The sequence below is a fragment of the Clostridium sp. DFI.5.61 genome, assembly GCF_024462915.1.
GTDB lineage: Bacteria > Bacillota > Clostridia > Oscillospirales > Oscillospiraceae > Lawsonibacter > Lawsonibacter asaccharolyticus.
Genome location: NZ_JANGBZ010000002.1, coordinates 1 through 111,032, shown reverse-complemented (window position 1 = coordinate 111,032; position 111,032 = coordinate 1). Strand labels below are relative to the sequence as shown.

Genomic DNA, 111,032 nt, shown 5'->3' with positions numbered 1-111,032 from the left:
GCACCGCAAAATAAATTCCGGGTCGTGCGTCACCACAACTACTGTTCTCCCATGCTCCGCAACTCTGTTCACCACCTCCGCCACCTGCCTCATATGAAACAGGTCCAGCCCGCTGGTTGGCTCATCAAATACGATCAGCGGCCGTTCCGATGCAATCGCGGAGGCGACGGCCACCCGCTGCTTTTGTCCCCCGGACAGCCCCATGGGATGGCGCTCCCGATATGGGAGCAGGTCCATCTCAGCCAGTACGGCCTCCGCCTTTGCCTGATCTTCTGTACTCATACTCAGGAATAGTTCATCCAGCACGCTTTCTGTGAAAAGCTGGTGGTTTACATCCTGCATCACCATATAACAGAGCTTCAGCCGTTCTCTTCTGGAATAGATCTTATCCTGATTCCGCACAATGCCGCCACACCGCTTTTCCAGCCCGCACAGGCAGCGGGACAGGGTGGATTTTCCCGCTCCGTTATGCCCAATGATTGCGGTTGCACCGCCAAAGGGGAATACAGCCTCGTCAATGTGCAGGGTTTCCGGCTGATGCTTGTATGCAAAGAAAAACTGACGGATGTTCCATTCGGAGTCCCCGCCCCTGTCACAAGGCGCCGCTATGTTCCTTAAAGAGTTTAACTCCAGCGGCCGCAGCCCCATCTGATCCCGCTGCTCTGCGGGCAGGCTTTGGAATTCCTCGGCGGTGTAGTCGCCCCGGATCTCTCCATTTTTCATATAGAGGACACGGTCGGCCAGGTCGCGTAAATAATAGAGCCGGTGTTCTGATATGACAATGGTTTTCCCCTGGGCCTTTAAGAGCATGAGCAGTTTTCGGAAATCCGCAATCGCGTAAGTGTCCAGATTGGAGGACGGTTCATCCAGGACATAAATATCCGGCTCGATTGCTGCCGCTGACCCGCAGGCGATTTTCTGCTTCTCCCCGCCGGAGAGGGAGAAGATGCTTCGCTCAAGCAGAGATTCCAACTTCAGCTGCTCCGCCACCCGGCGGACCCGCTCGCGGACGGCCTTCTCGGGCAATCCGTGATTTTCCGGGCCAAAGGCCAGTTCGCTGGTCGTGTCCACATTGAAAAACTGGGAGCGTGGATTTTGGAATACAGAGCCTACTTTTTGAGAAATCTCAAAGAGCGACAGTTCGCGGGTATCTTTCCCATCCAGATAGACCGAGCCTGTAAAAGTCCCCTCGTGGTAATGGGGGATCAGGCCGTTCAGCAGACGGGTCAAGGTTGTCTTGCCGCAGCCGGAGGCCCCGCAGAGAAGAACAAAGGAGCCGTCCTCAATCGTACAGGTGATATGCTTCAGTGCCCCTTCCGTCAGGCATTTCCCATCCACAGGGCCGCTTGCCGGATAGGAAAACGACACATCTCTGCACTCAATCATGGCATTCACCCCCTTGCAGCCCACACATAGACTTGCGCGGCAAATGCCCCAAGGCAGATCAGGAGCAACACAATATCCTGTGCGCGAAACCCGATTTTACAGATGTTGGTCCGCTTGACCGGTCCGCCCAGGCCGCGGGTCAGTGCCGCCGCACTCAACTCTTCTCCAATCTTGACGGAGCAGATCATCATGGGAACCATGCGGTATTCCAGAATAGAGCCGGCCTTTCCACCGCCAAAGCGGACGCCGCGCATCCGCATGGCGTCCCCAATGGCGCTCCATTCTTCCGCCACCGTCGGGAAAAAGCGGAAGATGACCGACATGGGGATCGTGATCTGCTGCGGCAGGTGAAGCCGCTCCATGGCGGCCACGAATTCGCTGACGGTTGTGGTCGTGACTACGAAGTACCCCATGACAATTCCCGGCGTAAACCGGAGGAACAGCCCCACAATGGCAACCGCGATAAAATTTGCAACCCCGGTCAGATAGGATAGTCCAAACAGTTCCAAGCAGAGGCTTCCCCCAAAAATCAGGAGATAGAGAACAGCGCCTTTCCATTTTCCTGCCAAGAGCAGAAGCAGCAGGGGGATCGCCGCCAGCACAATGATGTAATACTGCATGACGCCTTCATACGAGCCGCCCAAAATGAAAACGGCTATGGTGGTCAGCACCGCCAATTTTGTGCGGGGATCTAAAACAATCCCACTGTGGTTTTTCTGACTGGCAAGAAGCTCGCGGCTCATTATACAATTCCCGCCCGTTCAAAGTGCTTTTTGAAAATTTTGCGTCCAATCAGGCCGCCCACCAGCCCGCTGACAAAGGCCGCCACCAGAAGCATCGGCAAAATCCAGTCCGGCATATAGGCCATGAGCGTGTCTGCATATTCCTGTCCATAGCCGGGAAGGAGATTTTGATAGTAAGCGTCCCGTGTCACAACAATAGGGATGAACGCGCCGATCACCCACATGGAGAAAACGCCGTGGATCAAGACTTCGCGCTTGGCGTTTTTGTAGCCGCAGCCCTTCATCATGAAATCAGAGATCAATCCAAAAATCAGGCCGGTTGGGATGCACCAGTAGCCCATTCCGGTAAGCAGCATAATAATACCGAGCAGCAGGCCGCAGATAGTCAGCATGCCAAACTTTTTAATTTTGGAGAAAAACAGCATCATGGGGATGCCGCCGACCAGCGGAACGATCACACTGATGAGCGGGATGAAAATAGGGATAAAGCCAATAGATGCCGCGGCAAAGATCACGATAAAGTAGATCGCCGTAAAAATACCGATGTTGATTAAGTCTTTCCCTTGAAGCCTGTTCATTGAGAATCCTCCTACACATGATTGATTTTCGGATTAGACAACGCTAACCGTCGTAATAGTAGCACAGATCAAATCACGCTTCTATGCACATACCGACAGTTTAGGCCCGAATAGCAAGGAGTTTTCTCTTTCCCGTTGTTTGATGATTGACCCCTAAAAGGGGACGGCCTATAATAAACTCAATCATTTTGCCGCGAAAGGGGGAAAATTTGTTGCGCGACATGATGGAAAGCATCCTGAAAAACAGTGATACCGTTTTGGGCGTAGAGTGGAAAAGCGGCCCAAATAGCAGCGAACTTCTTTTGGAGCAGGAGGACGGCCGCGGGAGGATGGTCTTCCACCCGCTCTTTCCGGGGGTAACCCTGGCGTTTATTCAGGTAAGCGCCTCAAATTGGCCGGAGTCCGAGGCAAATGCCGAGCTGCGGCCCCTGCTGATCAATTACTGCGTTGCAGGAAGAAGTGAGCTTCTTCTGGATGACGGAGCCTACATATACCTGAAGGAAAATGATTTTGCCGTCAGTGAGCAGACTGCCCAGGACGGCTATATTTTCCCAACCAGGCTCTATCAGGGCATTAAAATCTATTTTGATATAGAGCAGCTCTCTCAGAACGCCCAGGAACTGATGTCCGCCTTTGAGCTGGATTTTACTCTGCTGCGTGAGAACTATTGCCGCAGGCAAAAGACCTATATCAACGAGGCGGACAGCACACTTACCGCTATTTTCCGCAAACTCTGGGCACTGTCGGAGCAGCCGTCTCTCTTTTATCTGCGCATCTATACGCTGGAACTGATTTACGAACTACTCCATACAGAGCCGCGCCCTTCAAAAACCTGCGGCTTTTATACGGAACTTCAGGTGGGGATCGCCAAAAAAGCAGAACAAATCCTCACCGCAGATCTCCGGAAACATATCCCCGTGCGTCTGCTGGCGGAAAAATTCTCCGTTGGGGAAACCAGTTTGAAAAACTACTTCCGTGGGGTGTACGGCCAGAACATCTCCACCTATCTGCGGGAGGTCCGTATGAAAGCCGCCGCTGAATTTTTAGCGAACACCAGCCGCCCCATTGCAGAAATCGCGGAGCAGGTTGGCTATTCCAATCAGGGAAAGTTTGCAGCGGTATTCAAGAAGCAATTCGGCATGTCCCCGTTGGAGTACCGGCGCGCACAGAAGCTGGCCACACTTTAGGCGCCGCTTCCCATAAAATAAGCACAGACCCTTGAAAGGCCGCCCGCATCCATAGGGTATTGGCCAGCAATGTTTCCCTGGGCGAAATGGATGATGTCCGTGCAGCAGTCCAGCAGCAGTTCCAGATCGTGTGTGATCACATAAACAGTGACACCTTCCGTGCTGAGCTGCCGCAAAACAGCGGCGACCTCTTTCATGTGCCGGTAATCAAGGCCGCTGGTGGGTTCGTCAAAGAAGAGAATAGACCGCTTTGATGCAATGGCAGATGCGATGGCCACCCTCTGTTTCTGCCCGCCGGAAAGCGACATAGGGTGCCTGTCTCTGAACAGGAGGAGATCCAGCCGGGTCAGGATTTCCTCTGCCTGTTTTGTATCCGGCTCCTCCATGCTGATCAACACTTCGTCCAGGACTGTTTCTGTAAAGAGCTGATGGTTTACCTCCTGCATGACCATATAGCAGGTGTTCAGCCGATCTTTCGAACGGTATCGCCTGCCGTTCCAGATTACCTCGCCGCATCGCTTCTCCAGCCCACAGAAGCACCGTGAAAAGGTGGACTTGCCAGCCCCGTTATTGCCAATGATGCCTACAATGCGGCCGGCCGGAATAGTACAATCCTGTATGTGCAGGATTGACGATCCGTGGGGATACGCAAAGCGGAACTGCTTCAGCTCCAGTTCCGTCCCTGTGCATTGCGGTGTTTGCGGCGGTTGTAATTGTTCCAGGGCGAAAGTGCGCAGCCCAATTTCCGTCCGGGCTTGCTCCGACAGGCCATTAAATTCCTCCGCAGTATATTCCCGTGTGATTTTGCCGCCCTTCATATAAATAAAACGATCCGCCAGACCACGGAGATAATAGAGCCTGTGTTCCGATACGATGATGGTTTTCCCTTGGCTTTTCCAGAAAGCCAGGGTTTTCCGCAGGTCGGAAATGGATGCCGCATCCAGATTGGAGGATGGCTCATCCAGTACCAGTACCTCCGGCTCCATGATCGACACGCCGGCGCAGGCAACTTTTTGTTTCTCTCCTCCGGAGAGGTGGAAGATATTCCGGTCCATCAGCTTTTCCAATCGGAAATCACAGACCGTCCTCTCCAGCCGCGCCCGGATTGTTTCTGCAGGCTGGCCCAGATTTTCACAGCCAAAGGTGATCTCGCTGGTTGTATCTACATTAAAAAACTGGGAACGCGGGTTTTGGAACACGCTGCCCACGATTTTCGCCGTATCATAGAGCGGTTGTTTTGACACTTCAGCCCCGTTGACCCACACGCCGCCGCTCATCTTCCCTTCGTAATAATGGGGGATCAGGCCGTTGATCAGGCGTGTGATCGTGGTTTTTCCGCAGCCGCTCTCGCCGCAGAGCACAGCAAACTCACCGCGCTTGATCTGAAGCTCAATGTCCCGAACACCACCGGTATGCTCCGTTTCTTCTCCATAAGAGAAGGTCACATGGTCAATCTGAATCATCCTCTGACACCTCCCCAAAAAGCGATCTGCGGCTGGAGCAGAAACAGAGCGAAGCAGGCGACGCAGAACAGCGCTGCCATAAGATCCTGTGCATGAAACCCAATCCGGCACAAATTGGTACGCCTTCCCGGAGCTCCAAGGCCCCGCGTTAAGGCGGCAGCGGAAAGTTCATCCCCGATTTTGACCACGGATACAATAAGCGGTACCAGCCGGTACTCGACCATCAGGAACGGGTTCTTTCCTCCGAAGCGTATCCCGCGCATCTTCATAGCGTCCCGGATGGCCTGATACTCCTCGCTGACGGTAGGAAAGAAGCGGAAAATCACCGACAGCGGGATCACGATCTTCTCCGTCAGGTGCATCCGCTCCATGGCGCCAATGAATTCGCTCACCGATGTGGACGCAATCAGATAGGCACCCATCATGATACCGGGTGCAAAGCGGGTCATGATGGATGTGACCGCCAGCAGGACAAAGGAGAAAAGCCCGCTCGCCCAGATCAGGGCCACACGCTCCAGCGCAAAACAGGCCGCATACAAAATCAGGTACTTTGCCGCCGTCTGAAAGCGTCGCTCGGAGAGGATCAGGATAAATGGGACGAGGCTCAAAAGTGGCTTTATCAAATTCATGATCCCCTCGTTGCTGGTACTGAACATCAGGGTGGTGATGGTCAGCAGAAGAAGCAGCTTGGTGCGCGGGTCCAGTTGGATGCTTTTCTTGCTTGCTGTTACTGTGGGGTATGATGCGCTGCTCATTACGCAATGCCCGCCTTGGCAAAGTGCTTTTTCAAGAGAGCCTTGCCCAGCAGTCCACCGAAAATGGCGAACACAAAGATTCCTGCAATTACCAGGATTATACTCCACATCGGCATGACAGCCATTACCTGATCCGCATATTCCGCTCCGAAGCTGGCCGCAAAACTCGCCCAGGAGTCTTCCACCATAAAATACATGGGGATATAGGTACCCACCATCCAGAGGCTGAACACCGCATACCCCAGCAGGCTCTTCTTGGCGCTCTTATAGCCGCCGGATTTCAAAATCAAATCACCCAGCAGTCCAAAAACAGCCCCCAGGGGGACGCCCCAGAAGCCCATGCCGGTCAACCCCATCAGCAGGCCGCTCAAAATGCCCATAATGGTGACCATCCCGAACTTTTTCACCCTTGTCAGGAACAGCATGAATGGGATGCCGGTGATCAGCGCCCATAGCGCCCCCAGGACGGGAAGGAAAATTGGCACAAACCCGATGGGGATTGCGACACAGCAGCCGATGACAAAATACAGGACCGTAAACAGTCCAAGGCTGATCAAGTCTTTTGCCTGAAGTTTGTTACTCATAAGTACACCTCCGCACTTTTTGGTTAGCGTATTCTAACCTCGTTATAGAATACCACACCCAGATTGGTGTTTCTACAACCGAACAACTTTTTAGCTCCAATCAACATCGAGTTTTTAGGTTGACGAATGAGAAATTTCAAGCCTATAATGGATAAAAAGCATTCCGTTTCTTGAGTATCCAAGAGGAAAGTGTGTACCTATGAACATTGATGAAATCATCCGAAAATGCGTTGAAGTTCCCGGAATATCTATCGAACGGGGAGAATACAGCGCGGGACTTTTTCTAAATGGGAAGGATGGAAAAGGCTCTGTGACATTTTTCCCGCTTTTCTCGGGATTGACGCTGGCCTATATCTCAGTAAACGCTCCGCTCTGGACAGCACCGGATCTGTGCGGAGAGGGCTCCGAGGAAAAAGGGCCGCTGCTTCTGAACTACTGCGTTACTGGGCGCTGTGAGATCATTCTGAACAACGGAAATTTTGTGTATGTGACGGATGGGGATCTATCCCTGACAGAGCATTTTGCTCAAAGGCAGTATGTCTATCCACGCCGCATCTACGAGGGGCTGGAGTTCTTTATAGAGCTTGATACGCTTGCAGCGCAGAGCGCATGGCTTCTGGAGGAATTCGGACTTGACTTTCACTGCGTTGTGGAGCGGTACTGCCGGAATGGAAGCACCTACATCTCCAAGGCTGTCCCCGACGCGGAAGAATTGTTGAAAAAACTATGGTCACTGTATCATGAGCCTATGCCCTTTGCTGTAATGCAGATGAAGATCTATTCCCTGGCGCTGTTTTCGCTGTTGATGGCGCAGAAGGAAATCCCTCCGTCCCAAGTCTGCGCCTATTTTACAGAAACGCAGGTGAGCATTGCAAAACAGGTGGAACAGATCATCACAGCCGACCTGCGGCAGTATCATCCGGCATGGGAACTGGCCGCGAGGTTTTCTATCAGCGAAACCAGTATGAAGAATTATTTTCGCGGCGTCTTCGGGCAAAACATATCGGCGTATCTCCGGGAGGTCAGAATGAGAAAATCCGCGGAATTGTTGACGGGCAGCCGACTTTCGGTATCTGAGGTGGCGGAACGGGTCGGATACATCAACCAGAGCAAATTTGCATCCGTTTTCAAAAAGCAATTCGGCATGTCCCCGCTGGAGTACCGGCGCATGAAACATTTAGAGCGTCTCCGCCTTGATACGCCTTAGCCGCTGTTCAGAGTAACGGCATCTTGTGAATTTTGCGGTTACTGTGTATAATATTTTCAAAGCAGTAAACGGAGGTGTATGTCCGGGTGGCAGTTGACACAAAGGAACTGATTGCAGAGGCCGTGAAGCGGCTTCTGATGCAAAAGAAGGTCAAAAAACTGACGGTGAAAGACATCGTGGATGAATGCAGCATCACCCGGCAGACCTTTTACTATCATTTTGAAGATATTCCAGACCTGTTGAAATGGGTCCTGGAGCGCGGCACGGATAAGATGGTCGAGGAAACGCTTACCCAAGGGAACGCAGAAAAGGGGCTGCGCTGCCTGTTCCTGCTGGCACTGAACGCCCGCCCCTATGTGGAGCACGGCCTTCAAACCAACTACCGGGATGAGATTGAGCGGATGGTGGAGGAACAACTTTTCACATTTTTCCTGCGGGTGGTGGAAAAACGCGGCCTGTACGCTCAATGCAGCCATGCGGACTTGAAACTTGTGATGCGCTACCACAGTCAGGCGGTCCTCGGCCTCCTCAAAAACTGGACCGAGGCTGACAGCGGCGATTTAGACCACATCGTTCATATTGTCCATCAGCTTGTTGCGGGGGAGATCTCCCCCAGACAATAACCCTCTCTTTTTATAGAAATGCCGGAGTGTAAAAAAGTTTTACACTCCGGCATTTCTGTCAATACACACTTCATTTTCTGGCTATTGTTCCAGCCCCCCGCCCTGATTAAAATAAAAGCATGAAAAGGGAAAAGAGGTGCGGATCATGTCACATGAAATTCTGTCCGCGAAACTGTATGAACTGGACCGGGAGTTCGGGCTGCTCCACGGGAGCATCCAGCTCAGCGAAACGGCAAGCCGCGAACAACTCGGCCAGGAGTTGGCCCGCCTGCGGCAGAAAAATGAAGCGGACCGTCTGGCGTTCCAGACAAAGTTGAAGTTCAGCCGCTCTCCCATGGTCGGGAAACTGGCGTCCTCCTATGAGACGATAGAGGCGTTCATCGACCGGGAGCGTGCGGAGCAGGACGGCCCGTTCTCCGAAGTCTGGCGCCGGGGGCTGTCCGCAGAGGAGGCCCTACTGCTGGCGGAATACTCACTGGATTTCGCGGCGCAGGCCGCCAATCACGCCCTGCTTCTCTCCCTGGAAGCAGTCAGCGCGCAGGATATACCGCGGGGAAAGGAAACGGAGGTTGAGCAAAATGAGGTGTCGCTCTAAATTTGGATGGATGGAACTGATGATCGGCATTCTGCTGATCGTGCTGGGCATCTTCACTTTTCTGAGGCCGGGCAGCGTGCTGACCGGCGCCGTGCTGGTCTACGGCGTGTTCGCCCTTATCACAGGGATTGCGGATATTGTGTTCTATGTGAAGATGGAGCGTCATACCGGCTTCGGGCCGGTAGTAGCTCTGGTCAGCGGCATTTTGAGCGTGATCGCGGGTTTGCTGGTGATGGTCTATCCCGGCGCCGCGGCCTGGGCGCTGACGATCTTCTTCCCCCTATGGTTCATCATGCACTGCATCTCCCGCCTGACCCACTTGGGGATCATCCGGTATGTGGCCGGCAGCGGGTACTACTATTTCAGCCTGATCCTGAACATCATCGGGCTGGTGCTCGGCTTCCTCATGCTGCTCCAGCCGGCCCTCGCGTTCCTGTCCATGGGCTTTGTCATCGGGGCCTATCTGATCCTGCTGGGGATCGACAGCCTTGTGCTGGCGTTCAGCGATGTGGGCTATAAATGGTAAAACGCCCTGACGGTAAAACAGGGCGGTCCATCAAGACTCAAAAATTGGAAGGTTTCTTTTATGTGTACTGCAATCAATTTCTTAAATCAGCAGCATGAAAATGTGTTTGGCCGGACAATGGATTTCCACTACATTCTGGACCCGCGCCTTGCGGTCTTTCCCGCCGGCTCCACCTGGGAAAACACGCTGGGCAGGCAGCTCACTGACCGGTACGCGGTCGCGGGGATCAGCCGCCACTTCAAAAATCTCTATGTCCTGTTTGATGGCGTCAATGAAAAGGGGCTTGCGGGCGGCGCGCTGTACTTTAAGGGATATGCCGACTTCCCGCCGTTCTCCCAACAGAGCGGCAAGGCGCAGGTCCCAGCCCTGGACTTTTTGCACTATGTCCTCGGCCTCTGCGCCTCTCTGGACGACCTCCGGGAGCTTCTGGCCGACATCACCCTGGTGGGGCTTCAGGACAAACTGACCGGGACCGTCGCGCCGCTGCACTGGATCTTCACCGACCTGTCCGGCAAAAGCCTCGTGGTGGAGCAGATCAAACAGGGGCTGAACGCCTATGAAAACCCGGTGGGCGTTCTGACCAACAGCCCGGATTTCCCCTGGCAGATGACGAATTTACGCAGCTACATTGGAGCCGCGCCGGAGCAGACGGAGCAGGCGGATTGGGGTGGTTTCCGGATGGAGCCTTTTGGGCAGGCCGCCGGAACGAGCGTCCTGCCCGGGGGCTACACACCACCCGCCCGTTTCGTCAGGACCGCGTTCCAGAAGCTCCATATGGTGCAGCCGGAGACCATGCAGGAAGCCGTTATTGCAGGCTTTCACATCCTGGAGGGCGTCACCCTGCCCAACGGCGTGGTAAAGACGGCCAACGGGACCTTTGACTACACCCAGTACACTTCCATGATCGACCTTCCGAACAAGGTCTACTATTTCAAGACCTATGAAAATCCCCAAATCATCCGGGTGGACCTGAAGCCGGTCTGGGCGTCCGGGGAACAGACGGTGCGGGATCTGGGCAGCATCCATGTGCCGATCCGCTACGGAACGATGGAGTGAATAAAAGCCCTCCGCTCTGTTAAAGCTGATTTCTCCACACACTTTATTTATGATAGCAAGGGAATGGCGATGGAATTACGGATACCTACATCGGAACAACTCAAGTCTGTTTATGAGGGGCAGCTGAAACAGGCGTTTCCCGCCTCAGAGCTGAAGCCCCTGCAATCCATAGAGGAACTGTGGCGGGATGGGCTCTACCGCCCCTGGTGCCTGTTTGACGGCGATGAGATTGTTGGTGCCTGTTTTCTGTGGCTGGGGCGGCCGGGCTGGGCCCTGCTGGATTACCTGTGCGTCTCCGCGGATCATCGAAACAGGGGGATCGGGGCGCTGCTCCTGTCCATGCTGCTGGAACAGGAGCCGGATCTGACTATTTTCGGGGAAAGCGAGCTTCCCTCCCACGCTCCCGATCCCGTAATGGCGGAGCATCGCCTGGGCTTCTATGCCCGTAATGGCGCAAAAACCGCCGGGTATGAGACCGCTTTATTCGGGGTGCCCTACAAGACGCTCTACTGGTCCAAAAAGCCGGTGGACGACAGCGTGCTGATGGAACAGCACCGGCACATTTATGAAAGCCGCTTCTCTCCGGAAAAGCTCGACCGCTTTATCCGAATTCCCTATGACCCAGCGGAGCCGTTAGTGGCAACACCCTGGGAGGAGTAAGGAACAGCCGTACTTTGTAGTGAATGCAGAGAAGGCTGGATTTATCTGGTGACTGCTATCACAAACTGATTTTCATCCGCTATGTGAGCAACAGAGTTTAACAACAAGAAGGGACTGCCACACAGATCATTTAGTGCGGCAGTCCCTTTCAAATTTTATAACTCCTCAAATTTTGATTTGCCATTCTGTACTTATCATTCTACCACAATTCCGAAAGTGTAGAAACAGGGAGTTTTCCAGGAGGATTTCCTGCCTTCCGGATATACCATAGAGAAACAGCAAGGGGAAATTGGTGATTTTCCCTTGCTGTTTCTTTACTCTTTTTCACTATCAAATCGGTACCCGATTCCGCGAACGGTCTGAATATAACTGCCTCTTGTTCTGGTCAGTTTCTTTCGCAGACTCTTGATTTGAAACCGTACTGCTTCATCTACGCCGAACTCTGTGTCAGCATTCCAGATATGGCTGTAGAGCTGCTCTCGTGAAAATACTTGTCCAGGACGGCTGGCCAGCAGGTACAGCAGATCAAACTCTCTCCGAGTAAGCTGTATCGCCCTTTCTTTCAAATGTACCTGACGATGCAAAGGGTTAATAACCAATTCTGTCCCAAAGGTCAAGGTATAATATTGCTTCTCTGTATGTTCCGACTCCATATAGAGGCGGATGAGTGCATGAGCCTGAGCAGTGCAGCGGCGCAGGTCAATCGGCTTTGAGTTACAGACTGTTGCTCCTAATGAAAGAAGTTCAATTTCATCTTCCAATGATAGTATACCGGTGAGCACCAGAATCGGGACCACCTTGGCCTGACGCATGGTCCGAAGCAGTTCCCGGCCATCCATATCTTCCAGCGCCGGGTCTATGATAACCAGACAATACCGGTGCCGCATAAAACTGTCCAGGGCCTCCGCTGTGTCAATGAAATACCGGACCTCTGTGGTATCGTCCTGCAGAGCCTCCCGGAGTTTCCGGCAAAGGGGCAGGTCATCATCAATCAGCAGGATCTGTTTTCGCATCAAACCGCCTCCCATTCTCGGTCGGCTCTGTACTTGGATGGCTTTTCTGGTACAACTCCGTCAGTTTCTGAAAACTGGCTGGGCTGATCACATGCTCCATGCGGCAGGCGTCTCGTTCAGCAGCCTTGGGCTCGACACCAGCCTCCACTAACAGGCGTGTGAAAAAGCAATGTTTTTCATAGGTCTGCTCGGCTACCTCCCTGCCCACATCGGTCAGGCGGAGGAAGAAGTCCCCGTCCATGGTGAGGAAGCCTCCTTCTTTTAGGGTAGCTACCGCGTGGCACACGCTGGGCTTGGAGACTCCCATGTGCCGGGCAACATCCACAGAGCGTACCATGCCCTTTTCCTTTTGGAGCACCAGCACGGCCTCCAGATAGTCTTCGCCGGAGGCATGAAGTGATGTGCCGTGTTGTCGTTTCACTCTTTTCTTCACGCCAATCTCCAGCCCTCGGCCTGTTCCCGAATCTCAATAAACCGCCGGTACAAGCCGCCCTGGGCCATCAGTTCCGCATGAGTACCCCGCTGGGCGATACGGCCATCCTCCACCACCAGGATCTGATCCGCGTGCTGGATGGTAGCCAGCCGGTGGGCGATGGTGAGGATGGTTTTCCCCTTTGTCAAAGCGGACAGAGCCTGTTGGATCAGGTGTTCATTCTCCGGGTCTACGCTGGCAGTTGCTTCATCAAGGATGACGATAGGAGCGTCCTTCAAAATGGCCCGGGCGATGGAGATGCGCTGCTTCTCTCCTCCAGAGAGGGTGGAGCCGCCCTCTCCAATCACGGTGTCATAGCCGTTCGGCAGGGCCGAGATGAAGTCATGGCAGCACGCAGCTTTGGCGGCAGCCACCACCTGCTCATGGGTGGCATCCGGGCAACCGAATTTGATATTGTTCTCCACACTGTCCTGGAAGAGATACACATTCTGAAAGACCATGGAGATATTTCGCAGCAGGCTTTCACAGGTGAATTCTTTCACATCGTGGCCGCCCACCGACACGGAGCCGCGGTCCGCGTCATAGAAGCGGGCCACCAGATTGCATATCGTGCTCTTGCCGGAGCCGGACGGCCCCACAATGGCGGTAGTGGTCCCCTGGGGCGCGGTAAAAGTCACATCGTGGAGCACCTCGCGGCTCCCATACCCGAAGGATACATGGGAGAGGGACACATCGAACTGCTCTGGGGTTATCTCCCTGCCGTCCTTGTCGATGAAGTCGGTGCGCTCCAGTTCCTCCAGCCGGTCCAGCACCGAATCTGTCACCGACAGGATGTGGGCCGCGTCATTGATGGCCTCCACACTGCCGAAAATGGTGAAGGAAAACAGGGCAATCATCAGGAAATACGGGAGCGGTAAAGTTCCCACCAAAGCCTGCTGGCCCGCGGTGAGCACCAGCCCCACGGATGCCGCCCGCAGAGCGAACAGATGCAGGCAGTTCCAGGGGACGAACCCAAACTCGTTTTTAATGCGGATGGCCTTATTATCCCGGCAGGCATCCCGGAATCGCTGAACAGAAACCCCGTCCTGCCCAAAGGACTTCACTACCGGCAGGCCGTGGATGTATTCGACGGCCGCGCCGGACAATGCCTCCTGAGCCCGGTGGCCCACAGGAGCGGTGCGGGCGCTCTGACGGCCAATGCCCCGCAGGGCAAAGGCGGACACCAGCACACCGATCAGCGCCACCAGCGCGGCAGGCGGGCAGAAAATCGCCACGCACAGCAGGATCACGGCTACCTGAATATAACCGTTTACCACCGCGTCCACCATCTTCATGCTCTGGAGTTCCAGCGTGCTCAGTTCCGTGGTGAGCGCCGCCAAAATGTCCCCCAGATTGTTTTTGGCAAAGTACCCAAGGGACACCCGTTTCAGCACATCTCCCAGTTCCATCCGCTGCTCTGCCGCCCGTTCCGTTCCGATGCTCTCCTGAAGCCGGTTTTTCCAATAGGTGAAGAAAAACCGCAGCAGGATGAGAACGACGATGCCAGATAAGCACAGCCATGGGAGAGAGCCGGAAAGCTCATTCTCCCCCCAGGCGTTCCCGATCATCCGCCCCAGGGCCCAGGCCGCCAGCATCACCGGCCCTGCGGTACACCATGTTGCGAAAAACGAGCACACAAAACCCAGAATCATTCGCTTTCGATAGTTCTTTGCCCATCCCATAATGCGTCCTACGCTGTGAAACATCTCAATTCCCCTCCTTTTTGCCGGATGTGACCGCCCAGTTTCGTGCCCCCACATGGGCCGCCCAAAGGGTCTGATACAGCGGGCAGCGGCCCAACAGTTCTTCCTGTGTGCCACAGTCTGCAACGCTCCCTTTCTCCAGCACCACGATCTGATCCGCGTTCTGGATGGTGGAGAGCCGGTGGGCGATAACCAGCAGCGTTTTCCCCCTGGAAAGCGCCATAATGGAGCGTTGGATCTTGTCCTCATTCTCGGGATCAGTGAAGGCGGTCGCCTCGTCCAAAATCACAATGGGGGCGTCCTTCAAAATGGCGCGGGCGATGGCGATGCGCTGACGCTCCCCGCCGGAGAGCTGCTTGCCCGCGTCTCCGGCCGTCGTATCCCAGCCATGCTCCAGCCGGCCGATGAATTCTTCGCACTGGGCCGCCTGAGCAGCCGCCAGCACTTCCTCGTCCGAGGCCCCCGGACGCCCCAGCCGGATGTTCTCTTTCAGGGGACAGTCAAAGAGGAAGTTGTCCTGCGTGACGAAACTGATGGACTGGGAGAGCTGCTTCAGCGGGAGCTTGCGGATGTCCTGTCCGCCCAGGGTGATGGAGCCTCCCGTCACATCCCAAAACCGGGCGGTCAGCCGGGCGATGGTAGACTTGCCGCCGCCTGATGGTCCCACCAGGGCGGTGAATTTTCCCTGTGGGATGGTCAAGTTCAGATGGCGAAGCACCTCCTTGCCCTCCGTCCCGCCATAGGAAAAAGATACATCCCGCATCTGGATGCTGCTGCCTTCCAGATGGACATTCTGCTCCGCTTGCGTGAGCTGGGGCAAATTCAGCAGTTCACGGGTGTCCTTCACTGCAAACTGCATACTTTTCATGGAGTTGATGAAGGCGGTGGCGCTCATCAGGGGGGACACAATTCCCAGGGCCAGCATCAGGCAGAGCGTCACCTGGGCCGGGTCCAGTATCCCCGCCTGATAGAGCGCGACGCCCGCCGGCAGGGTCCCCAGCAGGGTGGTCGGCAGAATGGACAGGCACAGATTCATGGAAGCCCAGGTGCAGCGGAACCATCCCATGGTGAAGTCCCGGAAGGAGGCCACCGCTTGGGCGAATTTCTGATAGGACCGCTCCCCCTGGCTGAACGCCTTCACCACCTGAATGCCCTCTACATATTCCACGATCACGCTGTTCACATGGGCGTTGGCCTCCATGTAGGCGGCGTAATTCTTGTTATAGGTCCGCATCCCGAAGGTCATGGGGATGAGCGCCACTGGGATGGTCACCAGCAGGGCAAGGCCCATCCGCCAGTCGATGGCGAACATGGCGATGACCACGACCAAAGGCAGCAGAAGATTGGAACTGAGTTCCGGGATCATGTGAGCCAGAGGCGGCTCCACATCTTCAATACGGTCCACGATGGTGCTTTTCATGGAGCCAATGGGCCGGCTTTCCACCTCGCCCAGCGGCGCCCCCATCAGCCGGTCCGCCACCTGAAGGCGCAGGCCCTCCAAAATTGTGTAGGCGGATACATGGGCCAGCATGGTGGACAGGGCATATCCCGCCACCTTGACGGCATAGCCGGCCAGACACACGCCGCACCAAAATACAATGCCCTCCCAGTCCGCCTGACGCTCCAGAAAGAGCCGGATGATCTGATAAACGCCGAGATACGGTACGAAGCCCCCGGCCACACTGAGAATAGCCAGTACCACAGACCCGGCCATCTTCCCCCGGCAGGGTGCGGCGAAGGAGAGCAGGATACCGAGCCAAGTTCGTTCCTTCATGTGCAATACTCCTCTCAAAGAAAAATCGTTGTAGTTTGCTTGCGCTAACTACAACGATTATAAGAAATTCTTCTTCCTCTGTCCGCTCCGTCCTGCCGGTCTGGTCCCGTTTGGACGGAAAAATTTATTGGCTTTCCCGCCGGTACTCCAGAGGCGTCTTGCCCTTGACTTCCTTGAATGCGGCGGCAAATTTGCTGGAGCTGTCATAACCTACCCGGCCGGCGATCTCTGCCACTCCCATTTGAGGCTCCTGCTGGAGCAGAAGCGCGGCCTGGTCCAGGCGGAAATTACGCATATAGGTGTTGATGGGCTGCCCATAAATCGACTTGAAGCACTCCTTCAGCGCCGTAGCCGGGACAGAAAACCGTTCGGACAATTCCGCAATCGTATAGTGGCGTTCCAGCTCCCCCGTCAATAACCGATGGATAGCCTTCACTTTTTCCACCTGGGATTTATAGAAGTAAGGCTTTTCCGCATCCTTTGGCAGCTCCAGCGCGTCCAGATACAGGAGCAATTCCAGCACCTTGATGCGGAAATAAGGGAGCTTGATCTGCTCTGGCACCGCGTAGAGCTCCTGAAAAATGTGATCAATAGAGGGCGCCCCATGGAGCACCTTGGGATGGCGGCTGGAGCAGAATTTATTCTGGAGCCGGGCCAGATCCACCGGAAATTCCCGTATCCACTCCTTCAGCGATTGGGCGGCCTGGGGGAGCGCAAAGCCAACGGTGATCCCGTGATAGTGGGCAAGAGGGAAGGTAAAATGGCCCTGGTGCTCCAGCCGCCGGTCCAGCTTCAGGTCGCCCGCCTCCACATAGGAGTACGCATCCGGGCCGGCAGGGTACTCCATGCGCCCCTGGCGGCAGTAATCAATGCACAGCAGATCCTCCGTTGTACGGAACGCGGAATCATAGCTCTCCATATGGAAATCGTTGTACATCAGGGATACGCCGGGGAACAGGTCGCATTGTGTCATGATCCCCTCTCCGGTACCACTGTGAAACTGAAAGACCCGGCAGTCTCCGCCCTCCACCAGTGGGACAGGGAATCCGTTGTCTGCCATTACTTGCTCCAGCATGAAATTTCTCCTTTTACAATCGCAGCACCCGGTCACAGGCTCTCTGCATGAATTCCTGGTCATGGGTGACCACCAGAACGATCCGCTCATGCCTTGCCAGACTGCGGATCACCCCGGACACCTCCACCATGCGGGCATAGTCCAAACCGCTGGTGGGCTCGTCAAAAATCAGCACCGGTTTCTCCGACAGCAGCGCCGTGGCCACTGCCAGCCTCTGCTTCTGCCCCCCGGAGAGAGACATCGGATGCCGCTCCCGAAAGGACAGCAGGTGGAGGCTGTCCAGCACCTCCGAAATCTGATCGTCAGATGCCTCCGGCGCGGACATCTGGCACTCTCCCCACACGCTGTCGGAGAACAGTTGATGGTTTACATCCTGCATGACACAGAAAGCCGACCGCTGGCGGCCTTTTCGATCCAGAGGCTTTCCATTCAGCAGAATTTGTCCCGCTTGTTCTTTCAACAGCCCGCAAAGGCAGCGGGAAAGGGTGGTCTTGCCCACGCCGTTGGGTCCGGTGATCGCCACCACCTCGCCGGGGCGGGCGGAAAAGGACAGGTCTCGGAATACAGGTGCTTCCTTGCGGAAAGCACAGGCCAGCCCCTCAATAGATAAACCTTCTTTGGTGCCAGCCGGTTCCACAGAGGGGAGCGTGCATACCGCCGGGGTCAGAGTACGCAGCCCCAGGGCCTCCCGCTCCGGGTCTGGCAGGCTGCGAAACTGCTCCCCGGTGAAGGTGCGCTCCAGCACCCCGCTCCGAAGATAAAACGCCCGGTCGATGAGATCGGTGAGAAAGTACAGGCGATGCTCCGCCACCACGATTGTGCAGCCCTGCCGCTTCAAAGCGGAGATCTGGTCGTGAAGGCGGGCAATGGCCTCCTGATCCAGATTGGCCGTCGGCTCGTCCAGCACATAGAGTTCGGGGCCCATGGCATAGACGGAGCCAAAGGCAAGAAGCTGCTTTTGCCCACCGGACAGAGAAAAGATGTTTTTTCCCCGCAGGTCCTGGAGATGCAGCGTTTCCGCGACCTGCTCCACACGGCGGCGGATCTCTTCCGGCGGACGGCCCTCATTTTCCAACCCAAAGGCCAGTTCGCTGTCGGTGTCCAGATTAAAAAACTGGGACTTTGGATTTTGAAACACAGAGCCTACCCGCCGGGCCAGTTCATGCATGGGTGTTTCCCGCGGCGCAAGCCCGTTTACCATCACCCGTCCCTCCAGACGGCATCCGGGAGTAAAAGCCGGGATCAGGCCGTTGATCAGCTTCGTCACTGTGGTCTTTCCGCAGCCGGAGGCCCCGCACAGCAGGACGCACTCTCCGCGGGCAACAGTGGCGCTGACCTGGGAAAGCGTTTCCTGTTTTTCTCCATAGCCAAAGGAAACCTGTTCCAAACCTATCATCGTCACTCCCCCTTATTGTACCACAAATGAGCCTATCAGCAAGGCCAGGACCAACAGCATCCCCGTCAGGTCTGCTGGCATTAGACGCAGGGACACGGCGCTGGTCTTCCGGGCTGGATTTTCGATTCCTCGGGTCACGGCCGCCGCGGAGAGCTCCTCTGCCGTCTCCGTAGCGGACACCATGAGGGGCATCACCGTACACTCCAAGCGGCTGAGCCCCCGGATATTCCGCAGCTTCATCGCGTCCCGGATGTGGCCGATCTCCTCCCGGATAGCGGGGAAGTACCGCAGTGTCACGGAAATAGCCACGATCAGCTTCTGGGGAATATGTAACTGCCGCAGCCCTACGATCAGGTAGCGCAGAGGGGTGCATTTCAACATCAGCGATCCGGTCATCAGGCAGGGGAACATCCGGCGGGTATAGGTGGCAAAGATAGTGAAGCTGGTGGCGATGATCATAGGCGACGCCGGCAGGATCACCTGTTGAAAGACCAGCAGGGCACAATACCCAACAGCCCATTTGACTGCCATTGTAAATCTTCTGTGGACGATCATCAACGCCAGCAGCAGAGCGATCAGTGCCAGTTCCACCCACAGAGTATGGTCGCTGAACGCGATGATATTGGCGGCGATCAGTATCCACAGTCCGGCTCTCGGGTCAAAGATCGATTTCTTTCCGTTCCCCATCTTACACCAGGCCAGCCTTTTCAAAGTGCTTGCGGAACATGGCGCGGGCAAGGATGCCGCCAATGATTGCGCCCACAACAGGGGCCAGGAACAGAACAATCAGCATCCCATTGGAGGAAAGGGCCGCCAGAGTATTCACATAGTCCGCCGGCATCCCCTGTTCTGTGATCTGCCGCAGGAAGTCTTCCCGCATCAGCCAGATCGGGAGCGGAGAGCCCACCATGCCCACAGAGAACAGCACAAAGGATACCAGGTTGCCGGCCATGCTCCGGTAGTGGGTGATGACACGGGTAATTTCAGCCAAGCCGCAGGCCAGAACGAAGGATACCAGGATCACGACGGTGAATTGCCCGGTGACATAGTAAATGAGGCCCGTGATGAGCCCCATCAACAGGACGGAGCCCACCTTCTGCACCTTGGCGCACATCATGAGATATGGAATGCCGGTAAACAGAGCGATAAAGCCCGGCATCAAGATCCAAAGCAGCGGGTGCAGCCCGCCCAGAAGCATAAAGGCAAAGTTGATGACAAAGTAAATGGCGGAGAAAATCCCCACGGTAATGACATCTTTGCCGCTCATCCCGCGGCTCTTGACTGGTTCAGACATAATGTTCTCTCCTTTTTGGTTAGATTATGCTAACTTCGTTCGTGAAAAATAGGACGCCGGGCGTCCATCTCACATGATGTATTTTACCGAGGACTTCCCTGCCTGTCTATTCCGTTTAGACGACTTTATTCCGTTTGGTTGGAGTTATTGATGTTTTCCTATCCGCACAAATCGAAAACGGCCCTTGCTATAAACAAAGGCCGTTTTCTTGTTCCCTTACTTTTCAAAGCGATAACCATATCCGTGTACAGTTTGAATCACATTGATATTTAGTTTTTCCGTATCTTGTAGATCCTGTTGGTAACACTTTCAAGGCCGGAAGCAAAATCATCGGACATTGCATACTGGTAAAGCTGCTCCCGGGTAAAAGTCCAGCCGGGGGTGCAAAGCCAGATAATATAGAATATTGAACTCCATCGTGGTCAACTTCACAGCTCGCCCGCTCACAAAGACCCTACGCTGGTTTGGGTCAATACACAGATTATCATATTGTAGAACAGCCTGCCCAGTCAATGCTTCTCCCCCAAAGTTATACTGTCCAGCCAAGGCTTTCCTGCTGAATATGGAACAGCTTGTGGTACAATCCGTTCTTTTTCATCAGCGCATCGTGTGTCCCATGTTCTACCAGTCGGCCATTGTCAAGAACGAGGATCTGATCCGAGTCTACAACTGTACGGAGGCGGTGGGCGATCATAATAACCGTCTTGCCTTCCACCAGTTTGGCAATCGCCTTTTGAACCAGAATTTCATTCTCCGGGTCAAGGGATGCTGTTGCTTCGTCAAGCAGAATAATGGGCGCATTTTTCAGCAAGGCGCGGGCGATGGAAATACGCTGGCGCTCACCACCGGAAAGCGTACTGCCATTTTCACCGAGGACCGTCTGATACCCGTCCGGCATCTCCCGGACAAATTCATCACAATAGGCGGCTTTGGCAGCAGCAATTACCTGATCGTCTGTTGCGTTTGGATTGCCAAGACGGATATTATTCATAACCGTATCATTGAACAGGGTCACATCCTGGAACACGAATGACATATAAGACATGAGGCTTTCCGGCTCCATACTCTTGATGTCTTTTCCTCCCACGGTGATCTTGCCCTGCTGGACATCCCAAAACCGGGCAATCAGTTTGGAAATCGTGCTTTTACCGGAACCGGACGGGCCAACGAGGGCAGTCACGCTCCCCTGGGGGATTTTGCAGGAAACATCTTTAATGACATCTTCCCGATTGTAGGCAAAGGTCACATGGGATAGCTCAATGTCGCAGTTCGGGACCGTTTTCTCGTTGCCGTTCATTGCGGGAGTAGTGAACAGGGTACGCATACGGCTTGTGACCACATTCAAATTCAGTAATGAGGAAAGATTTGCCAAGATTGACAAGATTGGGCCGTAAATCCGTGTTACCATCAGAAGGAACATAAGCAGCGGAAGAAGCTCAATCTGCCCATTCGTCAAAAGGATAGCGCCGACAAAGATTGTGATACCAATGCCTGCCTGCAAAATCATACTGGCACTGGACATGAACACGCCGACAGCCATTTCTACCTTGATGGCGATTTTTTTCATCGCCACTAGAGCTTTATCCAACGCGCTGAAATGAGAGCCGGACAGCCCGCAGGACTTGATGATCTTCATGCCTTCCAGGTATTCCTGTACCTGGTCAGAAGCAGCCAGCTTTGCGTCAACCTGCTTTTCAAACAGTTTCTTTTGCTGGTTCCGGCTGAGCCAGATAATGAGGAAGGCAATCGGAACCGTGATGAATACGCACAGAGCAAGCCGCCAATCAAAGAAGGCCAGCAGGATGCAGGTTAGGGTCACCGTAATACCGTTTGCAATCAGCGGAGGAATCGTGCTACTGAGCAGGGACTCCATGCTGCTGCAATCTGCCATCATATTCGTGGTCAGTTCGGAAAGGTCCTTGGTGTTAAAGAAATTCATAGGGAGTTTCCGAAGATGCTCCGCAATCCGCAGCCGTGTCGTGTTTGACTCCTTATACGAGGCAATATAGGTTTTGCGGTAATCGTTTTTGGCGGCCAGAAATACCAGGATGGCCGAAATAATACCCGCGCCCCACAGCATCCAGATATGGTTCCACTGGATGGAGCCACCACTGACAAAGGGCGTCAGGATTTCACTGAAGATCATAACAGTTACACAGAACGGCAGAAGCATAGCGAGGTTCGTCAATGTGCAGGCGAAGATTGCTTTTTTCAGATCTGTGTAACCCTTGTCTGACAAAAAGAGAGCTTTTTGTAATCTGCTCATAGTTACACCACCTTTCCGCTGATTTTCCAGCCAATCGCTTCTGTATAGTGGTTCCACATCTGTGCATAGCGCCCGCCTGTAGCCACCAGCTCGTCATGATTTCCTTCTTCAATGAGATGGCCTTTTTCCACGACGATAATCTTATCCGCATTGCGGATCGTGGAGAGGCGGTGTGCGATGATAATAACTGTCTTATCCTGCATCAGCTTTTCAAATGCTTTCTGGATTAGGTATTCATTCTCCGGGTCGCTGAAGGCCGTTGCCTCATCCAACACGATAATGGGAGCATCTTTGATGATAGCCCGCGCAATCGCAATCCGCTGACGCTCACCGCCAGAGAGATGGATACCTTTGGAGCCAACCACTGTATGATACCCATCCGGCAGTTTGGAGATAAACTCGTGGCATTGCGCCGCTTTCGCCGCTGCGATTACTTGTTCCTCACTGGCCGAAGGGTTGCCCATACGGATATTATCCAAGACGCTCTGCTTGAACAGGAAAATATCCTGAAACACAAAGCTGACTTGGCGCATCAGATCGTCTTCTGCCACATCACGCACATCTACACCGCCAATGGTAATGCTGCCAGAGGACACATCCCAAAAGCGGGAAATCAGATTGGCAATCGTACTCTTGCCGCCGCCGGACGGGCCGACAATGGCTGTGATCTGTCCCTGCTTTGCTGAAAAAGATACATTTTCCAGTGCTTTCTCGGAATTATCCCCAGTGTAGGAAAAGCTGACATCATGGAAAACAACATCGTCTCCGACAGGTTTCTTAGGATGAGCCGTTTCCGGCATTTCTGGAATGTTCAATATCTCGTCCATCCTGGCCACATTCCCGTTGATCTGCATGAACGACTCTGAAATATACATGATTTTGTTCAGCACACCGGAAATTGCTGGTATAAAAAGCAGATAAAAGATAAAGGTCATCGCAAATCCGGCAAAATCATCTGTTCTGGTGCCAATCAGGATGCCCACAGGGACAAGGATCAGGTAAACATTATTGATGATTGTGGTAAAGGCAGGCATACAATTCTGCCAGCCCAGGGAAAACTTGAGAACCCATTCCGTATAGCCGGTGATTGCCTCTTTGAGTTTTTTGAACGAAGATGCCGTCTGGTTGAACGCCTTTACAACCGACATTCCCCGGACATACTCCACAGAAGCGTTGTTCATTTCCTCCAGGGCTTTTTGATACTTGCCCATGTTCTCTTTCATCTCGCGGCTACCAAAGCCAATGAACTCCGCAATAAACGCCAGAATGATACCGACCAGAGATGCAAGACCGAACCGCCAGTCAACAGCCAGCAGGATGATAACCATGACAATAGGGGCGGTAATAGAAGCAACAAAGTCAGGAAACTGGTGAGCAATAAAACCCTCCACGCTTTCAATATTTTCATCCATGATCTTGCGTAGGCGGCCGCTACCAATTGTCAAGTGATACCCAAGTGGGATTTTGGTAATATGGTCTGCAAAGAGAACTTTCAGCTCGTACAGTGTTCCAAATGCCGCCATGTGAGAGCTGAAAATAGCCAGAAAATACAACAGGATATTCGCCACGATTCCGGTAAGCGCCAACCAGCCATAATTCATGACCATTCCCATATCCAACTGGTCAAGATTCGGGAAAACACCGATAATTGAGCGGATCATGAAATAAATCGCTATGTACGGGATGAACGAAGCAATGGCCGCCAGTGACGAAAGAACCGCAGCTAAAAATACAAGGCTCTTTCTGTCAGAAGCCAATTCCATACATCGTGCCAAACCCGTCTTTGGCTTTGCCTGTTTCGACTTTGCATTTGACATAGCATGAACCCTCCTTAAATTGAAAAACGGCGAGGTTAGTAAATGCTAACCTCGCCGTTCATTCTACCAATCCTTGAAAGTATCTGCTACTCCATATCTCCGCGTTTAGACTTAAAATAGCCCAAAGATACCTACAAGTTCATGGATGCTACTTTGTCTTAAACAATGTCTGCCTTTGACTAGCTGTTTTTTCGATAGTCCTTTGGCAATATTCCATATACTGATTGGAACGCTTTCGCAAATTTACTTGCATTGCTATATCCCAGTTCCAAAGCAATATCACCGATTTTCATCTTATTTTCCGAAAGCCACTGGGCCGCTAAATTCATTTTATATTTTTTGAGGTATGCGTATGGAGTGTCCCCATATATATGGGAAAATATCAAGTGGAAAACCGATAGGTTCAAGTGTACCTCTTTCGCCAACTGCTCCAGAGAAACTTTTTCATCCAGATGGGAAATGAGATATTCCCGGATCACTTTTGTCGCTTGTATCTGCTTCTTATCAAAATACTTTGAGTCGCACCCGTTAACCCGGGTAAGCTGTTCCATGTGGTACAGCAGTTCCAGGGCCTTAATTTTAAAATAGCCGGTTGTCTCCGCTTCGACGGCTGTATATAATTCTAAAAACAAGTGTTGCAATTGTGGTGGAGTATCGCTGACATACCATCGTGTTTCAAGTCCAAGTGTTGCGCCTATTTTATCAAGGTTGATGGGAATTGTCTGCATGATCCGGCGTGTTTCCTCCGAAAGCGCCTGACGGTCTATGACAAGACTGACGCCATAATACTTCCCCAAGGGAAAAGAAAATGAAGCCGGTAAATACGCTGTTGCTGCAATGCTAAAATAGCCCTTCGGTAAATATGCCACAGTATGATTGGTAAATTCACATTCGTACCGTCCGGTCTGGCAGTGAGTAACCTGGATAATATCTGGGTTGAACTTCTGGGCTTTCATAGATTCATCTGTTTCAAAATCGAGAAAGCAAAGTTGTATGCCATCAAACAATTTATAACTTTTAACGATACCACGACCATTACAGCCATAATCTACAACCATCTGATCTTCATTGCTCGTCAGCACTTTCGCCTGTGCGCCGTACCATTCTGGATTAAAATCGGTCCTCCCCATTATCATCACTCCGCAAAGTTAGTTTTGTCTTGCCCCGTATTATGGTAACATAAACTACCATATTCTTCAATAAAACCATCTCTTTTCTATTTATGATACAGCAAAATCTGCGGTATGTCCCCTTATTAGGAATATACCACAGATTTCTATTAGCGACAATTTCTTCGACCGATAATATGAACAATTTCCCTATTATATCACCCTCAATGGTCTCGAAGGATAGGCCGCCTTTTACTTGTTCTGTAACCCCGCCTTCATTTTCTGAAAACTGTTGTCGCTGATAGCGTGCTCCATGCGGCAAGCGTCCTGCTCGGCGGTCTTGGGCTCTACGCCTGCGTCTATCAGCAGGTGGGTGAAAAAGCAGTGCTTCTCATAGGTCTTTTCAGCAACATCTCGCCCCACATCTGTCAAGTGGAGAAAGCGATCCTCGTCCATCACGAGGAAGCCTCCATCTTTCAGGCTATTGACTGCATGGCACACGCTTGGTTTAGATACCCCCATGTGCCGGGCCACATCCACGGAGCGCACCATTTCTTTTTCCTTTTGAAGCAGTAATATGGCCTCCAGGTAGTCCTCGCCGGACTGGTGCAACGCCAAACAAATCCGCCCCTTTCCTTTGGAAACATTTCCTTTGACAAGGAGCCGGTCTTAGCAGGCCGGCTCCTTGTTGTATATTCTGTTGCCTTATAATAGATGCTGTGATTCGTTACTCCGCAGGTTGAATCAGCCGCACATCAAAGAACATGGGCGTGCTGGAAAAATCATAGCCTGCGATTTTGTCCGTATTGTAAACAATCATATCCTTGACGAACAGCAGGGGCAGATCCAGCACATTGTCGTTGTCGAAGTTTAGCAGTTCATCGAAAATCTCCTGGACCCTGGCGCTGTCATCCGTAGTCTGGAACTCCTCAATCAGAGCCAGGAACTCGTCGCTGCCTTCCACAGCGGGGAGGCTGGGCACATGGGGAGAACGGGACAGCATGGGAATGAAGTAGTTGTGGGGGCTGGTATAGGGCTGCTCGGTGTTCCACATGATGAGGTCGTAGTTGCCGGCAACACCCTCCTGCCACCAAGTCATCATCTCCTGGCCTTCCGTCTCCACATTGATACCTACCGCCGCCAGTTGGCTCTTGACTGCTGTGGCCAGAGACTTGTTCAGAGCGTCCCCGGAGTCATAGGTGTATTTCAGGGACAGCGCCTGCCCATCCTTTTCCCGGATGCCGGTGGACTCATTCAGTACCCACCCGGCTTCATCCAGAAGCGCGTTGGCTTTTTCAGGGTCATAGGTACGGACCACATTCAGCTCCACATCCGTATAGGGGATGCCGTCGGGGAACAAGTGGTCGGCGGGAGTTTCCTCGCCGTAGGTCAGCCCTTCGGAGAGGGTCTCCTTGTCGATGGCGTAGGCCACGGCCTCGCGCACCTTCAAGTCGGACAGAACACCAGAGGCATTGAGTACCAGATTGCGGGTCTTTGAGTCGCTCTCCGCCACCGCGCCAGCGATATTGGGGAGGGAGGTAGCCTGCTGGTAGTCGTCCCAGGTCAGAAGCGCGCTGCCGTAGATCAGGTCGATCTCACCGCTCTGGAGCGCCTGAAGCCGTGCGGAGGCGTCGGGAATGTACTTGACAATGACCTCATCATAGTAGGGCTGTTCTCCCCAGTAGTTCTCGTTGCGGACAAAGCGGACATAGTCGCCGTCCACGATTTCTTCATACACATAGGGGCCGGTGCCTACCACGCCATTCATGGACTGGTAGTTCCCCTCCTCCAGCACGGCGGGAGATACCAGAACCATGGTTTCCGGATAGCAGAAGTCCATCAGGTAGGCGAAGTAGGCATTGGGATAACGGAATGTCACCGTGTACTCGTCCACGACCTCAATGCTCTCCAACTTGGCCGCGGCGGAGATATTGCTGAAATTGGGATTGGGATGTGCAAACTCAAAGTCTGTCTTGACCGCCTCCGCATTGAACGGCGTTCCATCGTGGAAGGTGACCCCTTCCTTCAGATGAAAAGTCAAAGCCTTTCCGTCATCGGAAAACTCCCAGCTTTCCGCCAGGCAGGGGACGATCTCCCCATTCTCATAGTTAACAAGGCCTTCATAGCAGAGTTTTGTGCCGATGTTGTTCTGCACATCCATGTTGAGGGGGTAGAGGGTGTTCAGCTCCGCGCTGACCGCAGTGGTCAGGATCTTGGGCTCCTCCGCCGTCTGGCTGGGGGATGATTCCTGCGAGGTGGAGGGCGTCTCATTTCCACCGCAGCCTGCCAGTGCGCCGCAGAGCAGTGCGCCACAAAGGGCAAGAGATAGAAGTCTCTTTTTCATGGGTTTCTTCCTTTCGTTACTGTTTTATGCCAACACGGACAATCTGCCCGGCTTGCATCGTGAGAATGGTGTCGGACAGGCGGTAGGCGCTGTCCATATCGTGAGTGATAAGCAGAAAAGCACAGTCAAACTCCCGGTGATATTGTTCCAGAACACGCATGACGGCATCGGCGGAAATCAGATCCAAGCCACTGAGCACTTCATCCAGAACGAGGTACTTGGGGCGGATGGACATGGCCCGCACCAGGGAGAGCCGCCGCTGTTCCCCTCCGGATAGCTGCCGGGCGGGAACTTCCAAAAGCCGTTCCTCCATGTGGGTCAGCTCCATGAGCTTACCAATGCGCTCCCGGCGCTGCCGCTTTGAGAGGGAGGTAAGGTTGACCATCGCCTCCTCCACATTGCTGCGGACGGAACGCATGGGATTCAGCGTCCCACTGGCATCCTGAAAGACCGCCTGGAGTTTTGTACGCCGTTTTCGCCAGTCCTCAGTGCTCCAGCCGGAGGTATCCTCTCCATCCAGAGAGATCGTCCCCTGATCTGGGGGCTCCAGGCCGACCAACAGGCGGGCCAGGGTGCTTTTCCCGGAGCCGGACTCCCCCACCAGGGAGGTAAAGGAGCCGGGCTCCAGATGAATGGACACATCCCGGAGCGCGGCAAAAGAGAGCCCATGTGCGCCAGCGTAAGTTTTGCTAATATGTTCGGCAATCAGTCCGTCCATGTCCATCCCTCCCTGCTCGCCGGGCGGTTTGCTTCGGCATATTCCTTGGTCCACGCCTGTTTTGGGTGTTCCAGAAGCTCCTGCATTGTTCCCTGTTCGGTCAGCATTCCATGCTCCATCACATAGACCGTCCCGCAGAGGGCGCGGAGTGCGGCAACATCGTGGGAGATAAACAGGATGCCGGCGGTTTCCCGCTGCTTCTCCAGAAGCTCCAGCAAAAGCGTTCGATTTTCCGCGTCCAGCGCAGAGGTGGGCTCATCGGCTAAAATGTACTTGGGATGCAGGGCCATCAGCAAAGCGGCCGCAGCCCGCTGGAGCATCCCGCCGGAGAGCTGGGCGGGATAACTGTCCAGCACCCGCCGGGGCTGGGACAGGCCCAGTTCCGCCAGAAGCGCCTCCGCCTGCTCCACCGCCTCTTTTCCGGAAACGCCTGTTCTCAGCCGCAGGGTTTCCTCCATTTGCCGCCCCAGTTTGAGTCTGGGGTCAAAGGCAGTCATTGGATTTTGCGGGATAAAGCCCAGGGTCGTTCCGCACAGTTCCCGGCGCTTCCGAGGGGACAAGGCCCACAGAGATTGTCCATCCACCTGGATCGTGCCGCCGCTGACCTGACAGCCGCCGCTTAAAATGCCGAGCAGGGCCTTGAGCAGCGTGGTCTTGCCCGCTCCGCTCTGCCCGGTCAGGCCCACAGCCTCTCCGGTCTCGAGTTGAAAAGAGATCTGCTTCAAAAGCTGGGCGCCGTTCCGGGCCGTTACAGATAAGTTTTGTACCTCAAGCACGAGCGGACACCCTCCTTTCGATCCAGCGCCCCAGCGTATGGAATGCCATGGTACACACCACGATCATCAAAACCGGGTACAGCGTGAGGCCGGGATAAGAGAGCAGATAGTGGTGCGTCTCCGACACCATGCTGCCCCAGTCCACTACATTGTCGCCCATGCCCAAGCCAATGAATGAAAAGCTGACGATGGACAGCGTCATATCCGCGCAGGAGAGGCAGATAAAGTGAAGGACATCCCAGACCAGATTGGGGAGGATATGGACAAACAGGATGCGGCGCGGCCTTGCACCGGAGGCCACCGCGCACATCACATAGGCTTTCCCCTGCTCAATCCCGGTCCGTGTCTGGACCAGCTTGATGACCCGCAGCATCAGGGAGGCCGACACCGCCACTACCATAGTGAACACGCTGTTGCCCCAGGCGGCAATAAAAATGATCAGGTAAGCGATGGGCGGGATTGCGGTGACCGCATTCAGTACCCCCTCCAAAATCAGGTTTTTGCCGTTCTTTCCGCCGCCCATGAGCAGGCCGGCCAGCGTTCCCAACACGGAAACCGTGACGGAGCCCACCAGGACGATCCCCAGTGTGGTCCGTCCGCCATAGAGCAGGCGGGACAGCACACATCGCCCCAGATTGTCCGTGCCGAGAGGGAACTCCGAACAGGGGGATAGAAATTTCTTGGTCAGATCCACCAGATCGGGATCATTGGGGGCGAGCAGGAATCCAAAAGCACAGACGCAGAGTACCAGAAGCGGCAGAATCAGCCCAGCCTTTGCCACAAAAGAATGTTTTCTCATGCCCGGCCTCCCACGGCCCGCATATCGCTTCTCAGGCCATATTGTAAAAGCTCCGCCGCTGTGTCCAAAAGCACCAGTGTCAGCGCCAACACCAGAACTGCGGCGTGGATCACCGGCGAGTCCCGCTTTACCACCGCGTCAATGATCAGGTAGCCCAGCCCGGACAGGGAGAACACCCGCTCTACAATGGCTGCATTGGCAAGGCACAGCCCCAGCATCTGGGCGAAGCTGGGTAAGAGGTCCACCACGGCGTGGGGGAATGCGTGAAACAGAAGGATGCGCCCTTCCCTCAGTCCGCGGCACCGTAAGTACATGGCATAGTCCTGCTCCATTTCTCGTTCCAAAGAGGCCGCCAGCATCTGCCCATAGAAGCAGATCCCCAGGACCGACAGGCAGAGCGCCACCGGAAAGTAGCGAGCAAAACCGCTGTTCCCCGAGACGCTGATCCAGCCCAGCCGCACCGCAAACAGGTCGATGAAAGCAGTCCCCAGATAGAAGCCGGGCACGGAAATGCCGATCATGGTCAGGAATGAGAGAATCATGCCTCCGGCTTTCTGCCGCCAGAGATACCCCAGCATCCCCACCCCCAGGACCCCAAGGGACATGATTACAGCGGAATAGGCCACCACCGTCAGTGTAACGGGTACTGTTTTCGCCAATTCCTCCGTCACCGGGTTTCCTGTCCCCAGGGAAATACCGAAGTCCATGTGGAGCGCGTCCACCACCCAATCGAAATACTGCACCGGCAGCGGCTTGTCCAGGCCCAGCATGACGCGTGCTTCGTCGATCTGCTCCTGGGTGACGACGGCGGAATTGCGCTTCACATACGCTGTGGCCGGATCAATGGGAGAGAGGCGCATCAGCAGAAAAGAAAGAAGCGTGACCGCAAACAAGGTCAGCAGGACGACAACAGCCCGCCGAATGAGATAGCGTCTGGTCCGCTGTGCCATAAGATCACCTCCAAAAGTTAGTTACTGCTAATCATCTGCCAAGGAAAAAGCGCACCGAACTCGATGCGCTTTCTGGCAGATACCCCCGCGTACAAGGGCATTATAGACGATTTTCTGTTGTTTCACCACTCCCGCAGGACGCTGTCTGCTCCTATCAGACAAAAAGTTTTTCGGTACTCCGTTGGGGTGTGCCCTGTGTACTGCCGGAACACCTCGGAAAACTTACTGGCGTTCTGGTACCCCACCTTGCCGGCGATTTCCGTCACATCCAGCTTCGTTTCCCGCAGAAGCCCTGCCGCTGTGTGCATACGGTAGGCTTGCAGATAAGCATTGATGGTGGTTCCGTACACCTCCTTGAAGCACTTTTTCATGGAGGTCAGCGGAAAGGAAAAGGTCTGGGAGAGTTCTTGCAGGGTAATGCGGCGATCCAGGTGCTCTACCAGATACTGCCGGACTGATTTAATCTGTTCCACCTGGGTCCGGTCTACATACGGCCGTTCTTCTCCGCGTGCCGTGATCTCCGGGGAGCCGAGGAAGAGGAACAGCTCCATCACCTTGAGCTTGAAATAGCCTGCCCGCAGATTTTCCGGCGCATGGTAAAGTTCAGAGAAAATGTGCTGAATGGACTCAGTGGCCCGCATGATGAAGCAGGAGTTGCGGGCGCACAGACGGTCCCGCATGGCGAAGAGGTCGCAGTACAGCCCTTCACCCAACGCCTCCGATACCTGACGCAGCACTCTGTCCGCCACCGGAATATCCACCGCGATGGTGATGCCGTGGTAGTGGGACAGGGGGAACCAGGTCTCGCGGGTCCGGTTGGTCATGACATTGACGGCCAGATCACCCTCTCCCAGATAGACTGCGCTCCCATCTGAAAATTCACACTCAAACCGGCCAAGCCGGCAGTGATTGATCTCCAGCAGGTCGGCCCGGGGGTCCTCCCGGTGCGCCACTCCGCAGGACATATGAATATCATCATAGAGCAATTCGATTCCGGGGAACACTGGGTAGCGGGTAATGACGCCCTCTCCGGTTTCGTTTTCCATCTTGTAGACAGAACAATTCTCTCCCTGAATGATAGTTTGAGCCGCCTCCCCCTGCAGAACCTGGGTTTTAATCAGCTCCTCGTCCGCAAAGCGGACATGATTCAAGCCGGCTCGTTTCTCTTGGCTGTACTCCATCAACCACATCACCTCCTCTGACGCGCTACAAAAAATATACCCCGGCGCTCCTGTGTTAAGTTCGCTTGGGATTTTGGGGAAACCATCCCCGCTCTACCCGCCGTGCCTGTTCTTTCAGTTCCCGGATGCTCCAAAGAAAAGCCACGCCCACAAGTCCCAAAAGAATAGAGAGCAGCCCATGTGCAAACAGCGCCAAACCCAGGCAGATCAGCCCGCACAGGAGAAACAGCGGCCAAATCTTTTGAGAAAAGTGGTATTCACACCAGATTACCAGCGGATGAAAGGCTCCAATCACCAGCAGAGAGGCCGCTCCGACTGCGATCCCCTCAAAATTCAATTCCATAGAAGTCCCTCCCCAGCCCATGATACAACGGAGTCCGGCAGGCAGATAAGCCGCCGCATCAAGCCTCCAGCTTCCAACTGTTGGCCTTGGCCCGGACATGAACAAAGTCGGCATACAGGCCAGGTTGGGCGATCAGTTCCTCATGAGTACCCCGCTGGACAATGTGCCCGCCATTGAGGACCAGGATCTGGTCGGCATTGCGCACCGTTTTCAGCCGGTGAGCGATTAGAATCAGGGTTTTTCCCTTTGTCAGAGAGGAGATCGCGGCCTGGAGTTCCGCTTCATTCTCGGGGTCTACGCTGGCCGTGGCCTCGTCCAGAATTACGATGGGCGCATCCTTGAGCATGGCCCGGGCGATGGAGATACGCTGTTTCTCGCCCCCGGAGAGGGAGCCGCCGCCCTCTCCCAATACCGTGTCGTAGCCATCCGGCAGGGCCATGATAAAATCGTGGCAGCAGGCGGCCTTGGCAGCGGCCACCACCTGCTCATGGGCGGCGTCCGGGCGGCCGAACTTGATGTTGTTCTCCACCGTGTCGTTGAAGAGATATACCGACTGAAACACCATAGAGATGTTTTTCATCAGGCTGTCCAGCTTGTACTCCCGCACATCATGGCCGCCCACGATGATCCTGCCGCCCTGAACATCCCAGAAGCGGGCGATGAGATTGCACAGAGTGGTCTTTCCGCCGCCGGAGGGCCCCACCACGGCGGTGGTGCTGCCGGCGGGGACGGTAAGGCTCACATGCTCCAGAATGGTCCGCTCCCCATAGGCGAAAGAGACATCCTCAAACCGGACAGAGGCATCCTCCGGTTGAAGTTCCGCTCCGTCAATATCCATCACCGGCGTATCGTCGATGGAGTTGGCCTTATCCATGGAGGCGCCCAACATCTGGAGATTGTCCGCCATATTGCCGGCGCTCTCCAGTTCCGCATAGAGCATAAAAGAGGCAACGAGCATCAGCAGGCACCGGGTCAGGGGCAGGCTCCCACCGGAATAGAGCGCCAGAGCGCACACGGCCAGCGCCACGGCGAACAGCCGCACCGTAATCTGCCGCAGACCCATCCAGGGGGCTACGGAGTGCTCCAGCCCCAGGGCCTTTTCACAGCTTTCATCCACAGTTTTCTGCACGGCCTGGCCGCTGTCCTTGTCCAGTCCATAGGCCTTGACCACGCTCATACCCTGGATGTACTCCAGCACTGCCTCCACCAGCTTCATCTGGGCGTGCTGGCGGGCAGGGCCGGTCTTGAGCAGGGACCGCTGGCTCAACTCCGTAACCAGCAGATAGGCCAGGATGCCCGCGATAGCCAGCAGACCGAGCCTCCAGTCCACAAGCAGGATCGCCAGACACATAGCCAGGGTGTTGAGGAAACCGCCGATGACGCTGACCAGGCAGCGGGCGGCGTTGTTCTCCACATCCCCCAGTGTGGTGGTAACTACGGCGGTAATGTTGCCCAAGGAGTTGTCGTTGAAGTAGCCCATGGGGATGTAGCGCAGCCGGTCCCCGATATGGACCCGCTTTTCCGCCACCATGAAATAGCCCGTCTCCGTCTCCGCGTTGGTGGACCAGTACGAGCAGGCGGTCCGCCCCGCCACGGAAACCAGCATGATGCCGATCACGGGCCATATGCTCAAGTTCGCGCCGCCCACCAGAATCTCCAGGGTCAGCATCAGGGCCCAAAACTGGAATGCGGTGAACACAGCCCCCAGGAACGCCACGAGCATGGATTTTTTCAAAAGGCCCCTGCGGCTGCCTGCAAAGGCAGAAATTTTCCGAAGCACACTGAACATCTCTTATTCCTCCTCTCCGTCCCGAACGCCCAGATAGGACTGCCACATCTGCCGGTACAGCGGGCAGGAGGCCAGAAGCTCCTCCTGCTTCCCCTGGGCGGCGATCCGGCCGCCTTCCACTACAGCGATGTTGTCCGCGCCGGCTACCGTGCCCAGCCGGTGGGCAATGACGATCAGGGTCTTGCCCTTCGTCAGACGGGAGATGGCCTGCTGGATGACCGCTTCATTCTCCGGGTCGATGCTTGCGGTAGCCTCGTCGAGAATGACGATGGGCGCATCCTTCAGCATGGCGCGGGCGATGGAGATACGCTGCTTTTCACCTCCGGACAGGTGGCCGCCGCCCCCGCCGCAGATGGTGTCGTAGCCCTGATCCAGCTGACGGATGAAATCATCGCACCCGGCAGCCCTGGCTACCGCCTCGACTTCCGCATCGGTGGCGTTCAGACGGCCCATGCGGATGTTGTCCCGCACCGTGCGGTCAAAGAGGTAGTTGTCCTGAGATACATAGGCGATCTGGCGGTTGAGCTGTTCCAGCGGGATTTTCCGCAGGTCCACACCGCCCAAGGCGACAGAGCCGCCCGTCACATCCCAGAAGCCGGCGATGAGCTTGGCAATGGTACTCTTACCGGAGCCGGAGGGACCTACAAGAGCGGTCACTGTCCCCGGCCGGATGTCCAGGTTTACATCGTGGAGCACTTCACCGTCCTCCTGCTTGTAGGCAAAGGACACATGATCCAGCCGGATACCCAGCCCATTCAGCTTCGTCTCTGCCGTGGGACGCTTCAACTCTGGGGCGTCCAGAATGGCAGAAATCTCGCCCACATTGGTGCCCACCACCGCCAGTTCATCCACAAAGGTCATAGCCGATACCAGCGGTCCGGTAAGCCCCAGGGACAGCACGACGATGGTGAGGAATACAGCTGTGCTCAGGCTTCCGCCGCCCCACAGCAGCAGACCCACCGGCAGGACGGGCAGCAGCACCGAGGGGATGACCGCCTGCATGACCGCCATATACTTCTGGTTATCCGCCATCCAGTCCACATAGTATTGGGCGTTTTCCGTCACGGCATCGGAGTACCGCTTGTAGGACCCGGCGGACTGGCTGAACGCCTTGACCACCTGGATGCCTCCCACATACTCCACGATGGCATTTGCCATGCGGCGGCCCACCTCCACGGCGCCCTGCCAGCGGACGGCGTAAGTCTTGCTGCTCTGGGAAGCCACCACGATCCCAATCACCGTGGTCACCAGGGAGGCGAGCCCCATTCGCCAATCCAGGACGAAGATATAGACCGCGATGCTCACCGGCACCAGCAGATTGGAGGTCATCTCCGGCAGCAGATGAGCCAGGGTGGGCTCCATCCCTTCCACCCGGTCCACAATGGTGGTTTTGTACTGGCCGGAGGGCGTGTCCAGGATCGTCCCCATGGGCACCCGGCTCAGTTTGGAGAGCAGATTTTGCCGCACCCGGCGCAGCGTGTGATAGGTGGCCGTGTGGGACAGGCTGGTAGACCATGTGGAAAACAGCGCCTTTCCCCCATAGCCCGCCAGAGCAAGGCCGCACCAGGGCAGACAATCCGCAAGGCCACCCCCTTCCAGCAGCAGCCCAATCATAGCGGCTACGCAGAAGTAGGGCACCATACCGCAGGCCACCCCCAGCACCGCCAGGGCTACCGAAGCATAAAATCCACCGTGCTCACCACTTGCCCAGCCCCACAGCACAGCAAAGGGTGAGGGCGCTTTCTTGTGATCCATAACCTAAAACCCCTTTCTTTTGGTTAGTAAATGCTAACTTAGAATCAAAAGGAAAACCCTTTATTCAAAGGGAATTCCAAGGAGACGGAACCAGCCCGCGGAGTAAAAATTCCGCAGATCATCCATATAAACCATCGCTTTTTCCCGCGGCATATCATGGCGGATCGTCTCAAACATCCCATTGAAAAGCGCGGTGGACATGATGTGGATCAGCTCATCATCCAGACGCCGGATGGGATAGCCGGCGTCCACCATTCGATCCACCAACAGCCGTCCGGAGTGGTCCTCGATTTCCGCCAGGGTATCCAGATAATGCTCGTATTTTGTCCCGGAGGAACAGCAGGCGATGAGCTTGAATGCGTCAAAGTGGTCGTAAAGAAAGTCCATCATCCAGGATGCTTCCTTGTCCGGCACCTCCGGGAGCTTTTGAAGTTGCTCCTCCAAGTTTCTTCCAGCAAAGGTCTGTTGAAGGGTCCGATACCGCTCTACCAGCTCATGGGCAGGCTCTCTCACCAGTCCGTCAAACAATGCCTCCTTGTCCGTATAGTAGCGGTAAATCGCCCCAGTCGTTACTCCAAGAGAAGCCGCGATGCTTTTTAAGGATGCTCCCCGGAAGCCGTTTTCCATAAATTCCCGCTTCCCAGCCTCCAGCAGATCCGCCCGCAGCTTTTCGTTTACAGGGCGCATATTGTTCACCTCTTTCGATAACTATATTATTTAATAACGATATTATCTTAAAACGAGCGTCTGTATTTGTCAAGCCCCTATCATAAAATCATGACAATATACGGATGGATTTGTTCATCAGATAATAAATCCGCAACTATCTTGGATGGCAGTTACGGTTCATTTAACTGAAGATGTGTAACTGTGTCAATAAAAATCTTTGAAAGCAAGGGGCAGGCTATACTAGTCCTTAAAGATCCCTTCTTCCCTTCTCCGGAAGTTTATGTTATTGAGTTTGGAATACTGTGTGTGAAATTATAATTTGAGGGCATAGTTATCAGCGTGATGTTCCTTGTGATGATTGAGGCATCTTGCCCCTTAGTGATCTGGTTTGAGTACCACTTCACATAGGGAGGGTGGCTGGTATTTTTGATTGCCGGTCTACTCTACCTGTTCACCGCACTTTTCGGTCAGGGCTCTTTCTCTATTCTTCCGAGACCGTTGGGCGTTACCTGCATATGGCGAATCTGGGAGTTGAAAGAGCAAACCCGCAGGGTGGAACGGGGTTGGTTTCCCAAAAAACAAAGCGAAAATAGAAACTGGGGGAGTTTTTATCCCTGTCTCAACCTGTCCTCTTGACAGAGTACGTGTAGTTTTATATAATTATTCTGCGGTTAGTTATGGCTAACCACAAGATGCATCCTGTTATGTTCGCAAAAACCGCAACTAGAAAAGAGGGCAATTATGTTCAATTACCTGGAAATCCTTGGATCACAGAACCTCCCCATTAAAGCTGATCTTTCCCATTTATCCCCCACAGCCCTAGACGGTGGATGCCATTTGCAGAAAAGGCAGTGGCAGACACTGGTGTGGGCGGTACAGCCACGTTTAAAAACAAACGTAGATTTAAGGCCGTTCTGATCCTATGGAAACACTGGTTATCTATGGCCTGCTGATTCCCTTTGTGGGCACCTCGCTAGGGTCTGCCTGCGTCTTTTTCCTGAAGAAAGGTTTGGGGGATCGGGTGCAACGGGGGTTGACCGGCTTTGCTTCTGGTGTCATGGTTGCTGCGTCTATCTGGAGCCTGCTGATTCCTGCTATGGATCAATCCTCCGGGGCGGGTTCTTTGGCCTTTCTGCCAGCGGTCATTGGCTTTTGGGCTGGCATCCTCTTTCTGCTGGGGTTAGATCATCTGATTCCACACCTCCATCAAAAGAGTCACCACGCAGAAGGGCCTCATACGCGGTTGCGGCGCTCTACCATGATGGTGCTGGCTGTCACCCTTCATAACATTCCGGAGGGAATGGCTGTAGGCGTGGTCTATGCAGGCTACCTAGCCGGAGACGGTCAAATCACCATGATGGGCGCTCTGGCCTTGTCTTTGGGCATCGCCATCCAGAACTTCCCCGAGGGAGCTATTATCTCCATGCCCCTGCGAGCGGAGGGAATGAGTAAACCCCGAGCCTTTGCGGGAGGCGTACTCTCCGGTGCAGTAGAACCCCTGGGCGCTCTATTGACGATTCTGGCTGCTGGACTGGTGGTCCCGGCTCTTCCTTACCTGCTGAGTTTTGCTGCTGGTGCTATGATTTATGTGGTAGTGGAAGAACTGATCCCAGAAATGTCCCAGGGAAAGCACTCAGATATTGGTGCGCTGTCCTTCGCTGTGGGGTTCACTCTGATGATGGCACTTGATGTGGCGCTGGGATAGAGGAACCTGAATATTTTGCGGCGAATTCAGGAATAGCTCTCACAGACAACACAGGTATATTTAGCGTCAATCGGGAACGCTGCAAATGCAATAAGCTTCTGGCCCCCAAAAAGCCGGGGAGTAAAAAAGAACGCTAGGATATCTTTACTGTCTAAGAAAAATATTTCTGCCCGATGCAATAAAACACTTTGTCTGCGCGTTATATAGATGAACAGCAAAAAAACAGCCCCCCCGAAATTGCTGGAACAACAACTTTAGGAGGACTTTATGATGAAAAAGAATTTTCCTAAGATCCTGGCAGGCTGCACCGCTATGGTGCTCATGACCGGAGCACTGCTCGTTCCCTCAATGGCGGTGAACGCCTCCGCCCATCAGGCGGTTCCCCATCTCCAACAGGCGTCCTATATCGGCGAGGCCAAAGCGAAGGAGATTGCCCTGAATCACGCTGGGGTGGATGCTTCCAAGGTGTCCTGGATCTTCGCCAAGCAGGACTATGACCACGGCCGGATGGAATACGATGTGGAATTTCTGTTTGGGAACAAGGAGTACGACTACAAAATCGACGCATCTACCGGCACTATTCTCGGCTTCGATTATGATATTGAATGGCACATGACCGGTTCCGACACGGTGTCTCAGTCCAGTACCGATATTGGTGCGGAGAAGGCCAAATCCATCGCTTTGAAGCACGCAGGCTTGGCCGCCTCGGATACTGCGTTTATCTATGCCAACCTGGACTATGAGAACGGCCTCCGGGTGTATGATGTGGAGTTTTTCTCCGGCAATAAGGAGTATGACTACAAGATCAATGCCGCCACCGGGGATATCGTGAGCTTCGATCAGGATATTGAATGGTATGCGGCGGGCGGTTACCAGGCCCAGGCCAATACCGATATTGGCGCGGAGAAGGCCAAGTCCATCGCCCTGGAACACGCGGGCGTGGCTGCGGCGGACACGGTATTCATCAATGTCGAGCTGGACTATGACGACGGCATGAGAGTGTACGACGTGGAATTCTTCTCTGGGAACAAGGAATATGACTACAAAATCGACGCCGCCAGCGGCGCGATCCTGGGCTTTGACTTTGATGTGGAGTGGTACACGGTTTCCAGCAAGGCCAGCGACTACATTGGCGAGGCGAAAGCGAAGCAGATCGTGGAGCAGGCCGCCGGTACCACGGGAGTTTACACCGAGTTCAAGCTGGAGGTGGATGACGGCCGTGTGCTTTACGAGGGCGAGATGCGCAGCGGCTGGATGGAATATGAGTTTGAAATCGATGCCGTGACCGGCGCGATCCTGGATTGGGACGCCGACTGGGATTGACCGCCACCTTCCAGATCAGATTCACTAACTTCTTGCAATCTGTCAAATGAGATGGCAAAATAAAACCAAGCGAGCGGTGCCCTGCACGTAACTAGTCTTACGTGCAGGGCACTATTTTTCTTTACATAGGAGTTGTATTTGCTATGCCAAGGACAGAATTTCAAAATTTCCAGTGCCCCCTGCACATTCAAAATGAGAAAAATTTGTAATCGCGTTAATAGGGCGAATTCAAAATCATTTAATGATGCATAAGAAGATTATCATGCCTTTCATTGGTCTGCTGCTATTCAGTCCGAGAAGCGAGTTAGTGATTTCAGAGCCAAAAAACTTTCGGCACTGATCGCATGTTCCATCTTGCATGCATCGCTGGAAGCAATGTTTTCGTCAACACCAAGACTAACCAGCAGATTGAACAGGACGTTGTGTTTTTCCATCATCTCTTTGGCGATTTTTAACCCTTTTCTGGTCAGGTGGATTTCTTTCCTATCGTCCACGCAGACAAATCCCTCTTCGACAAGTGACCTGACAGTAGTGGATACGGTAGGGCGCGAAACAGATAAATAATCAGCCAGCTGATAAGGACGGACCTCCCCCCAGCGCGACAAGCTATAAATCGCTTTTACGTAGTTTTCCATTGTCTCTTTCAAGACCATAGAGCAGCGTCGTCCTTCCTAGCGTTTTACAAGGCAACGGGAATCATAGCATACGTGTAGAAAAAGGTTGCGGCTTTCCAACAGAAAAGCCGCAACCTTCTCTTTCACATATCAGTTGTGACCCTTACCGCAGCTGCAGTGGGAACTATCTTTCTTGGAACCACAGGAGCAGCCGTCCGGGCATCCAATGCACTTTTTACCGCTCTTTTTCGCTTTGTAGACATAGAAAGCGGCAGCCGCAACAATGACCACAAGAACTGCAACTACAATGAAATCAATCATCAGGACTTCGCCCCACTTAACGCATACTCACTCTTGAGATCCTTCTGGGTTCTCATGCACAGGTAGACAAGGATCGCCGCAAAGACAACCACCGCGATGAGGCCGGGGGCAAAGCCCGCGCCCAGAGAGCCGGTGGTGATCAGCGTGCCGATCTGGTAAACCAGGTAGCCCACCGTGTAGCCGGTGCCCAGCTGCAGGCCGATGCCGGCCCACAGCCACTTCCCGCTCTTCATCTCAGAGTTCATAGCGCCAATAGCGGCAAAGCAGGGCGGCGTGTACAGGTTGAACATCAGGTAGGCCAGAGCAGCTACCTTGGTGATGGCGATGACACCCGCCACCTCGGCGCCTGCGCCTTCCATCATCTCCAGCGCATCGGTATCGATCAGGTTCTCCAGGCCCACGAAGCAGACGGCCAGGGTACCCACCACGTTCTCCTTGGCAATAAAGCCGGTAACAGCGGCGGCGGCCAGCTGCCAACTGAGCACACCCACGATGGGGACCAGCAGGTACGCAAAGGGTCCAGCGATGGAGGCAAGGATGGAGCTGTCGGCAGTCTCGGCCACCTGGAAGCTCCACGTGAAGGTCTGCATGATCTGCACGGCGGTGTTGCACAGCAGGATGATCGTGGCAGCCTTCACGATGTAGGCCCAGCCCCGGGCGCACATGGCCTTGAAGGCAAACACCAGGGAAGGCACTTTGTATTCGGGCAGCTCGATGATGAAGAAGGATTTCCGGTTCTTGTATCCGGCGATCTTGTTTACCAGCAGAGCGCCCAGGAAAATAAGTATGATACCGGTGAAATACATGAGGAAGCTCACCCAGCCCGCGTCGTCAAAGAAGGCGCCGGCAAACAGGGCGATGACGGGGATCTTGGCGCCGCACGGCATGAACGGGGTCAACATGGCGGTCGCCCGGCGTTCGCGCTCGTTGCGGATGGTGCGGCTGGCCATAACACCGGGGATGGCGCAGCCAGTGCCGATGACAAAGGGGATCACGGATTTGCCGGAAAGACCCACTTTCTTGAAAATGGGGTCCAGCACCACGGAGACACGGGACATATAGCCGCAGTCTTCCAGTAGGGCGATGAGGAAGTACATGATCATGACCAGAGGCAGGAAGCCAACCACAGCGCCCACGCCGCCGATAATACCATCAGCCAGCAGAGCGGTCAGCAGGGGGTTGGCGTCGGCCAGAAGCTCGGTCACATATCCCTGGAACGTCTCGATCCACGCTACCAGCGTGTCCGCAATCAGGGGGCCGACCCAGACCTGAGAGATCTGGAACACCAGGAACATTACCACCGCAAAGATGGGAATACCCAGGAGCTTGTTGGTGAGGATATTGTCAATGGCGTCCCCGGTGCCCTTCTCACGGGTGAGGACCTTCCGCTTCTCCACCTTGGACACGATCTGGTTGACAAAGGCAAAACGCTTGCGGTCGGCCTCTTCCACGACCTTTTTATCGGTCAGGTCGATATCGCCCTGGGTGTAAGGGGCTTTCTGCCCCTTGCCGTTCAAGGCGACTGCCGCATCCACCACCGCTTTCAGACCCTCGGAGGAGATAGATACCGTCTCCACAACGGGACAGCCCAGCTTGGCGGAAAGAGCGGCAACATCAATGGTGGTCTGCTTTTTTGCATTGATGTCGCTCTTGTTCAGGGCGACCACAACAGGAATGCCCAGTTCCAACAGTTGCGTGGTGAAAAACAGGCTGCGGCTGAGGTTTGTGGCGTCCACAATGTTGATGATGGCGTCAGGGTGCTCATGCCGCACATAAGAACTGGTGATGCTCTCCTCTGACGTAAAAGGCGACATGGAATAAGCACCGGGCAGATCTACGGCGATGAGTTCTTCTGTCCCACTGTAGTAGGCCTTCTTGATGGGGTGTTCTTTCTTTTCCACCGTCACGCCGGCCCAGTTGCCCACCTTTTCATTCCGTCCAGTAAGAGCGTTGTACATGGTGGTTTTGCCGGAGTTCGGGTTGCCTGTTAAGGCAATGCGCATGGGTATCTTCCTCCTCTTTCTGATGTTCTCTATATTACAACACACATCGGTTGCTATTCGCTAACCGTTATGTATAGTAAACCCCTATTTCGTGCCGCTGATCCCCCCCTTTGTCGGCATCAGCGGCACAGATCAGATCCATCAAATCAAAATTGCATCTGCCAACTGGTTATCAATGTTATACCGGCCGTCCTTGATGGAAACGACACAACTGTCCTTCAAATGAGAAACCACTGTAATGGGTTCCCCCTCATAACACCCAAGAGAAAATAGAAAGGTTTTCAACTCCTCGTCATCGGTGTCAATTTGCCGGACAATGTATTCCTTTTCTTCTACGGCATCTTTCAAAGTCATTTCGTTCACCTATTCTCTCATTTTATATTTCAGTCAGCAAAAGCTGGCGGCGACTCACGAAATAAGTTAGCATTTTCTAACCGGCTACATAATATATCGCAAACCATCGTTTTTGTCAAGAGTCATATTTACAGATTGTTCACTTTTGAATGGCAACTCTTATCCATCTCGAAAATCAAAATGATTGTAAAACTGCTACGATTTATGATATAATTGAAAAAACTGAACTAATGGAGGTCACTATGTCGATTTATGAATCCGGCCAGATGTATCTGGAGACGATCTATATACTCTCTCAGAAAAAGAGCCACGTGCGTGCAATCGACGTAGGCGAGCAGATGGGATACTCCAAGCCCAGTGTCAGCCGCGCTCTGTCAATTTTGAAACGGGATGACTATGTTTCTGTGGATGACACCGGTGGAATCTCTTTGACAGCGAAGGGTATGGAAGTTGCCAAAACAATGTACACTCGTCACACTGTTCTATCTCAACTACTCATGAGGTTGGGAGTGGATGAAAAGGCCGCTACAGAAGATGCCTGTAAAATTGAACATGTTATTAGCGAAAAATCTTTTGCGGCAATACAAAAATACTGGATGTAAATTTCTAATCACTTTGGGGCAAAATTTCATCCATGTGATATCAAGCATCACGCAAAAACAATTCTTCCTCTTTGGGATGAGCCATCGGACGATTTTCTTCTCTCTATATTGAGGAATCACCAGAGTATTTGCGCTATACTGGTACTGGAAAGTAAGTCGAAAGAAAGTCGTGTCTACAGCACGAGTGAAAGGACCTATATCTGCTGTGATCTGAAAAGTCTTTATATTAGTATGGGTGTATTGCGTACAGTCTGGGCCCCATTGGCCACCAATCTCACAGTCGCGTATCTGAGCCGCACAGAAAAGGCCATCGTCCTAACAGTCATTTCTTTCCGCATAAATCTAATTGAACAATAATCAAATTTTTACACCCCTACACTATAAGGAGAGATGAAAATCATGAAAACCATTCGCCTGCTCTATCCAGATCACTTGAGCGGCGGTCTGGATACCTATTACTTTGGTGCCAACCTGCTGGCCCATATCCTGCCCGCCAACGAGAATCAGCCTCTATTGCGGGTCGAAATCGCACCGCCCGATGGAAAAGAGAGGACGGTGAAGGACGGTATCCGCGCCCGGGAGGAAGTGACCGAAGGCATCCGCCGGGCGGCACAGGTGATCGAGGCGGCCCAGCCGGACAAGATTATCACCATTGGCGGAAACTGCATCGTGTCTCAAGCTCCCTTTGACTATCTGCACGGGCGCTACAGCAATGTGGGCATCATCTGGATCGACGCCCATCCGGATGTTTCCACGCCGGCGGACGGATACCCCAATGCTCACGCTATGGTGCTGGGGTCCCTAATGGGGCACGGTGACAAAGAACTCTCCACGCTGATGAAGCACCCCAAGTTCCGGGCCGATGAGATCTTATATGTCGGACTCCAGGGCCTCCACGATTATCAGGAGCGTTTTCTGAACGAGAGCGGAGTCACCTATAAGGTGCAGACAGAGGACTTTATTTCAGATGAGGAGATTCAATCCTTCCTGCGGCGTTTCGACCATATCCTGGTCCACCTGGACATTGACGTACTGGATCCCTGGCTGTTCCACTCCACCTATTTTGCCAATCCGTCTCTGACTGGGGATGGCAGCAGTGGAGGCCAGATGACAATGGAGCAACTCTCCCATATGCTGCACACTATCACCAGCCAGTCTGATGTGGTGGGCCTGACCATCGCGGAATATCTCCCCTTTGACGAAGAGAAATTACACAATGTTTTTTCGGATCTCCCTCTGTTTAGGGAATAACACGTGATGCCGAAGCACAAAAAACACCCGCAGATTTTTTAAATCTGCGGGTGTTTCTGTTTCTTTTGTGGTATGCATTAAATCGAAGAAATCACATAGATAAAAGCACAATCGCTTGACGTGTGACAAGCAACTGAAGCCTTTATGAGATTCCGTCTGAAAAATCCCACTCGACGTTATACTTTAGATCTTCACATAAAATTGTGTCCAAGAATTCATCAATGTATTCCTCCGCATCGCGGTCCTCCGGGATGGGAATAATCATCTCAATTTCTGGAGTAAAACAACTGGGCTTCACCCAAATCGTTCTTTTTTCCATTACTGCCTCCAACTTCTACGCAATTCTGCCTTTAGACTGGCATTGATTGTTTCTTCAACTACCAAGTCAAGCAACTGTATCCATCTTTCACTATCCCTGATATAGCGAATTGCCTTGTCTACCACCTGTGCTTCAAAATCTTTGTGCGCCACTTCATCTTCCACCATATCCCGTAAATCAGGGACTTCCATATTTCCTCCTAGAAAACTGATTTCTTTGTAGATGGACGGCTAACATAAAAACTATTTGATCAGCACCAGGCGGTCATGGATGCAATATGCAGATCTATATTCCCTGACCGCGTTTTGGAATTCGCTATCTGGTACAACAATAGCGGTTTCGAAGAATTTCTCATCTACTGTACAGCCACCGGCCCCCTCTCCGATATAAATCATCATGGCCGTGGGGTTTATCTCTCGCATTGACATCAGAGAATGGTAGCAGGCGTCGTCAGTGTATGGCCAGCTGCAGAGAACCAACTCGACCTCTTTCCCATATTTTTGGATGGCTTCAACTGCACCGATCTGTTCAACGCTGGTCCAAGGGTGTTCATACCACCATTTATGTTGTTCCGACCAACTAAAATCATCTGTACAGCGGATATCCACACCGAAATTTTGCAGCCCCTTGGAAAGTGCTCCAGATCCGCCCATAATTTCCAGGCACTTACGGGTACCGATCCAAGACGCGAGAGGCCGCAACCAGTTGTTAGATAAAAAGCAATAGCCCGCAAAATGTATGACATCGTCCCGAGCCAGCATAGACCCTTCATCCAGGCATGCATCTTCCCATGAGTATGAATCCTCCATCTTTGGTGGCCACGCTTCCGGAATGTTATGCTGCTTCAGCAGTCCTATCGCATTTGAGTACTTTGCTGCCTTCTCTTTAAAATTAAAATAATAATCCATTGTTATTTATCACTCTTTCTAAGTGAATTTATCATTCTTCCTTTGCAGAATATAGTACCACATATCCATCTGCCTTTGAACCGAGGATGCTGATCTCGGCAGCCTTCCACTTCCTTGCCGGCTGGTAAAACAGTGTAATATGCTCCCCTAAGAATTCCTCCAGCTGTGGCGCGTCTGCAGATGTCAGTACAAGTTGCACCAAGCCCTCATCAATAGAGTAAGCGCGAATGCATGGCATGTCATTCAACGCACTTTTGTAAAGTTCGCATTCCAGTGTCACGGACCCTACGGCATATGCCGCATGTAAGCGAAGTAATTCTGCGTAAGATGGACAGACAGGATAAAAGCCCTCGATTGCGCTTTTGTCGTATACCAAGCCCCTGCGGCCGGAATAAATCTCAGCAATATCCCCTTGCGTTAAATGGAGCGCGCTGAAGATGTAGTCATCAGCATCTTTCCAATCCCTGTTCCTGAAATCGGAGGAGGTGCGCACCTCTTTACGTAGAAGTTCCAATACTTCGTAAAATAAATCTTTTTCGCGCTGCGTCATGTACTCCCTCCTCCACATGAGACCTGAGATACTTTCTTTTCCGGCAATTGACGGGGTTCATAGCGGCGTTCTTTGCGGGCGTTGGGTCCAATTTTTTGGAACAAGCGTGCTGTCGCCAACATGGGCGTGTCTTCACAAATATCAAACTGCCATTGATTCTGCTGCACATCCCAAATGCCCCATTTCTTGCCGCAGAGTCCCTGATAATAAACACTTTGTTTCATATCAGCAAAACCTTTCTTTGTAATTGAAATCTATGATTGTTCTGCAATACCTGCGGTGGCTGCTTTCTGCCTTTTTAGCGTTATACTCGATCCACGCAATGTATCTGCGATGATGTTCGTCTTCTCCGCTCTTAGGGTATCATGATGATGTCTTCTGCCCGGATCAGCCTTGCCATCAAGTCACTGCTTGGATATTGCTGATAAATCCGATCCACTATCATATTGTAGGTGGAGGGGTTCATCGGCCGCTTTTGATCCAGTTCTCTACAGTGTTGATGCAGATGTTCAGACTGTAGGTGGCCGAGTGAGATTACCCGCATCTCTTTTAGTTCCCCACTTGCAGTATCCACCGCGCAGATGAGCATGGGCGCACCTTTCCCCTCCGGGATGTTTGTCTGGTAATCCAACTGGTTCATTTTAAACCGCGGTTCATAAGGTGCGTCAAACCAGGGATTGTTTCCGGCTTTGAGGAGAAAGAACAAACTGTCATTTATCCTGACAAAACCAAGCCGCAGCGGGCCACGGGTAATATCAGAAATTTCCTGCTCCGTTATGCCCGGATACCCCACCACGATCTGCCACCATGGGTCCAAGTAATCCGCTTGAACATACTCCTGGCCTGTCCTCCACTCGGAACGGAAATCTCCCGCTTTATAATGTAAGAACTCCAAAACGAATCCATCCTTTCCTTGTTGTCTGCTCCATGTTTCTGTATCAGCTATCCGATAACACTGTTTTGCAAGAGGGAATCACTTCGGCGTAACCCGCGCAATCAGATATGCCTCTGGATTTGCCTTGATACATGCCGCGGTATGCTCATCCACTATTGTCCTGAAAAATGGGTACCCAAACTCATTCTCCACATATACCGCATGGTCGGCAAAATCATACCACATGTCATCCAGTTCACGAGTTGCGCACACAAGTTGGTATGTCATGTCGGTATCCATCGGCAGTTCATCTTCTGGCGGAAGATGTCCCGCTCCTATACCGGGACACATGTTTTTGATCGCCCGCAAAAATTCGACTCTGATTTCGCGGTTCCATGCATCCAAACGCTCCAAAACTTTCTCTGGTTCATACAATCCAAAAATAATGTTTTCTGGCGCAACCGTCTCGTACAAATATGCATCAGGATCAGAAGCCGTATTGCAGTAAGCATCCTGAAGCGCCTTGAGGACAGATTGGAAGTCCCCCTGTCTGAGCTGCGAAGCCTCTTTTGGCAAATTGCCAGGCTCCAAATTCAATGCGGTGAAAGAAGTAATAATTTCCATAACCGTTCTCCCTTATATCTGTTTTCTGGCCGCAAGAGTTTCCGGACATTGATAGTCGCAAGATTCTTATCGGGAAAAGAGTCCATACCCCACTTTACCGATGTGTCGGCCCTTATCATCAGCACCGCAAAATTGCAAATTGGGAATGTCATCATCTTTTATTTCCAGTTTCAATGATGGATCGGCCTTCTGCAAAAGAAAAATCCACAGTCGGGCCATCTCTGGCACATTGACAATGCCTTCTCCCATCCCGGAACTGTTTTCAAACTGGAACCCCATATCTTTTAGAACTTGGACTGTTTCTGCGTCAATTTCATCTTCTCCGTATTCCGAGCAGATGCTTTCAATATCAACCTCTGTAACTTCTGGGATCTTATAATGTGCTTCGCGCACTGTTTCCACAGGCGCATTAGACGCTACGGTGAAATCTTCGGATCGGCCATGACCATCACCGCTCCAGTCCCCAATGGATAAGTGAAACTGATACATATTTTGTCAACTCCTATTGAATTTGATTGTTTGTTTCCATCTTTTCAGGTAGCAAGTTGAGCGTGCGATATTGCTTCCGCTATACAGCAGGCCCTGCCATATTTGGCGTATCAAGCATGGCAGTCCAGCGATAACAACAGCGTATCGTCCGGGAGCGCATCAATGAAGCGATCAACTTTCTTGCGCCAGTTTTCCTCATCTGAAACTTCGGTGTCACTGTCGGACCAATCATCGCTGTAGTTGATCCAACCATTTTCATCTACGCAGGCATGGGGCTCCATTTGGCACAGGTAATGCATATCAGAGCCGAACTGCTCCAGCGTTTCGCACCCTTGGAAGCATCCCCTGCCCCACTTTTTGATTGGGCCCTCATCCATTTGTACAAGCCGGCATTCCGCTGGGCCTCCTCCCTGCGCGCACCATGCCCCATATTGATGAAACTGCTCAACTGGCACTTTCTCACGGTACTTTTTTAGAGCATCCCAGGCGATATTCCTCTTTTTTGCTCCGGCTACCCAACGATATCCTTCTGGTGTGTAGGTCTGCTCATCGTGCTGATACTCAAAAACACCATAAGAGCCTGTGACCGCAAATGGGCAATCGACGGGGACCAGGAATTGATTTCGATATCGCCCTCCGACCACAAATGAATTCCAGTAGCCCTGTGGATTGTAAAAGTAACCGCTCCGCCAATTAAGGAATTCGTTTCCGACGTATTGCAGGACATAGTCCACGAATGCGGGCTAGACTTTCTTGAAAGGACAGTCGAGAAGCAACTGCATCTTCTTGGCCTTTTTCGTTCGCTTTTCCCGCTGCAGCGGGCCAAACCTCCGTTTGCAGATTAGCCCGTCTTTCACGACATAGTCTTTAGAGAATCCATAATCGTATATAGGCACAATCCGGCCATTCAACAGCCGCACAAAGTCATCCCTTTTCGTCTCATATTCGCGTATGGCCGCCTCCGTTTCATCCTCAAACTCTTTCGGAGTTTGTTCGTTCGGAATCATACTATATGGGGCCATGATCTGATCGGATAGGGCCTCGGCCAAGCCCTCATAGCGATGTTGATCCGTGATAACAATATTTTCTAGGTCGAGATGTTGGTTCTGTACTTGCGAATAGTAGAGGCAGTGTTCCATAACCATTCCTTGCTTGATCACCTCATCCGGGATAGACCTAGCGGCCTCTTCAAGGTTCTCAGGTAATGCGATGGCTGCGATGACAGAAATGTGACTCATATTATCAATATCCTCCCTTTTGATCTTCATCGTTTTGCGTTCAATTTGCACGGTTCCTCCCGTCTTCAATGGACGCTGGAACAATGGTATGATCTGCTGTAACCCAGAGGGGCTCATAGCAGGTGCTCAAATTCCAGTGCCAAGAAATCAGGCATGTGGTTGCCATCCAGTGCTGCCATTGTGGTTCTGAATTACATATTGTTCGCACCTCATTTCTGTTTAGGATAGAAAAGATATATAAAAAGCACATGGATACGGCTTGAATCGATCCATGTGCTCTGTGGCCCGGTTATTATGTTTTTGATCTTTATAAAAAGAAACAGCGTCCAAGGGCTCTCTGGCCTTCGGACGCTGTGCAACACTGAAACTATGCTACCACATGTTTGGTAAGCAGCAGATACTATGTGAGTTTATTATATATATTTTCCCGATGCATTGCAAGAGAAAATCCAAGGAATGGTTCACTTCATCAATTCTATTAAGAAATTGGTTGCTCCCCTCTTTACACTATAGTATTGTTGCTTTGATCGAATAGATGGGATTTTAGAGAGGTTAAATATCGACTGGTCCGAGAGTCGCTGCAAGACACCTCTGTTATGGTTTTTCTATTTGCTCAGATAGTAGAGGAAAGAATTGAGCCTGGACCATGCGTTCTCATCCCAGTCGTAATCCATGGCCAGATGGAAGTGCGGTACACTGTCCAGCACACCGGTCATCTCCAGGATCGTGGCGGTATTTTCATACCTGGGTGCCATGGTCAGCACCCCGGCGCACCGTCCGCCCAGCTCCAGCCCCTTGACCAGCCGGTACCGGCCATTGGCTCCGGCAAATCCGGGCAGAAGGCGGTCTGCGGAGGAGCGCAGAGACTCCAGTTCAGGGGAAAAACTGCTGCGGGGGCCCAGCAGACGGCCGAGTGCTTCTATGCGGCCCGCCCACTCCCGGCAAGTCTGGCTTCCCGCATCCCGCCAGAGAAGCCACAGATATTCGCTCAGCGGCGCCCGGAGCAGCCGCCAGCCCTCCTGTTCCAGCGTATCGGGGACGCCGTCATGAAGGTTGAAGAGGGTGAACGGCTCGCCCACGATCCCCAGCGGCCGTCCCTCCGCCGGAATGGCGCCGATGTGCGCCGCGAGGGCTTCCAGCTCCGCCCAACTCGGCACACCCGCCGGAGCCAGTGCGTCCCGCTGTTCCGGCGGAGCGCATAGCAGGAAATCGCCGGCGAGGATCGCCCGGACCAGCAGATCCGGCTCCGGGCAGCGCTCCGGAATCGTCTCCAGCTCCGGCGCGATGACCTTCACACGGCAAAGCCCCCGGCGTTCCAGTACCGACTCCACGCCCCATGGGTATTGCCCGTCTGCCTCCGCGCCCTGGGTGGAGGGGAGAAGCACCTGAAACGGGCCGCTCTCCACTTCCGCCGCCGTCAGGATGCCGCCCAGCAGGGCCGGGAACGGCAGATACTCCTTGGAGCTGGTTTCCGCCCTCCCCAGCGGCAGGGTGGTACTGTCGAGCCGCAGGGTGCGCGTCTCTGTTTTCCAGGCCGCCTCACAATATGCGCGGAGATAAGCGGTAAACGGCGGAAGGTCAGGCACGAGCAGCGGCCCTCCGGTTCTCTCCGGCACGGCAGCCACCGCAGTAGGGCGGCGCACTACCGCGGCGAGGGAAAAGCCCGCCGGAAGCGGCTGGGCAGGGCGGCCCTCCAGGCTCTGGAGGAACGCCTCGATCCGTGTGATCACGCCCACGGGAGAGAAATGCTCGTCCACTTCGATCTGCAGATAGGGCTTGTCCCCCATCTCCTTCCGAAACAGATAGGAGAGCATGGTGTCCGGGCCGCAGCCGTGATTGGTCAGGTAGACGGCATACAGGTTTGGATGGTGGGCCACGAGCTTGGCCCCGGACAGGATGTGCTGGCCAAAGGGCCAGTACAGATTGGGGTAGTCCTCCGACAGATCCAGGTCGTGGGCGGGCAGGTGGGACAGGGTGATGACCTTATGCCCGCGCTCCAGCAGCAGCCGTGGAATTCCCATGTTGAGCACCGGGTCGGAAAGGCCATAGTTCCGGGTAATGAGCACCAGCACCTTGTCGTCCGGCCTGAGGGATGCCAGCAGTTCCCGCCCCTGCTTCTCCACTGCCGCGGTATGCCGCCGCACCGCCTTGGCCCCGGACAGCAGGGCGGGCAGGCAGCGCGGCTTTGGTATTCCCAGCTGCTTCCCAACGCCCAGCATGGCGGAGGCCATGGCCTCCTGCCCGAAGTCCAGGTCAAACACCGGGTTGAGCAGGGCGATCCCCCGCCGCTCCAGATCCAGGGCATTGGCCGCCAGCCGGGGCGCAGTCTGCATATAGACGCAGCCATAATTGTGCTCCACATGGGAGGACTCGTGCCTCATGGTGTGAACAGAGGGCATGAAGATATAGTCCACGCCCTGTTCCGCCAGCCATGCCATGTGGCCGTGGAGTAGCTTCGCCGGGTAACAGGTTTCCGCCTGGGCAGTCTGCTGGGCCAGCCGGATGATCTCCTCATTCGTGGGCGGGGAGAGCAGGACATTGAATCCCAAGTTCCGGAAAAACGCATTTGCCATGGGGAAGAATTTGTGGATCACCAGCGCATAGGGGACACCCACCGTCTTTTTCCCTGGGACCCGGATGGGGTCATACCCCTCCAGCAGCAGCGCCCCCGCCCGCTGGTAGAAGGCGATGTTCTCCGCCACCCCTGGGCCGGCGGCGTGTTCCGCCCCGGTCGCTGTGTCAAATCCGTGGAAGCAGGACGGGCCGCGGACCGACTCCAGCGCCAGCAGGGCCGCTCCATAGGCGCCGCTGATGGGGAAACAGGGCGAAACCGTGAGCCGCTCCCCCAACTCCTGCTGAAACGCAGCCACAATCCCGGGATTGTAGGCGACGCCGCCCTGAAGCACCACGCGGCTCCCGACGGGCTTGGCCCCAACGACCTTGTGGAGGTAGTTGCGGACAATGGACCGACACAGGCCGGCCGCCACCTCCGCCTGGGAGGCGCCACGAGAGAGCGCAGACTGGATGGCTGTCTCGATAAATACCGTACACCGCTCTCCCAGCTCCACCGCGCTGGGCGCGCTGAGGGCCAGGGGACCGAACTCCGCCAATGGGATGCCCATGCGCGCTGCCTGCTCTTCTACAAAGGAGCCGGTCCCGGCGGCGCAGATCCTGTTCATCTGAAAGTCGGCCACCTGTCCGCCCCGTAGGGAGATATACTTGGAGTCCTGCCCTCCAATCTCAAAGACCGTATCTACATCCGGCGACCAATGGACAGCCGCCCGGGCCTGGGCGGTGATCTCATCCCGCACGGCGTCCGCCCCGATAAGACGGCCGATGCGCTCCCGGCCGGAGCCAGTGACGCCCACTGCCAGGAAGGACACCGGCCCAAAGCGTTCATGGATGGCGTCCAGGCCCCGGCGCACCGCCCCCTCCGGGTCCCCGGCTGTGCGGAGATACTGGTAGTCGATCAGCGTGCCGTCCCGGCCGGTGAGCACCAGATCCGTGCTGGTGGAGCCCACATCAATCCCCAGGACGCACCCATCCGGCGGGATGGTACCGGTGGCCGCGGGGACAGACGGAAGTGTACCGGGAAGCACACGCAGCGCCGGCTGACGGCACATCTGGTTCCCACCTTCCAGCGCCCCGCCGCATAAACTGGCCAGCAGTTCCCCCATAGAGCAGGTGGCGGTCTCCATGGCTGCCTCCGCGGCTCCAACGGCGCCGGCGTAAGGGAATTTCTCCGGCAAGATCAGCTCTGCTTCTGACAATCCGAAGACCTCCCGCACAGCCTGGATCACACCCTGATTATGCCCGATGCCGCCGCACAGGGCCACAGGCTTTTCCACGGGAAGCCCCCGGACGATCACCGCCTTGTAGTTGCGCACCATGGCGTAGCAAAGGCCCAGGAGGATGTCCGGTGTGGGCACCCCCTCCTGCTGCCGGTGGATGATGTCCGTTTTGGCGAAGACCGCGCAGCGGCCGGAGAGCCTGGGGATGGAGCGGGCCTGCCCCACCAGGCGGGAGTAGTCCTCCAGTTTTAGTCCCAGCCGGGACATCTGATCCTCAAAAAAGGAGCCGGTACCTCCGGCGCAGTGTTCATTTACCGCAAACCGGGGCGGGGTGTTCTGATCCAAGCCGGTGAGGAAGCGGGCGCTCTGGCTGCCGATCTCAATGGCGGAGCGGGCTTCCGGGGCCAACAGCCGAACGCCGAGGTGGATGGCTGGGATCTCCCCCAGCACGGCCAGGGCATTGCACCCCGCTTTCAGCCGGTCGCCCGCGTTTCCGGTGATGACCACCGGGCAGCCGCAGGCCCCCGGGTCCGCGGCTAAAAGCTCCCCCAGCAGACGGCGGGCGCTCTGAACCACCGCTCCATAGTGGGAAGCCGTTTTTTCCCAAAGGAACGTTCCCTCTGGAGAAAGCAGGACGAGTTTCAATGTGGCGTTTCCACAATCCAATCCGATTCCGTTCATCGTCATCCTCCCATTCCGCGCTCGTTGACATTTGCCAGACAAAGCGCTATAATGCGGTTAGCATTTACTAACCATAGCAGTTTACAGCGCAGTTGTCGATTGCCACGGCAACATGGAGGTATCTCATGGACCCGATTACTACGGTGATGCGTCAGTGCCGCCTGTTTGACGGCATCCCGGAAGAGAAATATCAAAATGTACTGGCCTGCCTTCGGGGAGAAACCAAATCGTTTCGTAAGGATGCCATCCTCCTCCAGATCGGCGAGTGCCAGAAGCGGCCCGGCGTTGTGATGGATGGGACGCTGCGGATCTCCCTGTATAGTGAGGACGGCAATTTGGTCACCATCGAACGGCTGGGGCGGGGGCAGGTATTTGGGGAGACTCTGGTGTGCTCCATGGCGGAGGACAGTCCCATCCAGATCGACGCGCTGACTGATGTGCAGGTGCTCTATCTGGATTTTGACCCGCTGCTTCTTCAGCAGGAATGCGCCTGTCCGCACAAAGCCCAGGTCACCGCCAACCTGCTCCGTGAAATGGGGCGGGGCGCCCTTTTTCTCAATCAGAAAATGCGGATCTTGGCCCAGAACCGGCTCCGAAACCGGATCAAGCTCTATCTCCAGATGCTCCCCGCCAAGCCCGGCGGCGAACTCCATCTGGACATGGGGCGGGGCGAACTGGCCGACTATCTGTGTGTAGACCGCAGCGCCCTCTCCCGGGAACTGGGGCGTATGCAGAAAGAGGGGATTCTCGCCTTTCAGGGCCAACAGGTGCGTATTCTGGATCAGAGTTTTCTCAGCGTATAAATTTTGCCTGTCCGTTGCCATGGCAACGGACAGGCTTTTTTGCGGGTGCTATCATATCGCTGCAATAGGTTAGCTGTTGCTAACCAAAATTCTTGAAAGGAGAGTCGCACATGAAACGCGCTCTTGCATCCCTGGTAGCATCTGCGATGCTGCTGTTTGCCCTGGCTGGCTGCTCCAACGGAAATAATCCGGCCGAAAATCCCGCCGCATCCCCCACATCCCCGCCGGCCAGTTCCACGCAGGCCGCCGAGCCGGTGACCATCTCAGTGGGTGTGCCTACCGCGCCCCCGGCGCTTCCCGTCCTGCACATGATGGAGGCCGGACTGCTGGGAGAGAATGTGACCATCGACCTGAATGTGTGGAACTCCCCCGAGGAGCTGCTGGCCATGGTTCAGGGCGGGGAGCACGACCTGTACGCCTTCCCGCTCACTGTGGTTTCCACACTCTACAACAAGGGCCTGGATGTGCGCCTGATGAATGTGAATACCTGGGGCGTCACGTATTTCATGACCACGGATCCTGCGTTTGAAACCTGGGCCGATCTGGCCGGCAAGACCGTCTATATCCCCCTCCAGTCCTCTCCTCCGGACGCTCTGACCCAGTATTTCCTGAATGAAGCCGGGCTGACGGTGGGCGAGGATGTGGAGATCGTCTACGCCAGCACCGCAGAGGTAGCCGCCCTGCTGGCCTCCGGCGAGGCGGAATACGCCACCCTGATCGAGCCGCAGGTCACATCTGCGATGAGCCAGAACAGCGAAGTACGCCGGGCGCTCAGCTTTGAAGAGGAGTGGCAGCGGGTCACCGGCACCGACACCATGATCCCCAACGCCGGCTTCGGCACCACCCAGGGCTTCATTGACGAAAACCCGGAGCTGACAGAGCAGTTCCAGGCCGCCTACGCCGAGAGTGTCCAGTGGGTGCTGGATCACCCCGCCGAGGCCGCCGCTCTGGCCGAGGAGCACCTGGGCATGAAGGCCGCCGTGGTGGAGGCCGCGATCCCCAATATGGGCCTGACCTTCAAAAGCGCCCAGGACGCCTGGGGAGAACTGGATACATTCTATAACCTGCTCAACGACTTTGACCCCTCGATGATCGGCGGAAAACTCCCCAACGACGGGTTATACTATGCGGGGTAAGGCGGCCCTCTGGCTCCGCCGCGCCCTGGGCGTGGGCCTGCTGCTGGGTGTCTGGCAGCTGGCCTCGCTCTGTTTCTCCCCTCTGGTGCTCCCTCCCGTTCCACAGGTCGCGGGCACGCTGGCGTGGCTGATCCGGGAGCCGGACTTCTGGCCCACCGTCGGTACCACCCTGCTGCGCCTGACGCTCGGCCTTGGGATCGGGATTGCGGTGGGTTCCATTCTGGGTCTGCTGTTCGGCCTGTGCCCCAAACTGGAGGATGTGGGGGCGCCATTCATCCATGTGCTCCAGTCTGTGCCGCCGGTATGCTGGGTTGTGCTGGCTCTGGTATGGTTTGGGTTTAACGGCTGGCCCTGTGTATTCATCGTGGCCGCATCCACCATTCCGACGGTGGTGATCAACCTGAGCCACGGCGTGCGGGGCGTAGACCCGGAACTTCTGGAGATGGCGAGGCTCTACCGCTTTTCCCGCCGGAAAGTCCTGCTTCATGTGACGCTGCCCTCTATCCGCCCCTATTTCCTCTCCGCGTTAGAGATCGTCGTGGGCGGCGGTTGGAAACTGGCGGTGATGGGGGAGGTCCTCACCACGAACAGCGGGATCGGCGGCGCCATCACCACCGCGCGGCTGAATATCCAGCCCGATGCGATCATCGCGTGGGCATTCCTGCTGGTGGCAGGGTGCTTTATTACGCAGAAGCTGGTGTGCCTGCTTCTGTCCAGGAGAGGGGGAGGCCCATGCTGAGACTGAGCGGGATCTGCAAGCGCTTTGAGGATCTGCCCGTACTCTCAAACCTGTCCCTCACCTTGTCCCGGGGCGAGATCGTCGCCTTGATCGGCCCCTCCGGCTGCGGGAAAACCACGCTGCTGAACATCATTTCCGGCCTGACGGCGCCGGACGCCGGTACGGTGGAGGGTGTGGACGGCAGGCTGAGTTATATGTTTCAGAGCGCCCGGCTGCTTCCCTGGCGCACGGTGGAGGAAAACATCCGGCTGGTGCGGGAGGACGCGCCCGCCGGGGAAGTGCGCTCCCTCATCGCCGCTGTGGGGCTGGAGGGGTTTGAACGCTATTATCCCAGCCAGCTCTCCGGCGGCATGGCCCGCCGGTGTGCCCTGGCCCGGGCATTCCACTTCGGCGGTGAGATTTTCCTGATGGACGAGCCATTTCAGGGGCTGGACTACGGAATCCGCATGGAGATGCTGTCCATGCTGCTGTCTATCTGGCAGCGGGAGCGGCCCGGGGTGCTTTTTGTCACACATGAGATCGACGAAGCCCTCACTGTGGCGACCCGCATCGCCGTGCTCACTCCGCGCCCCACGACAATCTGCCAGTGGTTTGACCTCCCCGGCCCGGAGGGGCGGGACGCCTCCGCCCCCGAACTGGCCCGGCTGCGCCAAGAGATCATCCGGCGGATCACCGGTTAGAACCGGTCTGGTTGCCACGGCAATGGCGTCCCACAAGGAAATGTGATATATTAACTTTTAGAACACGGAAGGAGGCTCGGAAATGGACATTCTCCGCAATCTGCCGGTTCAGCAGCCGGCGGCTCTGAGGGAACTCATCTCCATCCAGCCGGGGCGCGTGGTGAGCATGGCCCTTTCCCGCAGCGAGCACTGCCAAATGACGCTGCTGGCTTTTGGGGACGGAGAGAGCATCAGTGAGGAGCGCTACTTCGGCGACACGGTCTATTATGTGCTGGAGGGTGATATGCCTCTGCGCCTGGAGGGGCACGAGGTCCGCCTGGGCGCAGGGGATTGTCTGGCTGTCCCGGCGCAGACCACCCACGCCATTGGCGGGAGCGGCCCCTTCAAACTGCTGCAAATTACCATCCAATCAAACTGAGGAGGATCTGTATGGAACCGTTGATCAAAAACCTGCCCCATGCACGGCCCTTTCCCCTGAAGGATCAGGTCGGGTACGAGCCCGGTAAAGTCGTCAGCCTGACCCTGGCCCAGCGGCCTGGTGTGGGGATGACGCTGTTCGCCTTTGATGCGGGCGAGGCCATCAGTACCCACGCCGCCCCCGGGGACGCCATGGCCACCATCCTGGAGGGCACCGCTCAGATCACCATTGACGGTGTCCCGCACACGCTGAACGCCGGGGAGGCTGTCATCATGCCGGCCGGCATCCCCCATGCGGTCCAGGCCGTAACCCCATTCAAAATGTACCTGGTAGTTGCGAAACAGTGACCCTTTCCCGTCCAACGCTCCGTGGACAAACCCAGGCAGGGGTACGACAAATCACAGCATAAGACACAGCCCCGTCTGGCCTTGTTCATACGGTCAGACGGGGCTGTGTTCATGCTTTTGCCGGCGGCAGCAGACTGGTCATGCTGCGCAGGCTGATGCCCAGAGTGGACAGGTTATGGAGCGTGGCGGAGGTGGCCGGTGCCAGGACGCCCAAGGCACCCAAGGCGATGAGACCACCGTTGAAGCCGATGACAAAGCGGTAATTGGACTGGATGCGGTTCATCAGGGCCATGGACAGCCGCCGCAGCTGCACCAGCTCGAACAGGTCGTTTGCCGCGATGGTGATGTCCGCGATCTCCCGGGCGATGGCGGCACCATCGCTGATTGCGATGCCCACATTGGCAGCGGACAGAGCCGGGGAGTCGTTGATTCCATCGCCGATCATGACCACCGTGCGGCCCTGTGCGCGCTCGGCCTGCACAAAACGGGCCTTGTCCTCCGGCAGCACCTCAGCCCGGTACTCGTCCACTCCCACCTGGGCGGCGATGGCTGCCGCAGTGCGCTCACTGTCGCCAGTGAGCATGACGATCTTGCCCACCCCCAGGTCATGGAGGGCAGCTACCGCATCCACCGCCTCGACGCGCAAGGGGTCAGAGATACAGATAACTGCGGCCAGTACGCCGCCGACCGCCAGATACAGGTGGCTGTACTGCTTAGGCAGGGCGTCGAAGGCGTCCTGCTCTCCCGGCGGGACAGTGCAGCCCTCATCCTCAAAGACGAAGTGGGCACTGCCAATGATGACCCGCCTGCCGTCTACCGTGCTGGCGATGCCGTGGGCCACCAGGTACTCCACCTGGGAGTGCATCTCCTCGTGGGCAAGCCCCCGCTCCCGGGCGGCCTGGACCACGGCGTTGGCCATGGAGTGCGGGAAGTGTTCCTCCAGGCACGCGGCCAGACGGAGCATTTCCGGCTCCTTGTTCCCACCAAAGGGGATCACCTGGGCCACCACGGGGCTGGCATGGGTCAAGGTGCCAGTCTTGTCAAAGACGATGGTGTCCGCCTGGGCCACGGCCTCCAGGTACTTTCCGCCCTTCACGGTCACATGGAAGCGGCTGGCCTCGCTCATGGCGGAGAGAACCGCCAGAGGCATGGACAGTTTCAAAGCGCAGGAGAAGTCCACCATCAGCACAGACAGAGCACGGGTGACATTGCGGGTGAGCAGATAGACCAGTGCGCTCCCTGCCAGCGTGTAAGGCACCAACTGGTCGGCCAGATGTGCCGCGTGATTCTCCGCCGCGGACTTGAGCTGCTCCGACTCCTCGATCATGGCTACGATCTTGTCATAGCGGCCCTCGCCGGACTGCTGGGTGACCGTGAGGACGCATTCGCCCTCCTCCACCACCGTGCCGGCATAGACGCTACTCCCGGGCCGTTTGGGGACAGGAATGGATTCTCCGGTGAGGGACGCCTGATTGACCATGACCTCGCCCTCCACGATGGTGCCGTCTAGTGGGATCATGCCGCCCATGCGGACAACTACCTGATCCCCGGCCTGCACCTGATGGAGCGGGAGCAGTTCCTCTCCTTTTTCGGTTTTCATCCAGACCCGGTCGATGTTCAGAGACATACTCCGAGCTAGGTTTTCCACAGACTTTTTGTGGGTCCACTCCTCCAGCAACTCGCCAAGCCGTAGCAGGAACATCACAGAACTGGCTGTGTCGAAGTCCCGCCGCGCCATGGACAAGCAGATAGAAATCCCGTCCAGCAATTCTACATGGAGCTGTCTTCGCAACAGACACCGGAGTGCTCGGAACAGGTATGGAACAGCTTTCACAACAGCGTAGGCTGTCCGCAGCGGTGCCGGAAAAAACAGGGAGCGGACTGCCTTAAACGCGACCATACCCACCAGCTTTTCCTCATAGGCACGATTGAGCGCCCGGCTGCTGTGGAGCGGGACCAATTCCGCCAGCGCATGATTCTGATAAGAAAAACCGGCGAGGGCCCTTAGTAAATCCTGCCGATCTCCCTGATACTCAATCACCGCGCAGCGGGTCCGCTCATGGACAGACGCCCGCTCCACCTGCGGCAGAGTCAGCAGCCATGCCTCCAGCATGTCGGCCTGTTCCAGCGTCATGCGCTGCTGCATGGCCTGAACGCGGATTCGTCCGCGGCATTCGTGTTTAATTTGAAATTTCATGATTGCCTCCATAGAACGAGAGGGACCGCCTCCCGGCGGCCCCTCCCTCGTTTCTTACGCATTACGCTTCAGAACACTCTACGCTGGCAGCCTCCTCCGCCTTCGCACGCTGCTCATTGATTTCCTTGGCGGAGGCCAAGATATCAGCGGCATTTTCCTGGACAGAGGTGACCGTCTCCATCACGGACTCCTTTACCCGCAGAGCCGCGGCAGTGGCGTGTGTATAGGCTTTCTTCGCGTCCTTGCTGGACAGCAGCTTGAAGCCAGCAGAGCCGAACAGCACGCCGCTGGCGAACAGACCTACTCCCTTATAGATATTCATATTGCTCACCTCGCATTCAGCGGTGCCGGTATCCGGTAATGATGGCCATGACCATGCAGACGACAGCGCCCCAAGCCCAGAAACGGTGGTGTTTCATTGGATAGTCCCTCCCTCGCCAGACATGGCACCTTATTTGAGCACACATAATAACATACGAATCTTAGACTTTTCTATCCGTTTCGGACGAAAACCGTTGCAAATGGATTTTTATTTGCATTCCGTCGAAATTGGGAGGGAGGCATATGGTAGCGCTGCTTGAACGCGATGCCGAACTGGCTGACGCTGGAATATCCTACTGCTGTAGAGATCTGGAGCACGCTCTGGGTCGTAGTAGCGAGGAGTTCCGCGGCCTGGGCCATGCGCTGTTCCAGGAGATACTGGTGAATCGGGACTCCATACACCTGACGGAAACAGGACTTCAACGCTGTGCCGGAGATTCGAAACTGTTGGGACAGTATCTGAATCGTCAGTCGCTCATCCAGGTGCCCCACCAAGTATTTCTGAATCTCGCGTATGGTTTCAATCTGACTATGTGTATGGTAATCACACTGCGGAGGTAAGGCCAGCCCCTCTCGCTGTGCATGGAGCAGGAACAAAACCTCCAGCGCCTTGATGACATAGTAATCTCCGATATGTCCCGGCTGCATATAGTCCAGGGCAGAAAACAGAGCTTCGCTCCAGAGTGCTGCCTTCAGCATACAAGGATCATTCCAGGCACGGGAGATGGACTCTCCCAAGTCGGAGTGCATAGCACGCAGGGCCGACCACGCGGCTTTCGCTTCCATCCGAATAAGGGCACCATAGAATGACTCCGAAGCAAACTGGCCCCGATACGCTTCTGTACGGACTGGGAGAAACAATACCTGATCGGCGCTAAGGCTAAGACGCCGGTGGCCGGCCCATTCCAAAATAAGCCCGCCTTTGCGGCAAAATAGGATCTCCAGAGCCTCCGACTCCTGGATAAACGGGAACTCTTCCGAGGGGGGTGCTCCCTCCAGTCGGAAGATAGCCGCCTGCTCCGCGGGCAACTGGGTGACGGTCCAGCCGTCCCAGGATAAAAGTGCATCCAGCATGGCGCTTACTTTCGGAAGGAGAAGAGGCCCTTCTTCTCATAGGGGGCCGACTGGATGGAAAGGACCTGATAGCCTGTGGCGGAGATCGCACTGCGCAGGGCGTCCTCATCTAATCTGTTCTCACACAGGATCTGCGTCTGCCCTTTGCTGTGGGACGAAGTGACCTTTTTAATGGGAAATGCCTTGCGGACTGCGTCGTTGACATGAGCTTCGCACATGGAACAGGCCATTCCTTCCACTGCGATGGTGTATTGGAGCATTACAGTTTCCCTCTCATCTTGTTAGTTTTTGCTAACTATTCAGTACAAATAAAATACCAGAACCGCAGTTTGCCAGATACTTTTGCTTATCTGCACTCCTACCCCTGGCATTCAATAGTTAGCATTTACTAACTAATAATACCACAAATTTTAATGCCCTGCAAGTCCCTTGAAAAAAAGAGTATTGTGTCACGTAGAAAATATCCATACGGTACGATATTTTTGTCAAGGAGTCCGCCTGTCACAGTCGATGGATATTCTCTTTTCACATGATACCGCTCCCACGGCTCCGAAAAGAGGTTGAGGGCACAGATGCTTGGGGCTTCCGTGCAATCCACTTGGTGGCGATCACCAATTAAGAGAAATCTAATTCTCTTTATCAAATAACCCCTCATAGCCTTGGCGGGCCTATATGTGGGTTCACTCATTCTGCTTCTATGGTCTTCTGAATGGTCGGGTATATCATCTGACATTCAAAAAGAAAATCCAACTAGATCAATGCGTCGTGGAAAACTCTTGACAGTGGGATCTATCATTTGCCACCAAAAGTGCAACTTTATCCGATCTTCACAGCCCGGTTTGCAGTTGCCGTGACCTCAAAAACATGATATGATGCTTGAAAAGGGGGAATTGACTTGGCACAGAAAGGACTCAGCCATGATGTTATGGAGGCGGCCGCACCATTCACGGATCTGCAGAACTGTCTGGCGAGGAAAACTATCCCCCAATTGCGCCGCCTCGCGGCAAATCTCCATTTAAATGGTACCTCTAAATTGCGAAAAAATGAATTGATCGGCGTAATCCGCAACGACTTACTGCGGCCCGAGCGGTTAGAAGCGGTCCTGTACGGCTTAGAAGAACCAGAGTGGATACTTTTTCAAAAATGCGCGGCAGCCGATGCCTACCCACTAAAAACGGCTGCACAGGGGATGGAAGGCATTCTACCCTTCCTAGGATATCTTCAGGCCTTTCAGCATGAGAATCGTCAATTTTACGTTGTACCGAAGGATGTGCGTGCAATCTACCAGGAATTGGCTACCGCCAGTTTCCTGGCACGCAAGAAACGCGACAACCTGATCCATTCCTACGCCATGGCGGCGGTTAATCTGTATGGCGTGATCCGCCAGGATGACCTGATCACCATTTTCAACAGCCAGAACAGTAAGAAACTCGCGGAGGCGGAACTTTTCCCCACCCTGCTCCGGCACATCGCCTCAATGTGCGGTTATGTGCTATGGGAGGAATACTTAGTCCATCACGGCTTCGAGGAAAATGAATTCCGTGATGTTGCGGACCTTTTGACCAGGATTGGAAGCAAGCCGCGATACATTCCCCCGAAGCCCGAGTTCCTCAAGTATGCAGATATCGACTACTATGAGGAAACCGCCGCCACACTGCTGATGGAGCAATACCTCCGACGTGATATGGGATTGAGCCACGAGGATGTGAATGCGGTCATGTCGGAACTCCACTTCGCCATGCTTCTGGAGGTACGCCCTGTTGAGTATCTGAATATTCTCCGTGACTGCAAGATATTTATTTCCCGGAAAGACCTGCAAATCGTTCTGGATATTCTGTCGGAAATGGCGAACAGCACACGGCTCTGGTCAAACAACGGGAGAACTCCGAACGAAATTTTTGAGTTGTACGAGCAGCCACGCCTCAATAAACTGCCATCCAAAACAGTAAAGGTCGGGCGTAACGATCTCTGCCCCTGTGGGAGTGGAAAGAAATATAAAAAGTGCTGCGGCAGATAGTCTATTGCAGCATGAAACGAGGAATCCCCGCAGCAGATGTCATCATAGACTATATGATCCTGCAGGTATGCTGGCCCTCGTTGTCAAAGAAAGAGCGCATCGTCTTTGCAAAGAGTAGCCGGGCTCTAATTCCATACAGTTCCCTGTGGCTGCCCGCGGAAGAAGGCAATTCAGACGCCCCAGCTGGCTAGACAGATAAACTCAATCATTCGTACCAGACAAGCAAAAACGGGCCCGCGGAAGCATTGCTCCCGCGGGCCCGTTTTTTCATGCTCGCAGCACGTTCATCAACTGATGCATAGACAGCCGAAAGCAGGACATGCTTCAGCCATTGTCTACCGGAACAGAGTCTAAAACAGCGTGCCATCCCTTTGGTGCAAATCAGGAAAGCGCCCCCGAATACTCATAGTCTCTCTGCCGTTTTAGGACCTTCCTCGCCTTAGCAACCCACGCTGTAACATAGTTGGCCGGTACGCCAAACAGTTCTCCAATCTCACGGTTGCTGTATCCTTCAGCGAGCAGCCGGATGGCCTGCATCCCTTTTGCAGCCACTCCGGTGGCGTCTGCCTCGGCTCGATCCAAAAAGTGAAGGAGACTGAGGCTTGCCTCCCGCTGTTCTGTGGTCTCATCGTCCAGTACCGAACACGGCATCTCATCTGGATCGGTGGCCACTTCCCTGCCCCGGCGTGTTGCGTACTCCAACTGTGTATAGATCTCATTGCGGATCAGGCGGTAGGCATAGGTCGAAAAGGCCACGTTATACCCTGGCTGGTCCGTCTGGGCGGCTTTACATAGGCCAATGCATCCAATCTGGAACAGGTCGTCATAGTCATAGATGCAGCCCGTGCCCAATGTATGCACACAGTCCTGGATCACCTTCCCCACCAAGCCCATATTCTCCTCCACCTTGATTTGCTGTTCATTCGTCAACGGCTTCAACATTTCATTCACCTCCAGATACCTTTCCTAACCGCTCCTTCTCTCCCATCCGTTCCTGATACAGTTTCCTGCTCTCCCGGATGACCACCTGACAGTAATACTCTCCCAGATGCCCAATATGGGCGTGAGCCATCGGTGCCTGCACAATCATGCCCAGCCACTGATAAGCATCACGCTTACTCATGATCCCTGACTGGTACAGACGGTTGAATTCCTTATGCGCGTTATAGCGTAGCCGCCTCAGTTCCGGTCCCGCCAAACTGCCCATCGGCTTCAATGTCTTTGCATGTGCCATCACAAAGGAATCACAATCCGGATATCTGGAACAGACATAGGCCATCGCTCCCTCCTGGTGTACCCTGCATAAACCCTCCGCGCTGCGCAGAACCGCAGGGCTGCCGCAGTGGCAATGTAGGCGCCCACTACCCGGCAGTACACTATCCTTGCTGCGGTTTGATTTTCTCTTCATGCTAAAATCCTCCTCTCGAAGTAATGACATATGACAGACTCGCATCAGCCTGAGCGGAACCGGGAAAAACGAAAAAGACCGGAAGACCGCTGAAAAAAGACAATGCAGAGCCAAGCGCTGGAATAGTGGTGTCGCATCCAGCCATTGACTCTGCACTGTATTTCAGCGGCCTTCCGGCCACATTCTTTTCAGACAAGACCTGCGCGTTGTGGGGCCGCGGGACAGCGGCTCCGTAACGATTCCCCGCACCATTTCAGCAGGTCTGACGCCATGGCGCCCCGGCGTATCGAAAGCCTCTACGCAGTATCTTGCTATATTGGAATTATAGCAGAATCCATCCAAAAAGTCAATAAAAATCACAAAAAACACAGTGATTTTCGCAAAAATCCCACTCATTTCAGTCTGGGAGTATCCATCTCAGTCTGGGACAATTTCAGGGCTCAGTATTCGTCATCGTCCCCATCCTCCCAGTTATCACAAACCGACTGCTGGCGCCGTTTGGCAATGTAGAGCGCGGCCAGACCCGCCCCAGCGAGGGCCAAGCCGGTCAGGAACAGGATCAGCGTGCCGACTGGGATGCCGCCTGAGTTTGCATCAGGTTCTTCCTGCTGCGCCACATCCGCAGCGGCGTCTTGTGACGGCTCAGCCGGCTCCTGTACAGCCTGGCCTTGCCCCGTGAGCGGATCTGGGATAGGTACCGTGGAATTGAGGCAGCTGAGGGTATAGGTCTTGCTGCCGCCCAAATCCATGGTCAGTACTCCGCTGCTGTCTACAACAATGGGGGCCGGGAATACTCCGGCGTCAGTGCGTAGTTCAAACTCTACACCCGCCCAGCGCGTTCCAAGCTGCAGAATCAGTTGATCTGGCTGCTGTGTCAGTTGTGGTTCTGTGCCATCGGTATCGGCCAAAGCCGCTGGACACAACACTGACATCAACATTACAATCACCAACAGAGACAGGCAGGCCCGTCCCGTTTTCTTTCTCGTTCTATTCATCTTAGTTCATCTCCTCTTCGCAGAAAATGAATCAGGGTGAACGCACCTCATGCGTTCACCCTGATTCCAAGTGCTATCCAAATTCTACTGTGTTTCACCATCCAGCAGGAAATCCAGCGCATTCACGATCTTAATCCCGTTGATGTCGGTATCCAGCGGCTGATCCATCGTAATGACGACTTTCTCGTAGTTGTCCTGTACCGCCATCAGAGGCGCCAGTTCCCGTTTCCGTGTTTCAGAATCACTCATGGTTTCGGTCACTTGGATATATCTTTTGGGGCCGTTGCTGGTTGCGATAAAATCGATCTCCTTATCGTCCAGTTTCCCAATCGCCACATCGTATCCACGCCGGAACAGTTCCAAATATATGATATTCTCCAGCAGATGGCCGGTGTCACCGCCCCGGTCACCCAGCAGGTAATTGCGAAGGCCAGTATCCACGATATAATACTTGCCCAGTGTCCGCAGATAATCCTTTCCCTTGATGTCAAACCGCTTGACCTCATAGAAGATATAGGACTCCAGCAGGGCGTCTATATAGGCCGAGATGGTCTGCACGGCTGGCTTGCTCTTACGGTTCCCCTCCTCCAGGAGGCCCTCCGTCACAAGCGTGTTGCCGATGGAGCGGATCGAGGTGTTGTTCCCAATGTTGTCGGACAGAAAGAGGATGATCTTCCGCAAAAGCAGTGCGTCTGTAATGGCCCGCTGTTCCTTCCGGCGGCCGCGCTCCAGGATGTCCCGCACTACCACAGCAGAGTAAATGCCATCCAGCAGCATATGGACCTTTTTTTGATCAAGCCCGGTTTCCGAAATGGCTGGCATCCCGCCGAAGCGGATGTATGCCTGAAACAGTTCCCGCAAATCCATCATTTGTCCCTGTTTGTCAATGGCCCGCTTCCGTTGGCCGCCTGCGGGAGATTGATATGACTCCACTGTGTACCCTTGAAAATCAAGGAATTCCGCAAAGGAGAGGGGCAGCATCTTCACTTCCACATATCGGCCGGACAGGTAGGTGGACAACTCGGATGAGAGCAAAAAAGCATTGGAGCCGGTTACATAGATGTCGCAGTCTAGGTCGATCCGAAAGGAGTTGACCGCATTCTGCCACTGGGGGACCTTTTGAACCTCATCAAAAAAGAGGTAAAGCCTCTTCCCCGCCAGTTTCCGCTCCATTACCGCTTGGTAGAGAGCCTTGCTATCCATATCGGCGTACTGCATAGACTCAAAATTCATAGAGACGATCTGCTCCGCTGCCACACCGTTTTCCCTAAGGTGCTCTTCCATCAGTTCCAGCAGGCTGGACTTCCCACAACGCCGAATACCGGTGACCACTTTTATGAGGTCTGTGTCCTGGAACGAAATCAATTGCTTTAAATACCGAGTACGGTTCCTGAGTTCCATGAACTCACCTCCCAGTCATCATCTTATCACATCCCTTCTAAATTGTAAAGTTGATAATATCAATGTGACAAATTTCGATTTTTATTTTTTTTGTCACATCAAAAGCATTATCGAGTTGTAGACATATGTGTGATCACACCCCAGATCCGGTTGTTCTCGTGGTTGATACCGAGGATGCGCACAGTCGCCCTGGCGCCCCGTGGCGGCCGGCCGCGCTTGGGATAGGTACATAGGCAGTCGACGCCTCCGTCCAGGGATACGAACACGCCGTTGAGGTCCACCATGCTGACGGTGCCCACGTAGCGGTTGCCCACCACATATTTCTTCAAGGCCTTTTCGTAGGGGTTTTCCATCGCCTGCTTTACCGATGCGGACACCCGAGGGTGGCTGCGGTCGCTGCGGTCCACCTCTAGGACCTTGACCAGCACGCGCTGGCCAGGCTGATAGTGCTGTGCGGCATCCACCCACCGCTGATAGGAAAGTTCCCGCAGCGGGATGTAGCACTCCGCGCCGAACAGGTCAATAAAGATGCCGGCCCGGATAACGGAGATAACCCGGGCCTCTGCACGGATTCCTTCATAGATCTGATAGTTGCCGTCCCGGTCGGTACGGAAATAATACTCCCGCCGCTTGAGTGCCATAGCCTCCAGACGGCTGGCAGCCACTACATTGTTTTCCTGGTCGACGCCCTTGACAATGTAGTCCACCTCCGCACCCAGTCTCTTATTGAGCAGATAGTGGAGTACATCACCCCGAGGCTGCCCGCGATAATCCTCCGGCTCCTCAATAGCCTCCAACACCGGAATGATCACTTTGAAGTCACCATGGTAGATGACCGCATAGGACATCTCCGGGTTGTCTGCCAGCCGCTCCACACCCTGGATTGTGCCGGTGAGTATCTTCTTACTTTTAAGGGATTCCACCAGATCCAGCAGATCGCTGCGCAGCCGGTCTGTATCTGTCTGCACGGTACGCTCGGCGTCAATGGAGACGACCCTCTGGCGGCGCCGGCCAGGCATCCGGAGTTTTTGGGACTGCCCTGTATTGGTTTCCTCCTCATCGGAGGCCTCAGCGTCAGAAGCATCGGATTTTGGTTCCGCCTCAGATACCTTCTTGCGGGTGCTCCTGCGGCGCCTTGCGGGCGGCGCGCCGGCCTCCGCATCCTGAACTGATTCCGAGTCAGTCTGGGGCGTATCGTCATTTTCACCAGGCTGAAGCCGCTCATCGCAATCTCCTCCCGAATCAGACTCGGTCTGGGAATCGGAGGCACCTTCGCCAGGTTCGGTACCTGGTTGCCCGCCAGGCTGAGGCAGCTCATCCTGAAAATTATACTCAGTCTGGGGAACGTCATCAGGTTCCAAACTGGATTCTGTTTCAGTCTGGGAACCAGAGTCGCCTTCACCAGGTTCAGCACCAGGCTGAAGCGATTCATCTTGGGATGCATCCCCATCATTCTCAGTCTGGGGATGCGGTGCCTGGCCATCCGCAGCTTCGCCCAAATTCTCGTCAGTCTGGGAGGCATCCGGGTCCAATGTAGTCGCACTTGCCAGTTCCAGATCGATCATGCCCGCAGGCGGGCTCCCATCTGGGTACAATTCCGAATCGGTCAGGCCGGCAGTAATGCCATCCTGCTTTTCTTCAGAGTTCTGTTCCTGAATCTCTTTCTTGGTTTTTGCCATGGTATTGAGTCCTCCTTTGTTTTTTCATCGTGCTTTAATTACTCAAAAATCCGTCGGCGGCCTAGCGCTCTCATAGAGGGTCTTGGGCCGTTTGGCGGGTTTTGACGGTTGTTCTGGCGGCGCAGCAGCCGGGGGCGCGCTAGTTTGAGCTGGAGCAGCAGGCTTCTCGCCCTGTTTTGCTGCAGACGCTCCGCGACCTGCTGTTTTCTCTTTTGCCGTCTTCTTTTTTTCCGGTGGTGGAGTTTCCTCCGCTTGTGGGTGGACCATCACCGGAGCGGGCTTCTCCTCAGGATGTGCAGGCTTGTAGTCCCGGATATGGGCCTTCACGCATTCTTTGGCATACGGGTGTTCCGTAAAGTCAAACTTCTTGGCCCGCAGAACCTTCTGTCCGCGGATGATGATGAGCAGTTCATCGTTGGGCAGGCGCAGCACCTCATCTGGAGTCAGTACGCGGCGGCGGCCGATTCCCTCTGTGTAGCGGTATTGAGGAATAACCTGCGCAAGGGCGATACTTTGTCGTGTGGTCATAGTGGAGTTGACTTCCACTGTCATGTCTCCGCTGCGGGCACTGAAGTATTGCGCCGACACATCATCAGTGGCTCCCAACATAACCTGCGTATCCGCGTTGCCTAATAGTTCCGCCCACAGATTATCGGGATACCGGTTCTGAAGCTGAGGCAGGCTCTGGCAGACCATCAAAATCTGCAGGGCCCTTGAGCGTACTGTGCTGAGTCGCCGGCCAAAGTCAGGGATCACGCCAATGTTGTTCATCTCATCCAATATGATATTGACCGGCACCTTGCATCGCTGCTCCGGCATACTGTCCGCATAGCGCACCAACTTAATGAACAAAAATACAAAGAAAAGAGACGACAAAAACTCAAGAGATGAGTTTTGGTCGTCCAAGATGATAAAGTATGCGCATTTTTGTTTGCCCGGCAGTGACAAATCAATATCCGAGCGACGGGTAATCTGACGCACGGCTTCGCTTTGCAACACCTGAAGCCTGGTTCCAAGGCCAAGCACAATGCCAGCCCGTACTGCATCACTGCCTTGACTGAACAGGCTGTATGGAGCCTTAGCCGGATGGTCCAGCGGCAGCCGATCAAAAATCATAGTCAGTTCTTTTTCTGTGTTCTGGGTGATCATTTGATAGACGGCCGGCAGGTGTAGCGCGACAAGATTTTTGAGAAATAGAGACAGGATAGTTGAGAAAAATTCGCCCATTCTTAGAAGCATTTCCGAGGCTCGCTCACTTGCGTCAACCGCCCCCCCCCAACAAGGGGAGCGGCCCACGCAAGAGGGCGGGCTTTTTTAGGTTCCGGGAGGAGCGGCTTTTGCCGCCCCTCCCTTTGCCTTTTGCCCTCTTGTGGGGGTTTACCCTTCCGGCTCCTCGTCCGGGCCTTCTGCGGGCTCCTGGGGCCCTTCCTGGGCCTTCACGGGCTCGGTGTACTTTGTCCAGCCATAGACGCCGGGCTCCCATACGTTCCCGTCGACGTCGGACGTCCACTTCTCGCCGTTGTGGGAAACCTTCGCGCCTTTGCTGTATGCGTCATGCGCTCCGAGGGGCTGCACCCAGTCGGGGAACTCCTCGAGAGGGTTGCCGATCTGCGTCCACATGGAGGGCGTCTCCGAGGGCTTTCGGTTCTGCCCGGCGTCGGTGACGTCATGGATGGAGCGGTAGAGCTTCCCCTCGTCCTGGACGATGTCGCCCGCCTTGCCCCTCCAATTCTCATCCCAGGTGACAAAGAACTCGGGATATTTTGCGATGGAGGCGTCGTCGAGCTGCTGGGCCTGGGCCGCTTTGACAAACATGAGCTCGGCAACGGCCTGGGCGGACTCACTCCGCTTTTGAGCGTCCGAGATTGCCTTGATGGACTTCTTCGGTGTTAAATACTGCATCATTCGTATGCACCTCCAAACCCGGAGATCGAAACCTCTCCCTCATACCCCTCATTCTTCGTGATGGTGAAACGAACATCGACGCCCCACTTCTCGGCGGTCTTGGTCTCGTTCGTGAAGTTGAAAACCCGGTTGATCGCGACCTGCGCCGTGATGTCCTCCCAGGTCGGGGCCGCGTCAAACGCATTGTTACACGCTTCGACCTTTGCGACCGAGCCCTCAATCTTCCATGTGGGGGTGATGAGGATCTTCGTCGCCCGGGCGTCCGTCTCCTCGGGCTTTGCGAATTGGAACTTGATGACCGTCTCCTTCTTGGAGAAATTCCAGACTCTCACACTCGTCGCGAAGTTGCCGTCGACCGCCTCGATGCGGAGCTGGTGTTGTCCATTGGTAAGCGAGAGCCACTTCTCTCGGGTCAGCTCGATCGTTTCCTGCTGTCCCAGCGTTGCTTGATAGCTGCGGATCTGCACGTCATCCACGAACTCGGTGACGACCACATTGTCGCCCTCAACGTCGCTCACGGTGTAATTCTCTGCGAAACTCCCGTTCTTCAGACCGAGGGCCTTGTCCTGCCCGGAGATCGTCGGTGCGGAGTTTGTGCGTTTGAAGGTGACGCGACGGTAGGCCGTACCGCCCTTGCCGTCCGTGACGGTGATCTTGAGGGTGTTGACCGAATTAAGCCCCAGCGCATAGAGCTTCTCGGAGGTGATCGTCACGGTCAGCTCCTCGCCCTTGGGCGCATTGTTGATCGTGCGAATCGTCTCGTCGTTGAGTTCCTCCACGACGGTCAGTGTGTCGCCGTCCGCATCGTCAATGGTGTAGGCATAGGTGAAGCCGAGGTTCTTATCTCCGAGATTGCCGTCGCTGCCGGAAATGGTCGGTGCGGAGTTTGTGCGGGTGAACGTCCACGTCCGGGTCGCTGTGCCGCCCTGTCCATCGCTGACGACGACCTTGACGGTGTGTTTACCGAGACTCAGGGAGTCGACATCGACAGAGATGGTGTTTACCAAATTTCGCGTCGGGGCAAACGACTTCGTCGTTTGCCCATCGAGCGACTCCGTCGCCGTCAAGACGTCGCCGGAGTCGGCGTCATCGACCGTGTAGGTGATCGTGAAATTGCTGTTCTTATCTCCGAGGTCTCTGTCACTGTCAGAGATCAGAGGGTCAGTGTTCAGGATTTCAAGGACGGGGCGGAAACCGAGAGTCGAGTAGGAGCCCGAAGCATAGTAGTGGTTCCAGCCGCGGGCCGAATTGTACCCGCGAACCGCACGGTGCGACGTATTCGAGGAATACGTCTCTTGGCACCAAGTATAGACGCCCATCCAGTTCCAAAGCTGATTATGTGCACTGCTGAGATCGGTTGAATTGAGGCTGCTGTCGAGGTCGGAGGACACAGGAGCCGGAAGACCCGTGATGACCTCCTCGCGAGTGACGAACCTGTCCCACTCATTGTTGGCGGGCGTGCCGCCGGAGTACCAGTCATTTGTCGATCTGGGGCCTGTGCCACCCGTCAGGGAGCGGAGCTTGTACTTCGCGCTGTCAATGTTGACTTCCTTGCCGAAGATCCAGCCCGCGCTGTTAAGGTCGTTCCAAGTGACATTGACAAGGATGACGCGGTCGCAGATGAGCAGCGTCTTGTCGCCGTCCTTGATCTTTACCCACTGGAGCTTCTTTGCGTCGTCTGAGGGCGTATTGCCGAAGCTGTAGTTTGAAATGTCTCCGGACATTGAGGGGATATTGCCCCTACCCGCGCCCGAATATGGTTCAGTGTCGTTACGCCACGGCTTTGTGGGTCTTGCCAGTGCCGCGCCGTTGTTGTAAAATCCGCCGAGCTTGACGGTTCCGAGATATTGCGCCATAAGGTAGCTCTCCTTCCGTTTTGATGAAGCGGTAGGGAGCGAATATCTTCTTCGCCAGATTGTAGGCGCAAGCCCATCGGGCGAAGCCGAGCCACGAATTGACCGATTGGACGATCGCCGCCTTCGTGATCGTACCCTCCTGCAGCTTCTCCATCATCCGCTTGATGCGCCGCTTCTCCCGCCGTTTCGACTCGGTACGGAGAAGCAGATGCGTCGCTTTGATTTTGAAGCCGTAGGCGTTCACGCCCTGCCGCACATAGAAAATCTTGGTCTTCTGGTTGGTCTCAAGGTGCAGTCTCTCTTGGAGGAACACCTTGATCTTTGCTAACCACTCCCGGGCGATTTCCTTGTTTGGCGCTATGACGACGACATCGTCCATGTAGCGCGTGTAGAGCGTCGCACCGAGGAAGCGGATGCAGAATTGATCGAGCTCGTTGAGGTAGATGTTGGCAAAGTCCTGAGAACTCACATTTCCCAGCGGAATCCCTCTCTCGCCCTCCGGCGAGCTGTCGATCACTTTGCAAAGAAGCCTGTAAAAACGGAGGAAGTCCTCGTATTTCTCGGGGTACTTCTTCTTGAGCTTCTTGAACCGCTTCGCGATGATCTGCTTGAGCACGCTGCGGTCGATGCTGTAGAAAAACTTGCGGACGTCGATCTTGATGACCGTCGCCTCGTCGCCCCACTTCATGCGGGCGACCCTCATGTCATGCTGTACGTTGAAGGCAGCTCGGATGGGGCCTTTTCCGTACATACACGCAAATGAACGGTTGACGAATACCGGGCGGAAGAGCGTCTGCAGCTCCTGATGGATGACGAGCTGCACGATCTTGTCCCGCAGCGGCGGGATGTGGAGACTGCGCTCCTTCGGCTCCATGATGATCCTGTGCCGATACTTTCCCGGCGTGTACTCACTAACGCCCGCCTGTCTCGTTTTCTCAATTTTCTTGAGATCGCGCCACAGGCGCACGTTGTTCACCTCGGAATAGAGGTCGTAGAGCACGGCCTCCCGCGTGAACTTGCGGCTGCCTCGCAAGGCGGTCTTGTAGCCCGCCTCGATCGCTGACCAGCCCACGGCGTCCTCATAGCTGGAGGGTGGAGGGATCGGCGGCACGAGGGCCTTCTTGGTGTTCTTTGTGTTGTAGAGCATAATGGGGAATTTCGTCATTCGTGGCATCCTTTCCTTTTAGAACGGCTTGGCACCCATGACGCGGGTTGCTACCCACATTGTAGACCTCCCTCCGCCTCCCAATACGAGAGGGCGGGCGAAGCTCAGTCACTGTTTTTACGCCGTTTCTCAACATGGCGAAGGATTACCTCTCCCTTGAAGTATAACAAGGACACGCACCTGAAGCCGTGGCCGCAGATGACGTAATAACCTACAAGGCGGGGCGGAAACCGAGGTTCGGGTTGGAGTTCGTAGCATTGTTGTTGTTCCAGTTGCGGGCCGAATTGTACCCGCGAACCGCACGGTTCGACGCCAGACAGAGATAACCCTGAGTAGGTGCTGTACTTTTTCTGATGGTCTATTTTCGGTTGTTGATGAAGAACTTTTGCAGTCCTCCAATGATGCGCCCGATCTCCTCGAGCTTTCCTTGCAGTTCCAAGAGTTTCTTCTGCGTGATGTACTTCTGGTTCTTGGCGACACCTAAAAGCACGAGCAGCAGTGTCTTCTCTGCGTCCGCCTCATCCAGCCACATGAGCCGTCTGTTGACGTTCGTGAGGTTGTTGGCCATAACAGCCGCTCGGATGAGCTTGTAGCAGGATTGCTTGATCTCTTGGCACAAGGAGAACTTCTCGGAGGCGGGGAAGTTTTTCAGCAAGGGGTATATATCCCTTTCGAGAAATATCTCAGTTTTCTTTTGTAGGACTGACGGCTCTGCCATGATACACACACCTCTTTTCCCGAACGCGGGCAAGCTCGGCGTGATCACCATAATATTCGAAGCCGTAGTCCGTGAGTTTGATCCTGACAGGCTTGCCGCTGATGATGCTGTGCCCTGTGATGAGGACGTCGGCGTCCCCTGTGAGGGACAGCCCCGCCTCCGTCTGCAGGTTCAGCACGCCATCCGGCACCCCGCCGCACTTCTCGCATACCGGGGCCAGCTCCACGAGCAAGCTCCCGATGATGCAGCTTGCTTCCTTGCGGCTGCAAGCGACCTTATACATAGATTTTTCGCGCCACAGAGTCGTAAATCCCTGACGTGATCGCGACCGAGGTCACGGTGTTGAAGTTGATGAGAAAGACATTGTTGACCATGTTGTTCAGCGTCGCATCCTTCAACACCTTAATCTCTTTCTGCGCGTCGGCAATCTGAGCCTCATGGAGAATGACCGCTTCACGGTTTGTGAAAATGCCTTCGTCCATGTGGTTCATATTCACCTGACTCATAGGCGTTCCTTCCTGAATGACCTCTCCCGTCTCAATGTCTTGGACGTGATCGAGCCACCCGATTTTTTCATAGGCTTTCATTGCTGCTTTCGACCTCCACTTCTAAGATATTATATTTGAAGGCTATATAAAGCCCCTTGCCCGGTGTTTTTGTGAAGACCCGTTCGCCCGCTGACGCGATGATGTCGCCGTCTTTGTCCACGAGCTGCACCTCGGCGACGTCACCGATCACGGTATCGTCGAAGTAAATGTAGACCCTTGCGCTTGCGCCCTGCACGAAGCGGCGGAAGGGCTCCGCTGTCTGTGGCACGCCGTTGAGCGTGTAGTCCGCATGATCGACCGAGTCAACGAACCGCTGCCCGATCTTCTGGATACCGATAGAAGTCAATGTTTTCATTCTGCTGCGCCTCCTTTCGCGTTGGTAGAGCAGCGCGTAGAGGTGGAGCATCTCAGGTAGACCTTTGCACCCTGCGCCGCCTTCGAGCCCGCCTCAATGTCCGAGGCGAAGCCCTGATAAATGGTGTACGCGCCGAAGTGATAGAACTCCTCGGAGGCTGCAAATGTGCCGGCTCTCGGGAAGGGATTGCCGCCGCCCGATGCGCCGCCTTGCGCCATGACCGTCGAGGCCACGAGATGTCCTTCACTGACGATATGCGGCCACACGCCGCACACGATCTCTCCGCACCTTGGATAGCGTGAGAAGCCTGTCTGAAGCCGGGATTGAATAATGAGCCCGCCGATGGTCTCCATACCGTAGGCAGGCTTACTGCTGCCCTCCTTGACCTTGCGGACTTGCCCGTCGATGACCGAGAGATTTGTGACGCCGCTGGGCTTGGAACTGTTCAGGAAGATGATGAACTCAGCCCAGCGCTCCGCATCCTGATCGGCGAACAGTTCAATCCGGCTGCGGTCGTAGCCGAGCGCGGTCAGCGCGTAGAGAACGCCGCGCCGCGTGCCGCTCCACTGTGAGATGATCCCCTTCATGGACAGGCGCGTCCGATAGGCTTCGGCGTCCTCGCCCTCCAGTCGCGGCATATCCCGGTCTTGCCCATGCACGGGGAGCATGACCTCTGAGCAGCTTGCTACGTTCGCCTCGCTGCGCACGCGGAAGATCGCCGCCTTCAGGTCGTCGAACTCGCGCCCCATGACCTTGAAGAAGATGCAGAGCTGGTTGACCGTCTTCCGGCCCTTCTTCAAGGGAGCGAAGAGCAGATCAAACATATATTCCCCGAAGGTTTCAAACTGCTTCATCCGCTCACTCCCTTTCGACCGTCACGGAGACGTCGCCGAGGGTGATGACCTTGTCCTTACCCAGCTTCACATCCGCCTCCGGCTCGGAGACCGCCGCGTTGGTGGCCCCACTGTAGCCGCTGCGGATCGCGTGGTTGATGTCGGACAGGGTCAGCTCGTTGAGCTTGCGGCTGCGGCGCACGGCCAGCAGTTCGGTGAGGATCGCCTTGACCCGGTTCTCCACAGCCTCGTCCGTGTCCGCCGTGTCGGTCGTGACCGTGACGGAGATATTCTGCGATACGGTCACAGAGGACTTCACGAGAATATTATCATACGGGCCAGCGATCTTGTCAACGGCTTCTCTTACTGCCGCAAGCAGTCCCTCCGTTGCCTCGCCCGCCGTGCCTGTCACGATGACGTCCACCGTGCCCTGCCCGCGCGGGTGGTTGCAGTCGGCCTGTGCGAACAGTACGCCGGGGACGGACTCCGCCGCGTCAATGAAGGTGTCCTCCGTCGCCCGCTGCGCCAGCTCCGACCACGAGCGGAGTGTCCGCGCCCTCGCGCTCTCGTCGTCCTCGGTGTCGCTGCCTTCCCGCACGATCCAGTCCTCGGCGTTGCTGAATGTGACGTCGCCGAGGTAGGTCAGCGTGCGCACGATCTGCCCTGCGGGGACGTTGTAGCGGCTGCCCTCTGTCTCGGCCTCCACCAGCACGTCCACGGAGGACGCGCCCTTTTGCAGCGTCGCCGCCTCCAGTACAAAGAAGCGCAGCTCCTCGCCGTTGATGTCGAGGATGCTCTTGAAGACGTGGCCCTTGGGGATTTTGACCGCCTCGCCCGTCATGTCGGTGCGTCTGACGGTGATGAAGCCCTGCGTCTTCTGCGCCTTCTTGCGCTTTTTGGAGTAGTCCGCCATCTTCAGGTCGAGCCACGCGCCGCCCGCGTGGGAGACGAACATATTGTTCAGCACGACGCGGAGCAATTCAATGACCTCGACCTTGATGCGCAGCACGATCATGAGCATCGTGTAGAACACACCGCCCGAATGGAAGTTGCTGATGACGAAGCCCTCGTCTTTCAGTTCCTCGACCTTCTGCTCCTTCAGCTCGTCCAGCGTAGGCAGAGGGAGCACGGCGTCCAGTATTTCCTTGTCGATCATTCTGATACCACCTCCACGCTCACCGCGCCGATGATGACGTCCAGCTCGCGCCGCTCGTCCTCCTCCGCGAAGCGGAAGGAGCAGTGCAGCACGACCGTGTCATCCTCGAACGCAATACTGATCTCAATGCTTTCCGGGAGGATGACCTCCCGCTTCTGCAGCTTGAGCCGCACCCGCTGGGTGATCTCCAGACGGGTCAGCTCCGTGTCCTCGGACTGGATGAAGTCATACAGGCCCCAGCCGAACTCGGCGTCATAGAAGACATCTCCCGGCTGCGTGAGCGCCTCAAGGACGATGTTCTGATACAGACACTCCAGCCCCGAGCAGAGCGGCGCGTCGCCGTCTGTGGCCTGTGTGAGCTGCCACTCGCTGTTGAGCCGGATGTCCGTATCGTTCAGGCCCGTCATAGCTCCACCTCCCCGATGATCGCCGGGGTGAGGTCGCCGTAGGGAAGCGCGACGGCCACGACCGCCCCGGCCTTGAACTGTTTCTTAGACTTAATTCCCGGAAGCGCGGGATAGTTGGCGTCGGGGTTGCCGAAGCGGTCGATGACGGTGAGTTTGTACTCGTACCAGTAGGAGGTGATGTGCGCCTTGAACACCTCGCCCGTCACTTCGTTGTGGACGATCAGTTCCTCAATGTCAAAGGCGTCGCTCTTTGCCGCCGAGTCGATGGTGGCGAATACGGCGGCGGGGAGCTTCAAATGCGGGAAGTCCTGCGCCAGCGTCTTCTTCATAACGGACGCGACCATTTCTTCGAGCACGTCGGTTTCCTCCTTTCGGGGTCAGAAATAGATGTAGGTGCGGATGAAGCCGGAGTCGTTGGTCTTGCTGACCACCTTGGAGACCTCGACCTCACCGCTCACCTGCGGATGGATGAGGTTTATTTTGTGGGAGTGCTTGATGAATGGCGCGGAGACCGTCTCCAGCTCCCATACGCCGCCCGCGCGGCGCAGGTTTAGGATGTTCACGCCGCGCTCGAAGGTGTAGACCTTCTTCTGTTCCGGCTTCTCGTCCCAATAGAAGACGCCGCCCGAGAAGAAGAACGGAACACGAAGCCCCCACGCCGCATTGACGGCGTTGATCGCTTGGACGGCGGTCTGCCTCCGAATGGGGAGCATTTTGCGCGTCGGGTAGGTCTTGCTGGAGAGCTTCATCTTGGACAGGCCCGCCTGTGCAAGGAAGTACGAGATCAGCTCCTGCGGCGTGGTGTCGAGGAAGGTGTCGTTGATGATCGTCTCCTCCATGAGCAGCATCTCATCCTTCAGCGCGACCTCGTTGGCATACGTCCCGCCATCGTAGTTGCCGGAGACGAAGCCCGTGAACACGTCCTCCAGCGTGCCGTCATAGCCGAGCTGGATGGTGGCGGGGTCTTTCTTCTTGAGCGAGAGCTTCGGGCGGAACTGGCTCGTGAAGCGGATCTTCGCCCAATCATAATACGAGGACTTCGAGGAATAGATCTCAAGCTCCACGCCTTCCTCGAAGGTGTAGGAACCGGCCTGTGCCGAGATCTGCGGGTAGTACAGTTCTTTCGTTTCCACTGTGGCCTCCTTAGTACGGCATGGCGGTCACTTTGTTCATCGCCGCCGTGGCGTCTGCGTCATCCCGTGCGGGGGATTTGCCCCGTTCGTTGCTCAGGTAGCTCTTGTAGTCTGCCTTCAGATTGCTCGCCGCGCCGCCGCCGGACTTGCCGGAGCCTGAACTGGAGCCGGACTTTGCCGTGATGGTCTGTGGGATGTACTCCCACAGCTCCAGCGTAGCCGTAAGCTGCCCGCGCTTGTTTTCGCCCTTGTGGGACAGCTTTTTGAAGATGACCTTCTCCACGCCGTGGGCGGCGGTGTCCTCGCTGATGATGGGGATGGGCTGCGGCACGCTCTGCCCGGGCGATCGGAAGATCGCCCGGAGCGTTGCGTATCGCTGGTACTTGGTCTGCGAGGGCGTGTCGTCGATGATCAGCTCGATGTTGACCTTGGCGTCCTCGTAGCCCGTTGCCTGTTTCGGCTTGGTGGCGCTGCCCTCGACCTCCTGCTCGTCCACCTTCGCGGTCTCAATGACCTCGATGCTTTTGACGAGACCGGGGAGGACGACGCCGTTGAGCTTGATCAGCTCGTCTTCTACATAGATCATAGCGTCCTCCTTCCTTATGCCGGGGCCGGAGCGGCGTCCTCGTCGTCGCCGGGTTCGCCGTCCTCGTTGGCCGCTGCGTAGTCCTCGACCTCCTGCAAAAGAGCGAGGAGCTGCTGCAGGTCTTTGATCTTCTTGAGGTCGACCGGGACGAGCAGCTTGTGGATGATGACCCGCTTGCCCTTACCGGAGCTGCCCTCATCGCTGCTCTCGTCCTTGTCCTTCTTCCCGCCGCCGAGGTCGACCTTCTTCTCCGGCTTGCGGTCAAGAGCGCCCTGCACCTGCTGGAGGCTCTTGTTCATCGCCTCTGCCGGGGCGTCGCCCGCAAGCGTCAGGCCGCGAGCGTAGGTAGTCATGGTGCGTTGGCCGGACAGGGTCAGCGTGGACAGCGGCCCCTCCTTCGCGTCAGAGAACGGGAGGAGGTTGCGGATCTTCTGCAAGCCGCCCTTTACGGCCTCGACCGCGCTGCTGAAGGCGGACTTGATGCCGTTTGCAAAGGTGGACACGATCCGTTTGCCGGACTCGAAGAACCACGTGACCGCGCCGGAGACGGCGTTCTTGATGTTGTTCAGGCCGTTGGAGAAGGCGGTGCGTGCGTCGGTGAACTTCTGTGAGATGCCTTGGACGATGTTGCTCATGGCCGTCGAGAACTTCCCACGGATCTCCGAGAGCTTGCCGCCTGTGAGGTTGTCGATGAAGGTGTAGCCCGCTGTGTACCAGCCCTTGACCGCCTCCATCGCCGCCGCTGCGACGCCGGAAATGCCGCCGCCGTGTTCCTCGTAGGCCGTCTTGATGTTGGACAGCTTCTCGGACACGGTCGCCTTTGCCGCGTCCATGACGGAGCCGATCACGTTCCCGATGCCCTCAAACACCGACTTCGCGACCGAGCCCACCGCCGTCAGCGTTTCCTTGAAGAAGTTGATGACGGAGTTGACCGCATTGCGGAACCACTCACACTTGTTGTAGAGTAGCACCAGCGCCGCAATGAGGGCCACAATGCCAATGACGACCCATGTGACGGGGTTGGCCAGCAGCGCCGCCGTGAAGCTCCACACCGAGGATATGAGTGGTGTGAGCGCCCCTCGCGCCAGTGCGAAGCCGCCCTTGAGTATCTTGAACGCGCTGACCGTTTTTGTCACGACGAGGCCGACGCCGGAGATCAGGGCGATCAGCGTGCCGCCTACAGCGAGGAAACCGCCCACCGCAAGAACGATGAGCATGATGACCTTGACGAGCTCCTGGTTCTTCTCGATCCACGAGCCGACCTTCGTCAGCACGCCCTCGCCCTTGCTCATCAGGTCGTTGACCGTGGGGAGCAGGGAGTTTCCGATGCTCTCAGTGACGTTGTGGATGCGCTGCTTGAGTCGCTCGAAGCGTTCCGGCTCCGTCTCCTGAATGGCGGAGGCCATCTGCTCCGTGACCGACACGCCCTTTCCGAGCGAGCCGTACATATTGACGATGTTGTCCTGCAGGTCGCCGACCTTGTTATACATCAGGTCGATGAGCGCTACGGCCTCGGTGTCGCCGAAGGCTTTCTGCAGCTCCATCTTTTCGGCGGCGTCCATTGTCTCGCCGAACTTGCCCCGCAGGATGTCGAGGATCTCTGGCATACTCAGGAGCTGGTTGTTGGCGTCTGTGAACTTGAGCCCCAGCGCCTCGCCGCCCTTGGTGGCGCTGCGGAGGAAGGCTTTGTATTTCGTGCCCGCTTCCGCGCCGCCCATCGTTGCTTGCAGCATACCCAAGACGGAGAGCTGCTCTTCCAGCGGCACCTGCGCCGTGGTCGCCGATGCGCCGAGGTTCTGGATTGCCTGTGCCATGCCGGAGCCGGAGGTCTTGAACGCTCGGACGGCGTCGGAGATGCCAGCCGAGAACATCTCGCCGAACTCCATGTCGCTCAGGTCGCTGTAGTAGTCTTTATAAATGCCGTAGCCTGTGGCAAACAGCGAGGTCATCTCGCCCGCCGTGGACTTCGTCGCCTTTGCGGTCAGGGCCGCGAGGCTTGTGAACTCTGCGACGCCCTCATCAGAGAGGGAGGCGATGCCGCTCTTGATGTCGTAGGCCGCGCTGATGAAGTCCGCCTTCGACGTGCCCGCCCACTGATCGGAGAAGCTGCGTGCGGCGTTTTCGACCGCTTCAAGGTCTTGCACGCCCAGCGAGGCCAGCTCACCCAGCGCACGCCGCGTTTCAAAGGTCGCCTCTACCGGGGCGAGCACAGCGTTTACGATCTGTGAGCCCGTCTCCTGCATCGCCGCACCCGCCTTTGCCATGCTGCCGAAGGTCTGGCTTGCGGCGTCCAGCTTGGAGACGTTTGCGCCGACCTTGGACGCCACGCCCGCCATCGGCCCGGAGAGGTTGTCGATCATGTTCATAATGAGCGACAGCTTAAATACGGACTCTAAACTCATTTTCTGCTTTCACCTCCAGTTTGAGATAGAGGCGGAAAACGATCGGCGACGGGAGGCCGTCACTCGGGGAACGCTCGCACGATCGCCCGGGTGACGATGCCCTCCTCAAGCTCCTGCATGAAGCGGGCCTTTGCGACCCATCCGAGGAACTCGTCGACGTCGTCAATCGTTTCGGGGTCAAAGGTCTCTAAGAGAGGCGGAGGCACAAAACGATAGATCTCAAGGAGCCCGCGCTCCACGAAGCTCTCCCGTACCTCCGCGACCCGTTCTCTTAGAGCTTCTTCAAATTTGCCGTACCCGTCAGGCCGAGGATCTCCGTCAGCTTATTGCCGATGGAGATCGCGATGCCGGGGTTCTCCTCCATGTCCTTCGTCAGACGCTCGGCGTCCTCGTCGATGACCGCGTCCAGCATGAACGCCTTGCTTGCCTTGGTGATGCCCTGCGCAGCGGTCTTGATGTAGCGGTCATAGCTGGGGACGGTGGGGCGCTTGAAGTAGTAGGAGAACTCTTTCTCGCTCTCATCATCCACAGGGACGGTGATGCCGACGCGGTAGAGCTTGCCGCCGTACTTGGCCTTGAGCTGTTCCTCGCTGCTGCGGGCGGGGGTCTGGTTGTTGGTGCTTTCCATAGTGTGACTTCCTCCTTGTTATTCTCAAAAATGTTGTCCTTAGACGGGTGCGACGCCGTCCTGATACACGCCGCCGACGATCATCATGTCGACGTCGACGGTGAGGCTCTTGTCGCCCTGCGCTGCCTTGTTGCTGCGCTTGGAGAACTTGACCTTCTTCAGCTCGTCGATCTTCGTGCGTGCGCCCTCGTTGGCGTAGGAGACGATGATGGAGGGCAGCTCCATCTTGTAGAAGGGAACGCCCTTCTGCTTGCAGTAGGCCAGCAGATCGTCGTAGTCGTCGCGGAGCATGGAGAGCTTGCCGGACGCCTTATAGTTGCCTGTGCCGTAGCCGCGCGGCTTGGAGCCGGAGCCGTAGACTTCCTCCATCTCCAGCTCGTCGTCATAGCTGATCTCCTGCACCTGAATGTTCAGGCCGGGGATTTTCAGATCCACGTCGCCCCAATCATAGGCTTTTCCGTTTACCTTCAGCATTGCCTGTCCTCCTCCCTTAGTTGCTGCTCAGAGCCGAGCGCCCGATGTCGATAACGACCTCGCGGATGTAGCCTCTGGAGAGGTAGCGGATGATGACGCTCATGGTCTCATCTTCGAGGAAGGTATCGTAGCAGCTCTCGTCCACGGTGGTCTCATAGGAGCTGATCTCCTTGTCCTCCACCATGCGGTCAAGCGGCACGCTGATGAACTTCGCCCGCGCGTCCAGCTCGCCCTGAATGTCCTCAAGGTCGATGTCGTCGTTCTTGAACTGCAGCGCCTTCTTGCGTGTCTCGCGGATGATCTTGTTCTTCACACGCACATCCTCGGCATAGCGGAAGTCGCTGCCGTCCTTGCACATCATCTTCGTGTGATAGACAAAGATGTCGTCAAGGCCGTCGTACTCGCGGAAGGTCATGTAGCCCGCGACGTCCAGCAGTTCAATGACGGTGCTGTCGTAGCCGATGGGAACCAGCTCCAGCAGCTTCGTCTTGGGGAAGCCCAGCGCGTCCTCGTCCTTGGTCTTGCCGATGGACACGCTCACCTTCGTCATGGCGTAGCGCCCGGAGGCGAGGCCCGCGAGGTTGACAATCTGCGTGGTGCCGTCCAGCCGCACAAGGCGACCCCATGCGGCGCAGACCTGAATGTCGGAGTTCTTGATCCGCTTACGGTCTGCCTCCATCTGCAGCGCCCAATCGCTCAGGTCACCATCCGCCTCGTCGGCGGGATAGGCGGCCTCCATGAGGAAGAAGCAGGGCTTGTGGCAGACCGTCATCAGCTCCTTCTGTGCTTCACTGACCGCCTCCCACAGCTCCACCGTGCTCCCGCCGACTATGTGGACGAACTCGAACTCCTCGTTGAAGCTCTTGATCTTCTCAATCGCGCCCAGCACATCGCCGTTCGTCATGCTCGGTGCAGTGGTCTTGAGGGTGTAGGTGTCGCGCACGAGGAAGGAACTGGGCTTCTGATCCGGCGAGCTCGCCTCGGTGAACTTGATCGTCAGACCCGTGCCCTCGATCTCGTAGCTGCCAGTGACGGGGACGGTGATCTCATCCGAGAAGTTGTCGCCGTCGATGGAGTAGACGAAGGCTGCGGTGTTGAGCCCGCCCTGCGCGGTGAAGCGCACGGTGAGCGCGTAGGCGTTGTTGGGCGAGCCCTGCACGGTCACGCTGCCGCCGCCGTCGCCCGTCTTCGTGACCTCGCCGATCGTGCCAGCGGTGCTTGCGGCGACGGGGATGCAGAACACGCGGGCCGCGCCGCCCTGCACCGCGTCCATGACCGCATCGGCCAGCGGGGACAGGCCCAACTTGGACTTGATGGTGCTTGCGCCCATGCTGCCGAGGATGGTGATGGGCTTTTCGGTGACAGAGGGGGAGACGCCGATCTTGATGTGCAGACCGTCGCCCGTTGCCGTGGCGAAGCCGAGCAGTCCGTCCGTGACGTTGCTGCGTACATCTCTAAGCATTACTTCCTCGCCTCCTTGCTCTTACGCCCGTTCATCGGGCTGTTGTTGAACTTGGCGACGGCGGCGAGGAACTCGTCCTCCGTCATCGCCTTACCGGGCCGCCAGCCATTCGCGGCGCATACGCCCGCGTAGGTGGCACGCCCAACCTTGTGCTGCTCACGGAGCTTGTCGATCGGCACAAGCTCCGGTGCGGCAGCGCCTTCCGGCTTCTGTGTTTTAGTCGCCATCTGTAGGCTCCTTTCATGTGATCTTCTCCACGGACGTCACTCTGACATCGGTCAGAGGTGCGAAGCCCGTGTCGCGGTAAACGCCGCCGTTGAAGGTGATCATCACCTGCACGGCGACCTGTGCTTTTAGGAGTGAGTCGTCCTTGTCGACCCAATCCGCTCCCTCAATCTCAATGGGGACGAAGTTGCCGTCGATGTAGATGCCACGGTCAAGACTCGCCACAAAGCGGTCGAATATCTCTTCGACTTCATCATCGGTATAGCCGCCGATGATCACGCCGAACGTGGTCGCCCGTTCCATGATCTTCCGCCTTTTGTGCAGCGTTCCCTCTTCGTCTCTGTATCTCTTTTTGGAACCGTTTCGGGTGAAAGTCTCACGTTCGAACAAGACCGCGCCGATGTGGGACTCCTGGCTCTTCTCCAGAGCCTTCTCTGTGGTAAATGGCTTGGACTTGATGCCCGCCGCTTTCAGCTTGTCGATGAGATATTGCTTGCTTTCCGTGTAGAGCAAGAGATCAATCCTCCTTCTGGATGAACTCCTCGACCGTCGCCTTCATCTCCTGCATATCGTCCTCTGAGAGACCGAGGAAGGGACGGGCCGGGATGGTGATGCGGACTTGCTTCTTCGTGACCCACTTGCCGCCCACCTGAAAACGGAGGGCTTTCTTCTTCCGCGCCCGGATGGTGCGGCCCGGTTCTCCGAACTGATGCGTCGCCGCATACTTGACGTTCGTGCCGAGCGCGAAGCCGGAGGTGTCCGACTTGGCGTGGATGGAGTTGCGGAGCTGCGCGGACTGGATGAGCGTCTTGCCGCCCTCCTGTGCGGCGCGGATGGAGGTCTTCCATCTGCGCCCGTCCGGGCCTTTGCTCTGCTTGAACCGTTCCAGCGTCGACTCGCGCGCGCCCTCAGCCAGTGCCGCATTGATGCCCTGCTTGTCGATCTCCGAGAAGCTCCTGATCCTGCGGAGCATCGCCCGCGTGTCGCCGTCGAGCCGGATGCTGTACATGGCCATGCGTTACATCCCCCTCATCTTCTCGCGGGTAAACAGGCGGCTGTTGGACTTGACCTTAAAACCACCCGCCGCTGCGCTCGCCGGGTCTTCCGTCTCCGTGCCGATGGACACCGTGCCCTCCGCGACCAGCGTGAGGAACTTGATCGCCGCGTTGTAGCGGTTCAGGTAGGTCTTCTGATCCGTCCCCTCGTCGATGCCGATGCGGGAGAACAGATTGTAGACCGCGATATCCTTGGAGAACTTGTTGATGACCCTCGGGGCCGGGGCCAGAGGGACGGCGTACCTCTTGGCGAGGTAGCCGTCGATCTCTGCGTCCGCGTCGGCGATCGCCGCATCGATGATCGGGGAGACCAACTCTTCACGCTCGGCGGGATCTTCAATGAAGGTGTCGCCGATGATCGCGTTGAGTGCGTCATCCTTGACCATGTCCCGCACTTCAGTGCGTGTGCTGTAGCTCATGCCGTGCCCTCCTTTCTGCCCCGGGCGGTTTAGGTGGTGGTACCGTCAGAGCCGTAGGCCATCTGCCAGAAGCCGAAGCCCGCGTTGCCGCGAGAGTCTGCGCCGTAGATGAACTTCTTGCTCATGAAGACGTTGTCGTCGGTCTCGTTGGTCTTGGAGACGAACTTCGCCTTCTTGCGCTGCTGGTAGATCAGCGGCTTGACGGGACGCTTGGTGCAGAGCAGGAACCAAGCGGAGTCGCTTGCGAGGCGAGGCTCCACATGGATCTCCGCCGTGCCCTGCATGGTGTTCTTCGTGCCGTTAATGAAGTCGGCGACGAGGATGTCGCGGGCGTCCGCTTCCAGTGCGGGCGGCACGACCAGCAGATCGGGAACCAGCGCCAGAGGGCGGCCCTTGCTGTTCTTCAAGCTCATCATGGATGTACGCGCCGTCTTGTAGGCGTCCATGCTCAGCTTCGCGGTGCCCTTGTTGCTTGCCTTGTCCTTGCCGACAGGGTGGTCGGTAGCGAAGAACGCCTTGCCGTCGTAGCACTTCTCGGTGAAGCCGTTGGCCAGCAGACCGTAGACCAGCTCGTCGGGATGCAGCGCAGCGGACTCGCCGAGCATCTGAATGGAAGGATTGTAGAGGCCGATCTTGTCGTCCTCGACCGCGTTGCGGTCTACGCCGACAGTCAGCTCGAAGTCCTTGTTCTTGATGGTGTAGGCGGAGCCGGAGAGGTTCTGGATCTCGCGCTCACCGATCCACTCCCTCATGCCGGGGATGTCACCGAGCCATGCGTAGGTCTCGGATTCGCTGGTGCTGGGCACGACGGTCGCGACCTTTTCATAGGTGGGATGCTGCCCTTCAAACGCCTTGTTAAAGACCGTGTTGAAGGCGGTATAGATGCCTCTAAGGGCCTGCGGGGTGATGATCATAATGAATGTACCTCCTTACTCGATTAGCCGCCCACACCTGCGGCGGCAGCAGCGGGAACGTAGCCTCCGCACTCGACGGCGACGCCCTCGTCATCCACGCGGATGACAGTGCCAGCCACGGACGCGCCCGTGGCGAGCGCCGTGACGGTGTGGTCGTCTTCCATGTAGCAGGGCTTGAGAACATGGGCGGCGGTGATCTTATTCGCAGAGGTAGCGGTGTTGTCAAAGACGAATACGCCGCGAGCGACGCGGATGACCAACTCGCCGTCTGCGCCCGTATTTGTCACCGTCTCCTCGGCGCGGCCCACAGCGGTCAGGCTCTCGGCCTTCTTGCCGGGGATTGCGTAGCCACTCGCGTCCAGAGCGACGAGTGCGCCCTGATAAATGGTGGTACCGCCCTTCACAGGCACCGCGATGACCTTTGCGCCGTTGGCGATCTCAGGGGTATCTCTCACATCAGTCAGTTTTGCCATGATCTTAGTCCTCCTTCATACCGTACTTCTTGACGTCGTCGGGCGAGATGCCGAGCTGCTTGCAGACCAGCAGCGTGTCGGCGTCCAGCGCGTCGCTCTTGAGGGCCTTGACGTCGTCCAGCTCAATCTTGTCCATCGGCACGATTTGCGGGGCCTTCTCCACAAAGGAGCCGAAGCCCTTCGGGTCGCTCAGGGCGTAGCTCTTAGCCCATTCTTTCTGCGCCGGGGTGATCTTACCCGCCTTCAGGGCGAGGATGACAGCGTCATTGGCCTCGCGCTCCGCATTCTGCTGCTTGAGCGCCTTCAGCTCCTCGGCGAGGTTGACGCCGTCGACCGTGCCGCTCTTGAGCTCCATGATCTTTGCGGTCACGTCCTCGGCGGCAGCGCCCGCCTTCAGACCCAGCAGCTCGCAAACCGCCTTGTTCGCCACGACGTTCTCGGGCGGCTGCTTCTCCGTTTCCTTGAGGCTGCGGTTCTCGGCGAGGCAAACCTTGAGCGCCTCCACGACCTGCTCCTCCGTGGCGTCCTCGCTCAAACCGAGCAGTTCCGCCAGCTTCTTGATGTCCATAGAATGTTGTCCTCCTTCAAAATTGTCTGAATTGACGATGGGGTTCATCCCCTCGATCGCCGGAGTGTTGGTAAGTGCCAGCGAGTGGAGCCCGATCGCCTTGTTGTCCGCCTTGCGGACATTCACGACCGGGGAAAGGTAGCGGTACTCCTTGTTCTCAAGGTACTGCGCCCCTCGGGGCGTCCACTCGACGACGGCCTTGATTTGCCCGTCCTCCAGCTTCAGCTCCTTCACCCATCCGGCTGCGGGTGCCTCGCACCCTTTGAGCGTCTGATGCTCGTAGTCAACGACGAGATCCACGCCGCGCTTGGCGATCTGCGCCTTCATCGCCTTGTAGCTCTCATCGTCTACATCAAACTCACCCTTCGAACTGACAACGTGGCCGATGGGGAGGACGAAGATCGTCTCCGGCGCTCCCACGAGCTCCACATTGCCGCCTTTTAGGGTCAAAAAACCATCCATTTGCATCTGTCCTCCTTTGGTGTCGCCGCGAACCGCCCGGAAACGGCGTTAGAGCGCGTGCGCACGCCCCTTATTTGCCGCACTCGTCAAATTACCCTGCCGAGAGCAAAACGCGCACAGCGGGGCTCTGTGGCCTTATGGCGGAGTGTTCCCCTTTTCGCGCTCTTGGTACGCCTTTTTGAGTGGCTCGGGGTAGCCTGTGAGGTCTGGCTGATAGCGTACCTTGGCGGGGTTGGTATCGAACTGCGGGTCGGGCAGGATGTTGACGAAGCGCCCATCCTCCAGCCGCGCCGCCCTCGGTGCTTCGGTCTCCACCGTCAGCCCCCGCTGCTCCATCTGGCGCTTGGAGAGCGTCTTGACCGTGCAGCGGCACTTGAAGCCGTTGGGCGGGAACCATGTGTCCCAAATGGGATCGTCCGCCATGAACACGCGCCCATCCATCGCAAGGTGGCTCGGGCGGGTCTTTGAGTCGTTGACGGCGTCATACTGCCAGTAGGGCCGCAGCGCCTTGACGCCCGGTTCGGTCATCTGCTTGTAGTGGCCCACATTGTAGGCCGTCTGGATGTTGGTGCGGAAGATATTCTCGGCTTGGTAGGGCGTGATGCCCTCGTAGCCCTCTGCTTCGAGGAAGTCGTTCATGTTCTCGCGAAACTCCGCAAGGCTGTTACCCTCCTCCAGCGCGGCCAGCAGCTCGTCGTAGAACTTCTTGAGCACCTGCGCCTTCGTGTAGCCGCTGACCGTAAAGGCGAGGGCGCGGTACTCGGCGGCGATCTGATAGAACCGCGAGGCGGTTACAGGGACGCGCTCTTTGAAGTACGCGACCGCCTCTTCAAAGGTCATGTCCTTGCGGCTGAAAAGTGCGGTGAACTCATCCATCCTCAACCACCCGCCCCTCAAGATCGGCGTAGAGCATAACCTTCTGCAGCAGCTCCTCGACCTCAGAGACATCCATCGCGGCGTAGAGTTCGGCGACGGCTGTGTCATCCTCCATCAGCTCGCGGAGCTGTTCGAGACTGTCTGCGTTCTCAATCATTTTGAGAACCGGCTCGAACGCGCGCTTGAAGCTGCCCACGCCCTTGTGGAGCGCGGCGGCGGCGAGCCTGTCAATGTGCTGCTGCGTGCCGATCGGCGCGTCAGCTCCCGCCTTGAGGGAGAGTAGCGCATCGCTTTTGAACGGCAGCACGCCGCCCATGCCGCCTCCGTAGGTGGGCTTTGCAATCTCATCACCTTCCTCCGGCTCGGGGATGGAGAACTTCTTATAGACGAAGCTCGTGGGTATCCGAAGCCCGACCTTTTCGATGAGCGTGCCGAGGATTGTCGCCGTCTGCGTCAAGTCCTCGGACTCTTCGCAGTCGAAGCGGATGTAGGGGATGCGCTTGTCCTCGCCGAAGTTGAAGATGCACAGCGGGCGGATGAGGTCGCGCCGAAGGGTGGACGCCAGCGCCTTGCAGTCGGCGACGGTGAGATCGTGCCGGACATCGTTGTGCGTCTTGCTCTGTGCGTAACTGCCGCCGCCCGAGTCGGAAGTCAGCGTCTGGCCGAGGATTGCCTTGGAGATCTGTTCATCGCAGTAACGAGCCAGCCGTTCATAGAGGTCGGAGCTGGAGGTCTTCTCCGTGGTAATGAAGTCGATGCTCGTGCCATCCGGGATGATGCCCGCCGCGTCGGAGCCAATCTGGATGAGGGCTCGCATGAGCGCCGCCTTGTCGCTGTCGCTCGCTCCCGGCGCGTACTTGCCCAGCCGGAGCGGCAGACCGTAGATCTCAGCGAAGCTGACCCAGTCCTTCAGGTCGTAGTTCTTGAAGAGGTACATCCACGCCACAACTCGGAGGATGCCAGCCCGAGAGGTGTGACCGCTGCGAGCCTTGTACCTGTGAACGATGAACTTGTTCGCCGGGAGCAGGATGCCCTCCGGCACGTCCTTCGTTCGCACCTTGAACGAATCGTCCAGCGTGTCCCAAAAGAAGCGTTTCTGGTGTCGCGTCTTGATGTCCTGCACCACGACGTGCCCTTCGTCATAGCCCCACAGGATCTCGGATACGGCGAAGCCCTTGCCGATTGCGTCGAGCAGGTCATTCTCCACATCCTCGAAGCTCTCGATGCCGTTGAGCTGCTCTTCGATGAAGTCGGCGATCTCCTTGTCCAGCGGTTCGTCGCCGAAGGGAATCACCTCGAAGTCAAGGCCCGTGACGGCGTTCTTGCGCGTCTGGAGCTGACTGAATAGGTGAGGGTCTTTCTCCTCCATTTCCTCAAAGAGCTCCATCTGCCGAAGAACATCGCCCGCGTCGGCCTCTCGGAGGATCTCAGCCAGCTTGACAGGCGTCAGGCCATTGCTGGGATACTCGCTGTACTTGTCGGAGACCTGCGCCACGGCGACCTCCCGCATATCCGGGCGTCTAAGCCGGGTGACGAGCTGCTTGAGTCGGCTCATTCCCGCACCTCCTCGATGCGCCGCTGGGCCGTGACGAAGTAATCGTCATCCAGCTCGATGCCAATGAAGCGACGCCCCGTCTTCTTCGCCACGACCAGCGTGGAACCGCTTCCGGCGAACGGGTCGAGGATGAGGTCGCCCGGTTTCGTGACCGAGGAGATGAGATTAGCCAGCAGACCAACAGGCTTCTCGGTGGGGTGCACCATCTTGGAGCTGTTGATCTTCGGGAATGTGACGAGGTCTTTTGGGCGGCTGCCGGGGAAACTGTATTTGCCCTTAACCGCGAAGACGATGTTCTCATGCGACGGTGCAAACGCCGCCTTGGTGTCACCCATGCCGTGGTAGACCTTATCCCAAATGACCTCACTCTTGACGTTGAAGCCCGCGATCTTCATCGCGTCGATGAAGGTCTGCTCCACGTCCCAACGGGTGAAGCAGATCAGGCCGCCGCGTCCAGCCTCGCCGGACTTGAGTACGCGGAAGGCGTCGTAGAGGAACCAGATAAAGGGGCTCTTGTCGTTCTTGATGGACGCCCCCGTCTGAGAGACATAGTTGATGCCGTAGGGCGGGTCTGTGATGATTGCGTCGACACTCTCCGGCTCCATCTGACGGAGCACGGTGAGGCTGTCGCCGTGGATGATTGTGTTCTCTTGGATAATCATGCGCCTCACCTCCTTAGTAGGCTCCGCGCCGGAAGTCGAGGGCGCGGGCGATGACGCTTCTGTAGTCGACTCTGCGCCCGATCTTGACGTCAAGCGCCAGCTTGACCGCCATCTGGAGGCCGTCCGGCGCATCGTCGTTCTTGCCCATCGGGTACTCGGTCATCTGCTTTAGCAGTGTCTTGTGTTTCTTGCTGAATTTGATGTAGCCATTCTTCACGAACGGCTGCAGGGACTGGATGCGTGCATCCTTGTTCTGCGTGCTGTTGATCTCCTCGATAGGGAGATACTCGCCGACCGCTGCCGCACGCTGCCGCATGATCTCGGCGAAGTAATACTGGAACTGCACCGTCTCCACGCCGAACTTGTAGTAGGGCCGCTTGTACTCCCGCTGGAGGCGTCGGCTCGCGTCGAGGGCGTCCTCAATGATCTGATCCGGCTTGCGCTTGGCAATGTCCGCGATCACGACATAGAGGTAGCCCGTCTGCGTGTCCTTCGCCAGTGCGATGATGGAGCTGGTGTCCGACTTCTTGTTCTTGCCCAGCGATGGGTCGTTCGCGCCGATGAAGAGAAACTTCGGGTCGGAGAAGTCTGGCTGCGCCTTGCCCTCGTCGTCCCAAAAGTCAAACCACTCTTCTTGGAAAGTGCAGTTCTCCGGGTCGATGGGGTCATTCTGGATCTCGCTGTTGAAGGACGCCTCACCCTCGGAGATGCGGATGACCATGAGGTCGTAGTAGGAGAGCTTCTCCTCCCATAAGACCGCCGTGCCCTCCAGCATCGCCTCGCGGTTCGCTTGGAAGAACTCCAGTGCATCCTCCTGTCGGTTGTCGTTGGAGAGATCGGTGAAGATGGATTCCCATGCGTCCCACAGCTCGCCGTTGGTGGCGAAGCTGATGACGCCCTGATAGCGCACCGACTTATAGCTCGGGTTCTTCGCTACGTTGGCCAGCAGCGCATCGAAGTGGAGCAGCGTGCCGATGTAAACGATGTCGGTGTAGGTGTCGCCCGCCTTGGAGACCGCCTTATAGAACCAGTCGCGGAGCTTCTTGCGTTGCTCCGGCGTGTTGACGTTCTCGTCGTTCTCCAGATCGTCGCAGACGATAAGGTCGGGACGCCACTGCTTGTGACGTCGGCCACGGATCTTCTTGCCCGAGCCGATTGCCTCAATCTTGACGCCGTTGGCCAGCAGGATGACAGAGGACTTCCAGACCTTGCCTTCCAGCTCGCCGAAGTCTTCCTTCAGGGCAGCGTTCTCCTCCAGTTCCGTCTTGATGTCGACGAGGAAGCCCTCGGCCTGTTCCGAGCTGTCAGAGAGGATGATGATGTAGTGCTTGTAGCCGTAGACGGCGGCGTGCAGGTCATCCTTGAAAGTGAAGGTCGTGCTCTTGGCGTGGCCACGAGGCGCTTCGATCGCACGGCGGCACCCATCCGCGCGGCTGATCCGCTTGGCGTCCACCTCCGGGTTCATCCCCTTCAGCACGCCCTCCCGCCATATCCTGTCCAGCTCGCCGTGGAACTTGGGCGACGGGCGGACGAAGTAGTGCGCGAGATAGGCCCGCCCGAAGTATTCAAGATCGAAGGCTCCGAGCTTCCGGCGCAGTCCCTTCGGCCCGGTCAGTTCCTTTCCGACCCTGAAGTCCTCAAGGAGCTGCGCCCGCTGCTCGGGAAAGTTGCCGTCCTTTGTGACGTACTGCTCGAACAGCTCCCGCTGATACGCACGGTTTGCGACCGTTTCCCGGTCTTCCGGCTCTGTGAGCTTTTCGAGGTAGTCGTTCAGGTCAATCTTCGCCATCTGCCAGCACCTTCTCTCTTGCACGCTCCAGCACGTCATGAAGCTCGCCAGCAAGCTCAGGGTGCTGCTTGATTGCCGCCATGAGCTCCGTCTCCATCTGCTCGAAGGCAAGCTCAGCTTTTTTCTTCATGTCCTGCCGGACGCGCTTTTCGTAGGTGGCGTTCCGGGCGAGGCTTGCGATGAGTCGCCCCGCCTTATCCAGCGGCATTTCCTGAAAGTCGTCCTCAGCGGTGCTGACTCGCTGCATGAGCCCGTCCATGAGCACCATCGACGCCGCCTTCGTGTAGTCGAGGTCGGGGTGGGCCTCCACCGCTTGAGCGATCGCCTGAGTGCGCTGGATGGTCTGCGCTACGCGCTGCGCCGCCTGTGTGGTGCGGATCGCATAGCGCCCGATCGCTGACTTACTGATCTCGTAGCCTTCAGCCTTGAGCCATGCCGCCAGTTCTTCATAGGTGTTGGAGGTGTCCGCAAGCCGGACGTCGAGTTGCCCTTTAATATCGTCCGGGAGCTTGTCGATCGTCGAGCTGACCCGCGTCCTCCGTCGCTCCGCCTTAGACATCGATGCCCGGGTCGTTGATCGTGCCCTCGACGAGATCGACGCCCTTGCGGGTGAGCTTGATGATGGAGTCCTTGCGGTAGGCGTTGTAGGCGTTCACCGATCGGTCGGTGAAGGTCACATAACCCGCCTCCTGCAGATACTCGATCGGCTTTGAAATGTCCGGCGAGTAGATCAGGCCGTCAGCGACGAGGGCGTTTGTGATCTGACGGACGAGCAAGGCGTTCTGACTGCCTTTTGCGAGGGCTCGGACGATGTAGCCCCGGATTGCTTTGTTCTTGCTGACCTCCTGCTCGGTCAGCTCGTCAAGGATTGCCATGAGGTCACTCCTCCTTTCCTTTGGCTTTGCCTCCGTAGAGGATCTGGTCGAGCTTGTCCTCGACCCTGTTCATGACCCGAATGTAGTCCTCCCGCGTCACATAGATCAGGGGGAGGTCTGCCTTCAGGTCGTTGAGGTTCTTGTCCAGCGTCTTGATGTCCTCGGCGTTCCGCTTGTCCGCCTCTTCAAGACTGGTGAGCGTCTTCTTCATAAAGAAGGTGAGCGCCCCGACGACGACGGTGCACAGCAGCGACGCCGCCGCGCCGATGAGGGCGGTGATCTGAGAGACGTCCATGTGCCGCCCTCCTTACCGTTCCGCTTCGCCTTCGATGAGCGCACTCTCCGGGAGGGTGATGTACGGCTCGTTCTGCTTGATCTTCAGCACAGCGGCCTCGATGCACTTCGTCAAATACTCGTCGAAGCTGCCGAGGTTCTTCGTGATGACCCGCTGCGCCTCCGGCGCGATCGACGCCTTGACCTCGTCAAAGACCTGTTTGCCCAGCGCGACCAGCTCCTCGCGGCTTGCCTTGCCGCCCTTGACCGCCTCGCGCAGCGCCTTTGCCGTGGTCTGCTCCATTGCGCCCACCGACAGCGTGGCGAGGTTCGCAACGTCCTCCAAGGCGTCGTCCAGCACCTTGCGGGTGGATGCGTCCTCGATCTGCGCGGTCTGCGCCTTCAGCTTGGATGTGCCGAGCCGGATGTAGTAGACCGCGTAGGCCCCGGCGAGGGCCAGCACGGCGAGCGCAACGTTGACCAGCAGCTCGGTCGCCGCGCTCTGAATGATCTCCATGCTCATGTTTGGTGTCCTCCTTTGGATATAAAAATAAGACTATGAGCTATGCTCATAGTCTTATTTTACCGTCCCTTTCAGGAACCTTATATATGTACTGCTTCTTAGAAATGTTGTCTTAGAACGTAGTGTTTTCCGGCTCGTCGCCGTAGTCGAGAAGGCTCATCTGTCCCTCCAGCTTCCCCTCGCCGCAGAGCTGCCGCACCCACCGCTCCGTCACGCCGTACTTGCGGGCGAGCTCGGGGTGGTTGTAGCCGTTGAACTCCGCTTTGATGTGAGCGTCTCGGACAGGGCGAAGGACACTCTCCGGCTTCTGGAGGTAGATGGTCGAGCCGCCGACGACCGAGCACAGCTTGTAGTAGTTCTCGACGCCGATCGTCTCTGCGATGATGCGGTTGTCGCCGTCAGGAACCATGTCGATCGTCAGTTCCTTTACGAGGTCTTCCATGTCCCGCCCTCCGCGTCCTTACTCGGTCACTTTTGTGAAGAGCTTCCCCAAGATACCGAACATCTCGCCGACCGTCACCTGCTCGCTGAACTTCTGCCGCCAGAACTCGGGGGAGTTGATGACGCCAGCCTCCACGAGCGTTTCAAGCCCCTCTAACTGATACGCCGGGAACTCCGGCTCCTGCTCCTCCGGCTCGCTCGGTGCGGACGGCTGGGGCACCTCGAACGCCATGATCTGCCCCAGCAGAGCGACGACCTTGCCGCCGTAGCCCTTGCCCGGTACGGCCCAGCCCTTGCCGTTGGGGTTGTCGCTTGCGCCCAGCCATTCCACATACTGCGCCGAGCCCCGTGTCACGAGGGAGAAGCGCGGGTCGACGCACCCGTTCACGAGCGCCTCCTTGGAGGCGTATGCCTTCAGGTGCTGGATCTGCGCCCGGACACCCGTGCGCGGGTCGGGGAAGGTCGCCGCCTGTCCTTTGGCGTTGCCGTTCAGCGCCCCGATGCCTGCGTAGTTGTTCTGCGTGGGGAGCACGATGCCGCCGTACTTGAAAAAGCCCGTCTCGTGGAGGCTCTGCGCAAAGGCGACGTCGCCGCGCACGCCCTCGGCCTCGCCCTCTTCGAGGAAGAACTGCGCCAGCTGCTCCAGCGAGCACGCCGGGAGCTGCGGCTCCGCGTTCTTGGATCGGGCGAACAGCGCCATCTGCTGTGCGTTCGCCTTGGCCTTGCCCATGATCTCCGTCTTGCCCGCCTCCGTGGTGGTCGCGCCGCCGTTCAGCTCCGTGAGCTTTGCGGCGACCTTCTGCTTGAACTGCGCCCAATGGGGCAGGATGTACAGCGGGCAGTTCTTCCTCGCGCCCTGCACGATGGAGTCCGGGTGGCCCATCCAGTGGTTGTGCGTGTACAGCTCGTTCACGCTCAAGCCGTGCTTCTTCAGCAGCAGTGCCGCCAGCAGCACGCCGTTCTCCTCTGCCTTGAGGTCTTCCTTGCTGCCCGAGCCGTCCATGATGATCTCGATGGAGAGCGTCGTCTCGTTGCCGCCCGTGGCCTTCCGGCCATCGCCCGCGTGCCAGCCCACCTCGTCCTCTCTCAGGTTCTGCCATGCGTTGATGTCGTCGACGTAGTAGTGGACGCGGGCGTCGTTCATGTTGGCGTTTGGCCACGTCGCACGGGTGTACTGCTCGGCGTCCTCCTCCACGTTCTTCAGGTCGTTGGTGTTGTGGATGGTCACGCCCTTGACCTTGCCCGTGCCGCCCGAGAGCAGACGGTCGGCCTTGTACTGTGCGCCCTTCTTGTACGCGCCGGAGTCCTTGGGCCAAACCGCGCCCCACGGGATGATCTTCTCGTTGATGACGAGGCCATGCTCCGTCCTCGTCGCGTCTGGTGTCAATTTTGCCATGATGTGAATCCTCCTATAAATTCATGACCGGGTTGTAGACCTTCTCGACATACTCCCCGATGCTGTATTGCTCGCGCCCCTCTTTTTTGAGTTGCTGCATGAACCGATCGGTCTCCACCGCCAGCTTCATCAGCTTCAGGATGCCAACCTGCTCCGATGTCACTTCGTGCAGCTCTGGCCCCACCGTTGCCATGATCGCCTTGCGGAGGTAGAAATCTGCGGTGTAGACATCCATCTCGCTGAAATCCTCCCACACCTCCCGGGCGAACTTCTTGCGGTTGAGCCGGGGCTTATCAGGTGGGAGAACGCCGTCCGCTTGGAGCTGCTTCTTGATCGCCGCACGCTCGGCCTTCTCCCGCTGCGTGAGGCGTTTCTTCCCCTTTGGCATTACATATCACCTCCCGCTGCTTCCGTGCCGTCTCCGCCCTCCTGTGGGCCGTATCCGAGCCTTGCGCGGTAGACATTCATCGCCCGCATGACCTGTGCGGTGGCTGCGTCGCTCGCCAGCTTCTCGCCAAGACGCTGCCGATCCTGCGCCGTACCCTCCGTGGAGGTTGCGCGAGGGATCTCCGCCATGTCCTCTGCGTGTAGCTCTGTCAGGCGGCGGGCAACATTGGGAGGGAGTTGTTCATAGTAGACCCGCAGGAACACAAGCCCCGTGTCCCTGCAGATGTCCATGCCGCTGCGGATGCTGTCCTGCATCCGCGCTATGCGTTCCAGCGCCGCGAGGATCGCTCGTTCCTCTATCACAGCTCCGCCTCCTTCCGGCGCTGCCGTGCGAGGATTGCCTTGAGCCCTTCGATGACCTTCTCGCATTGCGCCATGTTCAGCCATTCGATGCGGTCGACATGGGCCACGCGCTTGACAAAGCCTTGAATGCGGCGCGGGTCGTCATTCCAGCCCAGCGCCTCGCACAGCGCGTAGATCTTCCGGCGCTGCGCGGTGGTGCGGATGTCGCCGCCCGTGTCCGTGCGCTTGTCCCGCACACTCCGACTCACACTGTCCTTCATGTTCTGCAGCACGCGGGCAACAGTGTTGACCTCGCCCTGCGTCAGCATCTTCATGGACTCCTTGCCTGTCTCGCGGTAGACAACCGCGTGCAGGTCTTCGTCCGTGAGGTGCAGCTCCGGCGACTTCGCGATCGCCCACAGCGTGCGGATGGAGGGCTGTTTGCGCCCAGTCCTTGCTGCTGTCATTCCGTGAGCCCCCTTCCTCAGTTGCCCGCCTTGATCTGCTCCAGCTTGGCGATGTTCACCTCATAGCCGAACACGTCGCTCTGTTTCCACGTTGCGCCCACGGCGTTCACCGTGTCCTCACCGTACTTCTTCAGAGCCTCCTTGCTGACCTTCTCTTCCACCACGATGCAGTCCGTCATCTGGCGGGACTTGAGACGGCGGATGATCTCCTCCAGCTTCTCCTTCGCCCGGGGCAGCGAGACGGATGTGGAGAGCCGGAAGCCTACCTCGCCGAACGTCAGCACCATCGACTTCGTCTTGCCCATCTCGTCCCTGTGGTCGGTGACGAAGCTCTTGATCTCGCGCTCCAGCTTGGCCACATTGTCGTTGAGCGGCTTGCTCTGCTCCTCAGCGACCTTCTGTGCCCCTAAGATTTGCTTCTGCATATCGCTCTGGATCTCGCCCAGCGCGATCTGCGCCTCGGCGATCTGACGGAGGGCGTCGTTCACGTCCTCCCATGAATGGAGGCTCGGGGCCTCGACTACTCGTTTCCTTGCCATGTTTGCGGCTCCTTTCAATTTGTTAATGTTGCGGGCTTTACGCCCGGTAGTCTCGCTTGGTGCGCTTGCCGCGCTCCGGGATCTCGGTGAACAGTGCCACAAGACCCATCGGCAGCGTCAGGAGGATCGCTGTCGCGTCCCGATCCTCCGGCGTCCCGCCATAGGCCGCCATCAGGAGCAGCACGCCGGAGAGCAGGATGAGGATCGCTCCGCTGATGCGTTCTATTCTCATATTCGCTGTCCCTCCTCAAAGCATCATCATGGACGACGCCTGTGCTATGGTCTTCACCGTCACCGTCTCCTCGCCCGTCTCCTTGAGGATGCGTCGGACGTTAGAGAGCGTGCGGTCGAGCAGTCGGAAGCACCCGGTCTGCATATTGCACGCCCGCGCTTTCAACTCCACCAGCGCCTCCGGCTCGATCTGGAAGTCCGTGAGATAACCCTCCACCTCCGAGGGGGAGAGGCCCCGCAGCGAGGCATAGAAGTCCACCCGGTTCGCCATACGCACGAGGTAGGTCTTGATCTGTGCCTCCAGTTTCGGCTCGCCCGCGATCACAAGACCCACGTCGCTCTGATCGAACACCGCCCGCAGGATCTCCATTTTCTTCTGTGTGTACTTGCTCACCAGCTTGTCCGCCTCGTCGATGATCAGCAGGTAGCCCTTGTTCGTGTTGAAGAACTCCCGGATGCCGTTCACCCTGCGCCAGATCGTGCCGTAGCCGTTTGGAAGCCCGATGCTCCGTTCAATCGCCTCCACAAGGTCGCGGCTGCTCATGGTGTCGTCGCACTCGATGTAGGCCACGCGGGAGAGCTTCGCGTACTGCCGCAGGGCGTAGGTCTTGCCGTAGCCACTGCGGGCGACTACGATGCCGAGGCCAATGTACTCCTGACAGCTCTGGCATACACCGAGTACGGCCTTCGCGTCCCGGCTCTCAAAGAATACGGGCGTCTGCCACGTCTTGCCCTCTGACTTCGCCAACGGCGTCGTCAGGTCGACCGCCTCGCCCGTCTGCCGGGTGAGGAAGTCCGTCAGCTTGCTCTCAAGGTCGTTCGGGTTGCTGTCATACTTGCCCGTGAGATACCGGGAGACGGTGGTGCGGCTGTAGCCGATGTCCTTGGCGACCGCCGCGATGCTTGAGTGCTGCGTCTGGATGTAGTTGTTCACGCGCTGTGCGAGGGGGCTGATGTTGGTGTAGATTGCGGTGCGCTCCGCTGCTGTAACTTCCATGATGTACCTCCGTTATTATTCGTTCATCGCTCTCAAAAGGGAGAGTGCCTTGTCGCCTTTGGCGTTGAGGAAGGTGTCGTCCGTGGCCTTCTTCCGGCTCGTCTTGCTTGCCTGTTCCGATCGGAACATTCTGTCCTTGGGCAGGGAGACCAGCTTCTGGCTCGGCGTGGCCTTGATGGTCAGGTCGATCATACCCACTGCGTTCGAGGCTCTCGTGCTGCCGTCCTCGCCGCGCAGCTCGTAGGGCGTCGTGTAGCCCTCCAGTATCTCCCGCGTCTCCGAGCTCTGTCGGTTCTGATTTTTCAGGTGCGCCTGCAGGAGCTCCAGCGAGCAGTGCTCGTCATAGCCCAGCGCCTCGGCAGAGACCGCCTCGCAGATCTTCTTGCCGCTCATTTCGTAAACATAGAGCTTGGTGACGTCGTCGACGTCCCACTTGATCGTGACCTTCTTGTCCTTGTAGTAGCACAGCTCGTAGTCCGTGTAGAGGATGCCGAACTTGGTGATGCCTTGGCTGTTGACCGTCGCTACCGATCCGCTCATCAGCAGCATTGCCGCGTACTCGCGGGGCGGCGCTGCCTTCTCGAAGCGTGGGCCGTTGGTGAACATCTCGCCCGGTGTGACCCACTTCTCGCCCGCGTCGGCAAGGCCGCGATGCTTCTTGCCTTGGTAGTGCTTCTCCTTCCACTTCGTCCACTCCGCGAAGAACTCCTCCATCGTCAGCAGCTCCCCGCGCTCCAGCATCTGATCGATGTTCTTCTGGCGCTTGGCGGCGGTCTTGGAGCCTGTCAGCGTGCCCGTGTAACTGTCGAACCGCTTGGAGAAGTTCGAGCACACCGTGCCGAAGGTTCGCTCGATGTCCTTGACCCATGCCTGATACGGCAGGGCGCGGCGCACGCGCTCGATGCCGATGCTCTGATAGAAGCCCTGTGTCTCCGCGTCGAAGTCGAACACGATCTTCCGCTCCTTGCGGTTCTGGCCCGTCAGCTCCTTCTTCGTGTAGTCCTTGCCGTTGTCGATCAGGATGCCCTTCGGCACGCCCGCCGTGTAGAGCATCTTCACCAGCGACTGCTTCAGCGTGTCGCCGTTGGCCTGTACGCAGATCACGTCGCCCACGATCGAGCGGCTCTTCAAGTCCATCCACGCCACCAGCACCGGGCGCACGGCCTTGATCTTGCCGTTCGGAGCCGTCCACTGCACCCAGCAGTCGAAGGTGTGCTCGTCGCCCACCACCAGCTCCATGACCTCGAGGCTCACGGTCTCCCGCTTGCCCTTGAGCATCATCTTGTTCCGCCACTCCCGCGTCCCGTTGGCTGCAAGGAATCGGGCGGACTCCGCGCCCCGCTGCTCCATGATGTATTTGATGTACCGGGCCACCGTCTTGATGGAGGGATACTCCTCCCACTCCCGCCGCTCCGCCTCCAGCTCAAACCGCTCATAGAGCATCTCGATCGTGCCGAGGTTCGCCGCGAACCGCTTGTCGAACCAGATGTTCTCAATGATCGCCTTCTGCTCGTCCGTCAAGCTCGGGAACGTACCCGTCTCCTTCGGCTTCCTGCACAGCGCCAGCGCCCGGAAGTAGTCCCGGCTCTTGCCGTCTTCCTTCTCCAGCTTCAGCGCCCATGCGTTCGCCTCCAGCACGTTCTTCATGTAGCGGTACAGGCTCTGCGGGCTGATCCCCAGCCCCAGCGCGTACCGCTCGGCGTAGCCCGTGCGGTCAGGGCCGTCATAGTCGATGAAGTCCTGCACCCGTGCCGCCAGCTCTACCGCCTCATAGAAGCGCTTCTTGTTCGCCTCCGTGTACTGGTTCAGGTCGGCGGTGACGTACCACGGCACGGCCTCCTGTGCTCTCTTGTCTATGATGACCTCACTCCCTTCCACCTTCTGCGCGGCTCGCCATGCCTTCCGCGCCTTTGCCGAGAGGGAGCTTGTCGAGATCAACACCTGATCCTTGCCGCCGCCCTCCCGGGCCTGTGACTTTACGTTATGCTGTTCGGGGCTTCTTTGAACGCGCTTCTTCATGGCCTCGTAAGTGATACCTTCAAAAGCCGCTGCCTCCTCCAGCGTGATGAATACGTCCGGCACTCCGTTCCCTCCCTTCCGTGCGTCATGCCGCGATCGCCCGCTCCGCCTTCTTCGGGTCGAGCGCGAGGGCGGCGATGATCGCCGGGAGGTACTTCTCACCCGAGCGTGTCCCGTTCAGGATGTAGCTCATGTACTGTGGGCTTGTGCCCACCGTGGCCGCCAGTTCCGCCCGACTCATGTCCCGGTCAGCCAGCGCCTTCACCACCATCTTCCCGAACGGCGTCAGCCGTTTCTTCGGGCCTCTCATCGCTTGCCCTCCTTTCCCATCGTTCTTAGACTTACTTCCGAATGACCGCCCAGCCCAGCGAGACCGCCACACCTATGAACGCGGTGACGCTCACGGTGGGGACGGGGCAGCGCATCAGCAGCAGCGCCGCCGCGAAGCCCAGCGTCGCGAGGATGATGAGTCCCGCTGTGATGAGGAACGCCGCCGCGCTTTGCGCCGTGCGCCCCGCACGCTTTCGCGCCTCCCGCTTCACTTCTCTCTCAAGTAAGTTGAGAACGAGGTCGTAGCTGCGCACGCTCTGCGCCGCTTCAAAGAATTGCTGCTCCATCCCCGGCAGCGCCCGGAACGGGTCGCGGGGGTTGCCCGCCTCCCGCAGCCGCGCCGCCGCGTTTCGCCGTGCGATGACGGTAGCGCCGATCGCGGTCTTGATATCTTCTGTGCTGAACATTCTGCTGCTCCTTTCCTTTGCCCTCCCGCTCGTGTATAATGGAGCTGGGCCGCTGCCCGGGGAGGGGGTGTGTATATGACTAAGCACGATAAATATGTCAAAGAGATTGCCAAGACTCCCGCTATTCTCGGGATAACCACAAGCATGGTCGCGCATGAATTGGGTGCGAGAGCCTTGGCGAAAATCCTCATGGAGAAGGGCGTGTTCACTTATGACGAGTGGCGCGAGGCTCTTCAATTCATGTCGGAACGTTTTGTCGATATCCACATAGACGGTATTTTTGAGGAAGAATACTCGCCGGATTTCATCGACCTTCGCGCCGATAAGGAGTGAGCTTTCCTAAGCGCTTGCCGTCTTTAGTGACTGCTTCATACCCGTTTTCGCTCTTGCTGACGAGAACCACCTCGCCGATGTGCAGCGAAAGATTTTGACTGTTGAAGTAGCCATCGCCAACTCTTACGCCCCATAGCGTAACCCGGCGAGTTTCGCTTGCGTTGGCACTGCTAAAGTGAAGACCCTTCCCATCCAGAGCCGTCCGCTTGTCGGGCGGCTCTTTCACTTTGAGTGGCTCGCCTGTCAGCCATGCCAGCCAGCACGCGCGGCAGCTCACGCCGTCACAGTGGGCGGGGATGATGGGCGGGCACGGTGCGGAGATGATGTCCGCGATCTCGCCCGCCGTGGCCTCCGGGGCCTTGAGCAGTTCAAGTCCTGTCATGCTGCGCCTCCCGGTATTTCTTCACCGCGTGGTTCATGGTGTAGAGGTGGTTCAGCTCCCGGAGCAGCCGATCATACTCCCGCTGCATCGTCTCCCTCGCGTGGCCCGTCAGCTTGCCCATCTGCCCGTCGACATCGACCGCCATGCGGAACACGTTGCGGTAGATCGTGCAGTCGTTCTCCGGGCACTCGCCGAGAAGCGCCGTCCCGAGCTGGTGGAGCTCCTCCAGCCGATGCGCCGGGATGCGCTCTGTCTCGTGCTGGAAGCCGTTGAACAGCTCGCCGCCGTCCTTGGTGTGTTCGTCCACCTCCCGCAGCAGGTGCCGCAGCCGGGAGAGGTCTTCAAAGCTCACGCCCTCCAGCACCGTCTCCCACGCTGCGCCCGCCTCGGCGATCTGCGCCGCATAGTGCTCGCACTCGTTCTCCTGCAGGATCTGTCCGTCCCGCAGCGCCGCAAGGTAGGCCAGCGCCTCATGCCCGCGAAGCAGGGCGGTCAGGGTGTCCTCAGCGTGCCTCACGCCCTCGATGTGCTCCCGCAGCGCTCGCTCGCTCCGCTCCCGGATGCGTAGGTCTTGTGCCTCCGCGTCCTCGTAGAGCTGTCCCAGCGGGCACTTCGCGCAAATGGCGTCCAGCTCCTCCTGCGTGTGTCCGGCCCGGTTCTTGCACCGTTCGTCGCACACGAACGCCAGCAGCTCTTCGGGGTTGCGCGGCATGGGGCCGTCCAGCCGTCCCGCGCCGAAGGTGTCCGGGTCGGTGATGACCTCGCTCTCCGGCAGGAAGCCGATCTGATGCAGCGCCATCTTGAAGCCGTAAAGCTCGTGCGCGGCGGTGCGCGGGTCGGTGTCGGGGTAGTGCTTGCTCTTGACCTGCGTGGCAAGGCGGCGCGTCCAGCCCTCAATCAGGGCGGTGGGCTCCACCGCCTCCTCGGTATAGCTCTCATTCGTTTCCACGGCGGCGGTGTAGGTGGGCGGCTCGTCCGTGATGTCCTCCTCGGACTCCAGCCCCCGTGCCAGCTCCACGGCCACCTCCAGCGTGTCCGCGTCGTCGTACTCCATCGCGCCCCGGTCGATGTCCAGATTGCCCGTGTAGACCTCCGCGTCGATCACGCCGTACTCTCCGAGGGCCGTGCCCTCGTACTCGCGCTTCTCGCGGTCGTTGAACTTGACCACGAGGAAGCCGTTGATCTTCTTGATCTTTCTCATGCTGCCGTCATTCCTTTCTGCCCTGCCATCTTCAGACCGGGTGGGGCAGTTCCCGGTGACGCCCTTCCGGGCGTTTCGGCTTAGTGGTGGGTCGCTTCAAAGTTCTCAATCGCCCAGCGGTTGCCCGTGGCGTACACAGCCCGCCGCGTCCGTTCCTGTGGCGTTTCCCGCCTCGGCATGGCCGCCAGTGCCTCCATCATGCCGCACCTCGGGCAGATGTCTGTCTGGTTGTCCGCTCGCGACAGCGCGGGCGGCTCGTCGTATGCTCGCCCACACAGCGGGCAGATGTGCGGTTGCTCCTTCATGCTGCTGCTTCTTCCTGCAAAGCTCATCCGGCCAGTGGCGGGATGACGCGGATCGTGTCGTGGTACTTGTTCAGAATGATCAGCTCGCCGTTTGCTTTCTGCTTCACGACCAGCCAGTTCTCCGGGGCGAGGCCCGCTTGCCCGAGCCGGATCTTCTGCTTGCGGGTGGGCTTCTTGCCGCGTCTCATGATCTGCCTCCTTTCCTTTTCTCGGCGTTTGTGGTAGAGCAAAAGCGAACGGCGGTCGGCGGAATTAAATCTAAGAGTCGCTTAGGTGTTGGTGGGCTTTAGCAGTCCGTCAGGGTGTCGCCCTTGACCTCGTAACGATTGGGGCCGATGATGACGAAGGCCAGCATATTGGTCGTGCCGTCATGGTTGACCTGATTGATCGCCTCGTCCAGCTTGCCGTTGGTGACGTGGACTTTCTCCATGCTGCCGGTGCCGGTGTCCAACAGGCCGAAGCCGTTGGCCTCCTCCGGGGTATCTCCGACAGTGGTGAGGGCCATCTCGTCGGGGGTGATCTCGTTGCGGCCCGGTTCCAAGTTGAAACCCGCCTCCGCCTCCTTCAAGGCGTCGTTCGTCTCTTCCAGTGTGGCCTCGCCAGTGGTGTACTTGAACAGGATGTCTGCGATGTCGTTCTTCATGTTGTCGTTCTCCTTCTGAAAAACGCCTCCGCCGCTCGCTTTTACTCTACCGTTCGCCGATTTGCTATTTCCTTTTCGGTCGGGGTGTGCTATGATTTATTTTGCTTTATTCATAAACCACTTTTCGCACTTAGTATAGCTCGCATTTACGAGTTTGTCAATAGTTTTGCGTGTGAATTACCCGCAATTTCGAGGAGGTATTTTTGTGTTCAGTGCCCTACTAAAAAAACTACGCTCTGAAAAGAACCTTACCCAAGGCCAGCTTGCGAAAGAAGTTGGCGTTTCTCCCGGAAACGTCGGCGATTGGGAGACTGGGAAAAGCAAGCCGGGGTATAATGCGCTTGCTTCGCTTGCCCGAATTTTCGAGGTGTCCGCCGACTACTTACTCGAAATTGAACCGTCCCCCGCAAAAGCGAGCGACGACCTCTTCGCCCATCAGAAGACGGCGGGTTTGATCTGCGACGGCTCGCCGCTGGAGGGCGAGGAGGCCGATCTGATCGCCATGTATCGCCTCCTGCCGGAGGAGCAGCGGGAGGACATTTTTGACCTCGTTCATCTCAAATATCGAAAGCACGTCGAACGGAAAAAAGAGTCTATTTACTGGACGTATCACAACGGCAGCTCCGCAACAAAAAGCGGCCCCGCCGAGGACGCTGAAGCCCAAGGTGGAACCGCTTGATTTTTTGCGCTGTTTTGATTTAGTTGTAAATCTGTTTTCTGTCCCATTGATGAAGCGGCGAAAAACGAGGGTCGAAAGCCCGAAAACCCTTGAAAACAGGGCAATGGGACACAGTCCCATCGGTTTTGCAGATTTGTCCCATTGCTCGCCGCCTGTTTTGCCCCGCTTCGCCGCCCCGCCGCGCACGCCTCGCACGGCCAGCGCACGCCCTAATCCCCGCCGATCCGCGCCGAAAAGCCCCGTTTTCCCTAAAACTCGCACGCTCTAACGCTCCGTTAGCACGCTTGCCCCTCTTGCAATCCGCCGCCGCGTCTGCTACAATAGCAGCATGAGCCGCGAAGCTCTCGTCCTCTTGGTCTGCTGCTGTGACTTCCGGGACGGGGCCGAGCGGCTCATACCATCTAAAAGCCTCAGAAATGCCGTTATACGGGCGTTTCCGGGGCTTTTTTGTATTCTGCGTATGTGTGCGCCTCGCCGCGCCGCCGCCGTTGTGCGGCCTCGTGAGCGTAAAAAAGCGCCGACCGCCGCCGACGCATCCTCATCTCAAGATTGTTGATAATTCGCGCCTCCGTCCCGCGCCGAAAGTCGCCGTTTCCCGCGTATTTCAAGGGTTTTCCCGCCGTCTCCCCCCTCATCCCGCCCTATCCCGCATTTCTCAAATATCCTGTCTCCCCACAGCAGGTTTTTCTCCTCCGGTTTGCGGGTAGAGTCCATATCCACATAAAGGATCAGGCTTTTGAGCAGATTTGCCTCGCCATTATCCCAGAAATGATCACTCTCACCATCTCCCTTCGTGTTGGCGATGATGACATCGGTAAGCACCTGTGCCATGAGGGTGTCCCCGCCCAGGTCGAACATACAGTTCCAGGAGTCGCCAAGTTCCGGCTGTAACAGATTGTAGACCCGAACTAGATAGCCGTGCTTGCGAAACAGTTCTGCCGTGTCCGCATACATTTCGGATTTTGGATCTGAAATCACCACGGATTCCCCGCGCCGGATACTCTGGAACAGCGCCGGGCGGATGATTCCGCGGGATTTCATTGTTCCGCTTGCGCCGAAGACGGCAATGTGCTTATTGAGCCGGGTATCCTCCGGCAGACAAATGACGGCTCCTTTCTCCGTCTTGCCTAAGATAATCCCCTTCGCATGGCCGGGGCTGCTGATCTCCAGGATGGCACGCATCTCCTTGTCGCTCATCCACCCCGCTGTGCCATAGGTCCCCCGCTTACTGCGGGAGAAATTGCGAGGATCATAGTCGCCATTGCCAAATCGATCTTGGAAATGGATGAAAAGATATACACCACTGCCGATGACTGCCACAAGGGCAACGCATTTCAGACCGCTTGCGGTCATGGCGCTCCGCCAGCAGCACACCGGCGAAAAACAGATCGCGTCCATTGTGGCTTTGCCAGTGATCCCGCCCTCTGCAAGCCACTTCTGATAATTGAGGTTGAATTGGTTGACCAACCCACCTATGTAAAAAATCGCCGCCATACTCAGTATGACGGCGAGTACAATTCCTATTGTGCGAATATACTTCGACTGCATGGCAGTCCCCCCTTCCAGTCAGATCTCATCTGCCTGAGGTCCGATCCCCAGCGCCGCCTCCAAGTCAGTCATGCTGATTTCACGCAGCTGTGCCCGAGGGCCGATATACCCGTGCAGGAATGGGCATTGCCAGGGGAAACACATGATCTCATATGGGACCTTGCTGTGCTCCAGCGCCTGCCGCACCCGCACAAGCCGTGCGATGTCGCCGTCCAAGTGGGAGAGAATCAGGGTATTCCCGTTTTGAGCGTCATACTCCATCACGCCCGGTCCCACTGTACGCATCTGCTCCGGAAAGACAACTGACAGGACCCGCTCTTTCCAGTCTGGGAGCGTTAGGAGCCTCAGCAGTCGGATTCCCTGCTCTGTCATTGGGATAAAATGTACGTGTGGATAGATACGGTCAAAACGCAGTTCTATGCGGCCGCTTTTATCCGACTCCAGCAAGGTCTGCAGGGCCAAATCCATATTCTCTCCCAACAGAAGTGCATGGTCTGCCCGGGCGGGGCCTGCATTCATACGGGATAATTCTTCCAAATGCCGTGCTGTCTTGAACTCGCCCATACCGCTCCACTTCATCACTGCATTGCGCGTGTTATAGACAGCATAACAGTAACCAGGGCTGAAGAGCGCGCCCGTGAGCCGTGTGAAAATCGTCTTGTTCATTTCCGCATGGTCCAGCCGCTTCACGGATTTTGCCGTGTAAAAACTCGCCCCATCCAGTACAACCTGCTGAATTGCCCGCCTTTGGAGAACAGGCAGTAGAAAAGGACGTGTCTCCACGTCCGCAACCAAGCACATCGCCACCGTCTCTGCGACTCGGTGGTTGCGCTCGATATGTTCCGCACTCCCAGAAAAACGATGATTTCGAGTGATGTCTAAATAGTGTGCGAGGGCTGCCGGATGGAGGGTCTGCAGGAGGGGGAGCGCACTCTTATACAGCCGGATTGTCCGCCGCTCGCCCCTCCCACTTGTGGTAATCATTTTACAGGAGCCAAGGTCTGCCCCAGTGGAGGTGCGGAAGTCCTGCACATGCTCCAGCCGGTGGACAAGGTCCTCCAGCGTCCGGCTGCTGCCTAACAGATGCAGAGAGCGCATGGGGTATTCCCCAGCAATGGCCAGTAAAAGCAGCAGGCGGTAAACATGACTGCCCGGTCGCAGTGTGATCATTGGGACTGCCCGGTCGTGTCTGATTTTAAGGCATGGCTTTTCCTCTCTTTGCCGCAAAACGCCTCCCTGTCACCTTGGGAAACCCTTGATTTTTCAGGTATTTTCCTGCGTTTCGGATTTACGTGGAAAAATGGGGTGAAACTGGGCCTCAAATCCCGTACTTTTTTAGTCCCAAATTTCGCTCGTTTCATACAGTCTTTCCTCCTCCAAATCATTCGCCTGTTCTGCCGCCAGCCATGTGGGGAACCGGCTGGTTGGGATTACATAGACCTCCGTCTGATCCTCTGCCCCGGCGGCGCTGCAATAGTAGTGGGCGCATCGCCGCGGCGCATCATCCGGAAGCAGGTACAGCGTGATGATGTCTGTCACCATGTTGACCTCAATGTTATCGTGGTCCCGATAGGCACGCTCCGGACGTTCCCGACAGTACACATGGCGGTAGGCCAGCACGCAATTTTGATAGAGAGCCGGCGGCTTTCCAGCAAAATAGCGCCGCAGCGCCGGGTAGAGATACTGCTGGATGTAGATGGGGGAGCCGGACTCCTTCTTCGGCAGCAGTGCAGGGATCTGCAAACGAAACCACCCACGCTTTGCATATCCCATCTCCACGGGGATCGTGTCCATCAGCATCTGCTCCTTCAGTTCCGCTGCCTTGGGATGTCCGGTATAGGCTGGCAGGACACGCGCAAGAAGCGCGAGTTTCTCTACCTCCGCGGAAAATGCGAATGCCGCCCCGAACGCACCGGCCATGTCCTCCCGCTCCAGCAAACGGCGAGTACGGGCTAATTCCACCGCCGCTCTTCCCGCCCGATGCTCCGCTGCTCCAAGCGCCCGCTCAAACTCAGACCGCGGCATAGGTGTCCCCCTCGCTTTCCGTAAAGAACCGTACATCCGGCGTCTCCTGTCCGTTGTAATCCACAGTCGCAAACAGGTGAGGCGCAGATGGCAAGACCAGCTCCTGCGCCATGTTGATATGTGGCAGGACAAGGATATACCGCAGATCCTCCTGAGGCTGAAGCAGTCTGGTCAGATGCTGTTCGCCATCGTAGAGGACAACAATCTCATATCCAATATCTTCTTTGAGGAAGAAAATCTGGGACGGATAAGTAGCGGGATAGTGAGCCATAGGGTCCACCCTGTCAATGAACTGCAGCAACACCCATACGGCAAGGATCATGCGCTGATCCGGCTGGCACATGGGGTCCACCCCCAGATAGTACCCGCCGGAGATTTCGTGGAGCATGACCTCGTTCTTGAGCGCACGAATAATCTTTTCTGCCGTCTTAGGCGGTTTGTCCTTCAGCATTCGGACAATTTGCGCTTTAGGCAGCGGCCCATACTCTGTCAGCCAATGGATGATATACTGTTCTTCCTGTAACAGCATAGTTTTGTTTCCCTCCTATTACAATATATTTACGGATCAAGGCACGGCAGCCAGCCGTGTCTTTTT

Annotated in this window: 127 protein-coding genes (1 of these 127 running past the window's edge); 21 read left to right on the top strand and 106 right to left on the bottom strand. The window is 56.5% G+C overall.

What is annotated here, in order from left to right; genetic code table 11:
• The 3 genes in view from NE584_RS02185 to NE584_RS02175 are tightly spaced (at most 5 nt apart) and all read right to left on the bottom strand, a layout consistent with a single transcriptional unit that may run on beyond the window.
• Positions 1-1,386, bottom strand: the 5' portion of a protein-coding gene (locus NE584_RS02185; protein ID WP_055181021.1) for an ABC transporter ATP-binding protein. 111 nt of this gene lie to the left of the window's left edge; the window shows 1,386 of its 1,497 coding nt (coding positions 1-1,386); the start codon lies at positions 1,384-1,386; the stop codon falls past the left edge of the window.
• 5 nt (positions 1,387-1,391) lie between these two features.
• Positions 1,392-2,129 carry an energy-coupling factor transporter transmembrane component T gene (locus NE584_RS02180; RefSeq protein WP_055181018.1) on the bottom strand — a complete coding sequence of 246 codons (738 nt, stop codon included), beginning with the start codon at positions 2,127-2,129 and terminating at the stop codon, positions 1,392-1,394.
• Positions 2,129-2,707: an MptD family putative ECF transporter S component gene (locus NE584_RS02175; protein WP_055181016.1), complete on the bottom strand. Its 579-nt coding sequence runs from the start codon at positions 2,705-2,707 to the stop codon at positions 2,129-2,131. Before NE584_RS02175 ends, NE584_RS02180 begins: the two co-directional genes overlap by 1 nt.
• A gap of 221 nt (positions 2,708-2,928) precedes the next feature.
• Here NE584_RS02175 and NE584_RS02170 point away from each other — a divergent pair, with 221 nt between their 5' ends.
• Positions 2,929-3,894 carry an AraC family transcriptional regulator gene (locus NE584_RS02170; protein WP_021632088.1) on the top strand — a complete coding sequence of 322 codons (966 nt, stop codon included), beginning with the start codon at positions 2,929-2,931 and terminating at the stop codon, positions 3,892-3,894.
• Here the strand turns inward: NE584_RS02170 and NE584_RS02165 are convergent.
• From NE584_RS02165 to NE584_RS02155, 3 genes are read right to left on the bottom strand one after another with little or no spacing between them, the layout of a single operon-like run.
• Positions 3,891-5,357 carry an ABC transporter ATP-binding protein gene (locus NE584_RS02165; RefSeq protein WP_009259391.1) on the bottom strand — a complete coding sequence of 489 codons (1,467 nt, stop codon included), beginning with the start codon at positions 5,355-5,357 and terminating at the stop codon, positions 3,891-3,893. The two genes, NE584_RS02170 and NE584_RS02165, sit on opposite strands and share 4 nt — an antisense overlap.
• A complete protein-coding gene (locus NE584_RS02160; protein WP_256181627.1) occupies positions 5,354-6,112 on the bottom strand; it encodes an energy-coupling factor transporter transmembrane protein EcfT in 759 nt (252 codons plus the stop codon). Before NE584_RS02160 ends, NE584_RS02165 begins: the two co-directional genes overlap by 4 nt.
• Complete coding sequence (locus NE584_RS02155; RefSeq protein ID WP_055181011.1) at positions 6,112-6,696, bottom strand: MptD family putative ECF transporter S component; 585 nt, start codon at positions 6,694-6,696, stop codon at positions 6,112-6,114. Before NE584_RS02155 ends, NE584_RS02160 begins: the two co-directional genes overlap by 1 nt.
• A 199-nt stretch (positions 6,697-6,895) precedes the next feature.
• Here NE584_RS02155 and NE584_RS02150 point away from each other — a divergent pair, with 199 nt between their 5' ends.
• The 6 genes from NE584_RS02150 (at position 6,896) to NE584_RS02125 (ending at position 11,363) form a co-directional block, all read left to right on the top strand.
• The gene (locus tag NE584_RS02150; protein WP_101693844.1) at positions 6,896-7,903 is read left to right on the top strand and encodes a helix-turn-helix domain-containing protein; all 1,008 of its coding nucleotides are present in this window, start codon (positions 6,896-6,898) and stop codon (positions 7,901-7,903) included.
• A gap of 86 nt (positions 7,904-7,989) precedes the next feature.
• Entirely contained in the window at positions 7,990-8,526 is a 537-nt protein-coding gene (locus NE584_RS02145; RefSeq protein ID WP_145984963.1) for a TetR/AcrR family transcriptional regulator C-terminal domain-containing protein, read from the top strand.
• Between the two features lie 145 nt (positions 8,527-8,671).
• Complete coding sequence (locus NE584_RS02140) at positions 8,672-9,121, top strand: hypothetical protein (protein ID WP_055181069.1); 450 nt, start codon at positions 8,672-8,674, stop codon at positions 9,119-9,121.
• Positions 9,105-9,647 (top strand): HdeD family acid-resistance protein, encoded by a 543-nt coding sequence (locus NE584_RS02135; RefSeq protein ID WP_055181071.1) that lies wholly within the window; start codon positions 9,105-9,107, stop codon positions 9,645-9,647. Before NE584_RS02140 ends, NE584_RS02135 begins: the two co-directional genes overlap by 17 nt.
• Before the next feature lie 60 nt (positions 9,648-9,707).
• The gene (locus NE584_RS02130) at positions 9,708-10,703 is read left to right on the top strand and encodes a linear amide C-N hydrolase (protein WP_055181074.1); all 996 of its coding nucleotides are present in this window, start codon (positions 9,708-9,710) and stop codon (positions 10,701-10,703) included.
• Positions 10,704-10,766: 63 nt separating this feature from the next.
• Complete coding sequence (locus tag NE584_RS02125) at positions 10,767-11,363, top strand: GNAT family N-acetyltransferase (protein ID WP_081032456.1); 597 nt, start codon at positions 10,767-10,769, stop codon at positions 11,361-11,363.
• 314 nt (positions 11,364-11,677) lie between these two features.
• Here the strand turns inward: NE584_RS02125 and NE584_RS02120 are convergent, their stop codons facing one another.
• From NE584_RS02120 to NE584_RS02015, 22 genes are all read right to left on the bottom strand, one after another.
• Positions 11,678-12,376, bottom strand: a complete 699-nt coding sequence (locus NE584_RS02120) for a response regulator transcription factor (protein ID WP_055181078.1) — start codon at positions 12,374-12,376, stop codon at positions 11,678-11,680.
• Positions 12,351-12,809 (bottom strand): metal-dependent transcriptional regulator, encoded by a 459-nt coding sequence (locus NE584_RS02115; protein ID WP_101693846.1) that lies wholly within the window; start codon positions 12,807-12,809, stop codon positions 12,351-12,353. The genes NE584_RS02120 and NE584_RS02115 overlap by 26 nt, the downstream gene beginning before the upstream one ends.
• A complete protein-coding gene (locus NE584_RS02110; protein ID WP_055181079.1) occupies positions 12,806-14,554 on the bottom strand; it encodes an ABC transporter ATP-binding protein in 1,749 nt (582 codons plus the stop codon). The genes NE584_RS02115 and NE584_RS02110 overlap by 4 nt, the downstream gene beginning before the upstream one ends.
• 1 nt (position 14,555) lies before the next feature.
• Positions 14,556-16,325 carry an ABC transporter ATP-binding protein gene (locus tag NE584_RS02105; protein ID WP_055181081.1) on the bottom strand — a complete coding sequence of 590 codons (1,770 nt, stop codon included), beginning with the start codon at positions 16,323-16,325 and terminating at the stop codon, positions 14,556-14,558.
• A 124-nt stretch (positions 16,326-16,449) separates the two neighbouring features.
• Entirely contained in the window at positions 16,450-17,400 is a 951-nt protein-coding gene (locus NE584_RS02100; protein WP_055181084.1) for an AraC family transcriptional regulator, read from the bottom strand.
• A 13-nt stretch (positions 17,401-17,413) separates the two neighbouring features.
• Positions 17,414-18,796, bottom strand: a complete 1,383-nt coding sequence (locus NE584_RS02095) for an ABC transporter ATP-binding protein (protein WP_055181086.1) — start codon at positions 18,794-18,796, stop codon at positions 17,414-17,416.
• Positions 18,797-18,808: 12 nt separating this feature from the next.
• Positions 18,809-19,483, bottom strand: a complete 675-nt coding sequence (locus NE584_RS02090) for an energy-coupling factor transporter transmembrane component T (protein ID WP_044940909.1) — start codon at positions 19,481-19,483, stop codon at positions 18,809-18,811.
• A 1-nt stretch (position 19,484) separates the two neighbouring features.
• Positions 19,485-20,090 (bottom strand): MptD family putative ECF transporter S component, encoded by a 606-nt coding sequence (locus NE584_RS02085; RefSeq protein WP_050624282.1) that lies wholly within the window; start codon positions 20,088-20,090, stop codon positions 19,485-19,487.
• 529 nt (positions 20,091-20,619) lie between these two features.
• Positions 20,620-22,356, bottom strand: coding sequence for an ABC transporter ATP-binding protein (locus NE584_RS02080; RefSeq protein WP_055179574.1), 1,737 nt, complete (start codon positions 22,354-22,356; stop codon positions 20,620-20,622).
• 2 nt (positions 22,357-22,358) lie between these two features.
• Positions 22,359-24,173, bottom strand: a complete 1,815-nt coding sequence (locus tag NE584_RS02075) for an ABC transporter ATP-binding protein (RefSeq protein WP_055179573.1) — start codon at positions 24,171-24,173, stop codon at positions 22,359-22,361.
• Positions 24,174-24,352: 179 nt separating this feature from the next.
• Positions 24,353-25,303, bottom strand: coding sequence for an AraC family transcriptional regulator (locus NE584_RS02070; protein ID WP_055179572.1), 951 nt, complete (start codon positions 25,301-25,303; stop codon positions 24,353-24,355).
• A gap of 231 nt (positions 25,304-25,534) precedes the next feature.
• Entirely contained in the window at positions 25,535-25,900 is a 366-nt protein-coding gene (locus NE584_RS02065) for a metal-dependent transcriptional regulator (protein ID WP_050624278.1), read from the bottom strand.
• Between the two features lie 109 nt (positions 25,901-26,009).
• Entirely contained in the window at positions 26,010-27,626 is a 1,617-nt protein-coding gene (locus NE584_RS02060; RefSeq protein WP_055179571.1) for a nickel ABC transporter substrate-binding protein, read from the bottom strand.
• Between the two features lie 16 nt (positions 27,627-27,642).
• Positions 27,643-28,344 (bottom strand): ATP-binding cassette domain-containing protein, encoded by a 702-nt coding sequence (locus NE584_RS02055; protein ID WP_228300442.1) that lies wholly within the window; start codon positions 28,342-28,344, stop codon positions 27,643-27,645.
• Entirely contained in the window at positions 28,332-29,120 is a 789-nt protein-coding gene (locus NE584_RS02050; protein WP_256181614.1) for an ATP-binding cassette domain-containing protein, read from the bottom strand. Before NE584_RS02050 ends, NE584_RS02055 begins: the two co-directional genes overlap by 13 nt.
• Entirely contained in the window at positions 29,113-29,919 is an 807-nt protein-coding gene (locus tag NE584_RS02045; protein ID WP_044940936.1) for an ABC transporter permease, read from the bottom strand. Before NE584_RS02045 ends, NE584_RS02050 begins: the two co-directional genes overlap by 8 nt.
• Positions 29,916-30,869, bottom strand: coding sequence for an ABC transporter permease (locus tag NE584_RS02040; protein ID WP_044940933.1), 954 nt, complete (start codon positions 30,867-30,869; stop codon positions 29,916-29,918). Before NE584_RS02040 ends, NE584_RS02045 begins: the two co-directional genes overlap by 4 nt.
• A 122-nt stretch (positions 30,870-30,991) precedes the next feature.
• A complete protein-coding gene (locus tag NE584_RS02035; protein WP_050001710.1) occupies positions 30,992-32,050 on the bottom strand; it encodes an AraC family transcriptional regulator in 1,059 nt (352 codons plus the stop codon).
• Between the two features lie 55 nt (positions 32,051-32,105).
• Positions 32,106-32,393: a DUF4491 family protein gene (locus NE584_RS02030; protein WP_050001709.1), complete on the bottom strand. Its 288-nt coding sequence runs from the start codon at positions 32,391-32,393 to the stop codon at positions 32,106-32,108.
• Positions 32,394-32,451: 58 nt separating this feature from the next.
• The gene (locus NE584_RS02025; protein ID WP_256181611.1) at positions 32,452-34,182 is read right to left on the bottom strand and encodes an ABC transporter ATP-binding protein; all 1,731 of its coding nucleotides are present in this window, start codon (positions 34,180-34,182) and stop codon (positions 32,452-32,454) included.
• A gap of 3 nt (positions 34,183-34,185) precedes the next feature.
• Positions 34,186-35,937: an ABC transporter ATP-binding protein gene (locus tag NE584_RS02020; RefSeq protein WP_055179565.1), complete on the bottom strand. Its 1,752-nt coding sequence runs from the start codon at positions 35,935-35,937 to the stop codon at positions 34,186-34,188.
• Between the two features lie 60 nt (positions 35,938-35,997).
• Positions 35,998-36,624: a TetR/AcrR family transcriptional regulator gene (locus tag NE584_RS02015; protein ID WP_055179564.1), complete on the bottom strand. Its 627-nt coding sequence runs from the start codon at positions 36,622-36,624 to the stop codon at positions 35,998-36,000.
• A 408-nt stretch (positions 36,625-37,032) separates the two neighbouring features.
• On the opposite strand from NE584_RS02015, the gene NE584_RS02010 reads away from it, so the two are divergent.
• The 3 genes from NE584_RS02010 (at position 37,033) to NE584_RS02000 (ending at position 39,634) form a co-directional block, all read left to right on the top strand.
• Entirely contained in the window at positions 37,033-37,242 is a 210-nt protein-coding gene (locus NE584_RS02010) for a DUF4491 family protein (protein ID WP_228300444.1), read from the top strand.
• Between the two features lie 286 nt (positions 37,243-37,528).
• Positions 37,529-38,311 (top strand): ZIP family metal transporter, encoded by a 783-nt coding sequence (locus NE584_RS02005; RefSeq protein WP_055179563.1) that lies wholly within the window; start codon positions 37,529-37,531, stop codon positions 38,309-38,311.
• Between the two features lie 267 nt (positions 38,312-38,578).
• Positions 38,579-39,634 carry a PepSY domain-containing protein gene (locus NE584_RS02000; RefSeq protein WP_081032376.1) on the top strand — a complete coding sequence of 352 codons (1,056 nt, stop codon included), beginning with the start codon at positions 38,579-38,581 and terminating at the stop codon, positions 39,632-39,634.
• Positions 39,635-39,921: 287 nt separating this feature from the next.
• On the opposite strand, the gene NE584_RS01995 is transcribed toward NE584_RS02000, so the two are convergent.
• The 3 genes from NE584_RS01995 to NE584_RS01985 form a co-directional block, all read right to left on the bottom strand.
• Positions 39,922-40,287, bottom strand: a complete 366-nt coding sequence (locus tag NE584_RS01995) for a metal-dependent transcriptional regulator (protein ID WP_055179561.1) — start codon at positions 40,285-40,287, stop codon at positions 39,922-39,924.
• A 281-nt stretch (positions 40,288-40,568) separates the two neighbouring features.
• Positions 40,569-42,572: a ferrous iron transporter B gene (locus tag NE584_RS01990; protein WP_055179560.1), complete on the bottom strand. Its 2,004-nt coding sequence runs from the start codon at positions 42,570-42,572 to the stop codon at positions 40,569-40,571.
• Positions 42,573-42,713: 141 nt separating this feature from the next.
• Entirely contained in the window at positions 42,714-42,926 is a 213-nt protein-coding gene (locus NE584_RS01985; protein WP_050625461.1) for a FeoA family protein, read from the bottom strand.
• Between the two features lie 242 nt (positions 42,927-43,168).
• On the opposite strand from NE584_RS01985, the gene NE584_RS01980 reads away from it, so the two are divergent.
• Positions 43,169-43,528, top strand: a complete 360-nt coding sequence (locus tag NE584_RS01980) for a metal-dependent transcriptional regulator (RefSeq protein WP_256181606.1) — start codon at positions 43,169-43,171, stop codon at positions 43,526-43,528.
• Between the two features lie 399 nt (positions 43,529-43,927).
• A complete protein-coding gene (locus tag NE584_RS01975) occupies positions 43,928-44,779 on the top strand; it encodes an arginase family protein (RefSeq protein ID WP_055179559.1) in 852 nt (283 codons plus the stop codon).
• Positions 44,780-44,921: 142 nt separating this feature from the next.
• Here NE584_RS01975 and NE584_RS01970 read toward each other — a convergent pair whose 3' ends face one another.
• The 11 genes from NE584_RS01970 to NE584_RS01920 all read right to left on the bottom strand — a co-directional run bounded on the left by NE584_RS01970 (position 44,922) and on the right by NE584_RS01920 (position 54,253).
• The gene (locus NE584_RS01970; protein WP_154669733.1) at positions 44,922-45,098 is read right to left on the bottom strand and encodes a hypothetical protein; all 177 of its coding nucleotides are present in this window, start codon (positions 45,096-45,098) and stop codon (positions 44,922-44,924) included.
• Entirely contained in the window at positions 45,098-45,289 is a 192-nt protein-coding gene (locus NE584_RS01965; RefSeq protein WP_050624245.1) for a hypothetical protein, read from the bottom strand. Before NE584_RS01965 ends, NE584_RS01970 begins: the two co-directional genes overlap by 1 nt.
• A 51-nt stretch (positions 45,290-45,340) precedes the next feature.
• Positions 45,341-46,006 (bottom strand): hypothetical protein, encoded by a 666-nt coding sequence (locus tag NE584_RS01960; RefSeq protein WP_055179558.1) that lies wholly within the window; start codon positions 46,004-46,006, stop codon positions 45,341-45,343.
• 31 nt (positions 46,007-46,037) lie between these two features.
• A complete protein-coding gene (locus NE584_RS01955) occupies positions 46,038-46,556 on the bottom strand; it encodes a hypothetical protein (RefSeq protein WP_050624243.1) in 519 nt (172 codons plus the stop codon).
• The gene (locus tag NE584_RS01950; RefSeq protein ID WP_110441073.1) at positions 46,553-46,780 is read right to left on the bottom strand and encodes a hypothetical protein; all 228 of its coding nucleotides are present in this window, start codon (positions 46,778-46,780) and stop codon (positions 46,553-46,555) included. The genes NE584_RS01955 and NE584_RS01950 overlap by 4 nt, the downstream gene beginning before the upstream one ends.
• 131 nt (positions 46,781-46,911) lie before the next feature.
• Positions 46,912-47,451, bottom strand: a complete 540-nt coding sequence (locus NE584_RS01945) for a hypothetical protein (RefSeq protein WP_055179557.1) — start codon at positions 47,449-47,451, stop codon at positions 46,912-46,914.
• A gap of 78 nt (positions 47,452-47,529) precedes the next feature.
• Positions 47,530-48,054, bottom strand: coding sequence for a hypothetical protein (locus NE584_RS01940; protein WP_055179556.1), 525 nt, complete (start codon positions 48,052-48,054; stop codon positions 47,530-47,532).
• A gap of 66 nt (positions 48,055-48,120) precedes the next feature.
• Entirely contained in the window at positions 48,121-48,543 is a 423-nt protein-coding gene (locus tag NE584_RS01935) for a hypothetical protein (RefSeq protein WP_055179555.1), read from the bottom strand.
• 110 nt (positions 48,544-48,653) lie between these two features.
• The gene (locus NE584_RS01930; protein ID WP_256181601.1) at positions 48,654-49,277 is read right to left on the bottom strand and encodes a hypothetical protein; all 624 of its coding nucleotides are present in this window, start codon (positions 49,275-49,277) and stop codon (positions 48,654-48,656) included.
• A 9-nt stretch (positions 49,278-49,286) separates the two neighbouring features.
• Positions 49,287-49,832 (bottom strand): hypothetical protein, encoded by a 546-nt coding sequence (locus NE584_RS01925; protein WP_256181599.1) that lies wholly within the window; start codon positions 49,830-49,832, stop codon positions 49,287-49,289.
• 554 nt (positions 49,833-50,386) lie between these two features.
• On the bottom strand, positions 50,387-54,253 hold the full coding sequence (locus NE584_RS01920; protein ID WP_055179553.1) for an acyl-CoA dehydratase activase: 3,867 nt from the start codon (positions 54,251-54,253) through the stop codon (positions 50,387-50,389).
• Positions 54,254-54,378: 125 nt separating this feature from the next.
• Between NE584_RS01920 and NE584_RS01915 the strand changes: the two genes are divergently transcribed.
• From NE584_RS01915 to NE584_RS01890, 6 genes are all read left to right on the top strand, one after another.
• Positions 54,379-55,056, top strand: a complete 678-nt coding sequence (locus tag NE584_RS01915; protein WP_055179552.1) for a Crp/Fnr family transcriptional regulator — start codon at positions 54,379-54,381, stop codon at positions 55,054-55,056.
• A 110-nt stretch (positions 55,057-55,166) separates the two neighbouring features.
• Complete coding sequence (locus NE584_RS01910) at positions 55,167-56,192, top strand: ABC transporter substrate-binding protein (RefSeq protein ID WP_009259407.1); 1,026 nt, start codon at positions 55,167-55,169, stop codon at positions 56,190-56,192.
• Positions 56,182-56,931, top strand: coding sequence for an ABC transporter permease (locus NE584_RS01905; protein WP_256181595.1), 750 nt, complete (start codon positions 56,182-56,184; stop codon positions 56,929-56,931). The genes NE584_RS01910 and NE584_RS01905 overlap by 11 nt, the downstream gene beginning before the upstream one ends.
• Positions 56,925-57,611 carry an ABC transporter ATP-binding protein gene (locus NE584_RS01900; RefSeq protein WP_154023927.1) on the top strand — a complete coding sequence of 229 codons (687 nt, stop codon included), beginning with the start codon at positions 56,925-56,927 and terminating at the stop codon, positions 57,609-57,611. The genes NE584_RS01905 and NE584_RS01900 overlap by 7 nt, the downstream gene beginning before the upstream one ends.
• Before the next feature lie 82 nt (positions 57,612-57,693).
• Complete coding sequence (locus tag NE584_RS01895; protein WP_009259410.1) at positions 57,694-58,029, top strand: cupin domain-containing protein; 336 nt, start codon at positions 57,694-57,696, stop codon at positions 58,027-58,029.
• Positions 58,030-58,040: 11 nt separating this feature from the next.
• The gene (locus NE584_RS01890) at positions 58,041-58,376 is read left to right on the top strand and encodes a cupin domain-containing protein (RefSeq protein WP_009259411.1); all 336 of its coding nucleotides are present in this window, start codon (positions 58,041-58,043) and stop codon (positions 58,374-58,376) included.
• Positions 58,377-58,485: 109 nt separating this feature from the next.
• Here NE584_RS01890 and NE584_RS01885 read toward each other — a convergent pair whose 3' ends face one another.
• From NE584_RS01885 to NE584_RS01870, 4 genes are all read right to left on the bottom strand, one after another.
• Positions 58,486-60,573 carry a heavy metal translocating P-type ATPase gene (locus NE584_RS01885; RefSeq protein WP_256181584.1) on the bottom strand — a complete coding sequence of 696 codons (2,088 nt, stop codon included), beginning with the start codon at positions 60,571-60,573 and terminating at the stop codon, positions 58,486-58,488.
• A gap of 61 nt (positions 60,574-60,634) precedes the next feature.
• Positions 60,635-60,895, bottom strand: a complete 261-nt coding sequence (locus NE584_RS01880) for a DUF6110 family protein (RefSeq protein ID WP_050624230.1) — start codon at positions 60,893-60,895, stop codon at positions 60,635-60,637.
• A gap of 170 nt (positions 60,896-61,065) precedes the next feature.
• On the bottom strand, positions 61,066-61,680 hold the full coding sequence (locus NE584_RS01875; protein ID WP_256181581.1) for a helix-turn-helix transcriptional regulator: 615 nt from the start codon (positions 61,678-61,680) through the stop codon (positions 61,066-61,068).
• 293 nt (positions 61,681-61,973) lie between these two features.
• Complete coding sequence (locus NE584_RS01870; RefSeq protein ID WP_050624228.1) at positions 61,974-62,228, bottom strand: heavy-metal-associated domain-containing protein; 255 nt, start codon at positions 62,226-62,228, stop codon at positions 61,974-61,976.
• A 635-nt stretch (positions 62,229-62,863) separates the two neighbouring features.
• Between NE584_RS01870 and NE584_RS01865 the strand changes: the two genes are divergently transcribed.
• Entirely contained in the window at positions 62,864-63,985 is a 1,122-nt protein-coding gene (locus NE584_RS01865) for a YecA family protein (protein ID WP_055179545.1), read from the top strand.
• 381 nt (positions 63,986-64,366) lie between these two features.
• Here NE584_RS01865 and NE584_RS01860 read toward each other — a convergent pair whose 3' ends face one another.
• The 50 genes from NE584_RS01860 to NE584_RS01615 all read right to left on the bottom strand — a co-directional run bounded on the left by NE584_RS01860 (position 64,367) and on the right by NE584_RS01615 (position 103,321).
• The gene (locus tag NE584_RS01860) at positions 64,367-64,927 is read right to left on the bottom strand and encodes a sigma-70 family RNA polymerase sigma factor (protein WP_055179544.1); all 561 of its coding nucleotides are present in this window, start codon (positions 64,925-64,927) and stop codon (positions 64,367-64,369) included.
• 1 nt (position 64,928) lies between these two features.
• Positions 64,929-65,393, bottom strand: a complete 465-nt coding sequence (locus NE584_RS01855; RefSeq protein ID WP_070103819.1) for a zinc-finger-containing protein — start codon at positions 65,391-65,393, stop codon at positions 64,929-64,931.
• A gap of 440 nt (positions 65,394-65,833) precedes the next feature.
• Positions 65,834-66,388 carry a hypothetical protein gene (locus tag NE584_RS01850; RefSeq protein ID WP_055179542.1) on the bottom strand — a complete coding sequence of 185 codons (555 nt, stop codon included), beginning with the start codon at positions 66,386-66,388 and terminating at the stop codon, positions 65,834-65,836.
• Positions 66,389-66,472: 84 nt separating this feature from the next.
• Positions 66,473-67,789: an ATP-binding protein gene (locus NE584_RS01845; RefSeq protein ID WP_050624223.1), complete on the bottom strand. Its 1,317-nt coding sequence runs from the start codon at positions 67,787-67,789 to the stop codon at positions 66,473-66,475.
• 107 nt (positions 67,790-67,896) lie between these two features.
• Positions 67,897-69,468: a S1 RNA-binding domain-containing protein gene (locus NE584_RS01840; protein ID WP_055179541.1), complete on the bottom strand. Its 1,572-nt coding sequence runs from the start codon at positions 69,466-69,468 to the stop codon at positions 67,897-67,899.
• 42 nt (positions 69,469-69,510) lie between these two features.
• The gene (locus NE584_RS01835) at positions 69,511-70,695 is read right to left on the bottom strand and encodes a VirD4-like conjugal transfer protein, CD1115 family (RefSeq protein ID WP_256181572.1); all 1,185 of its coding nucleotides are present in this window, start codon (positions 70,693-70,695) and stop codon (positions 69,511-69,513) included.
• A gap of 150 nt (positions 70,696-70,845) precedes the next feature.
• A complete protein-coding gene (locus tag NE584_RS01830) occupies positions 70,846-71,373 on the bottom strand; it encodes an alpha-amylase (RefSeq protein ID WP_243141608.1) in 528 nt (175 codons plus the stop codon).
• Positions 71,370-73,229 (bottom strand): hypothetical protein, encoded by a 1,860-nt coding sequence (locus NE584_RS01825; RefSeq protein WP_256181568.1) that lies wholly within the window; start codon positions 73,227-73,229, stop codon positions 71,370-71,372. The genes NE584_RS01830 and NE584_RS01825 overlap by 4 nt, the downstream gene beginning before the upstream one ends.
• Positions 73,144-74,394, bottom strand: coding sequence for a reverse transcriptase/maturase family protein (locus NE584_RS01820; protein WP_256181566.1), 1,251 nt, complete (start codon positions 74,392-74,394; stop codon positions 73,144-73,146). Before NE584_RS01820 ends, NE584_RS01825 begins: the two co-directional genes overlap by 86 nt.
• A gap of 358 nt (positions 74,395-74,752) precedes the next feature.
• Positions 74,753-75,112 (bottom strand): four helix bundle protein, encoded by a 360-nt coding sequence (locus tag NE584_RS01815; RefSeq protein ID WP_005936347.1) that lies wholly within the window; start codon positions 75,110-75,112, stop codon positions 74,753-74,755.
• A complete protein-coding gene (locus tag NE584_RS01810; RefSeq protein ID WP_256181563.1) occupies positions 75,078-75,395 on the bottom strand; it encodes a fold protein in 318 nt (105 codons plus the stop codon). Before NE584_RS01810 ends, NE584_RS01815 begins: the two co-directional genes overlap by 35 nt.
• Positions 75,388-75,699 carry an inorganic polyphosphate kinase gene (locus NE584_RS01805; protein WP_256181561.1) on the bottom strand — a complete coding sequence of 104 codons (312 nt, stop codon included), beginning with the start codon at positions 75,697-75,699 and terminating at the stop codon, positions 75,388-75,390. Before NE584_RS01805 ends, NE584_RS01810 begins: the two co-directional genes overlap by 8 nt.
• Positions 75,686-76,015 carry a hypothetical protein gene (locus NE584_RS01800; protein ID WP_005936339.1) on the bottom strand — a complete coding sequence of 110 codons (330 nt, stop codon included), beginning with the start codon at positions 76,013-76,015 and terminating at the stop codon, positions 75,686-75,688. Before NE584_RS01800 ends, NE584_RS01805 begins: the two co-directional genes overlap by 14 nt.
• The gene (locus NE584_RS01795) at positions 76,012-76,869 is read right to left on the bottom strand and encodes a serine/arginine repetitive matrix protein 2 (protein WP_256181559.1); all 858 of its coding nucleotides are present in this window, start codon (positions 76,867-76,869) and stop codon (positions 76,012-76,014) included. The genes NE584_RS01800 and NE584_RS01795 overlap by 4 nt, the downstream gene beginning before the upstream one ends.
• A gap of 4 nt (positions 76,870-76,873) precedes the next feature.
• Positions 76,874-78,004: a baseplate J/gp47 family protein gene (locus NE584_RS01790; protein WP_256181557.1), complete on the bottom strand. Its 1,131-nt coding sequence runs from the start codon at positions 78,002-78,004 to the stop codon at positions 76,874-76,876.
• Positions 78,001-78,411 (bottom strand): DUF2634 domain-containing protein, encoded by a 411-nt coding sequence (locus tag NE584_RS01785; RefSeq protein WP_256181555.1) that lies wholly within the window; start codon positions 78,409-78,411, stop codon positions 78,001-78,003. Before NE584_RS01785 ends, NE584_RS01790 begins: the two co-directional genes overlap by 4 nt.
• Positions 78,408-78,767: a carbamoyl-phosphate synthase subunit L gene (locus NE584_RS01780; RefSeq protein WP_227145900.1), complete on the bottom strand. Its 360-nt coding sequence runs from the start codon at positions 78,765-78,767 to the stop codon at positions 78,408-78,410. Before NE584_RS01780 ends, NE584_RS01785 begins: the two co-directional genes overlap by 4 nt.
• A gap of 21 nt (positions 78,768-78,788) precedes the next feature.
• The gene (locus NE584_RS01775) at positions 78,789-79,544 is read right to left on the bottom strand and encodes a hypothetical protein (RefSeq protein WP_055188803.1); all 756 of its coding nucleotides are present in this window, start codon (positions 79,542-79,544) and stop codon (positions 78,789-78,791) included.
• Between the two features lie 10 nt (positions 79,545-79,554).
• Positions 79,555-80,130, bottom strand: a complete 576-nt coding sequence (locus NE584_RS01770) for a transcriptional regulator (protein WP_256181553.1) — start codon at positions 80,128-80,130, stop codon at positions 79,555-79,557.
• Between the two features lie 14 nt (positions 80,131-80,144).
• Positions 80,145-82,496 carry a phage tail tape measure protein gene (locus tag NE584_RS01765; protein ID WP_368670708.1) on the bottom strand — a complete coding sequence of 784 codons (2,352 nt, stop codon included), beginning with the start codon at positions 82,494-82,496 and terminating at the stop codon, positions 80,145-80,147.
• A gap of 95 nt (positions 82,497-82,591) precedes the next feature.
• Complete coding sequence (locus tag NE584_RS01760) at positions 82,592-82,771, bottom strand: hypothetical protein (protein ID WP_005936312.1); 180 nt, start codon at positions 82,769-82,771, stop codon at positions 82,592-82,594.
• 32 nt (positions 82,772-82,803) lie between these two features.
• Entirely contained in the window at positions 82,804-83,160 is a 357-nt protein-coding gene (locus tag NE584_RS01755) for a hypothetical protein (RefSeq protein WP_005936309.1), read from the bottom strand.
• Positions 83,161-83,199: 39 nt separating this feature from the next.
• A complete protein-coding gene (locus tag NE584_RS01750; protein ID WP_187016076.1) occupies positions 83,200-83,634 on the bottom strand; it encodes a hypothetical protein in 435 nt (144 codons plus the stop codon).
• Between the two features lie 16 nt (positions 83,635-83,650).
• Positions 83,651-85,096 (bottom strand): DUF2586 domain-containing protein, encoded by a 1,446-nt coding sequence (locus NE584_RS01745; protein WP_256181548.1) that lies wholly within the window; start codon positions 85,094-85,096, stop codon positions 83,651-83,653.
• Entirely contained in the window at positions 85,096-85,323 is a 228-nt protein-coding gene (locus NE584_RS01740; RefSeq protein WP_005936300.1) for a hypothetical protein, read from the bottom strand. Before NE584_RS01740 ends, NE584_RS01745 begins: the two co-directional genes overlap by 1 nt.
• 13 nt (positions 85,324-85,336) lie before the next feature.
• Complete coding sequence (locus NE584_RS01735) at positions 85,337-85,834, bottom strand: hypothetical protein (RefSeq protein WP_005936297.1); 498 nt, start codon at positions 85,832-85,834, stop codon at positions 85,337-85,339.
• Positions 85,835-85,838: 4 nt separating this feature from the next.
• The gene (locus NE584_RS01730) at positions 85,839-86,336 is read right to left on the bottom strand and encodes a phage virion morphogenesis protein (RefSeq protein WP_288977781.1); all 498 of its coding nucleotides are present in this window, start codon (positions 86,334-86,336) and stop codon (positions 85,839-85,841) included.
• Between the two features lie 3 nt (positions 86,337-86,339).
• On the bottom strand, positions 86,340-86,795 hold the full coding sequence (locus tag NE584_RS01725; RefSeq protein WP_256181546.1) for a gp436 family protein: 456 nt from the start codon (positions 86,793-86,795) through the stop codon (positions 86,340-86,342).
• Positions 86,796-86,824: 29 nt separating this feature from the next.
• Complete coding sequence (locus tag NE584_RS01720; protein ID WP_005936290.1) at positions 86,825-87,709, bottom strand: Mu-like prophage major head subunit gpT family protein; 885 nt, start codon at positions 87,707-87,709, stop codon at positions 86,825-86,827.
• 23 nt (positions 87,710-87,732) lie between these two features.
• On the bottom strand, positions 87,733-88,182 hold the full coding sequence (locus NE584_RS01715) for a hypothetical protein (protein WP_256181545.1): 450 nt from the start codon (positions 88,180-88,182) through the stop codon (positions 87,733-87,735).
• Between the two features lie 4 nt (positions 88,183-88,186).
• Positions 88,187-89,212, bottom strand: a complete 1,026-nt coding sequence (locus NE584_RS01710; RefSeq protein WP_097772092.1) for a phage protease — start codon at positions 89,210-89,212, stop codon at positions 88,187-88,189.
• A gap of 135 nt (positions 89,213-89,347) precedes the next feature.
• Positions 89,348-90,088, bottom strand: a complete 741-nt coding sequence (locus NE584_RS01705; RefSeq protein WP_256181542.1) for a phage minor head protein — start codon at positions 90,086-90,088, stop codon at positions 89,348-89,350.
• A complete protein-coding gene (locus tag NE584_RS01700) occupies positions 90,081-91,643 on the bottom strand; it encodes a DUF935 domain-containing protein (protein ID WP_187016071.1) in 1,563 nt (520 codons plus the stop codon). The genes NE584_RS01705 and NE584_RS01700 overlap by 8 nt, the downstream gene beginning before the upstream one ends.
• Positions 91,640-92,305, bottom strand: coding sequence for a DNA methyltransferase (locus tag NE584_RS01695; protein WP_256181539.1), 666 nt, complete (start codon positions 92,303-92,305; stop codon positions 91,640-91,642). The genes NE584_RS01700 and NE584_RS01695 overlap by 4 nt, the downstream gene beginning before the upstream one ends.
• A gap of 13 nt (positions 92,306-92,318) precedes the next feature.
• A complete protein-coding gene (terL, locus tag NE584_RS01690; protein ID WP_256181537.1) occupies positions 92,319-94,094 on the bottom strand; it encodes a phage terminase large subunit in 1,776 nt (591 codons plus the stop codon).
• Positions 94,081-94,653, bottom strand: a complete 573-nt coding sequence (locus NE584_RS01685; RefSeq protein ID WP_055188831.1) for a DUF3486 family protein — start codon at positions 94,651-94,653, stop codon at positions 94,081-94,083. Before NE584_RS01685 ends, terL begins: the two co-directional genes overlap by 14 nt.
• Positions 94,646-94,969, bottom strand: a complete 324-nt coding sequence (locus NE584_RS01680) for a hypothetical protein (RefSeq protein WP_005936271.1) — start codon at positions 94,967-94,969, stop codon at positions 94,646-94,648. The genes NE584_RS01685 and NE584_RS01680 overlap by 8 nt, the downstream gene beginning before the upstream one ends.
• A 4-nt stretch (positions 94,970-94,973) precedes the next feature.
• Positions 94,974-95,264 carry a hypothetical protein gene (locus NE584_RS01675; RefSeq protein ID WP_227611883.1) on the bottom strand — a complete coding sequence of 97 codons (291 nt, stop codon included), beginning with the start codon at positions 95,262-95,264 and terminating at the stop codon, positions 94,974-94,976.
• A gap of 12 nt (positions 95,265-95,276) precedes the next feature.
• Positions 95,277-95,765 carry a hypothetical protein gene (locus NE584_RS01670; protein ID WP_227611882.1) on the bottom strand — a complete coding sequence of 163 codons (489 nt, stop codon included), beginning with the start codon at positions 95,763-95,765 and terminating at the stop codon, positions 95,277-95,279.
• A 112-nt stretch (positions 95,766-95,877) separates the two neighbouring features.
• Positions 95,878-96,207 carry a Mor transcription activator family protein gene (locus NE584_RS01665; protein ID WP_005936263.1) on the bottom strand — a complete coding sequence of 110 codons (330 nt, stop codon included), beginning with the start codon at positions 96,205-96,207 and terminating at the stop codon, positions 95,878-95,880.
• A gap of 18 nt (positions 96,208-96,225) precedes the next feature.
• A complete protein-coding gene (locus NE584_RS01660) occupies positions 96,226-97,602 on the bottom strand; it encodes an N-acetylmuramoyl-L-alanine amidase (protein WP_227611881.1) in 1,377 nt (458 codons plus the stop codon).
• A 13-nt stretch (positions 97,603-97,615) separates the two neighbouring features.
• Complete coding sequence (locus NE584_RS01655) at positions 97,616-97,990, bottom strand: hypothetical protein (protein ID WP_005936257.1); 375 nt, start codon at positions 97,988-97,990, stop codon at positions 97,616-97,618.
• Positions 97,990-98,352: a translation initiation factor IF-2 gene (locus NE584_RS01650; protein ID WP_187016067.1), complete on the bottom strand. Its 363-nt coding sequence runs from the start codon at positions 98,350-98,352 to the stop codon at positions 97,990-97,992. The genes NE584_RS01655 and NE584_RS01650 overlap by 1 nt, the downstream gene beginning before the upstream one ends.
• Complete coding sequence (locus NE584_RS01645) at positions 98,349-98,798, bottom strand: regulatory protein GemA (RefSeq protein WP_005936250.1); 450 nt, start codon at positions 98,796-98,798, stop codon at positions 98,349-98,351. Before NE584_RS01645 ends, NE584_RS01650 begins: the two co-directional genes overlap by 4 nt.
• Before the next feature lie 17 nt (positions 98,799-98,815).
• Positions 98,816-99,337, bottom strand: coding sequence for a host-nuclease inhibitor Gam family protein (locus tag NE584_RS01640; RefSeq protein ID WP_055188839.1), 522 nt, complete (start codon positions 99,335-99,337; stop codon positions 98,816-98,818).
• A gap of 37 nt (positions 99,338-99,374) precedes the next feature.
• Positions 99,375-99,569, bottom strand: a complete 195-nt coding sequence (locus NE584_RS01635; RefSeq protein ID WP_097772100.1) for a hypothetical protein — start codon at positions 99,567-99,569, stop codon at positions 99,375-99,377.
• A gap of 15 nt (positions 99,570-99,584) precedes the next feature.
• Positions 99,585-100,565: an AAA family ATPase gene (locus NE584_RS01630; RefSeq protein ID WP_005936243.1), complete on the bottom strand. Its 981-nt coding sequence runs from the start codon at positions 100,563-100,565 to the stop codon at positions 99,585-99,587.
• 15 nt (positions 100,566-100,580) lie between these two features.
• Positions 100,581-102,647, bottom strand: a complete 2,067-nt coding sequence (locus tag NE584_RS01625; RefSeq protein ID WP_256181532.1) for a Mu transposase C-terminal domain-containing protein — start codon at positions 102,645-102,647, stop codon at positions 100,581-100,583.
• A gap of 22 nt (positions 102,648-102,669) precedes the next feature.
• Positions 102,670-102,894 (bottom strand): helix-turn-helix transcriptional regulator, encoded by a 225-nt coding sequence (locus NE584_RS01620; protein WP_005936238.1) that lies wholly within the window; start codon positions 102,892-102,894, stop codon positions 102,670-102,672.
• 31 nt (positions 102,895-102,925) lie between these two features.
• Positions 102,926-103,321, bottom strand: a complete 396-nt coding sequence (locus NE584_RS01615) for a hypothetical protein (protein ID WP_256181531.1) — start codon at positions 103,319-103,321, stop codon at positions 102,926-102,928.
• 75 nt (positions 103,322-103,396) lie between these two features.
• Here NE584_RS01615 and NE584_RS01610 point away from each other — a divergent pair, with 75 nt between their 5' ends.
• Positions 103,397-103,654: a hypothetical protein gene (locus NE584_RS01610; protein WP_256181530.1), complete on the top strand. Its 258-nt coding sequence runs from the start codon at positions 103,397-103,399 to the stop codon at positions 103,652-103,654.
• On the opposite strand, the gene NE584_RS01605 is transcribed toward NE584_RS01610, so the two are convergent.
• The 5 genes from NE584_RS01605 to NE584_RS01585 form a co-directional block, all read right to left on the bottom strand.
• Complete coding sequence (locus NE584_RS01605) at positions 103,626-104,036, bottom strand: hypothetical protein (RefSeq protein ID WP_256181529.1); 411 nt, start codon at positions 104,034-104,036, stop codon at positions 103,626-103,628. The genes NE584_RS01610 and NE584_RS01605 overlap by 29 nt on opposite strands.
• Positions 104,023-105,237, bottom strand: a complete 1,215-nt coding sequence (locus NE584_RS01600; RefSeq protein ID WP_256181528.1) for a hypothetical protein — start codon at positions 105,235-105,237, stop codon at positions 104,023-104,025. The genes NE584_RS01605 and NE584_RS01600 overlap by 14 nt, the downstream gene beginning before the upstream one ends.
• 80 nt (positions 105,238-105,317) lie before the next feature.
• Positions 105,318-105,542, bottom strand: coding sequence for a hypothetical protein (locus NE584_RS01595; RefSeq protein WP_035395002.1), 225 nt, complete (start codon positions 105,540-105,542; stop codon positions 105,318-105,320).
• A 23-nt stretch (positions 105,543-105,565) separates the two neighbouring features.
• Positions 105,566-105,730, bottom strand: coding sequence for a hypothetical protein (locus NE584_RS01590; protein ID WP_166444379.1), 165 nt, complete (start codon positions 105,728-105,730; stop codon positions 105,566-105,568).
• A 98-nt stretch (positions 105,731-105,828) separates the two neighbouring features.
• Positions 105,829-106,185 (bottom strand): hypothetical protein, encoded by a 357-nt coding sequence (locus NE584_RS01585; protein WP_238044192.1) that lies wholly within the window; start codon positions 106,183-106,185, stop codon positions 105,829-105,831.
• A 205-nt stretch (positions 106,186-106,390) separates the two neighbouring features.
• On the opposite strand from NE584_RS01585, the gene NE584_RS01580 reads away from it, so the two are divergent.
• The gene (locus NE584_RS01580) at positions 106,391-106,864 is read left to right on the top strand and encodes a helix-turn-helix domain-containing protein (protein ID WP_227145858.1); all 474 of its coding nucleotides are present in this window, start codon (positions 106,391-106,393) and stop codon (positions 106,862-106,864) included.
• A gap of 543 nt (positions 106,865-107,407) precedes the next feature.
• Here the strand turns inward: NE584_RS01580 and NE584_RS01575 are convergent.
• From NE584_RS01575 to NE584_RS01555, 5 genes are read right to left on the bottom strand one after another with little or no spacing between them, the layout of a single operon-like run.
• Positions 107,408-108,412, bottom strand: coding sequence for a type IV secretory system conjugative DNA transfer family protein (locus NE584_RS01575; RefSeq protein WP_256181524.1), 1,005 nt, complete (start codon positions 108,410-108,412; stop codon positions 107,408-107,410).
• 18 nt (positions 108,413-108,430) lie between these two features.
• Positions 108,431-109,582, bottom strand: a complete 1,152-nt coding sequence (locus NE584_RS01570) for a hypothetical protein (RefSeq protein WP_055179579.1) — start codon at positions 109,580-109,582, stop codon at positions 108,431-108,433.
• Complete coding sequence (locus tag NE584_RS01565) at positions 109,579-109,773, bottom strand: hypothetical protein (RefSeq protein WP_145984960.1); 195 nt, start codon at positions 109,771-109,773, stop codon at positions 109,579-109,581. The genes NE584_RS01570 and NE584_RS01565 overlap by 4 nt, the downstream gene beginning before the upstream one ends.
• Complete coding sequence (locus tag NE584_RS01560; RefSeq protein WP_050624220.1) at positions 109,748-110,437, bottom strand: DUF6100 family protein; 690 nt, start codon at positions 110,435-110,437, stop codon at positions 109,748-109,750. Before NE584_RS01560 ends, NE584_RS01565 begins: the two co-directional genes overlap by 26 nt.
• Positions 110,424-110,966 carry a DUF5697 family protein gene (locus tag NE584_RS01555; protein WP_050624219.1) on the bottom strand — a complete coding sequence of 181 codons (543 nt, stop codon included), beginning with the start codon at positions 110,964-110,966 and terminating at the stop codon, positions 110,424-110,426. The genes NE584_RS01560 and NE584_RS01555 overlap by 14 nt, the downstream gene beginning before the upstream one ends.
• Positions 110,967-111,032: the final 66 nt, after the last annotated feature.

Coding starts and splice junctions, on each gene's coding strand:
- NE584_RS01700 (WP_187016071.1), bottom strand. CDS start 91,643: ATGAGCCGACTCAAGCAGCTCGTCACCCGGCTTAGACGCCCGGATATG.
- NE584_RS02020 (WP_055179565.1), bottom strand. CDS start 35,937: ATGGATCACAAGAAAGCGCCCTCACCCTTTGCTGTGCTGTGGGGCTGG.
- NE584_RS02045 (WP_044940936.1), bottom strand. CDS start 29,919: ATGAGAAAACATTCTTTTGTGGCAAAGGCTGGGCTGATTCTGCCGCTT.
- NE584_RS01815 (WP_005936347.1), bottom strand. CDS start 75,112: ATGGCAGAGCCGTCAGTCCTACAAAAGAAAACTGAGATATTTCTCGAA.
- NE584_RS02170 (WP_021632088.1), top strand. CDS start 2,929: ATGATGGAAAGCATCCTGAAAAACAGTGATACCGTTTTGGGCGTAGAG.
- NE584_RS01880 (WP_050624230.1), bottom strand. CDS start 60,895: ATGAATATCTATAAGGGAGTAGGTCTGTTCGCCAGCGGCGTGCTGTTC.
- NE584_RS02110 (WP_055181079.1), bottom strand. CDS start 14,554: ATGTTTCACAGCGTAGGACGCATTATGGGATGGGCAAAGAACTATCGA.
- NE584_RS01835 (WP_256181572.1), bottom strand. CDS start 70,695: ATGGGCGAATTTTTCTCAACTATCCTGTCTCTATTTCTCAAAAATCTT.
- NE584_RS02025 (WP_256181611.1), bottom strand. CDS start 34,182: ATGTTCAGTGTGCTTCGGAAAATTTCTGCCTTTGCAGGCAGCCGCAGG.
- NE584_RS02130 (WP_055181074.1), top strand. CDS start 9,708: ATGTGTACTGCAATCAATTTCTTAAATCAGCAGCATGAAAATGTGTTT.
- NE584_RS02100 (WP_055181084.1), bottom strand. CDS start 17,400: ATGCTGGAGCAAGTAATGGCAGACAACGGATTCCCTGTCCCACTGGTG.
- NE584_RS02180 (WP_055181018.1), bottom strand. CDS start 2,129: ATGAGCCGCGAGCTTCTTGCCAGTCAGAAAAACCACAGTGGGATTGTT.
- NE584_RS01970 (WP_154669733.1), bottom strand. CDS start 45,098: ATGGAAAAAAGAACGATTTGGGTGAAGCCCAGTTGTTTTACTCCAGAA.
- NE584_RS01755 (WP_005936309.1), bottom strand. CDS start 83,160: ATGGAAAGCACCAACAACCAGACCCCCGCCCGCAGCAGCGAGGAACAG.
- NE584_RS02160 (WP_256181627.1), bottom strand. CDS start 6,112: ATGAGCAGCGCATCATACCCCACAGTAACAGCAAGCAAGAAAAGCATC.
- NE584_RS01955 (WP_050624243.1), bottom strand. CDS start 46,556: ATGACGCAGCGCGAAAAAGATTTATTTTACGAAGTATTGGAACTTCTA.
- NE584_RS01710 (WP_097772092.1), bottom strand. CDS start 89,212: ATGGATGGTTTTTTGACCCTAAAAGGCGGCAATGTGGAGCTCGTGGGA.
- NE584_RS01965 (WP_050624245.1), bottom strand. CDS start 45,289: ATGGAAGTCCCTGATTTACGGGATATGGTGGAAGATGAAGTGGCGCAC.
- NE584_RS01800 (WP_005936339.1), bottom strand. CDS start 76,015: ATGAAAACATTGACTTCTATCGGTATCCAGAAGATCGGGCAGCGGTTC.
- NE584_RS01980 (WP_256181606.1), top strand. CDS start 43,169: ATGTCGATTTATGAATCCGGCCAGATGTATCTGGAGACGATCTATATA.
- NE584_RS02095 (WP_055181086.1), bottom strand. CDS start 18,796: ATGATAGGTTTGGAACAGGTTTCCTTTGGCTATGGAGAAAAACAGGAA.
- NE584_RS02015 (WP_055179564.1), bottom strand. CDS start 36,624: ATGCGCCCTGTAAACGAAAAGCTGCGGGCGGATCTGCTGGAGGCTGGG.
- NE584_RS01595 (WP_035395002.1), bottom strand. CDS start 105,542: ATGAAGGAGCAACCGCACATCTGCCCGCTGTGTGGGCGAGCATACGAC.
- NE584_RS02005 (WP_055179563.1), top strand. CDS start 37,529: ATGGAAACACTGGTTATCTATGGCCTGCTGATTCCCTTTGTGGGCACC.
- NE584_RS01995 (WP_055179561.1), bottom strand. CDS start 40,287: ATGGTCTTGAAAGAGACAATGGAAAACTACGTAAAAGCGATTTATAGC.
- NE584_RS01570 (WP_055179579.1), bottom strand. CDS start 109,582: ATGATCACACTGCGACCGGGCAGTCATGTTTACCGCCTGCTGCTTTTA.
- NE584_RS02070 (WP_055179572.1), bottom strand. CDS start 25,303: ATGGGGAGGACCGATTTTAATCCAGAATGGTACGGCGCACAGGCGAAA.
- NE584_RS01615 (WP_256181531.1), bottom strand. CDS start 103,321: ATGTTCAGCACAGAAGATATCAAGACCGCGATCGGCGCTACCGTCATC.
- NE584_RS01750 (WP_187016076.1), bottom strand. CDS start 83,634: ATGCTGAAGGTAAACGGAAAAGCCTATGATTGGGGCGACGTGGATCTG.
- NE584_RS01685 (WP_055188831.1), bottom strand. CDS start 94,653: ATGTCTAAGGCGGAGCGACGGAGGACGCGGGTCAGCTCGACGATCGAC.
- NE584_RS01885 (WP_256181584.1), bottom strand. CDS start 60,573: ATGAAATTTCAAATTAAACACGAATGCCGCGGACGAATCCGCGTTCAG.
- NE584_RS01960 (WP_055179558.1), bottom strand. CDS start 46,006: ATGGATTATTATTTTAATTTTAAAGAGAAGGCAGCAAAGTACTCAAAT.
- NE584_RS02135 (WP_055181071.1), top strand. CDS start 9,105: ATGAGGTGTCGCTCTAAATTTGGATGGATGGAACTGATGATCGGCATT.
- NE584_RS01680 (WP_005936271.1), bottom strand. CDS start 94,969: ATGGCAATCCTTGACGAGCTGACCGAGCAGGAGGTCAGCAAGAACAAA.
- NE584_RS01990 (WP_055179560.1), bottom strand. CDS start 42,572: ATGCGCATTGCCTTAACAGGCAACCCGAACTCCGGCAAAACCACCATG.
- NE584_RS01870 (WP_050624228.1), bottom strand. CDS start 62,228: ATGCTCCAATACACCATCGCAGTGGAAGGAATGGCCTGTTCCATGTGC.
- NE584_RS02090 (WP_044940909.1), bottom strand. CDS start 19,483: ATGGGGAACGGAAAGAAATCGATCTTTGACCCGAGAGCCGGACTGTGG.
- NE584_RS01560 (WP_050624220.1), bottom strand. CDS start 110,437: ATGCCGCGGTCTGAGTTTGAGCGGGCGCTTGGAGCAGCGGAGCATCGG.
- NE584_RS01950 (WP_110441073.1), bottom strand. CDS start 46,780: ATGAAACAAAGTGTTTATTATCAGGGACTCTGCGGCAAGAAATGGGGC.
- NE584_RS01810 (WP_256181563.1), bottom strand. CDS start 75,395: ATGTATAAGGTCGCTTGCAGCCGCAAGGAAGCAAGCTGCATCATCGGG.
- NE584_RS02035 (WP_050001710.1), bottom strand. CDS start 32,050: ATGGAGTACAGCCAAGAGAAACGAGCCGGCTTGAATCATGTCCGCTTT.
- NE584_RS01785 (WP_256181555.1), bottom strand. CDS start 78,411: ATGACGGGCCTGAACGATACGGACATCCGGCTCAACAGCGAGTGGCAG.
- NE584_RS02120 (WP_055181078.1), bottom strand. CDS start 12,376: ATGCGAAAACAGATCCTGCTGATTGATGATGACCTGCCCCTTTGCCGG.
- NE584_RS02080 (WP_055179574.1), bottom strand. CDS start 22,356: ATGAGCAGATTACAAAAAGCTCTCTTTTTGTCAGACAAGGGTTACACA.
- NE584_RS02040 (WP_044940933.1), bottom strand. CDS start 30,869: ATGGCACAGCGGACCAGACGCTATCTCATTCGGCGGGCTGTTGTCGTC.
- NE584_RS02075 (WP_055179573.1), bottom strand. CDS start 24,173: ATGTCAAATGCAAAGTCGAAACAGGCAAAGCCAAAGACGGGTTTGGCA.
- NE584_RS01850 (WP_055179542.1), bottom strand. CDS start 66,388: ATGAATAGAACGAGAAAGAAAACGGGACGGGCCTGCCTGTCTCTGTTG.
- NE584_RS01795 (WP_256181559.1), bottom strand. CDS start 76,869: ATGAAGCAGTTTGAAACCTTCGGGGAATATATGTTTGATCTGCTCTTC.
- NE584_RS01830 (WP_243141608.1), bottom strand. CDS start 71,373: ATGATGCAGTATTTAACACCGAAGAAGTCCATCAAGGCAATCTCGGAC.
- NE584_RS01660 (WP_227611881.1), bottom strand. CDS start 97,602: ATGGCAAAATTGACACCAGACGCGACGAGGACGGAGCATGGCCTCGTC.
- NE584_RS01805 (WP_256181561.1), bottom strand. CDS start 75,699: ATGAAAGCCTATGAAAAAATCGGGTGGCTCGATCACGTCCAAGACATT.
- NE584_RS01585 (WP_238044192.1), bottom strand. CDS start 106,185: ATGAAGAACGACATCGCAGACATCCTGTTCAAGTACACCACTGGCGAG.
- NE584_RS01645 (WP_005936250.1), bottom strand. CDS start 98,798: ATGACAGCAGCAAGGACTGGGCGCAAACAGCCCTCCATCCGCACGCTG.
- NE584_RS01770 (WP_256181553.1), bottom strand. CDS start 80,130: ATGATCTATGTAGAAGACGAGCTGATCAAGCTCAACGGCGTCGTCCTC.
- NE584_RS01900 (WP_154023927.1), top strand. CDS start 56,925: ATGCTGAGACTGAGCGGGATCTGCAAGCGCTTTGAGGATCTGCCCGTA.
- NE584_RS01935 (WP_055179555.1), bottom strand. CDS start 48,543: ATGTATCAGTTTCACTTATCCATTGGGGACTGGAGCGGTGATGGTCAT.
- NE584_RS01895 (WP_009259410.1), top strand. CDS start 57,694: ATGGACATTCTCCGCAATCTGCCGGTTCAGCAGCCGGCGGCTCTGAGG.
- NE584_RS01630 (WP_005936243.1), bottom strand. CDS start 100,565: ATGGAAGTTACAGCAGCGGAGCGCACCGCAATCTACACCAACATCAGC.
- NE584_RS01920 (WP_055179553.1), bottom strand. CDS start 54,253: ATGAACGGAATCGGATTGGATTGTGGAAACGCCACATTGAAACTCGTC.
- NE584_RS01905 (WP_256181595.1), top strand. CDS start 56,182: ATGCGGGGTAAGGCGGCCCTCTGGCTCCGCCGCGCCCTGGGCGTGGGC.
- NE584_RS01715 (WP_256181545.1), bottom strand. CDS start 88,182: ATGGCAAAACTGACTGATGTGAGAGATACCCCTGAGATCGCCAACGGC.
- NE584_RS02000 (WP_081032376.1), top strand. CDS start 38,579: ATGATGAAAAAGAATTTTCCTAAGATCCTGGCAGGCTGCACCGCTATG.
- NE584_RS01890 (WP_009259411.1), top strand. CDS start 58,041: ATGGAACCGTTGATCAAAAACCTGCCCCATGCACGGCCCTTTCCCCTG.
- NE584_RS01915 (WP_055179552.1), top strand. CDS start 54,379: ATGGACCCGATTACTACGGTGATGCGTCAGTGCCGCCTGTTTGACGGC.
- NE584_RS01740 (WP_005936300.1), bottom strand. CDS start 85,323: ATGGCGACTAAAACACAGAAGCCGGAAGGCGCTGCCGCACCGGAGCTT.
- NE584_RS01875 (WP_256181581.1), bottom strand. CDS start 61,680: ATGGAAGCGAAAGCCGCGTGGTCGGCCCTGCGTGCTATGCACTCCGAC.
- NE584_RS01840 (WP_055179541.1), bottom strand. CDS start 69,468: ATGGCAAAAACCAAGAAAGAGATTCAGGAACAGAACTCTGAAGAAAAG.
- NE584_RS01605 (WP_256181529.1), bottom strand. CDS start 104,036: ATGACAGGACTTGAACTGCTCAAGGCCCCGGAGGCCACGGCGGGCGAG.
- NE584_RS01860 (WP_055179544.1), bottom strand. CDS start 64,927: ATGTTGAAGCCGTTGACGAATGAACAGCAAATCAAGGTGGAGGAGAAT.
- terL (WP_256181537.1), bottom strand. CDS start 94,094: ATGGCGAAGATTGACCTGAACGACTACCTCGAAAAGCTCACAGAGCCG.
- NE584_RS02175 (WP_055181016.1), bottom strand. CDS start 2,707: ATGAACAGGCTTCAAGGGAAAGACTTAATCAACATCGGTATTTTTACG.
- NE584_RS02125 (WP_081032456.1), top strand. CDS start 10,767: ATGGCGATGGAATTACGGATACCTACATCGGAACAACTCAAGTCTGTT.
- NE584_RS01695 (WP_256181539.1), bottom strand. CDS start 92,305: ATGATTATCCAAGAGAACACAATCATCCACGGCGACAGCCTCACCGTG.
- NE584_RS01610 (WP_256181530.1), top strand. CDS start 103,397: ATGACTAAGCACGATAAATATGTCAAAGAGATTGCCAAGACTCCCGCT.
- NE584_RS01555 (WP_050624219.1), bottom strand. CDS start 110,966: ATGCTGTTACAGGAAGAACAGTATATCATCCATTGGCTGACAGAGTAT.
- NE584_RS01665 (WP_005936263.1), bottom strand. CDS start 96,207: ATGGAAGACCTCGTAAAGGAACTGACGATCGACATGGTTCCTGACGGC.
- NE584_RS01765 (WP_368670708.1), bottom strand. CDS start 82,496: ATGAACATGATCGACAACCTCTCCGGGCCGATGGCGGGCGTGGCGTCC.
- NE584_RS01575 (WP_256181524.1), bottom strand. CDS start 108,412: ATGCAGTCGAAGTATATTCGCACAATAGGAATTGTACTCGCCGTCATA.
- NE584_RS01820 (WP_256181566.1), bottom strand. CDS start 74,394: ATGACGAAATTCCCCATTATGCTCTACAACACAAAGAACACCAAGAAG.
- NE584_RS01705 (WP_256181542.1), bottom strand. CDS start 90,088: ATGGATGAGTTCACCGCACTTTTCAGCCGCAAGGACATGACCTTTGAA.
- NE584_RS01975 (WP_055179559.1), top strand. CDS start 43,928: ATGAAAACCATTCGCCTGCTCTATCCAGATCACTTGAGCGGCGGTCTG.
- NE584_RS01600 (WP_256181528.1), bottom strand. CDS start 105,237: ATGAGAAAGATCAAGAAGATCAACGGCTTCCTCGTGGTCAAGTTCAAC.
- NE584_RS01655 (WP_005936257.1), bottom strand. CDS start 97,990: ATGCCAAAGGGGAAGAAACGCCTCACGCAGCGGGAGAAGGCCGAGCGT.
- NE584_RS01725 (WP_256181546.1), bottom strand. CDS start 86,795: ATGAGCTACAGCACACGCACTGAAGTGCGGGACATGGTCAAGGATGAC.
- NE584_RS01985 (WP_050625461.1), bottom strand. CDS start 42,926: ATGACTTTGAAAGATGCCGTAGAAGAAAAGGAATACATTGTCCGGCAA.
- NE584_RS01675 (WP_227611883.1), bottom strand. CDS start 95,264: ATGGACGTCTCTCAGATCACCGCCCTCATCGGCGCGGCGGCGTCGCTG.
- NE584_RS02105 (WP_055181081.1), bottom strand. CDS start 16,325: ATGAAGGAACGAACTTGGCTCGGTATCCTGCTCTCCTTCGCCGCACCC.
- NE584_RS01720 (WP_005936290.1), bottom strand. CDS start 87,709: ATGATCATCACCCCGCAGGCCCTTAGAGGCATCTATACCGCCTTCAAC.
- NE584_RS01635 (WP_097772100.1), bottom strand. CDS start 99,569: ATGAGAATAGAACGCATCAGCGGAGCGATCCTCATCCTGCTCTCCGGC.
- NE584_RS01825 (WP_256181568.1), bottom strand. CDS start 73,229: ATGGCGCAATATCTCGGAACCGTCAAGCTCGGCGGATTTTACAACAAC.
- NE584_RS01670 (WP_227611882.1), bottom strand. CDS start 95,765: ATGAGCATGGAGATCATTCAGAGCGCGGCGACCGAGCTGCTGGTCAAC.
- NE584_RS01640 (WP_055188839.1), bottom strand. CDS start 99,337: ATGGCAAGGAAACGAGTAGTCGAGGCCCCGAGCCTCCATTCATGGGAG.
- NE584_RS01855 (WP_070103819.1), bottom strand. CDS start 65,393: ATGAAGAGAAAATCAAACCGCAGCAAGGATAGTGTACTGCCGGGTAGT.
- NE584_RS01845 (WP_050624223.1), bottom strand. CDS start 67,789: ATGGAACTCAGGAACCGTACTCGGTATTTAAAGCAATTGATTTCGTTC.
- NE584_RS02155 (WP_055181011.1), bottom strand. CDS start 6,696: ATGAGTAACAAACTTCAGGCAAAAGACTTGATCAGCCTTGGACTGTTT.
- NE584_RS02060 (WP_055179571.1), bottom strand. CDS start 27,626: ATGAAAAAGAGACTTCTATCTCTTGCCCTTTGTGGCGCACTGCTCTGC.
- NE584_RS02030 (WP_050001709.1), bottom strand. CDS start 32,393: ATGGAATTGAATTTTGAGGGGATCGCAGTCGGAGCGGCCTCTCTGCTG.
- NE584_RS01730 (WP_288977781.1), bottom strand. CDS start 86,336: ATGGCCATGTACAGCATCCGGCTCGACGGCGACACGCGGGCGATGCTC.
- NE584_RS02055 (WP_228300442.1), bottom strand. CDS start 28,344: ATGGACGGACTGATTGCCGAACATATTAGCAAAACTTACGCTGGCGCA.
- NE584_RS02165 (WP_009259391.1), bottom strand. CDS start 5,357: ATGATTCAGATTGACCATGTGACCTTCTCTTATGGAGAAGAAACGGAG.
- NE584_RS02150 (WP_101693844.1), top strand. CDS start 6,896: ATGAACATTGATGAAATCATCCGAAAATGCGTTGAAGTTCCCGGAATA.
- NE584_RS01940 (WP_055179556.1), bottom strand. CDS start 48,054: ATGGAAATTATTACTTCTTTCACCGCATTGAATTTGGAGCCTGGCAAT.
- NE584_RS02140 (WP_055181069.1), top strand. CDS start 8,672: ATGTCACATGAAATTCTGTCCGCGAAACTGTATGAACTGGACCGGGAG.
- NE584_RS01745 (WP_256181548.1), bottom strand. CDS start 85,096: ATGCTTAGAGATGTACGCAGCAACGTCACGGACGGACTGCTCGGCTTC.
- NE584_RS01620 (WP_005936238.1), bottom strand. CDS start 102,894: ATGAGAGGCCCGAAGAAACGGCTGACGCCGTTCGGGAAGATGGTGGTG.
- NE584_RS02085 (WP_050624282.1), bottom strand. CDS start 20,090: ATGTCTGAACCAGTCAAGAGCCGCGGGATGAGCGGCAAAGATGTCATT.
- NE584_RS01910 (WP_009259407.1), top strand. CDS start 55,167: ATGAAACGCGCTCTTGCATCCCTGGTAGCATCTGCGATGCTGCTGTTT.
- NE584_RS01565 (WP_145984960.1), bottom strand. CDS start 109,773: ATGAAACGAGCGAAATTTGGGACTAAAAAAGTACGGGATTTGAGGCCC.
- NE584_RS01590 (WP_166444379.1), bottom strand. CDS start 105,730: ATGAGACGCGGCAAGAAGCCCACCCGCAAGCAGAAGATCCGGCTCGGG.
- NE584_RS01790 (WP_256181557.1), bottom strand. CDS start 78,004: ATGATCGACAAGGAAATACTGGACGCCGTGCTCCCTCTGCCTACGCTG.